The following is an 87,977-nucleotide window of genomic DNA, read 5'->3' on the forward strand; positions in this document are numbered from 1 at the left end:
GGCGATCGAGAGCTACATCGCCATCACGAACGACCAGCCCAAGCCCTTCGTATGGACCAAGTCCGCCGACGAGATCCTCGCCAGCGTTGCGCGTTTCTGCCGGCGGACTTCTGACTCAGGACACTAGGCTAGAACGAACAGCGGGAGAGGATGGACCGATTCATCCAGTTCCTCGAGAGCGAGGGCTACTACAACGTCTTCTTCCCGTCCCTGGCTACGAAGGCCCAACCGCTCGGCCTCGAGTACCGGCTCGAGCCTGTCCGTCACAAAGGGAAGCCCTGAAGCGGGTGACTGAGATCGAGACGTCGTACGTGGTGAAGGTGACCGCGCCCGCCTACGAGGATGTCCTCGAGCCCGAGCAGCTCGCCGAGTACACCGTTCAGCCATCCGGTTCGGCCGCAACTACTTCTGCCGCTTCTACAACGGTGAGTGGCACATGGGGCCAAGCAGCTTCGGCCGAGAAAGGCGCGAGTTTCACCTCGGTGGGAAGCGTGGCGAGATGGAACTCAGCGCGTCGGCCGACGAGTTTGTTGCCGAGTCGATGCGAGCCCAGGAATGTGCCTAGGGAGCCTCGTTGTACGGCGCCGTCCGTCCTGGGGGGCCACGTGGTTCGTGCGCGATTCGGCCTGAGCGGTCCTGCTCACCCCTCCGTGCGACTCTGAACGAGCGCGGCCTCGGCTTTGTTTGCCGAGGCCGCGTCGAACCGTCAACCCGTGTGAATGGCTGGGTGCTACTCCGAGATGTCGAACTCCGCGAGAAGGCGCCGCAGGCATCCCACGAGCTCTTCGCGCGTCGCGGAGTCGAGCGCACCATTGCGCGCCTGTGCGAGATCGATCACGAAGGTCTGGTCCGACAGCTCGAAGACTGGAGCCACGGCGCCAGCGGCTCCCTCCGCTCCGCCTTTCGCGCCATCGCTCCCTCGGGCCAGCTCGGGAGACGCTGCCGCTTCACCTTCGGGCCGCGCGAGAGCACTAACGTACGCTTGGAGCTTCTTCGCTGACCAGTCGTCTGCGAGGACGCGCGAGATGAGCTTCTCGAGCTTGACGAGCGCCTTCTCCTTCCCCTCCGTGTCGTCGCCTCGCACGTAGTGGCGGTACGCGCGGATGATGTCGAGCGCGTGTCGACTCGAGAGAATCCGCCGCTCACCATCCACGACGACTCCCTTGATCATCGCCGTCTTCACCACGGCCGGCGCTTCGTGAATCTCGACGAGGCGCTGGACCTTCCGGAGCGGCCAGTGAAGCTGCTCGGCCATTCCCTTGCTGTCGCGCCCGTCCTCCTCCATCGTCTGCGCGACGATTCGCGCGAGCTCGACGGTGTTGAGGTCCGCCCGCATCACGTTCTCGTAGAGCTGCCGGCGCCGAACGTGCTTGGGCTCGCGGTTGATGAGCGCGGGAACGGTGGCGAGCCCCGCGAGCTGTGCCGCCCGCCAGCGCCGCTCGCCCCAGATGATGACGAAGTGCCCGTCCTGGCTCGCGTCCGGCCGCAGCTCGAGCGGCTCGATGATCCCCTCCTGCCGGATGCTGGCCGCGAGCTCCTCGAGACGTCCCTTGTCGAACTCTTCGCGCGCCTGAGACTCGTCGCGGCGAACAAGCTCGATGGGGACCTCGAATATCTCCTTCCCCGTTCCGCCGAAGATCTGATTCAGCGACAGCCGCGGTTTGGGCGTCGCTGTCCCGGCGTCGGCCTGCGTTCCGCGATCCGTGAGCTGCGCCGCGGACACTCGAGCGACCTCAGACATGGATCGCCTCCGTCCGAGCAAGGAACTCGTGCACGAAGACCCGATACGCCTCGGGTCCCTTCGAGTCTTTGAATCGCGCATCGAACAGAGATGCGGCCTCGGCCATCGAGCGCGCGATCGCGACGGCGCGCGGGATGCGCGTCTCGTACAGGGCGCCGCGGCACTTGTCCTCCACGAAGGCAAGCGCTTCCTCCGACTCCTTGTCGCTGGTCCAGAACGTTGGCAGGTACCGGATGAGCGGTCGCGCCTGCCCGTCGAACACCTCCTCCAGGATCGTGCTGAGCTCCACGATGCAGCTCGCCGCGAATCGCGTGAGTTGGACGGGCGCGATGATGTGCTCGCACGCGACCAGCGTGTTAGCCATCACCGCCCCGCCACCCGGTCGGCAGTCGCAGAGGATGAACTCGTAGCGGTCCTCCACCTTGTCGAGGGCGCGCCGCAGCTTCACGGGGCCGCTCACCATCGTCTCTTTCCCAAGCCGCATCTCCGTGAGCACCGGGTCTGGGTCGGCCGGCACGAGGTCGAGGTACTCGTCGATTTTCACCGGCGCGAACTCGCGCTCCGGGTGCAGCATCAACTCTCGCGACGTGTAGCTAACGCGCAGCTTGTCGACCCCGAGCACCAGGCTCAGGTCGGCCATCTGCGGATCCAGGTCGACTACCAACGTGCGCTTCTTGTGCTCGCGAAGACCCCACGCGAGCGCCGCTGCCGTCGCTGTCTTACCGACGCCGCCCTTCGGCATCACGACCGCTGCCCTCACTGCCCTTCGCTGCTCAGCCATCCCCGCACCTCCATGTAGGCTATGCACCTACATGTCAGCGTATAGGACGCTACATGGATGTCAACACGCATCTACGTGGTTCTCGGGCAGCCGCTGCTGAGCGCTGCTCGTCGACGTCACCGGTGACGTCGCGCTCGTTGCCACGGTGTCCCGCCGACTGGCTTGGCATCCTAACTGGCCACGGCTGTGAGAGCGGGGGGCTCAGCCCTGGTCAGAGCCGACGACGAGCAGCGCCACCCCCTCCGCCCGCAGTAGGCTACGCTTGCTGCTCGCGCCACGGCAGGGAGCCGCCAGCACGGCGCAGTGGTACGCGGCGCCGGTCCGTCACTCAAACCACCGCGAAAAGAGAATGGCTACACGTCCTCAGCAGCCCAAGGATCCGCTTCTCGCAAACGCGATCGAGGCCATCGAGAACGGGATCGAAGATTTCACAGAAGGTCGACCACAGCGCGTGTCTTCGGCGCTTCGGAACCTCTGTGCCGGCGTGCTGCTTCTGCTGAAGGAGAATCTCCGCCAACTCTCGCCGCCCGGAACCGATGGTGCGCTGATCTTCAAGAAGTTAGTTCCGAAGCCCTTGGGCGGAGCGGTTGTGTTCGTCGGGAAGGGCAAGTCGACCGTCGACCTGGAAGATATCAGGGAGCGGCTCGAGCCCCTGGGATTCAACGTCGAATGGCAACGAATCTTCCGGTTGCGAGACCTGCGGAACGATGTGGAGCACCATCGATCCGTGCATCCCCACACAACGATGCAGGAGGCGATCGCGAACACGTTCGTGGTTGTTGTGAGGATTCTGGAGCAGCTTGGGCTTGAGCCAGCCCACGAGCTCTCTGAGAAAACATGGGCGGAGATGCTGGCCCAAGCCGAGACCTTCAAGGCACTGGAAGACGAGTGTCGAAAGTCCATCGACCGCGTGATCGGTGTACCTGACGAGGCACAGGAAACGCTCAGGGTCTGGCGATGCTGTCCGGAATGCAGTTCGGAGTTGATACAGGCGATCGGAACCGAGTACGCCGACCTAGCCTTTGTCTGCCGAGCCTGCGGCGCTCGGTCGGAGCTCCCAGGCGTCTTGGAGAAGGCCCTTGAGGGCGAGTATGCGGGCGACGCGTACGAGGCGGCCAAGGATGGCGACGAGCCGCCGCTGGCAGTGTGCCCCAACTGCTGCTCCGAGACCTTTGTGGTCGCCTCGGACGTCTGCCTGGTGTGCGGCGAGGGACGCAGCTACGAGAACTGCAACTTGTGCGGGAATTCGTTGTCCGTCGAGGAGCAAGACTTCGATGGACTGTGTTCCTACTGCCACCATCGGATGACGAAGGACGACTGATGTGCGCGAGGCCCCTGCGACGATTCAGTCGAGGAGTACGCCGCCCATGACTTTCGAGGCTTCGCTCGCTCTCCTGAGGGAACGCGCCCCTTCCACCGCTCTCAATGGCTGGCGACTCCTTCGCGTAATCAACCGACCGTTCGGTCATCCGGGCGAGTTCGTACCCAGTCGCGATCCGCGCCAGCTCACGGCGCTCATATACATCCGGACAGGCCGGAGTCCTCGAGACACGCTGTTCACTCTATGTCACGAGCTGGGTCACTTCTGGTCGCATTCAACCGGGCGACGTGACGCCACGTATATGCGAGCAGTAGTCGAGTTCACGAAGTGGCAGAGTTCGCTCGCGTCAGATATCCGGAACTCGCCGGAGGTCCTGGCAACTTCACGTGAGTCGGCCACCTACGCACCGGCGTACGACAACGCGCTCAAGAGTGCGTTGTCGCGGCGGCCGAACCCCCTCTCCGAAGCGGAGAGACACGCGATCGTTTCTGAGGAACTTCGCGCGTGGTGCTTCGGCTATCAAATTGTGGAAGCGCTGAAGGTGCCCACAGGAGAGGCGTTTGAAGCCGAGGTGAACTCCTCTGTGGCGAATTACTGCGAACGCGCACAAGTCGCGGCCATCGTGTGGGAAGCGAAGGGATGCGCCGAGGACCTGACGGTCGCCGACAGGGACTTCATCGCCAGCCTGACGAGGCCGGCCAGTTGACGGGAGCTTCCATGCGAGTCCAGGGCTGGCCAAGGAGCCTGGATCTGGCGCCGAGGACGCCGACGCGGCGGGCACGGGCAGATCCAGCTGAAGAGCACGGTCGCCGGTGGTGCCGCTCGCGGCCAGAAGATCCACATCGATCTCGCGCGGCGGACGATGCCCTGACACTCCGCGACGAACACGAAGTCGATGAACCCAAGGCAGCACGGTTCATGATTCCTTGGGTCGAGCTGGAGGCAGAGGCGGTCCTTGTCGACCCGCTCGTATGGCGCCCACGGCAGGAAGGCGGGCTTCGCAGCCTGAACTGCGACCACCTCCGCGCGTAGGGTTCGAGCACCGCTGGCGCTGGTGCGTTGCTGTTCCTTCACCATCAGCTCGAAAGCGTAAACAAGCCCGAAGCCCTGCTCCGCGATGGATCAGCGGGCCGTTAACGACGCTCGCTCGCGGGGCTTGCGCGCGATGACGAGCTTGAGCGGACGAACCCACTTCCCGTTCTTCCAGACACCGCGGTCCGTCCGGCTGTGTCGTCTGGTATTAGTCGAAGAGCTCCCGGCCACCGAGTCGGCATGAGCTTCCTAGTCCTGGGCGGCCCGCCCGGTGGGCCGATGCCGCCGCTCGACGGCTACCGAATGGCCCGGCACGTGAAGGCCAACGCGCAAGGAGTGAAGACCCTTCGTAGAGCGACTCGACAGATTCCCCGCTCTGCTTTTGCACCCGTTCCGGACATCGCCAGCCTCTCGGACTGGCTCTTCGGGCCGCCCCAAGGGACGACGCGATGACCGCACCGACCGCCACTTCGCGCACATCGATATTCTGGTGTCCGCTCCTCGAGTAACGTGCTCGCATGGGCACGTTCCGCCGCTCCAGGCTCGCGCCTGGGATCTACGACGAGGTCATTACCGGTGCAGTCGAGGCGCAGCTGCAGCAGCTGGACGGTTCCACCTTCGCGATCGAGCGTAAGCATATCGAGAAGTCCGCGGACGTGGCGCCGCCCCTTGCGGCGCTCCTCCGCGACGCGCTCGACCTCACACTGGACGAGCTCGGTGGTGAATCCGCGAAAGCGCTCAAGCTGGCCGAGGACGTCCTCGGGACCCTGGCCCGGCATGCGCCCCGCGTCTTCAAGCACGGCGAAGTTCAGCTTCGGCCGGAGCGGCTCCTTGGGATCGTTCCGAAGCCGGCCGCCCTGCCCTCCTTCCCGCGCGGGTCCCTGCACACTTCGAACCTCATCGTCAACGCCGAGGGCGAGTCGCTGCTGGACCACCTCCGAAGCGAGTTCGAGAGCGCTGACCGCATCGACCTACTGTGCGCATTTGTGAAGCTGAGCGGGTTCGAGAAGCTCCGCTCGGCTATCGAGCGCCACTGCATCTCCCGTGGGCGGCCACTTCGCGTTCTCACGACGACGTATATGGGCGCGTCGGATGCTCGGGCCATCGAGCGGTTCGCTGCGCTACCGAACTCGGCGATCCGGGTCTCCTACGACGACCAAACCACGCGCCTCCATGCGAAGGCCTGGGTGTTCCACCGGGAGAGCGGCGTCTCGACCGCGTACGTCGGCAGCTCGAACCTCTCCCACGCCGCGCAGACCGACGGCCTCGAGTGGAACGTCCGCGTCACCGAAGGCGACCAGCCGGTGCTGCTGGCTCAAATGGCGGAGACCTTCGAGCAGTACTGGGCTGACCAGGCGCTGTTCGAGCCCTTCGAAGCCGGGAAGGAGGCGCACCGGAAACGGCTCGCGCGAAGCCTCGCCGCCGCCGACCGAGATCCCGGACTCGACGCGCTGATCGAGCTCGAGGCCAAGCCGTTCCAGAAGCCCGTCCTCGAGGAGCTCGCCGCCGCGCGCGCCCTCGGACGTCGCCGTAACCTCCTGGTGGCCGCCACCGGTACGGGCAAGACCGTGATGGCCGCCCTCGACTACGTGGCGCTGCGCCAAGCGGGCACGGTCGACACGCTCCTGTTCGTCGCGCACCGCCGCGAGATCCTAGAGCAGGCCCGAGCGCTGTATCGCGCCGCTCTTCAGTCCTCGGAGTTCGGTGAGCTCCTGTACCAGGGGCAGGAGCCCACCATCGGCCATCACGTCTTCGCGTCCATCGACTCCCTCCGTGACGACCGGCTCGATCCGAAGCGGTTCGACATGATCGTCATCGACGAGGCGCACCACTCGCCGGCGTTTAAGTGGGAGTCGTTCCTGGCGAAGGTAGGCGACCGCGCCGAGGTCCTCGGCCTCACCGGGACTCCCGAGCGCGCCGACGGCCTCGACTACGACCATCTCTTCCCGCGGCCCTGGATCGGCAATCTCCGGATCTGGAACGCCATCCCGCAGGCTCTCGTGCCGTTCCGCTACTACATGCTCGAAGTTGAGGGCGTGGACCTCCGGGACGTGGGCTGGGCCGCTGGACGGTACGCATCCGACGAGCTCGCCGGAAAGCTCATCGGGGCCGCCGAGCTGTTCGTGCACCGCGCCGTAAAGGCGGTCGCCGAGTACGTCGCTCGCCCGGAGCAGCTTCGGGCGATCGCCTTCTGCGCCAGCATCCGGCACGCCGAGATCGTCGCGGAACAGTTCGCAAGACGAGGCTTCCGCGCACAGGTGCTCACAGGCGAGACACCGGCGTTGGAACGGCGCCAGGCCAGGAGCGACCTCAACCTCGGCAAGATCCAGGTCCTCTGCGTCGTCGACATCTACAACGAGGGGGTCGACGTCCCGAACGTCAACACGCTCTTCTTCTTCCGTCCGACGGAGAGCTCGACGGTGTTCCTGCAACAGCTCGGCCGCGGGCTCCGCCTCGCGCGCAACAAGGCCGAGCTCGTCGTCTTCGATCTGACCGGTCGCCAGCATGACGGATTCCGCTTCGATCAGCGCTTCCGCCGCATGCTCGGGAAGACACCGCGGGAACTTCGCGAGGGTCTTGAGCGCGGGTTTGCAAAGCTCCCGGCGGGCTGTCACCTCCACCTCGACGAGATCGCGCGCACGTACGTCCTTGAGCAGCTCGAGCGATCCATTCCGGACACCATCGATGAGCTCCGGGCGCTCCTTCGCGAGCCGGCGCACTCGGGGCTTTCCCTCGACGATTTCGTTCTCGAGACCGAGGTCGGCCTGGACGTCATATACAGGCAGAAGCGCTCCTGGACCGAGCTGCGCCGTAGCGTCGGGCTGGAGGACCGCCCGCTCGCGGCAGGTGAAGGTGAGGCGCTCGAGAACATCTGCAAGCTGACCCACGTCGGCGACGGGCTCCGGCTGGAGACGTGGAAGAAGATCCTCCGCCTCGAGCGACCGCAGGTTGCGCTCGAGGAGCGCGCGCAGGATATGCTGTTCGCGGTCCTATACGGGCGGGAGCTAGCCGCAAACAGGAACGACGCCTGGAACGCGTGGACCCGTCACGAACTCCTCCGCGAAGAAGTCGCGGCGCTAATCCCGGTCCTCGCCCGCGAGAACGCGGTGCTCGCGCCTGATCTCCGCCTCGAGCCGGCGAACCCGCTCGTCCTGCACGCCCGCTACCTCGGCGTCGAGCTCAGCGCCGCGTTCGAGCGTCGCACCGAGGCCGGCACGTTTCGGGACTTCTACACCGGCGTCGAGCCGGTGGCGGACGGCCGTTTCGACATGCTCCTAGTCACTCTCGAGAAGAGCGCCGCGCAGAAGGAGCACCTCCGCTACCGGGATTTCCCGCTCTCCGACCGGCGTTTCCACTGGCAATCGAAGGCGGGTACGACCCAGGCGTCGAAACAGGGACGCCGCCACCTGAGTCCGCAGAGCGAGGGATGCACGCCCTTGCTGTTCGTCCGCGAGCGTGCAGACGCCCGACCCGGCGTGACGATGGCCTTCCGTTATCTCGGCCCGGTCCAGCCGGTACGTGTAGAGGGTGAGAGGCCGATCACCATCGAGTGGGACCTGGCGAATCCCATGCCGCCGGAGCTCGTCCGGGTGGGACGCATTGCGTCTTGAGCCGGAAACTGTGGACCGTCACACCGATCGCCCGGCTCCACAGACCCCTATTCTACTGGCAGTAGACCATCTTTCCGCCAATAAGCACGATCCGATGATTACCGGCCTCATACGTCTCATCACCAGTCTGCCGCACCGGCCCGTGTCTCCGTAGTCTCCGAAGCCGCTCGTCAGTTGTGATTCCGACAGCGAAGGGATCGGCCCCGTGATCGAGGTATTCCTGTAGTTGGGGCGGCCGGGTACACCCAGCGCAGCGTCAGTCCCCTACTGTATCCTTGCGGCACTGGGGAGGGTGCTCGCCGTGTCCCATGAAGCGACCGACGCCGGAACTCCCAGCCGCCCGGAACATCTCGTCCTCTGGGCGATGAGTAGCCCCTCGCGCTCCCTTGGCATTCGGTAACATTCGACTTGCGGAGGCCAGATTTGCTCAGCGTTCCATGGGCGCTCGACGCGAACGGGCAGCTTGTTACCCCTGACGACGTTTCGTCAAGCGAGGGCATTCGGTGCCCGAATTCAGCCTGTGGCAGTCGCCTGATTCTTCGCGCCGGGGAGAAGCGGGTTCGCCACTTCGCTCATATCGATGAGGGTCGGTGTTCTCAGGAGAGCATTGAGCATGCGGCCGCGAAGTACCTCCTGGTGAAGCTCGTTCTGGCATCCCTGTCAGAGCCGGGGAAGCGACCGGTCATCCATCGTCGCTGTCCCGAATGCGGCAAGGTAGTTCCTCAGCCATTGCCCGATAAAGTCAAGGACGCTCGAGTAGAGGGAACGGTGGATGGCTTTCGCGCGGACGTTCTACTCTTGGACGACGCCCAGCGACCTCTCTGCGCTCTTGAGGTGCTCCATACGCACGCGGTGACCAAGGAGAAGGCGGAGGGTCTTTCGATTCCTTGGATCGAACTCGCGGCAGCCCAGGTTCTCGCTTCGCCGCTGCGGTGGGTCCCGCACAGAGATGGCCTTCGACCTCTGCGATGTGACCACGCAGGAACCGACTACCTTCTCAGGAAGGAAGAGGAGGCAAGGCGCAAGAAGAGGGCTGGGGAAGACGAAGAAAGGCGCAAGCGAGAGGCTGCTGAAGAAGGAGCAAGGCGCAAACGGGAGGCTGCAGAGGAGGAAGCAAGGCGGGTCGAGACGATCCGTATTCGCGCCGGATGGTGTCCGTTTCCTCTGGCTCCTGGCGAGTATCTCGCGGAAATCACGGGCCCCGCATACCGCTGGTGGCCGATTTACGCGTGGCGGTCCGAATCGATGCAGCAGGCAATCACGGTGGTGGAGGCGCGCCTCCGGGACAGCCGCGAGTTCTGCCGCTACTTCCAACCACGGAGCACCGTCTCGGTATCGATACGAGATTGGAACGGAACCTTAGTAGGGGGGGAATGGCGAGATGGAAAGTGGGTCAAACGCCCCGCGGACGGGGGCGTTGTGGACCGGGATCTCCGTGCCGTACGGACCGTACGAGTGCGGCTAGTGATGCCGCCCATAGGTCGCAGGCCGAGGATGTAGTGTGATGGGCTTGATCCGGTCTTGCAGACGACGAACGGGGGGCGAGTACGGTGTCCCGAACAAGCTGCACCGATGTCCAACTTTGCAGGTACGCTTGATCTGTGAGGCCCATGCCCAGTCCTCGTTTGGCGAAGCCTACGGGCGTGCGCCCTCTCGAGGGCGTGTGCTTGACCGACGCCTGGAGTCGCCGACCACGGCTACTTCACCATCCGAGGATTTTGACGGAATCTTGCCGTGAACCGTGTCGATTTCGTGCGAGTCCGGTTGCCTTCTGTGGTCGACATTGCCGCCGTAACTATTGTGAATCCTTCGCATCCGTAGTCTTCGCGCACGCCTGCACGCGTGGTCAATGAGGACTACGAATCCGAAGGCCAGGCGGCCATAGGCTTCCTTTTCGCCAAGGACGACATCGCTACATCCTGCGCCACCCGTCGTGGGCTGCGTTTGATTTGCTGTGCGTAGCAGGAACCGGCGCTTGACCCGTCATCTCGGTCCTAAACCACGACTGCTGAAGTGCTCTTGGCGAATGTAACCCGGCGCGCCCGGTCCGGACCGGCAGCTCGAGTAGCCGGTCGCGCTCGCCGCAGACGGCAAGCTGGTGCAGGGGTATCTGGACCTCCTCGGGCGCGACGGACGGCTCGTGGTGGTTGACTCTAAGGCAGACGCACCACCGGCGGACACGCGCATGCGACGCATGCGACGGACGGTGCGGGGTTCCGCCACAGCGAACTCCTCGAGCATCCGCCCGTAGCTCCCCACCTGCCCGCACATTCCCGATCGGCCTCGGACGCCGATGGGACTCACGGCAGTATCATCACGCAATGGAGGTCACCGCGTGCTCAAAGACGCTTCGAACCAGATACGCACCGGCCCGTGGCTCGACCGCCTCTTTCCGATTCACCTCCCCAGCGGACGTATGCTGTCCGTGACGCAGTTCTCGGCGCTGCCGTCGACTTTCGGGATCCTGGGAGACGGGCTCTTCCCTGAGGCGAACGCGATGCAGCGCGACAAGGTCGTCGCGCTCGCACCGCGACGGTACGGCGAGCCAGTCGTTGTGTCTGAGCCCGGCATCGTGCCGCTCTCGGAAGGCTCGCGCCCGGGTCTTCGGCGGGAGCGCCTACCGTGGATGGCCTGCGTCGCGCGGCTCACATCGGCCCCCTCTGGACGAAGATGTGGTCGCGTCGGAGCTCACGCCGGTGTGTTGGCAAGACGCGTTCACTGAACCGCTACCGAGCGAGATCCAGCGCGTCGCCGCGTCATTGGACTGGGACGCGCTCGCGCGTGACGTGGATCTCCCGTAACGACCATCAACACTGGCGCCCGACGCGCAGCCCCCCGCGACGCGCCGGGCTGCCAGTCCCCCCACCCCGGCCCCGCCGCAACCTCACCAGCGCTTCGACCGCCTCCGCGCGAGCCCACGGCCCACGCTCGCGGTACGCTTCGGCGACTCGCGCCTGGCGCCGAACGAATCTGCCATCCGGTCCTGCGCCGCGGTCGTCTTCCCCTCTGCCCCATGGAGCGCAGGTCTCCGAGCGCCTCGTCCTGGTAGAGCGTCGTCGCGTTCCGCGAGCCGCCCTTCCGGATGCTAGCTGTTCCAGGAGGCGATGGCCGCGCGTGGCCACGACGGGTCGCGAGCGCGGCGCGGAAGATGGCCGACCGGGTCGGGAACGCCGACGCGTTCCACGGGAGCCGCGCCTACCCGGGCAAGTGCGGTCGCGGCGTCTACGCCAACTGGGACCGGAGCCTCGCGAAGGACCTCGCGCGCCTGCGCGACCGGACGGAGGTTCTCGTGACGCTCATCGAGGCGTTCGAGATGAAGAGCGCGAGCATCCCGACCCTCCGGCAGTCGGCGCGACGCACCGGGATGAAGTCGCTCTGGTTCCCCATCGCCGACGTCTCGACGCCGCGCTCTCCCGAGGACCCGATCCCGCTCGTGGGCGAGGTCCTCGAGCACATTGCGGCAGGCGATACCGTGGTCGTCCACTGCATGGGCGGTCTCGGGCGTGCCGGCACGATCGCCGCCTGCGTCCTCACGGCGCGCGACATCGAGCCGGACAGGGCGATCGAGCTCGTCCGGGCCGCCCGCCCGGATGCGCTCGAGACGCCTGCGCAGGTCGCGTTCGTGGGCCGCTTCCGCGATGCGTGGCTGTCGAGGTGACCCTCGCTCCGCGCCCGTGGAGATGTCCGTCGCTCGAGGATGATTTCCTGGTCTCGAGCCCGGGGGAAACCATGGCCAAAAGAGCGACGACGACGCCGGTTGCGAAGCGCCACTTCGACCTGCTCGCGGAGGAGGGCTACCGCCCGAAGACGACCCGCAGCGAGAACAGCCATTCGATCGTCCGGTTCAAGTCCGAGGGGACCGTATTCCTCCTCTTCGTGGATGAGGACGACGAATCGTTCTTCCACCTCGCGCTCGCCTACGAGCTCGGGGACGGCGTCGCCGACATGGCAGGGGCGGTGAGCCGCGCGAACGACCTCAACGCGGACTACAAGGCCGTGAAGGTCACGGTCCACCCCGCCGAGCGCAGCGTGCGCTTCCACGTGGAGGCGTTCCTCGACGACCTCGCCACCCTGCCCGTCATCCAGCGCTCCATCGGCGCGCTCCGAGACGCAGCGCGCGCGTTCTTCGAGCCGGCACGCCCCGCGGACCGGCTGGACGCCTGACCCGTGGCGCGCCTCGATCCGGGCGCGGCGCGATCGCTCCGCTCGCTCGCTCGCGCGGCGGTGGGCTCGCGGGCTGTGCGCGTCCGCTTCGTGGACACCGAGCGATCGGTGACCGAGCGGACGCTGGACGTCGTCGCCTTCGCGTTCGAGCCGCCGAGGTGGATCGTGGCGACCTGGTCTCGGGACCGGCAATCGCTGCGCCTGCTCGATCTCGCGCGCATAAGGCGCGTAAAGCCGACGCCTCGACGCGCGGGCGCCCCGCCCGCCGGCTTCGACGCGCTCGACTTCTCTACGCGACACCTGCTCGACCCGGACCTCGGCCCGCCGCGAGAGCTCGTGCTCCGCATCGACGGACGCCTCGCCGGGATCGCGCCGGCGCTGTTGCCGACTGCCCGGGTCGAGCGCGACTCGCTCGGCGGCTGGCGGTGCCGTGTGCGGACCTCGCGCCCGGCCGTCGTGGCCGCGATCGCCGACTCGCTCCATACGGGCAGTGCGATACACTCGGCGTCGCCCATGCCGACCTCCCGCCCCAAAGCGAAGTCGAGCACCGAGGCGCGCCTCCTCGGCCTCGCCTCCTGGATCCTGTCGCAGTCCGAGCCCGTCAGCCGCGCGCAGATCTGCGCGGAATTTCCGGCCGACTACGGTGACCCCAAGTCGGCCAGCGCCGAGAAGAAGCTGTCGCGCGACAAGGACGCGCTGCGCGAGCTCGGGTTCAACCTCGAGACGGAGGAGCTGAGCGTGAAGGAGGGCCAGGTGGGCTACTCCATCGACGCGCACGCCTCACTGCTGCCGCCCATCGAGCTCACGCAGGAGGAGGCAGCGGCGGTCTGGACGGCGGCAGTCGGCGCGCTCCGCTTCTCGGACCATCCCCTCCGCGACGAGCTGGAGAGCGCGGTTCGCAAGCTCGTGGTGGGCGCTCGCGGCCTGCCGCCGCGCGCGTCCGCGGCCCAGGACCTCGTCGTCCAGGGCGAGCCGGTGAAGCAGCAGACCCTCGACAGGCTCGTGGACGCCTGGGAGCGGCGGAAGCGGATCGCCATCTCTTACTGGCGACCGTCCACGGGCGAGGTGGTCGAGCGCGAGGTGGACGTTTACGGCTGGGCGCGCCGCCGCGGCGAGTGGATCTTCGTCGGCTGGTGCCACCTGCGGAAGAGCGTCCGGATCTTCTACCTCTCGCGCGTGCGCGCCCTGAAGCTGAACGTCCGCGACGGCAAGAAGGGCGACTACCAGATCCCGCGCGACTTCGACATTCACCGTTGGTCGCGGCAGGAGATCTGGGATTACGACGTGCACCCGCCCGTCGAGGCGACGGTCCGCTTCCGCGGCTCGCTGGCGCGCATCGCGCGGCAGCTGTTGCCGTCGGCGAAGCTCTCCACCGCCGACGACGGCGCGCGCCTCGCCCGGCTCGAGGTGCGGAACCTCCGCGGCCTTGTCCGGCAGGCCCTGGCGTGGGGACCCGAGGCCGAGCTCGTCGCGCCGGAGGAGGGGCGGATCATGGCCCGGGAGATCCTCTCCGCAGTGCACGCGAGCGTCACGCGGAGGGCGCCGTGACCCGTCCCTACGATCTGCGCCGCCTCCGGCGGCTCCTCCTCCTGCTCCCCGCGGCAGCGAAGGCTGCGCGGAGCGGCAAGGGGCTGCCGCTCTCGCGGGCGGTGGAGCTCACCGGCGCGCGGAGCGAGAAGGAGGTCATCGCCGATGTCGAGGCCCTCTCGGACCTATGGGTCGCTCCCGAGGAGGCCGAGGACGTCATCGCCGTCGACATCGAGGACGGCGAGGTCCACGTCACCTACGCGAGCGGCTTCGGCAGGCCACCGGCCTTCTCGCTCGCCGAGGGCGCGGTCCTGCTCGCGGCGCTGGCGCCGTTCGAGGAGGACGGCGGGCGGCCCGTGAAGGAGGCCGCGCGCAAGCTCCGCAAGGCGATCCCCGACGTCCTCCGCGCCGAGGCGGACCGGCTCGTCGCCGGCCTCGACCTGCAGCTCGACACGCCCGGCCCCTGGGCCGGCGCGCTGCGAGAGGCGATCGACAAGCGCGTCGAGACGACGATCGAATACCGCTCCGTCGGAGACGGCGTGGCGGCGAAGCGCGTCGTGGAGCCGCGGCTCGTCTTCCACCGCGAGGGCCACTGGTACCTCGCCGCCTGGCACGTCGCGAAGGGCGGAGAGCACCTCTTCCGCCTCGACCGGATCGTCTCGGTCGAGCTCGGCACGCGCGTCTTCGGCGAGCACCAGGGTCCGCCGCTGGCGCGGTACGGGAAGAGCCTCTACTTCCAGTCGGGCGCCGAGCGCGAGGTCACCGTCCGGTATCGGGACACCGCCGCGCGGCTCGCCAGCGAACGGTATGGGGCGCGCGCGAAGGCGAACGACGACGGCAGCGTCAGCGTGACGACGAAGGTGACGCCCGGGAACTTCCTGCTCGGCGTGGTGCTCGGGTACGGCGGCGAGGCGACGGTAGAGGCGCCCGAGGACGTCGTCGCGCAGATGCGGGAGCGCGTGGACGCGCTGCAGCGGCTGTACGCCTGACGTTCCGGCGCGGTCGAGCTCGAGCGGCTAATTCGAGAACGCCGCGCGCGAAGCCCACGATAACGGCCGCCGTGCCGCCGCGCCGCGATGCCGCGGCGCTCGCCCCCTCGGGCCTAGCCCGACCAGGCTGGCCCCGAGCCGCGGCCCTCGAATTCGAGTCACCGCATCGAGCTTCAGCGAAGCTCGATCACAGCGGCCGCTCCAGGATCGCGCCGCCGTTGCCGACGACCCACATCGCGCCCGTCGGCATTCCCCACAGGGCGTTGAGCCAGTAGGACGACGGGTTCGGGCTCGACGTGTAGCGGGCGCCGTCCCAGTGGAGCACCGCGCCGGTGCCGACCACCCACACATCGTCGGGGCCGCGTCCCCAGACGGCGCGCGGGCCGCGGTCTCCTGGGTACGCGTCCGGGTCGATCACGCCGAGGTCCGCGAGGAGGGACGCGTCGACGGCAGACCACGCCTGCCCGTCCCACCGGAGCACCTCGTCGCCGGCGATCCAGACGTCGTTCGGTCCGCTTCCCCAGACGGCGAGGAGATCTCCGGCGCCGGTCGTCGGCACCGTCACCTCGGACCAGCTCGCGCCGTCGTAGTGCAGCACCTTGCCCGCCTCGCCGACCGCCCACACGTCGTCCGCGCCGGAGCCCCAGATCGCGTGCAGCGAGACGGGCGCCGGGATGGGCACGGTCGACCAGGACGTGCCGTTCCAGTGGACGACGAACGGCGCCGCGGGGCCGCCGCGATAGCTCGCGTCCGCGACCGCCCAGACGTCGTCCGGAGCGCTACCCCACAGCGCACCGAGGAACGCGTCCATCGTGCGGACCTCCTCCGGCACCGGGGTCGGCGACCAGGACGATCCGTTCCAGTGGAGCACCACGTTCTCCGCGAAGCTGTACTGGCTCCCGACGGCCCAGACGTCCTGCGCGCCGGTCCCCCACACGGCGCGGAGGCCGGCGTTGTAGACCGGCAGCCCGGCGAACACCTCCGACCAGACGCCGCCGTCCCAGTGCAGGAGCTTGTGCGAGGAGCCCACGGCCCAGAGGTCGTTCGCGCTGCTCCCCCACACGGAGTGCAGATCCGTGAGCGGCCCCGTCGACGCGTTCGTCCACTGCTGCCCGTCCCAGCGGAGCATCGCCCCGCCGTCTCCGACCGCCCACGCGTCCTGCGGCGACGCCACCCAGACGCCGAAGAGCGTCTTGATGGTCGGGTCTTCGAAGCTCGACCACTCAGCGCCACCCCAGTGCTCCATGTCGGGGCCGCCGATCATCCAAACGTCGGTCGGCCCGCTGCCGAAGACGCCCTGCGCGGGCGGGCACCATTCGGGCGCGGAGAGCGCGGTGCCGTCCCAGTGCAGGCGCACGTAGTTGCCGACGAACCAGACGTCGTCCGGGCCGCTCCCCCACACCGCGCGGAGCTCGCTCGTCGTGCCGCTCGCGACGCTCGACCAGGCGTTGCCGTCGAAACGGATGATCGTGCCTTCCACGCCGACCGCCCAGACGTCGTCGGCGCTGCGGCCCCAGACGCCGAGAAGATCGGCGGCGACTGGACCCGCGACCTTCGCGACCGTGGCGCCGTTCCAGTGCAGCAGCGTGCCGCCGAGGCCCACCGTCCATACGTCGTCCGGGCTGCTCCCGAAGACGGCCGTGAGGGGCGGCGTCTCTCCCGACGCGTTCGCCCAGACCGCCGTCCACGCGTGCCCGTTCCAGCGGAGCAGCTGACCGCCGCGCGTGGACGCCCACGCGTCGTTCCGGCCGCTCGCCCAGACACCGGTCAGCTCTTCCCCGGCGGACGGGCCCGGGATCAGCGACCAGGCCGCGCCGTCCCAGTGCAGCGTCGTCGCGCGGGCTCCCACCACCCAGACGTCGTCGGCGGCCGTGCCGAAGACGGCCGTGAGATCGCTCCCCGCCGGCAATGGGTTCCGCCAGCACCAGCCGTCGTTGCAGGTCCGGCTGATGGTGAAGTCGACTCCGCCGACGTCGGCGGTGCTCAGCGTGATCGAGCGGCTGGTCGGGCTGAACGTCGCGCCGGGGCTCATCGGCGTCACCGTGTACGTGCCGGGCTGCAGCCCGCCGAACGCGAACCGCCCCGTCGCGTCCGTGGTCGCGGCCCGCACGGCCGCGCCCGCCAGCGTCACGGCGACGTCCGGCGCGCCGGAGATCGTGCCGGAGATGGTGAACGTCCCCGGGCCACCCCCGCCGCTGCTGCCGCCGCCGGAGCAGCCGGCGACGGCGAGCGCGGTCGCGAGCGCGGCGACCCACCGCTTCGACCGAGGCATCATGGTGTTCTCCCGGGCAGGGTCGCTCGCCGCGACCGTTCGGTGCGAGCATGCTTCACGGCGCCGCCGCGCGCGGCCGGCGCATCATTCCACGAACTTTCCGTCAACGTACACGATCCGTGCCGCCACTGCGCTTACCTGGCGGCGACGGCCGACCGGCGCCGACAAGCGGCCCTAACCCGAGCGAAGCGCCGATGTGGGTCCCGCGGCGTCGGCGGCGCAGGCCGCTGCGCGCACGTTCCGGACAGGCACCCCCTGATGCTAGGCGGCACGCTGGCGCCCGCCGGCGAGCGCGCCGACCCCTCCGCGCGTCACCGCTTCCGCGTCACGGCGACCGGCGGTCAAGAGGCTCAGCGAGATGCCGCTCCAGCTCGTCCTCCTCCGCCGCGTTTCCCGCCTCGCGATGAGCGCGCGCGAGGAGCTGCAGGATCGCGCGATCCTCGGGGCGCAGCGCGGCGGCGCGCTCGAGCTTGGGGACGGCCCGCGCGGCATCGACGGCTTGTACTCGTCGCCCCAGACATGGGTCGCACGTACAGTGTAGCTCGATCGCGTCCATGGCGGTGCGGTGCTCACCATGAGACGCTGCGGGCGGCGACGTACAGGCGCGCCGTGGGTGGCCCAACCCCGTCATGCAGCGAGGTGCCCACATGCTCACGCGGCTCGAGAGACGAGTCCTGAAGCTCCTCGCCATCGGCGTCGGGCTGATCCTCGCGCAAACGGCTTGTTCCGCCGGCCCGGCGCCCGCCCCGCCCCCGGAGGCCGGCCCGGCTCACGCGTGGCGGACGCCGCTCGGCGGACGCGAGGGAGAGGTGAAGGTCGACGTCGTCGGCGACCTGGTCGTGGTGCGCCAGCACGGCGGCGACACGGCGACCTTCGATCTCGCCACCGGAAAGCGGCTCGCCGTCCTCGTCGGGTCGCCGCACGGGGCCTCCGACAGCGCGCGCTTCGTCATCGACCCCTACGGCGAAACGGCCGTGCTCCGCAACGCGCTCGTCGGGGTGAAGGGGACCTCGGTGGCCGCCGTCGACCTGCGGAGCGGGAAGCCGCTCTGGCGCACGCCGTTGCCCGCGATCCAGAAGGATGGGGCCGGGCACCACGTCCAGCTCGTCGAGGCCGGCGCCGTCGATGTCGTGGGCTTCCGAGGATCGATCCTCGCGCTCGATCCCGCGACCGGCGAGGAGCGCTGGCGCAAGAGCATCCCGGTACGCTCGCGCGCCGAGTTCGGCGAAGAGGAGTTCCGGCTCGAGGGCTGTGGCGACCTCGTGCTCGTGTGGACGGTGGGCCGTCTCGCGGCGCTCGACCCGTCGAGCGGGTCGAGACGCTGGGCCGTTCCGGTCGAAGGATCATCGGCCCCGCTCGTCTCGTGCGGAGGATCGCGAGTGGCCCTCGCTCCTCGCGAGCCGCCTCCCGCCGAAGGCTCGCGGTCGCCCTCCCGAGCGACGCCCAGGCCGAGCCTCCGCCTCCTCGATGCGGCGACGGGCGTCCAGGTCTCCAGGATCTTCCTCCCCGAGGGCGCGAGCGCGCGCCATCTCGCCGGCGGTCGCGACTCGGTGGTCCTGGCGCTCGACGCGCCTCAGGCGACCTCCGGAGGCTTCACCGTCCACATGGAGGTGCCCTCCGGCAGGATCCTCTGGCGGCTCGAGCTTGGCCGCGTGCTCCGACTCCTCGCCGACGATGCCTCCGTCCACGTGCTGACGGAGCACGACGGCAGGCTCTTGACGTTCGATCGGCGGACGCACGAGCTGCGCTGGTGCCTGTCGGCGGTGGGACGGGCCTCCAGCGACGACGCCTGGCACGGCCGGGAATGGCAGGGCCGCGTCTACTCGATGTCCTGGTTCGCGATGGGAAAGACGCGCGATTCCCGTCCGCGCGTGATCCTGCCGCTCGGGGACGAGCTCGCCGCGTTCGATCCGGCGCCGGCGGGCGCTTGCACGTTGGTACCGAGCGATCCGTACGTGTTCGTGGAGACGATCCAGGACAGAAGGCCCGGCGTGAACGGAGTGACGTGTCGCACGCTCGCCTTGAGCCGGGTGGCTGGCGCACCCGGCTTCATGGAGGCGCTCGAGGAGAAGGTCCTCTGGCGCCGAGAGCTCCCCCACCGCCTCCAGGAGCCGTACCCGTGCGAGGGGTCGGGCTCGCCAGGGAGCCGGATCTCGAGCGGCGCAGCTCACGGCTTCTCCGACGTCATCGAGCTCGACCGGTACATCCTCGTCGCGCACCGACGTGGAGTCCTCGCCCTCGAACGCGCGTCGGGCAGGCTCGTGCTCGACCTCGATGCGCCATGGGCGGAGGACGGCTTCGCGTTCGTCGACGATGGGGCCTTCTCCCTGTCCGGCGACCCGCCCTGCTCAGGTCCCGGCGGCGGGCGCGTACTCTTCGCTCGATGCGCGGACCGGGTCCTCTACTTCAACGGGACCACGGCCGCGATCATCGCCGGAAGTCCCCCTGCCGTTGAAGCGCGCGCCACCTTCTCCCCGCGGCCGATACCGTGGCCCCCGAAGGTCGAGCCCGAGGCGTCTCGGATCGACGAGGCGCTGGAGCGCGGGCTCGCGCGGCTCGAGGCATCCGGTGTCCCGGTGCCGTCGCACGACTTCATCGATGACGCCGTCATCTTCCTCGGCGACCGAGAGCTCTTCCTGCGGAGCGTGTGGAGCAGATGACGCCCGGGTCGGCGTCCAGCACGCCATGTGCTGTCTGGTCCGACTCCACGCGCTCGACGACGCCGGCGACGTGCTCTCGCGGATGGGGACCTGAAAGGCGTCTTCTTCATGCCGTCGCAGATCCGGAAGCGCGCAGACGGACAGGGAAACGTGGCGGGACGCGGCCAGCGACGCTCCAAGTCCCGTTGCGTGCGTGCGCGCGGCGTGCTGTGAAGGAGCGCATGCCCGCCGCGCGATCCATCCTTCCGTCGCTGCTCCTCTGCGCCCTCGCCGCCTGCTCCGGCGGAGACGAGGCCGCTCCCGTCGATCCGGGCGGCGATCCGGGGGGCGGTCCCGGAGGCGGCCCTCCCGCGAGCGGCTGGAGCACGCAGGTCGGGCTCGGCGCGCCGCGCGACGTCCGCGACGCGGACATCTACGGGGTGGACGTGGACCTGAACGAGGGGGGCACCGCGCTCGCCGCCTGGGAGGAGGACGGCTGGTTCGCGAGCGACGTCGCGGTCGGGAGCGCCTGGGTCGCCTGGCGCCGCGCGGGGGCGTGGGAGCCGCCGGTGAAGGTGAGCGACGGGCCCGGGCGTGCGGTCGCGCCGCGCGTGGCGCTGAACGACGCGGGCGCCGCGGTGGTCGCGTTCGAGGTGATCGCGCACGACCTCGAAGGCGGCGGAATCGCGAGCGGCACGGTGTGGGCGCGGCGGTGGACGAACGGCGCCTGGACCGCGGCGGTGCGGCTGTCGGACGCGCCGGGCGCGCCGCACGAGCTGTACGCGTCGCGGCCGCGCGTCGGCATCGACGGCGCGGGACGGGCGCTCGTCGCCTGGGAGCAGCGGAACGTCTCGTCCTCGCCTGCGAACGCGGTCTGGGCGAGCCGCTTCGACGGATCGGCCTCGAGCGCGCCCTTCCTCGTGAGCGACGGCACGATCTACGCCGCGTCGGCCGACGTGGCGGTGGCCGCGAACGGCGCGGCCGCGGTGGTCTGGGTGCAGCACACGAATCCGTACGACCCGAACCAGTCCGGCGGGGGTCCGCCGAACCCGAACGTCTGGGCGCGCCGGTTCGACGGGAGCGCCTGGTCCGCCCCGCAGCGAATCGGCGCCGACCTGCTGGACTACGAGGGCTGCGAGCGTCCGGCCATCGTGATGGACGGGGTCGGTCGTGCGTTCGCCATCTGGCAGGAGCACCGGCTCGACGAGAACCGTATCGCCGCGGCGCGCCTCGACCCCGCGCGCGGGTGGTCGGCGCGCGCGGTGCTGGACGCGTCCACTTCGAGCGTGGACCACCGCTCGTTCCCGTCGGTCGCCGTGGCGGCGCGGGCGGCGCGTTCGCGGTGTGGCAGGCCGACGCGCAGGACGGGGCGATCGTGAACGGCGCGGCGGCGCGGTACGACGCGACGAGCGGCTGGGGCGCGGCGGAGCGCTTCGAGACGGCCGCGGACGTCTCCGCGGCCTGCGCCGCGATGGACGGCGCGGGGAACGGCTGGGCGATCTTCACGGCGGGCGGGATGCGTGCGCGGCGGAACGATCCCGCACTCGGCTGGCAGGATGCGACGGCGATCGGGTCCGGCGAGGGCACCGACGCCGACGCGAACGGCGCCGGCGCGGTGGTCGCCGTGGGGCACGGCGTGTACTACGAGTCGAGCGTGCCGGCGTTCGTCGACGCGGCGCGGGCGAGCGCGTTCACGCCCTGACGACGGATGAACAAAGGGCGCGAGCGCCCGTCACGGTGCGGTCAGCGTCGAGGGCACGGGGACGACCATGACCGCGTCGCCGCCGGCGATGAACAGCGTGGCCGCGTCCGCTCGAGGTGCATGCGGCCGGTCCGACCGTCGACCATCAGCCGCTCGCCGTTTCCGCTCGCGGCGAGCCATGGCCCCTCGTAGAAGTGCAGGCCCGTGTTCGTGAACGTCCCGCGCGCCGGGTCGAAGAACCCGAGGTCGTCGATGCCCGTCGCGCCGAACGGCAGCCAGACGCGGCCGTCGTTCGTCAACGCGACGCGGAGCTCCACGGGCGAGGCCGCGTGAGTCAGCGAGATGTAAGTCTTCGGATGAAAGCTCGTCCCTCGCCGCTGGCGCGGTACGGGAAGACCCTCTACTTCCAGTCGGGCGCCGAGCGCGAGGTCACCGTCCGGTACCGGGACACCGCCGCGCGGCTCGCCCGCGAGCGGCACGAGGCGCGCGCGAAGGCGAGCGACGACGGCAGCGTCAGCGTCACGACGAAGGTGACGCCCGGGAACTTCCTGCTCGGCGTGGTGCTCGGATATGGCGGCGAGGCGACCGTAGAGGCGCCGGAGGACGTCGTCGCGCAGCTGCGGGAGCGCGTGGAGGCGCTGCACCGGCTGTACGCCTGACGTTCCGGCGCGGTCGAGCTCGAGCGGCTAGTTGGGCGGGTAGCGGTCGAGGTCGTCGACGCAGTCGCCCTGCCCTTCGGGGCCGAAGTGTTTCCAGAGATCGTCGGCCACCGTCGTGATGACGGCGCGGAGCTCGAGATCCTCGAGCCATTCTGCCGGGATCCCGCGCTCGCCGACGAGGAGACCGAGCAGGCTGCCAGCGATCGACCCTGTGCTGTCGCTGTCGCCGCCATGGTTCACCGCGAGCAGCACCCCGTGCGCGAAGTCCTTCGCGACGAGCGCGCCGTAGAGCCCGATCGCGAGCGCCTCCTCGGCGACCCACCCCGCGCCGAGTGACTCGACCGCCTCCGGCGATGGGTCGGCCTCCGTCGCGAGCTCGAGCGCGGCTTCCACCGCCGCGGTGGTCTCCTCGTGACCCCGCTTCTTCGCAAGAGGGCCCAGGGCGCCGTAGCACGCGTCGCGAAGCTCGGCGCCGTGGCTCACCTCGCTCACGACGAGCGCGAGGTACCCCGCCGCGAGGTGGCCGGAGGGATGCCCGTGCGTCAGGGCCGCGACCTCGGACCCAGTCCGGAATGGATCATGGAGCCGAGAGAGGCCGACGGGCGCCACTCGCATCACCCCGCCGCAGCCCTTGCTGTCGTTGACCGGCTGCTCGGGCGTACCGCTGCCGCCGCTCCGGAGGGCCGACAGGCAGGTGTTTCCGGGCGCGCGGAGGGAGTTGAGCTCGGGGACGCCGACGAGCCATCCGGGGTCGCCGAAGGTGCGTGCCCGCTCGCCCTGCGTCGAGAGCCAGCGCAGGTACGCGCCGCGCGCAACGTCGGAGATGGACACGATGCCGCGCCCTTCGAAGCGATGCAGGGCGCGGATGAGCGCCTCCGCGGTGAAGAGCGTCATCTGCGTGTCGTCCGTGATCGCGCCGCGCCGGCCGTACGCAGGCTCCAGTCCCGTAACGCCCGCACGACCGAATCGCTCCCGGATCTCCGCGAGCTTCATGAACTCGACCGGCGCCCCGAGCGCGTCGCCGACGGCGCCGCCGAGCAGGCACCCACGGAAGGCGGCGCGCGTCCTCGTTCCTCTCGTGTCGTGCACGCACCCCTCCCTCCAGCCCCGTGCGCAACGCGTCGAGGCGCTCCTGGCGCCGCTTCTTCGCGGCGAGGTACGACTCCCGGCTCGGTCCGCCCATGCGGTCTGGTTCTACGCCGGGCACGGACACGCGGCTCGCGTATCGACGGTTCGCGGCGTTGCCGCTGACGGCGATTCACGAGCGGTCGTTGGGCCGGAAGGCGGGCGATCCGGGCCGCGCGTGGAGCGCCCGGACCGCCTCGCGGAGCTGCGCGCCGATTACGGACCGATCACGCTGACGATCGCCTGCAGCTGCTCGTCCGTCAGGCCGAACGCCATGTTGCGGTCCTTGATCAGCTGGACCGTGATGCCCTTGCCCTTCAGGTTGCTCGTCTCGAGCGGCCCGTGGCAGCTCGCGCAGGACTGGCCGTACAGCGCGGCGCCGTCGATCGGGGGCGTGTACGTGCACGCCTGCTGGACGATGGGTGTGCCGCCGGTGCAGCCGTCCGGCGACGAGGTGAGCACGGTGCGCGTCTGCGTGCCGTCCGGCTGGCAGGCGCTCCAGTCCGAGTAGGTGAAGGAGGTGCACTCGACGGCGGGCGGCGTGTACGTGCAGGCCTGCGAGAGCACCGGGCTACCGCCGGTGCAGCCCTCGGGCGAGGACGTCAGCACCGTGCGCGTCTGCGTCCCGTCGGACTGGCAGGCGCTCCAGTCCGAGTAGGTGAAGCTCGTGCAGGTCGCCGGGGGAGTGTAGGTGCACGGCTGCGAGAGTTCCGGGCTACCGCCGGTGCAGCCCTCGGGCGAGGACGTCAGCACGGTGCGCGTCTGCGTCCCGTCGGGCTGGCACGCGTCCCAGTCCGAGTAGGTGAAGCTCGAGCACGTCACCGGGGGCTGGCCGTACGTGCACGACTGCGTGAGGACGGGCGTACCCGTACAGCCATCGGGGCTGGAGGAGATCACGGTCCGCGTCTGCGTCCCGTCCGGCTGGCAGGCGCTCCAGTCCGAGTAGGCATACGTGCACGCCGTCGGAGGAGTCACCGCCGCCGGAAGGTTTTCCGCGTGGAACACTCCGGAGGCGAGGTCCGTGAGTGGTGCCGAGAAGATCACCCCGCCCGTCTCGCGGTTGGTGATCGTCACGTTCCCCTCGCGGTCGCGGGTGATCTTGACGACGCCGAGCAGCGGCACGACGCCGGTGCTCCCCTCGATCGCCACGGGCCTCGGGACCCGGAAGTTCTCGAACAGCGGGGCCAGCGCCGGGACCGTGCGCAGCTCGTTCAGGACGTCCATGAACGTCTTCACCGCCCGCTCGGGCGCGACCCCGGGTGACAGCTCCCTCGCGGCCGCGCGGACGGCCGCGGTGGCCTGCGCGTCGGCGGCGGGCGGGGAGCTGCCGTCACCGCATCCACTGGTCGTCAACCCGGCGACGAGCGCGCCGACGGCGAGCGAGTTGAGAATCCGGTTCATCTGCATTGCGTCTCCGATCTTGGCGGCGCGACCTCCGCTGCGGAGCCCGCGCCGCGCCGTGAAAGGGGGCGCCGCGCGCGCCGCGTCCGGATGAGAACGCGGCGGGCGCGGCGTGGGGACGTGTGCTGAGGCCTCGCCTCCTGACCACATCGCGCCGGGGCGGATCCCCGGGGGCGTGCGATCGGACGGGTCACGTCAGCACCAGGCGTGCCCGCGGCGAGTGAACCGATTATCGGGCGCTTGCGAGCCCGGTGCGCCCGCGTGGGCTGCCTGATTTTCGATGTGCGATATCGCGAATTCGAGGCTCGCGTGACCCAGCCGTGGTGCAGGCCCGCGCGGTGCTGACGGCGATCATGATTCGCGAACAGGACGCCGAGTACGGGGAGGGGCTCCGCCGACGCCAGCCAGGCCTCGGCGGGCGGGGGGCGCAATTCGCGCCACCCTCCGTCTCGTTCATGTTCACCCCAGCCCCGGCCAGCGCCCTTGCCCGTGATGAGGCGCCACGATCCGCGCCGCCACCAGCGCGCGCGTCAGCGCGATGTGCATGCGCGTCCCGAACTGCTTCAGGCCAGGGTCCACGTCCGCGACCACGATGGCCGGACGCTCGAGTCCCTTCCAGCGCAGGAAGGTGTCCGCGACGAGGCCGCTCTCCATCTCCGGATGGTCCGCGTGCACGAACGCGTGGCGCCCGATGCGCTCGCGCGAGTGGATGGCGTCGGGCGCCGTCTGGCCGCGCAGGGACACGACCCCGATGTCGGCGAGCGTCAGCCCCTGCGAGAGAAGACGGTCGATCTCCTCCCCCACCCGGTCGGCCGTCTTCGCGGCGTCGGCGCACTCCACGAGCGCGAGCGTGCGGTCATGCACGGCGGCCGCGATCGCCTTCTCGTCCCCGCTCTCCCCGGCGTAGCGCGCGGCGAGCGCGCCCACGCCCGCCGGGCAGCGCTGACCCCGCGTCAGCCGGAACGTCGTCGCGAACAGGTCGGGGACCGGCGCACGGTCGGGCCAGAACCCCTGGCCTGGATCGTGGAAGGCCCATAGCCGCGCGCCCTCGGCGAGGCCGCGGACGAGGTACCAGGCCTCGAAGGTGAGGTCCTGCCCCTCGTCCACGACGACGGCGTCCCAGCGCGGCTCGCAGAGGTCCGCCGCGCGCTCGTACGTCGTCTGCCAGTACTCGTTCGCCGTGAGGTCCCCCTGCCGGTTCGGGCCGTCCGCCGCGTCGGCGATGGACTTGGCAAGCCCGCTCACCGTCTGGACCTCGACGCCGCTGCCGGCGAGCCGCACCTCGAGCCACTTCCGCAGCGGCTGCGTGAAGCAAAGGAGCAGCACGCGCTTCCCCTCCGATGCGTGACGCCGCGCCGCCTCGGCCGCGAGGAGCGTCTTGCCGGAGCCGGCGCCGCCACGGACGAGGACGCGGTCGTTCTCGAGGAGGCCCTCGAGCGCGGCCAGCTGGACGTCGTCGAGCGCGAACTGCCGCTCGCCCAGCGAGCGGAGCCGGGTGCCGAGCGAGAGCGCCGGGACCCACGTCTCGCCCCACAGCTGATGGAGCCGGTCGATCCAGCCATTGGTGCCCGGCTTCGGCGCCGGCAGGGCGCGATCGATGACGCCGGGGAGCGCCTCCCCGAGCCAGCGCAGCTGCATCCGCCCGAGGACGACGCCGCGCAGCACGTCCTCCTGCGGCTGCTCGTCGAAGTCGGTATCCGGCAGGGCCAGGGCCGCGCCGAACGCCGGGGGAAAGCACCTCCAGTCCTCGAGGCGCCGCTCGAGCTTGTGAGCGAACCCGTGCGCCTGGTCGAGGGGAGCCGTGTCGAACGGGATCCCGTTCGTGAACCAGCGCCCGTCGCGCTGCTCGATGTGGCCGCCCTTCACCTCCAGGACGAGCAGGCCACGCTGCGGGTGAGCGAGGACGAAGTCGCCCTCTCCCAGGTAGTTCCGGCCGTCGCGGATGCGGATCGAGTGCCAGGCGGTCCAGCCGGCGGGGAGCCCGTTCTTCAATGCCTTCCAGACGGTTCGCTCTGCTTCGGACTTCGCGGGACGGGGCGCTTCGGCGGGATTGAGGCGCGGAGGCGGCACGGGGACAGGGTGCCCAGAAGACAGAAACGAGTCAAACGGCCTCGGCAGAGCGCGCCCACGAGCAGTCCATCCCTCGCCGAAGGGACACGCCCGCCAGTCACGCCGGGTGATGACCTCCCTATTGGGCATAATTGAACCACACGTTGACATGTTGCGATCAATCCAGTACAAATGTTCTTCCGATGTTCGGCCCGATTCCATCAAGACGAGGCGAGGGCGGCGGCCCGATGACCCTCGGCCAGCTCCCGGCACCCCGGGGATGTGGCAATGCCGCCTGCGATGGAGGCCCCTTGACCCACGAGAGAACGACGTAGCCGGAATCCTGGCGTGATCGTTGCGGCGTCCCGCGGGCGCAGCGATGCCACGCCAGCCGTGCGGGTCGCCCGGGCCGCCGCAACGGCTCCGGCCCCGCCATGTCCGTGCGTCGCGTAGGGTGTTCCTGCCGAAGCCACGTCCTTCCCAAGACCATCGAACCCGCTGCTCGCCAGCGGGATGGGACCCGTGCGTCCCGAGAAGGGAGATTGCGCAAATGACCTGCTATCCGCTCGGCGTCGCCTCGCACCTCGCCATCGCCTGCGACTGCATTCGCCGCGGCGACCTCGATGGCGCCCAGGCCGCACTCGCGCGCGCGACCGTGCTCGTTCGCGACGAGCGCCGCGCGCACCCGCATCCCGCCACGCACACGCGGCCGGAGCCTCTCGCGGCAGCCCCGGCGCCGCGACCCTGAACCGAACCCCGGCCCGGGATGACCCCGGTCCGGAACCCACCCGGCGCCGGAGCGGCGCAGGAGGAGACGAGATGGCACCGAAGAAGACGACAGACCGCCTGCTGGGAGAGATGCGTCGCGCCTACGACCTCGTGGAACAGCGGCGGGCAGACGAGGCGGTGAGCGTGTACCGCGAGATCGTCGCGGAGGCCCGCAAGGTGGGGCTCGACTCCGCCCACCTCCACTGGGCGTTCGCCGTGGCCTGCGACTACTCGGGAGAAATGGAGATGGCCTTCGAGCAGATCAGCATCGCCATCGGGAAGGACCCGCTGGCGCCTCCGTTCCGCCACTCGTTCGAGGTGATCACCGGCCGCATCCAGGCCGCGCTCGCGGATCCGGAGCGCGCCTCGGACGATCCGTCCACGCCTCGCCTCTACGCGCTGCTGCAGCGCGGTGGGACCGTGGACGTGCCGTCGCACCTCGCGATGGCGCGCTACCACCTCGCGACCGGGAAGCCGGCCGAGGCGCGCGCGCTCGTGGACGCGGTCACGCTGCTCCACCCCGCCTCGCGCGAGGCGTGGGAGGCGAAGGCGTCCGTCGCCAAGGCGACCGGCGACTCGGCCGCCACCGAGGAGGCTCGCCTCGAGGCGGCGGCGCTCCAGGAGGAGCCCGCGTTCGCGATCCCCGGTCCGGCGTCGGCCTGAGCCATGCGACGGACCGGGCATCGCCTCACTCTCGGCGAAAGGAGACCTCATGGACTCGTATGCGCTTCGCGTGGACTACCCCCCTCCCTCCGCGCTCGACCTCCCGGGCCGGCTCGGGCTCACGCGCGCGCCCGGCCGCTGGTCGGCGGGACTCACCCTGGACTCCGACCTTCGGCTGCGCGCGGACGTGGAGGCGATCGCGCGCGTGCACGGCACGAAGGTGCTCGTGACCCTGCTCGAGCGCTTCGAGATCGCGGAGCTCGGCGATCTCGACGGCGAGGCGCGCCGGGCGCGGCTCAGGTGGATCCACTATCCCATCGCGGACATGTGGGCGCCCACGGATCTCGCCGGGACCATCGCCGCGGCCTGCCTCGTCGCGCGCGGCACGCCTCCCTCAGATGCCATGACGATCGTGCGCGCTGCCCGCGGGCGCGCGATCGAGACCGCCGCGCAGGAGCGCTTCGTCCGCGAGTTCGGAGGTAACCAGGGATGAGCCTGTGGATGCGAGCCCGCGCCTGACCTCGTTCACCTCGACTTCAGGTTCACCCACGCACAGGAGAAGATCTCCATGCACACCCCCACCATCGCCGATGCCGTCGCGCTCGCGGCCGAGAAGCACCGGGATGCCACCGACAAGGGCGGCGCGCCGTACATCCTCCACCCGCTGCGGGTCATGCTGGCGATGACCACCGACGAGGCGCGCCGCGTCGCCGTGCTCCACGACGTCATCGAGGACGCGGGCGTCACGCCGGACGAGCTGCAACGGCGCGGCTACCCGGACCGCGAGGTGGCCGCGCTCGTCGCGCTCACGAAGCGGACCGGAGAGGACTACGCGACCTTCATCGAGCGCGTTCGCCCCGACCCGCTCGCCGCGACGGTGAAGCGGGCGGATCTCCTCGACAACATGGACGTCCGAAGGCTCTCGGCCTTCGGAGCCGCGGACGCGGAGCGCATGGCGCGCTACCTGGCCGCGTGGAGGCGGCTTTCCGGCGGGGAGTAGGCCGCGTCGGTGACGCGCGAGTAGGTCCGCGGGAGAGGTCGCTCGCGCGCTCACCTTGCGGCACTTCGGATCGCGAGCGGCCTCGGCGGCGCGCGCAGCGGCTCGCCGTCCGTGAGCAAGGAGGCCTCGACGACGTAGTCGCCCGGCGCGACGGCTTCTCCGGCGTTCGTGCGCTGGTCCCAGCTCGCGTCGACCTCCAGCCGCTCGCCAGGCCGGAGCGCACGCAGCTGCACGATGGCGGGAATGATCTCGCCTTCGAGGCGGTGCCAGACGACAGTCCCGTCGCCTCGCCCGACGACGACGTCGAGCGTGGGGGCGCGACCTCGCAGGTAGAGATCGATCGCGTGCTGCGTGACGTTCTCGGCGCGGAGGCGGAGCCGCACCGGCTCGCCGGCGGGGACCCGCGGCTCGAGCAGGAGCTCGACGTGGATCGAGTCTTGCGCAGCGAGGGTCACGCTCGAGCCTCCGGGAGGATGCTGACCGGTGCGCCCCGGGCCGTCGGCGCGGCAGGCCGCCGCCGCGAGCGCCATCGCGGCCACGAGGACGAAGCGCACGAGGGCCGGTCGGCCAGTGGATGCGCCGGGGCGAACGGGCAACCCGCCCCGGCGCGGCAGGCGCTTCACTGCGTCGTCACGAGCGCGCCGAGCTCGTCCTCCACCTGCTTCAGCGGGCTGAACACGAACCGGGTGCCCGTACCGTTGCCGCCCCAGAGGATCCCCACCAGCCGCGCGGTGCTCGCGCCCGTGAGCTGGAACACGCCGGACCCGCTGTCGCCGCCCTGGACGACGACGGCGCCGTTCGGGTTCTGCACGAGGGTCTGGCAGAGCAGCGTGATGTTGGATCCGGAGACGTTCGTGTCGGCGCACGTGGCCGTCACGTTGCCCTGCGTCCAGCCCGTGGTGCGGCCGACCTTGTTGACCGTGGTGCCGACCGCGAAGCTCGACGTGGCGTTGTCCTGCGAGGTGATGCTGAACGACCCCGTCACCGTGAGGCTGCCGTTGTTCGGGCCCGACGTCCGCGCGATCGCGCCGCGAGACGACGCCACGGCCGTGCTGTAGAGCGCGCGAGAGCTGTCGCTGTAGCGGCACTTGCGCCCGCGCGGGCATGGGGCGCCGCGGAAGTAGGTCGGATCCTCGACCTCTGTGGCGATGACGGTCGAGTCGACGGTGCTCGTCGGCTGGTAGTACCGGGTGCCCTCGACGGCGCCCTGCTTGCCCGTGCAGTGGGAGGCGGTGACGAACGAGCGATCCCCGCCGTGGTCGGCGTTGAAGCCGAGAGAGCAGAGATAGCCGCCGAAGTGGATCTGGACACCGTTGATGGTCGGGCGCCACTTATCGCGGAGCGTGACGAGCTGGTAGATGGGCTCCGTCTCCTCGATCGTGAACGCCGTGTCGGGGATGCCGAGGCGCGCGAGCGCGGCGCGCGCGGCCGGTTCCGCCCGCGCGTGCTCGATCCCGAACACGAGCCGGCCGCCGGCCTCGTCGATGTAGGCGAGGACGGTGTCGGGGAGCGCGAGGACTTCCGGCGAGGCCCTCGCGAACCAGCGAGCGAGCTGGTCCTGGCCCTGGGCCGCCACCGCCTGGGCGTCGCCGCTCGTGGCCTGTTCGTCCGGTCCGCCCCCGCAGGACACGGCGAGGGCGATGAGGAGGATGCCGATTGCTTCATGCTTCAGGCGCATGTGTGACCTCACATTCGCTGTGATCCGCTGTTCGACGCACATCGGCGGCCGAAGAGACCCGACCGGTTCGGCCGCAATTCTCGATCGCACGCGGGTCGCCACGAACCGGCGAAAGAGCGAAAGAGAGGGCGACCACGAAGGGCGTGGCAATCAGTCCGCCAGTCGCTGGAGCGGGCGCGCTCTCGTGCGGCTCCCGCCATATAGAGCCGGATCGGGGCAGCTCCGGCGAGCGGAGGCCGCGGCGCGGGGGAGCGCGTCGACCGTCGCGCCTGCGCGAGCGCCAGCTCTGGGATCGAGCTACTCCCAGGGCTCGACGCGCGATTCCTCGCGGCGACGCGCCTCGCGCTACCTCGTCGGAGCCGAGGTCGGGACGACGGCGGGCGGCGTCGTGGGACCGAGGGCCGTGGTGGTGCCGCGGAGCTGCGTCGCCTTCACCTCCGCCTGACGCGAGAGGTCGATGGATTCGCCGAGGATGCGGCCGAGCTCCTGAGGCGCGTGGAAGCCCATCGAGTTCTCGGCGGCCACGAAGTCGAGGCGCCACTGCGCGGCGCGCTGCAGCCGCTCGAGCTCCTGCAGCGCGGGCGTCTTCGCGACGACGTCGCGCCAGGCGGCGAGCAGGTTCGCCTTCACCTCGGCGTCCATCTTCTTGTCCTGCTCCTCCTTCGCGAGCTTCTGGAAGCTCTCCTGCTTCTCCAGGCTCTCCTTCGCCTTCGCGACCGCCGCGGCACGGTTCTTGTCGTCGTACGGCTTCCGCGCGGCGACGATGGCGTCGATCATCGCGACCGCCGCCTTCCCGGCGCGGGTGAGCAGCGCGAAGTGGCGGTCCTGGATGGCCGTGACGCGGGCCTTCAGCTCGTCGTCGTTGTACGGGTGGCAGTTCGCGCAAGCGCGGTTCGGCTGCAGGAGCGGACTGCGAACCCAGTGGTCGGAGTACTTGAGCGCGCCCTCGCGCTTGTACGGCATGTGGCAGTCGGCGCACGTGACGCCGCTCCGGGCGTGGATCCCCTGGCTCCACACCTCGAACTCGGGGTGCTGCGCCTTGAGGACCTCGAACCCGGTCTCGGCGTGCGTCCAGTCCTTGAACCGCTGCCCCTTCACCTGCAGGTTGTCGTACAGGTGCTCGGCCTGCTCCATCTTGAGCCCCTCGGCCCAGGGGAACAGCAGCGTCATTCCCTTGCCGCAGAAGTACTCGACGTGGCACTGCCCGCACACGAACGCCCGCTTCTCCTGGCGCGTCGAGTCGAGGTTCGGATCGTACGGCTTCGACTTGTCGCCCTTCCGCCACCGGTCGATGGACGGCAGCTGCGACACGTCCGCGCCGGACGCGGCGAGCTTCTGGATGCCGGCGATGAAGCCTGGGCGCGTGACGCGCAGCTCCATCGACGACGGATCGTGGCAGTCGACGCACGACACCGGGTGCACTTTCCCGCCGCCGAGATCCTGGAGCGCCTTGTGCGCGTCCCAGTAGCCCAGCTCGGCGACCTTCGCGAGCCCGGCCTGGATCTGCTCGGCCTCGTTCGCCTGGGGCGCGGCCTCCTTCCCGTACTTCCGGTAGAGCGGCATGATCGACGCGTGGCAGTGGAGACAGTTGCCGGACTGCTTCGCCTCGGCACGCACGTTGCGCTTCGTGTCCTCCTGGTCTTTGAGCGCCCACGCGTGGCCCCGGCGGTCGCGGTAGTCGACGGAGAAGAGGTAGCCGGCGAAGACGCGCGTCAGCCACGGGTCGCGCTTCGCCTTCTGCGGCGGCATCTCCCCCTCGGTCGTGCCGACAGCGCCGCCGTACTTCGTGCTCGTCCGCTCGGCCGTGCGCTTGTAGTCGTCGAACTCGCGGGGCCAGTTCTTGCCCCACTTCTCGGGGTCGGTGTCGTTCTCGGTGACCTCGGCGACCTTCACGAACGAGTACTTCGCCTCGGACTTCCGCTCGCTGATGTTGACGAGCAACGCTGCGACCGCCACCGCCACGAGCGCGAAGACGCCGGTCACGAGCGCGATGAGGAGCCCGCGGTTCTTCGTGAGCTGTTTTTCGGGCGACATGGAGGAGCTCCTTCTCTGCTTGCGTGCGATCGAGTGCGCGGTGGATCAGCGGAGGTGGCCGACGGAGCGGTGGCAGCGGACGCACGAGGTGTCGCGCCCATGCGCGATGTCCTCGACGAGAGTGGCGTGACAGCGGCGGCAGTTGTCCTCGACGATCCTGGCGCTCTCGGGTCGCGCCTTGAGCGTGTCGGGATATCCGCCCAGCGTGAAGGCCAACGAATGGTGATAGCCGTTGATCGCCTTCACGAGGTACTTCGAGATGGGGAACGCCGGCGTGTGGCAGTCGTTGCACGTCGCGGCGCGGTGGTGCGGCGCCGCCTGCCATCCGGCGTAGTAGCTCACCATCACGTGGCAGTTGGCGCACGTCGCGGGGTCGTTGCCGAGGTACGACGATCCCTTCGCGTATTCGAACGCATACGCGGTCAGCCCGATCACGAGGCCGGCGGCGGCCGCCAGGACGATCGGGATCGGGAGAGCGGAGCTGCCGCGGCTCTTCGCCATGGACTCCTCGAATGTTGCCGCGCCTTCCGGAGGTACGTGCCGTCTTCGCGACGCTATCGCGGACGCACGCGCCCACTCGGCTCCTGAAGGGGGATGCGCCCTCGTGCGCAGTCCTGCCTGTGGAGCGCCCGTTCGCTCGTCAGGGACCGGCCTCGAGCTGCCGGTACGAACGTTCACGCCGTGAGCGTGCCGTGGCCTCCTCTTGCGACGGCACGCACGTTGCTCATGGACCCCTCGTCCGCTGCGCCCTCGGAGCCGATACCGCCGGTCAGCTTCACTGATCGAAAAGGTGCAAGACGGGCCGTCCACCTCTCCCTCTATCGAGCGGGCGCCGCCGGACATTCTTCCTTGTTCATGCACGGACGCCGCGTGCGACGGTCACGTCGCGAACTTTCATACGATAACCGCGCCCGTCGCCACCCCTTCGTCGACGGAGCTCGAGCACAGCCAGCAGGATCCACGCAAGCGATGGCTCCCCACCCATGCCGCAGCCGCAGCCCTCGCTCGGATGCGATGCTTCGCCGGCCGGCGAGCTCACGTCCGCGCACGCCGGCCACTCGGGAAGGCTGCAATCGGCGGCGCAGCTCCTGGTCTGGGTTCCGCCTGGCGCGCTGGCGCAGGCTCTCGACTCGGTCGTGGCCTGTACGCAGGCGAACCCATCGTCGGAGATGCCGTCCGCGTCGTCGTCCCTCCCGTTGCACAGCTCCACGCCGGCGCCGAGGGCCGCTTCCAGGATCTCCTGGGCCGTGCGCGCATGGTCGTGGACGACGACGGCATCGATGGCGCCTACCATGCCCGCGCCGATCACCAGGTCGGAGTCGTTCACGCCGGCGCCGAGCGGAACGCCCAGCGGGCGCGCCACGTCGAGCGCGCCGTCGATATAGAGCCGGGCGGTCATCACCATGGCGTCGTGAACGGCGGCGACGTGGTGCCAGCGCCCGTCATCTATCCGACGCGTCCCCACGGACTCCGCCAGGCCGCCGCCGGGCTTCGTGAACGAGTAGGCGAGGACGCCGGGGTTTGGTGCGGTCCGCGAGGTGACGTACAGGCCGTAGTTGCGAAGCGTCGAGGCTCCCTTCTCGACGATCGTCGCGTCAGCGGCGGGCGTCACCTCGACACGCACGAACGCCTCGATCGTGAGCGAGCCGGCGCGATCGAGGGTCGCCGCGTGCGGAACCCGGACCTGCGCGCCAGTGCCCGCGGGCAAGCGCACCGCGGCGGGTCCGGTGGCGGCGTCTTCGACGGTGAGCGCGGCGCCGTTCTCGAGGATGGCGTCGTTGCCGTAGAACGAGGCGTCGAGCGTGACCGTGCCCCGGCGCTCGTTCATCGGCAGGTCGAGGACCTGGTAGCGCCCCTCGTCGCCGGGCAGCGAGAAGCGGACGCGTCTCCGGACGAGGTCGCGGGCGAAGGTGCCGGCCGCGCTGTCCCAGTGCGTGTAGTAGAGGTAAGGCGAGCGGCCGGTCCGCTCGAAGCTGCGGCTCGGATCCCCTGGCTGGAGCAGCGACGGATACCCGCGCATGACGATCGCGCCTGGCGTCCACCAGAGGTCGGTCGGCATGATGACCTCGCGGCGTGGCCAGCTCGTCAGCGACTCGGACGCGGTGAAGTGGAAACCGGTCGGCCCGCCGTCGGTGCCGACGAGCAGGTACTTGCGGAGATAGCCGTTGTAGCTGAGGCTCGACGACATCTTGCCGATCTGGCCCTGCTGCAGGACCGGGCAGATGCCACGGTCGAGGACGATCGAGAACTCGCTGCCGTTCCAGCCGCGCCACGAGGCCGGGTCCGCGAGATCACCCGTCCGCATCAGGCACACGCCCCAGTCCGTCTGCGCCTTCTTCGCCTCGACGTGCATGAGCGCGTAGTAGTACCCGTCCGAAGACAGGATGTTCGACGGCTCGAAGAAGCCGAACGGCCCCGTCGTATTGCCTGGGTCGTAGTCGTAGGGGGACGACGCGATGACGTTCGCCGGCGGCAGGAGCGGGTCGACGTGGCGGAACGTCGTCCCGCCGTCCCGGGAGACGATCAGCGTCACCGCGTTCCACCAGCAATTGAAGAGGTCGCTCGAGTTGCAGTTGGCGTGCTCCCACCCGTGATACTCGTCGTGTACGAGCCCGTAGACGGTGTTGCCGTCGAGCGTGTACGTCGAGAAGAGCCACTCCGCGTCGTCGTAGCGACGGGGGTCGGGGTCGTGGTGAGAGGATAGCGCCGGCGCGGAGCAGTCGCGGATGACCTCCTTCAGGTTGTCGCCGGTCGATTGAAACAGCTCGAAGTGCCCTGCCATGAGATGGACCCGGCCGCTCGCGTCCACGAACGCGCGCGCGGGGTGATCGGGGATGTCCTCCATCCCGCACCGCTGTCCGTCGTTCCAGGCCATGACGATCTCTTCGGGCCCCAGCTCGACCGTCACCTGCGCGATCGCGGGCAGCGGCGCGAGGAGAACGAAGAAGAGTGCGGCGCGCATGTGAGCAGGATACGCTCCGTGAAGGAGCCGGTCTCGAACCCGCACCGGCAACCGGCGTTCACATCTGACGCACGCGATCGAGCGACCATGGCGTTCCGTCACGATGGCCCGGCCACGATCGTGTCACCCGAAGGCACCGTAGGCCCGTCCGGCGTCACCCGGAGCGGTCGAGTGACCCTCGCGGCCGGACCCTCGCGCGCCCATGCAGGAACGCCATTCTCAATGGCCACAGCAGCGGCCTTCCCGCTTCGACCCCGAGTGAGGGCTGCGCCGTGCCGCACGTCGCGATGGTGCACGAGCGACGGGCACCCATTCTCCCCTCTCCCCGCCCGTACTTGGAGTGAGAGCATTGCACTCCAAGCGAAGGCGCCTCGCGTCCTCGTATCCGGCGCCGAGGAGGACGAGATGAAACGGCTGCTCCGCAGGACGGTCCTGGCACTCACCGCGATCGCGCTGCTCGTCGGACCCGTGCTGGCGAGCGACACCACCGTCACGATCCTGAGCGTCGACGACACGCACGCGAACCTGCACGCCGGTGGCCCCAAGGACGCGAACCTCGACGGCACGCTGGGCGGTATCGCGAAGGCCGTGACCGTCGTCGCGCAGGAGCGCGCCGCAAATCCGGGAGCGCTCTTTCTTCACGCGGGTGACTCGTTCTTCGGCGACGCCTACTTCGGCGCGACGCTCGGCGCGATCGAGCTGCAGCTCCTGAAGGCCGCCGGGGTCGACGCGATGGCGCTCGGCAATCACGAGTTCTGGATCGGGGTCGACGGGCTCCTCTTCGGCTACGCGACGGCGTTTCCCGGGGGCGTGGGCGGGTTCCCGCTCCTGTGCGCCAACCTCGCGCGGCCGGTGCCGTTCGTCTCGGCGCACACGATGCTCCAGGCCGGCGACGTGAACGTCGGCGTGTTCGGCCTCATGACGCCTCACGACGCGATCACCAACGAGCAGACGGACTTCATCGTCACTGGTGGGGAGCTGTCGGAGCTCAGCGAGATCGCGGCGGGCGAGGTGAGCCAGCTTCGAAGCGAGGGAGCGAAGGTGGTGATCCTGCTGTCGCACCTCGGCATCGAGCTCGACCGGTTCATCGCCGACAACGTGACCGGAATCGACGCGATCATGGGCGGCCACGATCACTACGTGCTCGCCGAGACCTGGAACGGGGTCCCCATCGTCCATGCCGGCGCGTACTACCGCCACGTCGGCAAGGTGACCCTCTCGGTCGGCGACACCGAGACGACCGCGCTCTCCCGCGAGGTCATCGCGGTCGACGACTCGATCCCGGCCGCTCCGTCCCTCGCGGCAGCGGTGAGAGGATGGCAGGCGTGGATCCAGCAGACCTACGGGAACGCGCTCGGACCGGACTTCTTCTGGGACCCTATCGCCTACGCGACGGAGGACGTGACGAACGAGATCAACTTCCGGAGCACTCGCCGGGACACCGGGACGGGGAATCTCGTGACCGACGCGATGCGCTGGCGGACGGGGACGGACCTCGCCTTCACGGTGAACGGGCAGACGCCGCAGGGGCTCTTCGCCGGCCCCATTGTCGCGGACGACCTGTATCGCGTCGTCGCGCTCGGGATCGATCCCTCCAAGCCGATCCTCGGCTGGCCTCTGGTGAAGTTCTCGCTGACCGGGGAGCAGGTCCTCGCGGCGCTCGAGGCGACGATCCACGTGTCGCTGAGCGACGACGACTTCATCGCGCAGGTCTCGGGCATGAAGTACACCTACGACTCGAGTCGCGACGCGGGTGAGAGGGTCCTGTCTGCCCGGATCGGCCACGAGGGGCTCGATCCGAGCGCGGAGTACTCCGTCACCACGAACGCGCTGTTGTTCCGGTCGCTCGGGGAGATGTTCGGGATCGAGCCGAAGGACCCCGAGTTCCTGAACGACTACGAATACTGGGTGCTCCGCGACTACGTCACGATGCTCGGGAACGTCGAATACAAGGGCGAGAGCCGCGTGAAGGACATCGCGCCGGGGTACGCTCGGCACTGAGCGGGGCAGTCAGCACCTGACGCGCTTGTTCCGCCCCAGCTGAACACCGACACGATCGGCTCCTGGCCGAGGAGGCGATCCTCCGCGCAACGCCGTGGGGCGAGGGCGAGCGCCTCCAACACTCCAAGCCCCCGCCAAGGTCTACCTCGGACGTCGCGCCGGCCAGGTCGTCAGCGGTCGACGGCTAAGACGTCTGCGGTTCACCAGAACCGATACCGAAGCGCGAGATCGATGGCCGGCAGCACCGAAGGCGTCTCGAGGTCGAGACCGCACCCTCCGAACCACTCACCCGGCTGCGACTCGCACGGTGCCTTCTCCTCGCGGGTGAGGAACTGGATTCCGCCGCCGAGCTGCAGCTCGACCGAGCTCCACTTCCACTCATAACCTGCCGTTAGTGCGAAATAGTCCATTTTATCTGCACCGCCGCCCTTGGAGGTCTCGCTGTACAGGAGATACGCCGCCTCCAGGTACGGCGTCGAGCGTCGCCCCTCGCGCAGCTCGAGTAACACCTCGGGAGCAACGAGGGTTTGAGCCTCCCCGTCGATGGTCGTGTAGATTCCGAACAACCCGAACGCCAGGCCCGACCCAATGCGAACGAGAAGCTCTGGCGCGGTGAGGATCGGAGGGATGACTCCGCACTTCACGCCGATGCTGGGGGAGCGATCCGGGTTCACATCCCGCGCGACCGCGGGCGCCGCGGCCAATGCGAAAAGGGCTAGGGCGAGCGATCTCACGTCTCAAGCGTACATGTCTCGCAGTGTGTTCCGTGTCGTCATCGTCGGTCTTGGATGGGCCGTTCTGCGAGCGATGTGCAGCGACCCACGGCGGACGGACGTTCGAATATGAGCGCATCCCATCCGGACGAATTTGCGCGTTCCTGAGGCTGTATTCCGAAGGCCTGGAACAGCAATGGGACCGCTCCATCGATCCTCACTGCAATGCGAGGGTCACTGCCATGGCGGCGACCGCGGACCGCATCTACGTGGTCGGCTGGTTCACGGGAGAAGCTGACCTCGGCATTGGCGATCCGGTCGGCTCCTCGGCACGTCGCGACAGCTTCCTGCTGAGCATCGCGCGTTGAGAGCGCGAACCCGGCGGCAGAGGGACCTCACGATCGAGCCGCGCCAGGTCCGGTCGCACCGCCAGGATCGCCTCAGCGTCGGTTCGGTACCGGCTTCGCCTCCCGAACCCTCACCAACGCGAGCGGGGAGCCCCTACTCCGGGCTCCCCGCCGCGTGAAGGCTCTGTCTCGAGCGAGGCGTCAGCGATCGTGACCGCGACCCCGCCCCTCGTCCCCGTGCCGCTGGCCGTTGTCGTGCGGTCCAGGGTCGTTCCCGCGACGGTCGTTCCCGCGACCGTCGTTGCCGCGACGGTCGTCTCCGCGACGGTCGTCCCGCGGCGGCGGACCCGACCAACGCCGATGGTCAGGCCCCTGCGGATACGGCTCGGCCCGCGGGGGACCCCGGCCTGGGCCCTCGTACGGCTCGAACCGCGTCCGCGTCACTTCCTCACGCGGCCGGTACCGATAGTGCTCGGAGCGGATCTCGCGCTGCATCTCGGGCGCGCGAGGATAGCGGTCACCCGCGTAGCCCCGCTGGTAGACGGGCAGCGGCGCGGGGCGCGGGGCGCCATGGCGGTCCCATCGATCCCATCCGCGGCGACGCCCTTCCCAGTCGCGGCCCCAGTGCTGTCCCCAGCGCGGCGGCGCGTCGGCGCGCCATCCGCGGAAGTACGGCGGAGGCTGCCGGTAGTAGCGCACCGGGACGCGCAGCACGTAGAGCGGGACGTGCTCGGGCTGCACCACGTACCACGGCCCGTCGTACCAGCTGCTCACGTACCAGTCGTCGCCCTGGAGCACCCAGTAGGCGCCGTCGTAGAAGAAGTAGTTCGAGCTCGCTCGAGGGGCGTAATAGACGGGATACCCCGGCACCGCGACGAGCTCCGGATAGGCCGGTACGTTGATGCCGATCTGGATGCTGGGCATCGCGATGCCGACGCCCACGGAGACCTGAGCCTGGGCCGAAGGGGCCGAGGTCAGCGACCCGAGCAGCAGCGACGATGCGACGAGCAGGTAGCGCATTCTGTCCTCCTGAAATTCCGACGAGCTGCCACCGCGGCGTATTCTCGTCCAGAGGCTCAGCAGCTTTCGGGCCACCGGGCCCACCCGAGCAAGAACGCACACTTGGAGGACGGGGCGCGCTGCGCGCGTGCCTCGCGGCAACAGGTCCCTCGTGTGGAGTCGCCGCGTCTCGGTAGGGGTCGTAGGCGCGCGTCGCCCACCCGACCCTACCGGCGCTGACCGCGAGCGCGGCGATCCCCGCCGGGCAGCGCAGACCGCGCGTCAGGCGACAGGTCGTCATAAAGAGGTCCGCGACCGGGGCACGACGCCACGAATGAAGCTACTTCCCCGGCGACGGGTGCAGCGCGAACGGCGACCTCACGGTCGAACACCGTGAGCGACTGAACCCGTCACTCTCGCCCAGAGCGTCGACTCACCGTCCAGCATCACCCTGGCTCGAGTCGCGATCGCTCTCGTCCTCGAGCGCATCGGTCGCGACGGAGCGCGGCAAGGTAGCGACGTAGGTCGTCCCGGCGCGCGTCCGGATGCGCGCGAGGTGCCCGCGGTGCTGCAGCACGATCTTGCGCGCGACCACGATCCTCAGCGTGCCGACCGTGTCGTCGGCGCCGTCGGGCCGCACGCCATCCTCGAAGAACGTCACGAACCGATCGCCTCGCTCGAGCGGGCGTGGAAACTGGACGCGCAGCACCGCGACGCCGTCGTGCTCCCGCCAGCGCAGCGACACGCGCTCTCCCGCGCTCGTCCGCTTCAGCGCATCCTCGAGCAGGATCGTCACGGCGTAGGTGACCCGGCGCGCGTCCCACTCCCCGGCCCCTTCGAGCTCGGGGTCCGGAGCGTAATCGACGACGCGGTCGGCGAACCTCGCCGTGACGTCATCCACCGCGGCGCGGCACAGCTCCGCGAGCGACGTCGGCTGGAGCTCGAGCGGGAACTCCTCGTCGTGCCTCGGGCCCCGACCCGCAGGCCGCTCCGCGGCCGGGGCCGCGCGACCGACGAGCATCTCCGTCCCGTGTTCCGTCTGGCTGGTCTCGATCGACAAATCGTGCTCCACCCTGGAAGTTGTCCCGGAACGCCCGGGCTCTGTATGGAAATGCCGGATGACGTGCGGAAATTCCGGCCGCCCATTTGTCGAATCGCCGGCGGAGCGCTCGTCTGGCCGCACGCCGCCACAGATCCCATGGCGACGGCCGAGGCCTGCGGTTCGAGCCCTCAGAGCCCTACGACCGGCTGGACATCCCTCGTCGCGGTGCTCGCGCACGAGCGGGCCTGGGCGCGCCGCGGCCGAGAAGCAGGTCGAGCGCGAGGATGGCGATGTTTGCAGGACAGGGAGCCGACAGCATCGGCCCGTCTCGTCTCGTACCCGACCTCGTCGTCGGGTGGTCGGCGTGCGCGGCGTGTCCCTCGCCCCGCTGCGCGTCCTGTAACGCCCCGCCCCCGGGACACACTGCTCAGCCGAACCCGAACCGGAGGTCGGCACCATGCAGCCACGCAGCTCCCTCTTCGCAGCTCTCGTCGTCTCCACCCTCATCGCGTCTGGCGGCGAGGCGGAAGCCGCCGGAGCTGCCCGCTCCACGACCGGGAACGCGCCCGGCGCTGCATCCGCCGACGGGGCCGGCATGGTCTACGCGCTCTCGAACGATCCGGCCGGCAATGCGGTGGTGGCGTTCGCGCGCGCGCCCGACGGCACGCTTTCCCCCGCCGGCTCGTTCTCGACCGGCGGGACCGGCACCGGCGCCGGGCTCGGCTCGCAGGGCGCGCTCACCTTCTCGCGCGACGGCCGCTGGGCCCTCGCGGTCAACGCCGGCAGCGACGACGTCTCGATCTTCGCGGTGTCTGACAGCGGTTCGCTCCGGCTCGTGGACCGCGCCCCGTCGGGTGGCGACATGCCCATCAGCGTCACCGTGATGAACGGGCTCGTCTTCGTGGTGAACGCAGGCGTGCCGAACAGCGTGACGGGGCTCCGGATCGGCCAGGACGGCGACCTCCAGCCCATCCCGAGCTCCACCCGGCCGCTCAGCGCAGCCGACACCGCTCCCGCCGAGATCGCGTTCGATCCGGGGGGCGACTTTCTCGTCGTGACCGAGAAGAACACGAACCGGCTCAGCGTCTACGCTGTCGACGAGGGCGGCAGCCCCGATGGCCCTCGGGTGGTCGAGTCGAGCGGTCAGACGCCCTTCGGCTTCGCGTTCACGCGGAGGGGCCTGCTCGTCGTGTCCGAGGCGGGTGGGAGCACCGTCTCGTCCTACCGGCTGGGCGACGACGTCCTCGACGTGGTCACTCCCTCCGCTCCCAACTTCCAGGTCGCCGCCTGCTGGATCGCGATCACCAACGACGGCCGCTTTGCGTACTCGGCCAACACGGGCGCCGACGACATCTCCGCCTTCGCCATCGCTTCCGACGGCACGCTCGCGCTCCTCGACGCAAGCGGCGTGACGGCCTCGGCCGGCGACGCCCCGGCCGACCTGGCCTTCAGCCGCGGGAGCCAGTACCTCTACGTGCGCAACGGGCGCGACGGCTCCATCTCGGGTTACGAGGTCCAGAGCGACGGCGCGCTCGAGCAGGTCGAGCTCGTGACGGGGCTCCCCGCCGGCTCGGCCGGGCTCGCCGCCCGGTAGCGCATCACCCACTCCGACGCCTTCGATACGAAGCGCATGGCTCGCCCTCACCTGCTGCTCGCTCTGCTCGTCCTGACCTGGGCGATCAGCTGGCCCGTGATCAAGGTCGGCGTCACGACCGTGCCGCCGATCTGGTACGGGGTCCTGCGCTACGTGCTGGCTTCCTCCTGCTTGTTCGGCCTCGTCGCGCTCCGCCGCGAGCTCGCCGTTCCACCGCGGTCGGATTGGCCGCTCATCGCGGTCTCCGCCGTGTTTCAGATGGGCGCGTACTCGGCGCTGACCGGGCTCGCCTTGACGGTATTGCCCCCAGGTCGCGCGTCGGTCCTGGCGTTCTCGACGCCGATCTGGGTCCTGCCGCTCTCCGCGTGGTGGCTTCACGAGCGGCCCGCGCGCTCGGGGCTGTTCGGCGTGTGCCTCGGGCTGCTGGGGGTCGTCGCGATCGCGGCCCCCTCGCTGCATTCCACCGGGAGCCGCCAGCTCCTGGCCTACGGCCTGCTCATGGCTGCGGCCGCCGCCTGGGCGATCTCGATCGTCTTCGTCCGCCGGCACCGCTTCACGGCGACCGCGCTCGCGCTCGCTCCATGGCAGGCGCTCGCCGCCTCCATCCTGCTCCTCCCCATGGCGGCGCTGTTCGAGGGCGCGCTGCCGCCGATCGGCTGGGGCGGCGCGGCGTCGCTCGCCTATGTCGGGCCGGTCGCGACCGCCTTCGGTTACTGGGCGGTCGTGGAGGTGGGTCGTCACCTTCGGGCGAGCACGATGTCGACGGCGCTCCTGGCGGCTCCGAGCCTCGGCATCCTGCTCTCCGCCGTGACTCTCGGGGAGGCCATCGGCCCATCGCTCATCGCGGGCGTCGTGCTGATCGGCGCCGGCATCCGGCTGGCGACGACCGCCGCCGCGTGAGCCGGGTCCCCCGCGCTCGGCGCCACCCCTGCGCGCCCCGGGGCTTGCGAGCGGCCCGCGGCTCTGAGAGAACGGCGCGGGACACGCCATGGACACCATCAAGAAGCCGCGCCGCCGGGCCCGATTCCTGCGCGTCTCCTGGCGCGACCTGCTCGTCACGGTGTTGCCGGCCGCGCTCTTGCTCGCGGCGGCGACCTGGGCGGTGCTGCACTTCGTCCGCCCGGCGGCGCCCTCGACGATCACCATCTCGACCGGCCCCGACGGCAGCAGCTTCCAGCGCGCGGCGGAGCGGTACGCGCAGGCGTTCGCCAGGAACGGCGTCACCCTGAAGGTCAGGCCGTCGAACGGCTCGCTCGAGAACCTCAGGCGGCTCGCCGACCCGAAGAGCGACGTCGACGTGGGCTTCGTCCAGGTGGGCGTGAACCTGCCCGACCCGGCGCCGGAAGAAGAGCGGCGGGAGCTCGTCTCCCTCGGCACCATCTCGCGTCAGCCGCTCTACATCCTCGTGCACGGCTCGGCGCCGCCCGACCGGCTCTCGGCGCTCGCGGGGAAGCGGCTCGTCATCGGGCCGGAGGGCAGCGGCACCCGGGTGCTGGCGCTCCGGCTGCTCAAGGCCAACGGCGTCGAGCCCGGCGGCGCCACCACGCTGCTCGATCTCGACGACGATCTCGTCGGGGACGCGCTCGAGCAGGGCTACGTCGACGCCGCTTTCCTCATGGGCGACTCGGCGTCGCCGCGGGTGATCCGCAGCATCATCGAGCGCCCGGGCGTGCACGTGCTGCAGCTCTCGCAGGTAGAGGCCTACCTGAGGAAGTTCCAGGACCTCGATCGCCTCGTCATCCCGATGGGCGCCTACGATCTCGCCAAGAACCAGCCCGCCACCGACCTCGAGCTGGTCGCCTCGTCGGTGGAGCTGGTGGCGCGCGCCGACCTGCACCCGGCCATCTCGGACCTGCTCCTCGAGACCATGCGCGAGGTGCACAGCCGTCCGTACCTGCTGCAGAGAGCCGGCGAGTTCCCGGCGCCGCGCGAGCACGAGCTGCCGCTCAGCGCCGATGCCCGGCGCTACTACCAGTCCGGCAAGCGCTGGCTGTACAGCATGCTGCCGTTCTGGGCGGCGAGCCTCGCCGATCGGTTCCTCGTGGTGCTGGTGCCGCTGGTGCTCCTCCTCATCCCGGTGTTCCGGCTCGTACCCCAGGTCTACACCTGGCGCGTGCGGCTCCGTGTGTACCGGATCTACGGCGCGCTGCTGGAGCTCGAGCGCGACGTGCTGGGCCACGCCGCCGAGCACCAGGCCGGGCTGCTCGATCGGCTCGACGCCATCGAGCGGCAGGCCGACACGCTCAAGCTCCCGGTCGCCTTCGCCGACCAGTTCTACGTGCTGCGGGAGCACATCGGCTTCGTCCGGCGGCGGCTCACCTCGCTCGCGGGCGAGCAGCGTCGAGCGCCCTGAGGAACGCCCGGCGCGCGGTCGGAGGAGTCCTCCGGCCACGCGCACCCGCGGCCCGAGAGCGGCCTCTCCGGTCCGGCGTTATCGTCTTCGCGATGCCGCCGCGCGAACGATCCCCGAGGGCACCGCGCAGCCCGATCCTCGACCTGCGCGGCGCGAGTCGTCTCGTGATCGAGGCGACGAGTCGCATCGCCGACGTCGTCGAGGCCATGCACCACGGAATCGGCGCCGGCCCGGCCGTCCTCGGCCGCCCGCTCGAGCGCCCCGTCCGGCTCCTCACCCGCCCGGTCTACGGGAGTGTGCGCGGGGTGACGCGGCTCGTCGGCGACGGGATCGACGCGGCCCTCGCCCGGCTCGAGCCCCTCGCCGCGCCGCTGCTCGGCGAGCGCCCGCCGGGGCCGGGGCGTGAAGCGCTGGTGGCCGCGCTGAACGGCGTCCTCGGCGACTACCTGGCGGCGAGCGGGAACCCGCTCGCGATCGAGATGCGCTTTCGCAGCGACGGTCGCCCTCTGGAGCTCGACCCCGAGGCGCTGCGGCTCGCGTTCCCGCGCGCGACCGGCAAGCTCCTCGTCCTCGTGCACGGCTCCTGCGTGAACGATCGCCAGTGGACGCGGCAAGGGCACGACCACGGCGCGGCGCTCGCTCGCGATCTCGGGTTCACGCCGATCTACCTCCACTACAACTCCGGCCTGCACGCCTCGGTGAATGGGCGCGCGTTCGCGGGGCTGCTCGAGCAGCTCGTCGCGGCGTGGCCCACTCCGATCGACGACCTCGTCCTCCTGGCGCACAGCATGGGCGGGCTCGTGGCGCGCAGCGCGTGCCACTTCGGCGAGACGGAGGGCCACGCGTGGCGGCGAAAGCTGCGCGCGCTCGTCTGCCTCGGCACGCCCCACCACGGCGCACCGCTCGAGCGTGGCGGCCACTGGATCGACCTGCTGCTCGGCGTCAGCCGGTACAGCGCGCCGCTCGCGCGCCTCGGCAAGCTCCGGAGCGCCGGCGTCACGGACATGCGGCACGGCAACGTCCTCGATGAGCACTGGGAAGGTCACGACCGCTTCGCGCACCGTCGCGACGACCGCGTCCCGCTCGCGCTGCCGCAGGGCGTGCGGTGCTACGCGATCGCGGGGACGACGGCCGTGCAGGGTGCCGCGGGGAAGCGCCGGACCGACGGCCTCGTCCCCGTGGAGAGCGCGCTCGGCGTGCACGCGAGGCCGGAGCTGACGCTCGGGTTCCCCGAGGCGCACCTCTGGATCGCCCACGGGACGGGCCACCTCCAGCTCCTGAGCCGACCCAAGGTGTACGCGAAGCTCCGCTCCTGGCTCTCGTCCTGACGGCGGCGCCATGGGCGGTGACCCTGCGCCCGTGGCGAAAGCTCCTCAGGCGCGCCCGTAGACCGGCACGACCGCGCCGCTCACGTCCCGTGCCGCGTCCGAGAGCAGGAACTCGATGACCGCGGCGACCGACTCCGGCTCGACCCAGCGCGACGCGTCGGCGTCCGGCATCGCGCCGCGGTTCGCGGCCGTGTCGATCGTGCTCGGGAGGACGGCGTTCACCCGAACGCCGGCGTCCAGGACCTCCGCGGCGATCACGCGCGCGAGCGCGACGACGGCGCTCTTCGCGACGGTGTAGGCGGCGGCGCCGGCGCCCGACCACGGCCGCTCGACGTTGCGGGACCCGACGACGACCACGCTGCCCGCGCGCTGCGCGACCAGCCTCGGCAGCAACGCGCGAAGGGCCCGCTGGGCCGACTCGAGGTTCTCGTCCAGCATGCTTCGCCAGGTTCCCTCGTCGGCTTCCTCGTGGAAGCGCCGGCCACCGCGCCATCCGCCCGCGACCAGCGCCGCGCCGGAGATCGGGCCGAGGCGCGCGCTCACCGCGCCGAGGGCCGCGTCCCAGGCCGCGGTCGAGTCCTCCTGGAGCGAGAAGCCGGCGAAATTCGCCCCGAGCTCCTGCTCGAGCTTGCCGAGGCGCTCCGCGTGACGGGCGAGCCCGACGCCGGCCACCCGGTACCCGCGCTCCACGAGGTAGCGACAGAGCGCGGTCCCGAGCGCTCCGACCGCTCCGCTGATCACGATCACGCCCGCCATCATCGAGCCGGCTCGAAGAGCTCGATGGGATTCCCATCTGCGTCCTCGATCTGGATTTGTCGACCGCCAGGGCCTGTTTCCATCTCATTGCGAAAGCGAACCCCTGCCTTCTTCAGTTCGGTGATGAAACCCGGAAGATCCGCGACCTTCAGCACCACCCTGTTCCAGCCGCCAGGTTCCTGCTGCTGCCCATTCGGCATCGGCCGCGAGCCTGACGCGCCTGGACCGCTGAGCAGAACGTGCGCGTCACCAAGAGAGACGTTCGCAAACGCGGGGAGCTGCTGGTGTTCCAGCTTGAACCCGAGATGTTGCGTATAGAACGCTACAGAGCGAGCGACGTCTTTCACCTGATAGCGAACGCCGTGAATGCTCTTGACGAATGACTTCGTGGCGGCCTGGACCACGTGCGTCTCCCTTCCTGGTCCGTCTCTCTGATCACTGTGCTCGGCTCCCGCAATACTGAGGAGTCTGATGAGACACGCACCTGCTACGGGCAACAGCCGACCGCCACCCAGCGAGGTCGCCACCGAGGCGTCCGCCAGCCAGAACGGGTAGGAGAAACGCATGCCCAGCAAGACCAAGCCCAGGGCGGCCAAGCGCCCGTCCCCCGTCGTCAAGGGGAAGCCCACCGCGTCCAAACCCAGGGGAGTGGCCGGCAAAGGCAAGCGATCCAGCGCACCCAAGAGCAAGGGTCCCTTGGTGGCCGCGAAACCGGCCCTCCTCGCTGGCGGCAACCCTCAGATCGCGAAGGCCGACGGCGACGCCCCCGTGCAGGCCTACATCGCGGCCATGCCGGGCTGGAAACGCGACGTTGGGCGCCGCCTCGACGCGCTCATCGCGCGCACTGTCCCGGGCGTGCGCAAGGCGGTCAAATGGAACTCGCCCTTCTACGGAGTCGAGGGCCAGGGCTGGTTCCTCAACTTCCATACCTTCACGAACTACATCAAGGTGGCGTTCTTCCGCGGCGCGTCGCTGCATCCTGTCCCCCCCGGCGAGTCCAAGCACAAAGACGTGCGCTACCTCGACATCCACGAGGACGACCCGCTCGACGAGGCGCAGATGGCGACGTGGATCCGGCAGGCGGCCGCCCTGCCCGGCTGGGTCCCGTAGCGCCGGCAGGGATCCTCGCAAGCAGTCCGTCAACGCACCGCGGGCCGCCACACGGCTAGGGTAGGCAGAGGGACAATGCCTGTTGAAATCGCGGGGGGCACCGGGCCCTTCACGCCGCGCGCTTCACCGTACGTCCTCCCTGCATGAGCAAGTACACGGCCCCGTCTTCGCCCGGCTCGCCAAACTCTGGGTGCCACCCGGAGTCGAGGGCGCGAATCGTCGGACGGCCGACATGAGCCAACACGAGCCGCTTCACCTTCAGCTTTCGCGCCGTCCTGCACACCGATAGCGCGCTCGCGTGGCCGCCGACTCCTCTGGCGAACAGGATCGGCCTCGAGAACGCAGCTGCCTCGGCAAACATCAGCTCGGCGCCCGCGGCCCAGCGCGGAAAGCGAAGGAACTCCGGTGCCCAGACGACCTGCCCCTGGGGCACACGGATCACGTAGCCGAACGCCGGGTGCGAGGTGTGGACGACCTTCCGCGGCTCGATCGTCAAGTCGTCGGCGCTGAACTCGTCCACCTTGGGTGTCAGCCCGGACGGCCGCGCGAGACGCCGGAGCCGCGCCATCAGCTCGGCCTGCTCGTCGGTGACGAGCCAGGCGTCGAGGCCCTGCAATGGACCGGCCCCACCGTCAATCGCCACCCGCCGCCCCGCGTACTCCAACAGCAAACCCGCTGGAGCATAGCGAGGTGAGCGCATGGCGCCGACTCCGAGTAGCGTACAGCGAAGGGTGCGCCCGGGCCGTGCCATCGCGCTCACACCTCGTGCGGATTCCTAACCGACAGCGCCGCGCCGATCCGCAGCGTCCTGCCGCCGCAGCGCAATGCCGAAGTGATTCTCGGCGTCGGCGGCGGCGCCGATGGTCCTGCGGGCGGGGACTGCTCTGAGGGATCACCACCGGGTTCTCCTCTCCTGGTGAGCCTCTCTGCCTCGTTGACCGTGCGCCAAGCCGGCCTGACGCTCGCTCTCAGATCGCGCGGCGCTCGCTGCGCGCCCGGCATCGTGCAGAGGAAGGGGGCTCCGATGATGGGGAGACGGGCAAGGTCCCTCGCTCTGGCGAGCCTCGTCATGATTGCGCCGACCTCTGGTCAGGCTCAGCAGGAGGCGGTGCCGCCCGCTGGCGCGCGGGGCGAGGATCTGTACCTCGCGGGGCCCAGCGTCGACGTCACGGAGGACGTGGCGGGCGATCTCGTCGCGGCCGGGGGAGACGTGCGCGTCGGCGCCTCCGTGGCCGCGCTGGCCATCGTCGCGGGCGGCAACGTCGCGATCGACGGGCCGGTCGGAGGCGACGTGCTCGCGGTCGGCGGGGACGTCGTGCTCCGCGGCCGCTCGCGCGACGACGCGCGGCTCGCGGGCGGGAACGTCCGGATCGCCGGCGCCGTGGACGGCGACGCGATCGCCGCAGGCGGCACGGTCCGGGTAGAGCGCGGAGCCGTGGTCGGCGAGCGCGCCTGGCTCGCTGGAGGCGAGATCGTCGTCGCCGGGAAGGTCGGGCGCGAGCTTCGCGCGGTGGGCGAGCGCGTCTCCATCGAGGGCACGGTGGGAGGCAACGTCGAGGTCGCGGCGGAGGCGCTCGAGATCGGGCCCACCGCCCGGATCGAGGGGAACGTCGTCCATCGCGGGCCCAGGGAGCCACGGATCGACCCCGGCGCGCGCATCGGCGGACGGATCGAGCACCGGCCTGCCGAGGCGCCAGCCGGGCGCCGGTTCGGGGTGCTCGGCCTGGCGTTGCTCGTGGCGGCGCTCTTCGCAACGGGCGTGGTGATGATCCTCCTCTTCCCGCGCTTCACCCCTGCCGCGGCGCACACCCTCGAGGCCGATCCCTGGCGCTCGCTCGGCCTCGGCGCCGTCGCGCTCCTCGGCGCGCCGGCCCTGGTGGTGGCGCTCTTCGCCACCGTGATCGGGATCCCGCTCGGCCTCGTGCTGCTCGCTGGCTATCCCGTCGCGCTTCTCTCGGGGTATCTCGTCGCGGCGCTGTTCCTCGGAACGCTCGGTGTCCGGCGCCTCGGTCGCCCCGCGCCATCGCGGGGAGAGCTCTTGCTGGGACTCCTGGGAGCGCTGGTCGTCCTCCGCGTCCTGAGGCTCGTCCCGTTCCTCGGCGCCCTCGTCTCGCTCGCCGCTCTCTGCTCTGGAATGGGCGCCCTCGTCCTGCGCCTCTACCGCGACCATCGCGGCAGGGGACGGGCGGAGCCGCTCGCCGCGGAGGCGTCTGCGGCGCAGCGGCCCACCTGATCAGGCGCGGCGACGAGGTCGCCAGGCCAGACCTAGTGCTGCCGCGCGGCTCCCGACCTGCTCCCGCTGCGCGCCTCGTCTCCGCGCCGGAGCGCCGCCTTGGCGTCGGTGCCGGACATGGTACGCGCGTAGAGCGGGCTGCCCGGCTCCTGGAGGCGACCGCCGTCGCGGAGCGAGCCCGTGTCGACCGGAGCGAACCCGATCTCCTCGACGAGGTTCGCGACCGCCCGCTTCGCGTCCGGATCGTCCCCGGCGATGAGCAGCGCGACCCGCTCCTCGAGCGGAAGGTCGCGCTTGCCGCGCGTCGCGAGGTCGTTCGCGTACAGGTGATTGAACGCCTTGACGAGCCGCGCGCCAGGGATGACCCGCGCGACCTCCTCGCTCGACGTCGAGTCCCCCAGGTCGTAGAGCTTGAAGTCGGGGCGATACGGGTTCATCGCGTCGACGACGATCTTGCCCCGCAGCCGCTCGGAGGGGAGCTCCCGCCGGTTGCGCCAGGGGATGGCGAGGAGAACGACCTCGCCGAACTCCGCCGCCGCCTCGACCGTCGTGGCCCTCGCCCGTGGTCCGAGCGTTGCGATCTGATCGCGCAGCGAATCGGGGCCGCTCGCGTGACTGAGCGCCACCTCGTGGCCCGCCTCCGTGAACAGCCTCGCCGCCGTCCCGCCGATGTTCCCCGACCCGATGATTCCGATCCGCATGGCACGCCTCCGGAGCGGAGAGATGCGAAGCGCGCGCCTTGCCCGCAACAACTTGCCCACGCTCTCGCGGCCCTTCCCTCCCCGGCCGCAGCGAACTGCGCCTCATTGGCCGAACAAGACTGCAGCGAGGGGAACTGCCCGCTATGCTTCCAGGCGGGTGGCGGTCATGACCAAGCACCCTGTCGTGTTCTTCGCGTTGCTCGCGTTGCTCCCTGGCCTCGCCAGGGCCATCGATGACTCCGAGCCGGCAGCACGCTCGGGTCCGTTCATCACAGTCGTTCCCGAGGGGGCGCAGGCTGGTGGGTCCGCCCTGCAGACGGAGCAGGAGGCGCCCTCCCCTCCGACTGCACCGCCGGAAGCGGCCCCTCCGCCCGCTCCGTCGAAGATCCCACCTCCGCCCTCGTCGGTTCCGGAAGGTCAATGGGTGTACACGGCGCAGTACGGCTGGATCTGGATGCCGTACGCGGACACCTATACGTACGTGCCGCCGTCCGGTTACGGTGCGCCGTACATGTACGTTTACTATCCGTTCTATGGCTGGTCATGGGTCGTCGCGCCGTGGGTCTGGGGCTTCGGACCGTGGCCGTACTTCGGGTTCTACGGCGCGGCGCGCTTCGGCTGGTACGGGCATGGCTGGTGGCGGTACCCGGGGCGGTGGCATTACTCTCCGGTGCCACATCGCGGCGTCTGGCCTTCCCACGGTGGCCGTCCCGGTCCGCATTACGGTGCTCGTCCTGGCCCGCACTACGGTGCTCGTCCCGGCCCGTACGCCGGTGCTCGCCCGGCCCCGCGTCCGTCCGGCGGCGTCCCCTCGCGCGGTATCGCGCCCGCCGCGCCGCACAGCGGGGGCGGCGCCGCCCATGCCCCTCACGCCGCCCCGCCACGTCGCCGTTAGTGACGACTACCCCTGCTGGTAAGCCCGCTCCAACCCGGCGATGTCGAGCTTCGTCATCTGGAGCATCGCCTTCATCACGCTGCTCCTCTTCGCGGGGTTCGGGTCCGACATGAGCCGCCCCAGCGCCGTCGGGACGATCTGCCAGGACACGCCGAACCTGTCGTTGAGCCAGCCGCATTGGTTCGTCGCGCCGCCGGCGGAGAGCTTCTCCCACAGCTCGTCCACCTCCGCCTGGGTCTCGCAGTTCACGACGAACGAGATGGCCGGGGTGAACTTGAACAGCGGCTCGCCGTTCAACGCGATGAACTCTTGCCCCGCGAGCTCGAACGTCGCGGTCATCACCGTGCCCTTCGGCCCGGGGCCTTCCTCTCCGTAGCGCGCCACGCTTCCGAGCTTCGAGTCCTTGAAGACGGACGTGTAGAACTTCGCGGCCTCCTCGGCCTTTCCGTCGAACCACAGGAACGGGGTGATTCCCTTCATCGCGTCCGTCCTTTCAGCGCTCGAGCGCCTTGGGGTCCATCCAGAGCACTTCCCAGTGATGGCCGTCGAGGTCGTAGAAGCTCGAGCTGTACATGAAGCCGCGATCCTGCGGCTCCATCGCGTGCTTGCCTCCCGCCGCGATCGCCTTCTTCACGAGCTCGTCGACCTCGGCGCGGCTCTCGCAGGTGAGCGCGCAGGCCACCTCGTTCTGCAGGAGCGTGTCGCAGATCCCCTTCTTCGTGAACGTCCTGAAGAACGGCTCGACGAGGAGCATCACGTACGCGTCCTCGCCGACGAGCATGCAGGTGGCCTTCTCGTCCGTGAACCTCAGGTCGAACTCGAAGCCGAGCTTCGTGAAGAACTGCTTCGAGCGGTCCAGGTCGCGGACGGCCATGTTGACGAAGAGCTTGCGGGGACGCCTCGTTGCCATGTCTGCCTCCAGGGGGTTCGTCCGGAGTCGCGCCCTCGCTGGGAGCTCGACCCGTGTCGTCTGGTCCCTGGACTCGGCGAACGCACCGGACTCATCGGTGCACCCCGAACGGCACGCCACGGCACGCTTAGGGAGGCGATCAGTGGCTACGGAGGGAGCGTCAGCGGCAGCCCGAACCTCGGGAAGAGCGTCTCGGTGTCGAGGAACGAGGTCCAGCTGGAGATGCGAGCTCCCACGAGCTCGAGCACGATGAGCCCCCACGCCTCGTGGCCCCCCTGCGGCGCGGGACGGTACTGCGCGAAGGCTGGCGAGCCGGACGCGGCCGTCGGGACGAGCCGCGATCCGCGGCAGCCACAGCCTCGTCCCAGGAGCCACGCGCCGATCGCCTCATGGCCGCGGAGCCATAGCGTGTAGGGCGGCATGGACAGCGTCGCGTCCTCGTGCAGGAGCGCCGTCAGCGCGTTCACGTCGTAGCGCTCGAACGCCGCCACGTAGCGATCGAGCAGCGCGGACTGCTCGGCGGACAGCGTGCTGCGCGCCTCGCCGAGGTCGCGCGTCGCGAGCGTGGCGCGCGCCCGCTGCAGCGCGCTGTTCACCGCGGGGACCGACGTGTCGAGGCTCTCCGCGACCTCAGCGGCGGACCAGCCGAGCACGTCGGTGAGCAAGAGCGCGGCGCGCTGCCTCGGAGGAAGGTGCTGGAGCGCCGCCACGAACGCGAGGCGGATGCTCTGCCGGAGCACCGCCCGCTCCGCGGGGTCGACGTCCGCCGGCACGGCGTGCGCGTCCGGGACCGGCTCGAGCCAGTGCGTGCGGGGACGGGCCTCCAGCGGGTCATCCACCGACCCGACGGGACCCTCCTCCACCGGGCGCTCTCGCCGCGAGCGATCGGCCAGCGCGTCGAGGCAGACGTTCGTCGCGATGCGATGGAGCCATGTGCGCAGCGACGAGCGGCCGTCGAACCGGTCGAGGCCTCTCCAGGCCCGGAGCATCGTCTCCTGGACCGCGTCGTCGGCGTCCACCGCCGAGCCGAGCATCCGGTAGCAGTGCCCGGTGACCGCCGCGCGGTGTTCCTCGAGCTGGGTGAGGCTCTCCGGCATCGCTCCGACATAACGAGGGGAGCGCGAGCACGCTCGCCCGCGCGAAGCACGCGTCAACGGCGGCAGCGCCCCGCACACTTCATCTAGGTCGTGGCGCCGCGTGACCTGGAGTGAGGAATGAACCCTGGCCGCCCCGGCGGCGCCTCGCATCGTCCCGCCTCACCTGCGGCGTCGCTCCATCGCCTGCGCAGGGCCTCGTCATCCGCTATGCATCCGCCGGAGGACGGCATGGCGAGCGAAGGAGAGCGGCGGCGGGTCGTCATCGTCGGCGCGGGGTTCGCGGGCCTTGCGGCCGCCCGCGCGCTGCGCAAGGCGCCGGTCGCGGTGACGGTGGTGGATCGCCGCAACCACCACCTGTTCCAGCCGCTCCTGTACCAGGTCGCGACCGCCGCCCTGAACCCGGCCGACATCGCCGCGCCGATCCGCAACGTGCTGCGACGGCAGCGCAACGCCGAGGTGATCCTCGGCGAGGTGGCCGCGATCGACCTTCCGGCGCGGATCGTCCGGCTCGCGGACGGCGACCCGTTGCCGTTCGACTTCCTCGTCCTCGCCACCGGCGCGACGCACTCGTACTTCGGGCACGACGCGTGGGCGCCGCTCGCGCCTGGCCTCAAGAGCGTCGAGGACGCGCTGGAGATCCGGCGGCGGCTCCTGACCGCGTTCGAGCGGGCGGAGCGAGAGCGCGAGCCGGAGCAGCAGCGGGCGCTCCTCACGTTCGTGGTGGTCGGCGGCGGCCCCACGGGCGTCGAGCTCGCCGGCGCGATCTCCGAGATCGCGCGGCGCACGCTCACCCGCGACTTCCGCCACATCCGGCCCGAGAGCGCGCGGGTGTTCCTCGTCGAGGCCGCCCCCCGCGTGCTCCCCGTGTACGTGGAGTCCCTGTCCGCCGCCGCGCGGAGGCAGCTCGAGCAGCTCGGCGTCGAGGTGCGGACCGGGACGCCCGTGACCGCCATCGACGCGGAGGGTGTCACCCTGGGTGACGGCAGCAGGATCGCGTCGCGCACGGTGCTCTGGGGCGCCGGCGTCGCGGCGAGCCCGCTCGCGCGGACCCTGGGCGCGCCGCTCGACAGGGCCGGGCGCGTGCGCGTCGCGGCCGACCTCTCCGTCCCCGGTCATCCCGAGGCGTTCGTCGTGGGCGACCTCGCCGCCGTGCTCCGCGAGGACGGTCGCCCGGTTCCCGGCCTCGCCCCCGCGGCGTTGCAGGAGGGCCGCCACGCGGCCCGCAACATCCGGCGCGCGCTCGCGGGCGAGCCGCCGCTCCCCTTCCACTACCTGGACAAGGGCGAGCTCGCGACCATCGGCCGAGCCGCCGCGGTCGCCGACGTCCGCGGGCTCCGGTTCTCGGGTCTCCTCGCCTGGCTCACCTGGCTGTTCGTCCACATCTTCTTCCTCATCGGCTTCCGCAACCGGGTGGCGGTGATCCTGCAGTGGGCGTGGTCGTATCTCACGTTCACGCGGGGCGCGCGCCTCATCACCGACACCGCGGAGCAGTGGCGCTTCATCGCCCACGCGGGCGGGGTGCCGCCGCCGGATGCGGAACGGAACGCGCCGCCGGCGGGGAGCTCCACCGCACCTCGACCCGGATGAAAGGCGCGCCGCGCGCTACCGGCGCGACCCCGAGGCCTCGATCGCGACGAAGTCGAGCCGCCGCGCCTCGAGCCGCCCCGCAGCGCGCGCCCGGCTCTCGGAGCAGAAGCTCGCGAACCGCTGGCCGTCGACCGTGACGACGTAGCGGTTCTTCTCGATCTGCTCGATGCCGACGACGTGCTCTCGGACGGCGAAGCTGGCACGCGGCGGGTTCATGTCTCGATTCTAACCGGATCGAGACCAAGAAGCCCGACGTATCAACGTACGGGCTCCGGAGGGCGCGCAGCGCCCGCCCGAACGCGAAGCCGAGCGGCTCGGCCCCGGTCGTCGAAGCTCATGCGATCGCGAGCCCTCCCGCGGGAGCGGCTCACGTGAACGCGCGCGCGAGGCTCTCCGCGTGCTCGAGGACGCCGCGCAGCTCGGCGCTGGGCTCGCGCGAGCGATCACCGCGCCGGACGACGCGATGGACGCGGCTCACCGCCTGGGCGAACTCGAGGTTCACGAGGCCGCGCTCGACGAGGACCCCATCGAGCTTGCGGATGCGTCCCTTGAACTCACGAAACGTATCGTTCATGACGCGCTCCTCGTGCGGGTTGGACCTGCTTCTCATGGTCTTTAACGGGCCACGGTCGCCGCGGCCCGCGTTTCTGCGTGAGATTGCGCGTCGGCATTGCTTCGTGACCCACGTCAATCCTTCGGGGCCATTTCGCTGTCGCTCAGCGCGGCGGCGCCGCCGGGGCGTTCCACATCCGGATGACACGCGCCGCGCGCTCGTGTCCAAGGATCCCGAGAGTCGCGGGATCGAGACCCAGCAGTCGCCCCTCGGAGACCGAGAGGCCGAGCCATCGCGCGGCGAGCACGCGGAGGAGGTGGCCGTGCGAGAACAGGAGCACGTCGCCCGTGGCCGACCTGGCCCGAGCGATGACGCGGTCCGCGCGCGCCGCGACCTCGTCGGCGGCCTCGCCCCCGGGCACCGCGCCGGTCCAGATCGTCCAGCCTGGATCCGACCGCTCGATCTCGCGCAACGTCATCCCTTCGTACCCGCCGTAATCCCACTCCGCGAGATCGGGGTCCGCCTGCGCCACGTCTCCGAATCCCGCGAGCCGGCACGTGTCGCGCGCACGGCGCAGCGGGCTCGTCAGCACGAGGGCGAACGCGTGCCCGGCGAGGCTCGGCCCGAGGGCGGACGCCTGCCGCTCGCCCTCCGGCGTGAGCGGCAGGTCCGTGCGCCCGGTGTGCCGCCCCGCGAGGCTCCACTCCGTCTCGCCGTGGCGCACGATCCAGAGCCGCGGCCGCGCCGCCTCCACTCGCGTCCCCTCCCCGACCTCCTCGTCCACGGCGACCTCCTACCGAGCCGAACCGCGATGAAGGAGTTAATCGAGTCGCGGGCTGGCGGCGGGGGTCGTTCTCGACGCGAGCGGGGCCGGCGACGGGTACGCGGCGCGCGGTCAGCCCTCGGAGCCGAAGCGTCTTCGAAGGCGGTGGCCCCTTCGTGCTCCTCCGCGCGGGCGGGCCGCGAAGGGCGCGGCGCGGGCCAGGTCGCCCTCCCATGGAAACGTCGGGGTCACCTCGTCGGCCCTGGGGAGGCTGAGGATGGACGTCCAGTCGATGATCGCGCAGGCGCGGGACGCAATCTCGGTGAAGCGCGTGTACGGGGATCCCATCCAGCAGGGGGACGTCACGGTCATCCCGGCCGCGCGCATCGGCGGCGGCGCGGGCGGAGGCGGCGGCGTCGGGCCGAAGGGGGAAGGCTCGGGTGAGGGGAGCGGCTTCGCGCTGAGCGCCCGGCCCGCAGGCGTCTACGTGCTGAAGGGCGGCGACGCGATCTGGCGGCCCGCCGTGGACGTGAACCGGATCGTGCTCGGGATGCAGATCGTGATGGGGATCGGGCTCCTCGTGCTGATGCGCTGGCTTCGGGAGCGGTGACCTGGCGCCCGGCCGCCCGCGACCGGGGTGGGCGGCCGCGCTGGCATGGCATCGCCGCGACGGGCGCGTGACGATTTCGTGACGCCCGATCCCGCCACTTCGAGGGCTGGCGCCCCCGGACCGACACGGATTAGAAACCGCGCTCACGTCGGGAGGTCGCATGCTGCGGGAATCCGTCTTCGTCTGCTCGTATGGCTCCGGAGGCGCCGAGCACGTCGCTCACGTCGTCGCCTGGGACGATCGCGAGGCGGCGGAGCTGTTCGCGCACGAGCTCGAGCCGGACGTCGGGGACGTGCGCGTGTCCGACATCCGCGTGGAGCCCGTGGACGGAGTCGCCGCAGCGACAGGCGACTGATCCGGCGCTGCGCCCGCCGCGACGGCCGCCGTCAGCGGTCGCGACCGTCTGGCGGGACGGGGGCCGATGGGGAGGCGAGCAGCAGCGCCTGCGCGTCCACGCGCGGCTCGCCGTCGGCCGGTCGGATCCGCTCGTACTCGCCGTTTGGCCGCATGCGGCGCGCACGGCAGTTGTCCGCGAGGTAGACGGCCAGCACGCCGTCGCGCAGGTGGCGCACGAGCGCGGGATCCGTGACGGGGAACAGCACCTCGACCCGGCGCGACAGGTTGCGGCGCATGAGGTCGGCGCTGCCGAGGTACACCTCCTCCTGGCCCGCGTTGCGGAACCAGAAGATCCGGCTGTGCTCGAGGAACCTCCCCACCACGCTCGTGACGCGCACGTTCTCGGTGAAGCCCGGCACGCCCGGGCGCAGGCAGCAGATCCCGCGCACGAGGAGGTCCACCTTGACGCCCGCCTGCGCCGCGCGGACGAGCGGCTCCACCATCTGCTCGTCGGCGAGCGCGTTCACCTTGAACACGAGGTGGCCGCCGCGACCTGCGCGCGCGTGCTCGGTCTCGCGGTCGATGAGCTCGACGAGCCGCTCGCGCAGGTTCACCGGCGCGACGAGCAGGCGCCGGAACACCTTCGGGTGCGCGTAGCCCGTGAGGTAGTTGAAGAGCTGCGTGGCGTCCTCGCCGATCTCGGCGTCCGCCGTGAAGAGCCCGAGGTCCGTGTACGCCGCGGCGGTGACCGGGTTGTAGTTCCCGGTGGACAGGTGGACGTAGCGCGCGAGCCGGTCGCCCTCGCGCCGCACGACGAGCGCGATCTTCGAGTGCGTCTTCAGGCCGAGCAGCCCGTAGATCACGTGGATGCCGTCCGCCTCGAGCGCCCTCGCCCACCCGATGTTGCTCTCCTCGTCGAAGCGCGCCTTCAGCTCCACGAGCACCGCCACCTGCTTGTGGTTCTGGTTCGCCTCGAGCAGCGCCTCCACGACCGGCGAGTTCCGCCCGACGCGGTAGAGCGTCATCTTGATGGCGAGCACGTCGGGATCCCGCGCGGCGGCCCTCAGGAACTCGACGACGGGCCCGAACGACTCGAACGGATGGTGGATGAGCACGTCCCGTCGCCGGATCGCGGCGAACACGTCCTCGTCGCCCCGCGCGAACGCGGCGGGGACGGCGGGGAACAGCGGCGGGAACTTGAGGTCGCTGCGCTCCACGGACGCCAGGGTGGACAGCCCGGAGAGCCCCAGCGGCCCCTCGACCGCGTGGACGTTGCGCGGGTCGAGCTCGAGGTTCTGGACGAGGAGGTCGCGGATGGCGTCCGGCATGCCGGGCGTCACGACGAGCCGCACCACCGATCCGAAGCGGCGCTCACGCACCCCGTGCTCGACCGAGGCGAGCAGGTCGGCGGCCTCCAGCTCCTGCAGCTCCATCTCCGCGTCGCGCGTGACGCGGAACGGGTGCACGCCCTTGACGCGCACCCCGGGGAACAGACGGTCCACGTGCGCGGCGACGAGCTGCTCGAGCCAGACGAACGCGTGGTGCCGGCGCGCCGTCCCCGACGCGTCGAAGCCGCCGCTGGAGCGCCCGATCGGCACCAGCCGCGGGAGCGTGTCGGGGACCTTGATGCGCGCGAACCGGTCGACGCCCTCGTCCTCCACCAGCACGGCGAGGTTCAAGCTCAGGTTCGAGATATGGGGGAACGGGCGGCCGGGGTCGAACGCGAGCGGCGTCAGGACCGGCATCACCATCTCGTCGAAGTAGGTGCGTGCCCACGCCGCCTGCCGGGGGTCGAGCTGGGGATGATCGAGCACGTGGATGCCGGCCGCGTCGAGCGCCGGCAGGAGCTCGTCCTCCCACGCCGCGTTGAGCGCGCGGGAGAGCCTGAGCGTCTCGCGGCGGATCTCGGCGAGCTGCTGCAAGGGGGTCAGCCCGTCGGATGACGGCTCGGTCACCCCGGCGGCCACCTGCTGCTCGAGACCCGCGACGCGGATCATGAAGAGCTCGTCGAGGTTCGACGACACGATCGAGAGGAAGCGCACCCGCTCGAGCAGCGGGTTCGCGGGGTCGAGGACCTCCTCGAAGACGCGCCACTGGAACCCCACGAGCGAGAGCTCGCGGTTCACGAGCAGGCGAGGGTCGAGCCTCGCGGTGTCCGCCGCGAGGTCGCGCGCGACGGCCGCTGCCGCGTCGGCGGCTACACCGGCGACTGCACCGGGCGCCGCGCCGGCCGGCGCGCCGTCGGCGCCCGTGCGCGGATTGAGAGTTTCCGTGGGCACGGCGGGCTGCGCCGGGCTCTCCATCCGACCTCCTCGATGACGATGCGCCTCGACGACCGAGCGTAGCGCTGCCGCAGGTGGGGTGCACGCGAGGGCTCGTGACGAACGCATGACGGCGCCCGCGCGGGTACGGGTGCCACGGCGCGAGCCAGAGCCCAGCCGCTCGCCGCCCCGGACGGTCCGATGGGCGGTCGGCTAGTTCTGCTGATGCACGCGCGTGAGGCGCGTGACCGAGTACGTCTCGAAGCCCTTCCCGGGCGCCGCCTGCGAGAAGGTCTCGATCACCTCGTCCTGCGAGACGCGCTCGTACACCTCGCGCGCCCGCCATCCGGCCCCGATGTTCTCGATGCGCACCGTCACGAACGTGAACGTCTTCCCATCGGGGCTCGTCCCGTCGAGCACGTACTCGTTGACGAAGCCCTCGACGTGAAACTGCCGGAGCACGATCTTCTTTGCGGCCTTGTCGTAGCTGAACACGCCCATGTCCTGATGGACCTCGGGCTTCGCGTCGCGCGTCTTCGGGTCCCACACCGAGCGGTTGCGCCCGACGAGATACCTTCCGCGCAGCTCGAGGCGGTACTCCCGGACCGAGACCCCCTTCCCCGGCTCGCCGCTCGACTGACCCTTCCAGCGTCCCTCCAGGAACAGGATGGGGACGAGCGGATCGGCTGCCGGTGCTGGAGGCGCGTCCGCTGGCGCCGCGAGCGCCACCGTGAACAGGAGCAGCGTCGTGGGGACCATGGGGGCGAGCGTAAGCCGGCGACGAGCGTCCCGACAAGTCGTCGCGTCCGGCGACACGTTCCCGGAACTCCTGATGGGCCGCGCGTGTGCAACGACCGCTCGCACCGGCCGCGCTGGGCCCCAGCGCCGGCTTCACTCCCGCGGATCCCACTTCGCCTGATCGAAGTCCGGGTCGGGCGGCTCGCCCTGAGGCCGCTCGCCCTCCGGCACGTGCTGCAGGTTGACGCGCACGCGCGTCCAGGTCGTGTACCGCCCGCGCATCGCGTCCACGAGCACGTCCTCGGGCGCGAGCCGCGCGGCGGCCTCGGGGTGGCGCACCTTCCAGCGCTCGAGCCCGGCGAGCGCGTCCTCCTTCCTCGCCGCGCGCGCCACGATGACGAGCGGGTGGCTCGGGCGGCGCGGCGCGCCCTTGCGCCGGGAAGGCGCGACGCGCGCGGGCTCGTCTTCTCCCTTCGCGTAGTGCGGCGGCCACGGCGCGTCGCCCAGGCCCGCCGCGCGCTGGCGCGCCGCGAGCTCGAGCAGCGGCTCGAGGGACCCCGCCGCGTCGTCGATGCCCGCCCCCACGTCCCCGAGCCGCCCGAAGCGCGCCGGGACCGTGCGCAGCGTGAAGTCGGCGGGATCGCAGGCCGGCAGCTCGGCCCAGGTGATGGGCGCCGAGACCCGCGCGTCGGGCGTGGGCCGCACCGAGTACGCGGAGGCGACGGTGCGATCCTTCGCGTTCTGGTTGTAGTCGATGAAGACGCCGTGCCGCTCCTCCTTCCACCACTTGCTCGTCGCGAGCTCCGGCGCGCGCCGCTCCACCTCGCGCGCCAGCGCGAGCGCCGCCTGGCGCACCTCGGTGAAGGTCCAGCGCGGCTCGAGGCGCGCGTACACGTGGATGCCGCGCGAGCCGCTCGTCTTCGGCCAGCCCACGAGGCCGTGCTCGCGCAGCACCTCGTCCACGAGCTGCGCCACGCGCCGGAGCTGCTCCCACTCGACCCCCGGCATCGGGTCGAGGTCCACGCGCAGCTCGTCGGGGTGCTCGAGATCCCCGGCGCGCACCGGGTGCGGGTTCAGGTCGATGCAGCCCAGGTTCACCACCCAGGCGAGCTGCGCCGCGTCCCGGACCACGATCTCCTCGGCGCTCCGGCCCGAGGGGAACCTGAGCTCGACGACGTCGATCCACGGCGGGCGCGAGGCCGGCGCGCGCTTCTGGAAGAAGAACTCCCCCTCGGCCCCGTCGACGAAGCGCTTCAGCGCCATCGGCCGGTCGCGCACGCCGCGCAGCGCGCCGTCGGCGACGCTCAGGTAGTACTGCACGAGGTCGAGCTTGGTGATGCCCGCCTCGCGGAAATAGAGCTTGTCCGGGTTGGAGATGGCGACCTCCCGTCCGGCGAGCTGAAAGTGTTCTTTGCGCGGTGCCATGGCCTCTGGCGGGTGTTCTTGCTCGAGAGCCTCGCGCTTCGCCACGCCGACGGCGTTATCTCCTAGGGATGGCCTACCCGATCGCGCCCCCCGTCGAGCCGATGCTGGCGAAGCTCGCGGACGACGTGCCCGAGGGCGATGGCTGGCTGTTCGAGCCGAAGTGGGACGGCTTCCGCGCGCTGGTGTTCCGCGACGGGCCCGAGCTGTACCTCCAGTCGCGCGAGCTCCGGCCCCTGAACCGGTACTTCCCCGAGCTCGAGGAACCGCTCCTCGCGAGCCTCCCCGAGCGGTGCGTGGTTGACGGCGAGATCGTCATCGCCGGCCGGGCCGGGCTCGACTTCGAGGCGCTCCTCCTCCGCATCCACCCCGCGGCGTCGCGGGTGAAGCTGCTCGCGCAGGAGAGCCCGGCGAGCATCGTGCTGTTCGACCTGCTCGCCCTCGGCGACCGCGACCTGCGCGCGTCGCCGCTCGCGGAGCGGCGCGCGCTGCTCGAGCAGAGCCTGGCCGGCGCGGCGCCGCAGGTGCACGTGACGCCCGCCACGACCGAGCGCGCCGCGGCGAAGGACTGGTTCTCGCGCTTCGAGGGCGCCGGGCTCGACGGCGTCGTCGCGAAGCGGCTCGACTCGACGTACCAGGCCGGCGTCCGCGCCATGGTGAAGGTGAAGCACGCGCGCACCGCCGACTGCGCCGTCGCCGGCTTCCGCTGGCACAAGAACGGGCCCGGCACGATGGTGGGGTCGCTGCTGCTCGGGCTCTACGACGACGCCGGCAAGCTGCACCACGTCGGCATCTGCAGCGCCTTCACCACCGCGCGGCGGAAGGAGCTCGTGAAGGAGCTCGCGCCCCTGCGCGAGGACGCGATGGAAGGCCATCCGTGGCGCGACTGGGCGGAGTGGGCCGACGCCGACGGCGGGGCCGTGCCGGCGCAGCGCATGCCCGGCGCGAGCAGCCGCTGGAACCGCGGCAAGGATCTCTCCTGGGAGCCGCTGCGGGTGGAGCGCGTCTGCGAGGTCGCCTACGACCACCTGCAGGGCGATCGCTTCCGGCACGCCACCCACTTCCTGCGCTGGCGTCCGGACAGGTCGCCGCCCGAGTGCCGCTACGACCAGCTCGAGGTGACGCCGGCGTTCGAGCTCGGGCGCATCTTCGGGGTGCGGTCGCAGCCGTCGCGCTAGATCCCGAGGCATGAGATGGGCCTCGGCAGTCTCGCGGCAGCCGCTCGCCGACGACGCGTTCGGTGAGGCGGCGGAGGCGCTCGAGCATCAGCTCGACGGAAGCACGCCCGACCTCCTGCTCGCGTTCACCTCCCCCGAACACGCGAGCGAGGCCGAGCACCTCGTCGACCTGGCGGCCCGGCGCTTCCCGCGCGCGCTCCTCGTCGGCTGCACCGCGGGAGGGGTCATCGGAGACGCCCATGAGGTCGAGGACGGGCCGGCGCTCTCCCTCACCGCGGCGGAGCTCCCGGGCGTCACCCTCTCGGCCTTCCGGGTCGAGCCGGGTCCCCTGCCCGCCGATCCGCCTGACTGGCGCGCGCGCATCGGCTGCCCACCCGTGGCGCGGCCGAAGCTCCTGCTGCTCGCCGATCCGTTCACGGTCGACGTCGGCGGACTCGTCGAGGGGCTCGACCGCGCCTACCCCGGGGCGCCCAAGTTCGGCGGGCTGGCGAGCGGAGGGCGTGCCCCGAACCAGAACCGGCTCTTCGTCGCCGAGGACGTGCACCGCAGCGGCGGTGTGGGGGTCGTCCTCAGCGGCAACCTCGCGGTCGACACGCTCATCGCGCAGGGCTGCCGCCCCATCGGCACGCCGATGCTCGTGACCCGCTGCAAGCACGGCGTGCTGCAGGAGCTCGATGGGCGGCCCCCGCTGCACGTCATCTCCGAGCTGTTCGGCTCGCTCGACGCGCGCGATCGCGAGCTCATGCAGAGCTCGCTCTTCCTCGGGCTGGAGCTGCGGTCGGACGAGGTCGAGCTCGAGCCGGGAGAGCTCCTCGTCCGCAACCTCGTCGGCGCCGACGAGAGCACCGGCGCGCTCGCGGTGGGCGCGGAGCTCCGTCCGATGACGGTCGCGCAGTTCGTGCTCCGCGACGCGCACAGCGCGGAGCAGGAGCTCCTGCGCATGCTCGCGCGACACCGCCGCGCCCGCGTCGAGCGACCGGCGGGGGCGCTCCTCTTCTCCTGCGTCGGCCGCGGCGCCGGGCTCTTCGGCCACGCCGACCACGACACCGGCCTCTTCGAGGAGCAGCTCGGTCCCGCGCCCCTGGGCGGCTTCTTCTGCAACGGCGAGATCGGGCCGGTGGGGGGCACGACGTTCCTCCACGGCTACACGAGCGCGTTCGCGATGTTCCGCGAGGCGCAGGGCGGTGAGCACCGGCTCGCCGGGGCGAGGTGAGCCAGAGCGGCGGCCGTCTCGGGCCGCCGGTTCGTGGAGGTGAGCGATGGCTGAAGCGCCGAAGAAGGACAGGGCCGAGCCGAAGCGCCAGGAGCCGGAGCAAGCGCGGGAGCAGCGCCGCGAGGCGAGCGAGCGCGGCGCGAGCGGACGCGCCGAAGGGTGGGAGGACATCGATCGTCGCGAGGAGGAGGGCTGGAGCCAGCCCGAGTCCTCCGCGCAGAAGGGAGCCCTCCCCGACGAGGGCTGAGATCACGAGCGGCGCGCCTCAGGATTTCTCGGCGATGGCGAGGAACACCGGGTAGACCCGCGGCCCGGCGGCAGTCTCCTTCTTCACCTCGTGCACGATGTCGATGTTCACGTTGCGGAAGCCGCTGCGCTCGAGCCGCGCTCGAAGGTCCGCGCGGTCGAACCCGTTGTGGCCAGAGAACCCCGGGCCGTGGAACGAGCCGTCCTCCCGATCGAGGTCGGCGATGCACACGATTCCTGCCTTCGACAGCAACCGGTGGAACGCGCCGAGGATCCCGTCCGTGTCCGGGATGTGGTGGAGGGTCATCAGCGTGCAGATCACGTCGAACCGGAGCTCAGGTGCGGACCCCTCGGCGAGGTCGAGGCGCAGCGTCCTCGCATTGCGGATGCCGCGCGCCGCGATCTTCTCCTGGGCAACCGCCAGCATCTCGCGCGAGCTGTCGGCCAGCGTGACCTCCGCCACGAGCGGCTGGAGGGCGAGCCCCAGGAGCCCTGTCCCCGCGCCGTACTCGAGGACCCTTCTCCCGGACAGCGAGGGAACGCGGCCGGCGATCGACTGCGCCACCCTGCGCGCCCGCTCCCATTTCGAGGTGTCCTCGTCCCACGTCCTCGCCCGGGAATCGAAGTCGCTCGGAGAATGGGTCATGTGCTCTCCTGGTGGGTGGTGAAGTAACGCGCCGACCCAGCCTGCGCCGCCGGTGGCGCGGCCCGCGCCCGGTATCGGAACGAGGAGAGCTCGGCGCCACTCCGCCGACGATCAGTGGACCGTACGGCGCGGGGTATGACCTGCGTGCCCGTGATCCGGGTGCCGGTGGTGGGCGTGCCCGGGCTCGAGGTCGGCCCGCAGGAACGACCGCAGCGCACCCTGCTCGAGCGCGCGGGCGAGGGCGCGAGCGCTCACGCCCGCGTGGCCCCGCCAGACGCGCATCCCGGCCGCGTTCGCGCGGGCATGCGCCCCCGGGCCGAGATGCAGCGCGATCACGTCGGTACAGCCGCGGGACGCGAAGGCCTCCGCGACGGATCGACCGTCGAGGCCCTCGTTGCGGACGAGCTGGCATTGGCCGGGCTGGTCCACCACCAGCAGCCACTGCGCCTTGCCGAAGTGCTCCGCGAGCGGCGCGTCGAGATCGGCGCGCGACAGCGTCATTCCGATCTTCATGCCGGGTTCGAGCCGCGGCTCGAGAGACCGGTTCGCGGGCTGCGGAGCGCGAGGGATCGTGCGTGCCCTGCCCGAGCAGCGGTGCAACGACGCGGGGCGCCCCCATGTTGCCGTTAACGTACTGTTAACCCCCTTAACGATCGCGCAAACGTCGCGTGCTTCACCCTCGGATAACCTCCCGCATCGATGCGCATTCCAACGCACACAATCGGCGTGCATTACTGCGCACCAAACCGAAGCTCGCGCCCGCCGCCGTGGCGAGCCGCGCTCCCAGGGAGGCCAACCCATGAGAAAGCTCCTCGCCGTCCTCGCCGTCTTCGCCTTCGCCGGCCCCGTGCTCGCCCAGGAGGAGGGCGCGGGTGAGTACGCGTCCTCCGTCTCGGCGGGCCGTCCGCTCGACGTCCCGCCCGGCATCTACGCCAACACCGCCGCGCGCCTGGCCGAGTTCTTCGCGGCCACGAACGGCGCGCGCACCGTCTTCGCCACCGACCTCAAGGCCCGGATCGACGCCGGCACGAATCAGCTCATCATCGACGTCCGGCCTGCCGCGGACTACGCCGCCGGTCACATCTCCGGCGCGATCAGCATGCCGCTCGCGGTGCTGTTCCGCTCGGAGAACCTGGCGCAGCTGCCCACCGACGGCACGCCGCTCATCCTCGTCTGCCACACGGGCCACACCGCCTCGATGGCGCTCGGCGGCCTCGTGTCACTCGGCTACAACGCGTACGTGCTGCGCTTCTCGATGATGGGCTGGAACGCGAGCTCCAACCAGAAGATCTATTCGCCGACCCAGGTCCAGACGATCTTCGGGCTCGCCGGCCCGCTCGTCCGGTAGAGCGCGTCGACGCCTTCCGCACCCTCGCCGCGGCCGCCCCTCCCGGACGGCCGCGGCGCCTCGTCCCGGATCCCCTACGCACGGAGAAGCACGATGCGCATCGCACTCCTCGCCGCCGTCCTCGCCGCATTCGCCCCAGGCGCACGGGCAGAGGACCATCGCGTCATCGGCACCGAGACGCTCGCCACGAGGATGAAGGGAGATCCCGCGGGCTGGGACTTCACGCTCATCGACGCGCGGACCCGCGTCGAGTTCTCGGAGTCGCACATCCCCGGCGCGGTGCTCGTGCCCGCGCGCTCGGTCGCGACCGAGCTGCCGCGGCTCGTGAAGGACCGCGCGCGGCTCGTGGTCTTCTACTGCAACGGCCCGAACTGCACGAAGACCGTCGTGGCGGCGAAGGCGGCGACCGCGGCGGGATACTCCAACGTCCTCGAGTACAAGGAGGGGCTGCCGGGCTGGGGGAAGTCCGGGCGGCCGACGGCGGGGAAGCGCATGCCGTCGTTCGACGCCCCCACGATCGCGCCGGCCGCGCTCCAGCAGGCGCTCGCGTCGAGCCGTCCGCCTTTCGCTATGGACATCCGCGACGCGCAGGAGTTCGGCGCGTTCCACCTCGACGGGGCCGTGAGCATTCCGCTCGACGACATCGAGGCGCGCCTGAAGCAGGTCGAGCCCGGGCGTGCCATCGTCATCGTCGATCATGCCGGGCACCAGGCGCCGATCGCAGCCCGCCTGCTCCGGCAGCTCGGGCGCTCCGACGTGAAGCGCCTCGACGGCGGGATGCTGCGCTGGCAGGCGGATGGCCTGCCGCTCGCGCGCTGACGGAGGATCCCGTGCGATTCACCCTCGGCAAACGCGTCGCGGTCACCTTCGCCGCGCTCCTGCTCGTCGTGGCCGGGCTCGGGGCGTTCGGGTTCGCCTCGAACCAGGCCATTTCGGCGCAGCTCGGTGCGGCCGTCCCCGCGGCCGTGGAGCGCGCCGTCGCGGCGAGCGAGATGGAGCTGTTCGCGCGGACCGCGCTCCAGCTCCTCGCCGGTCAGGCTGCGGCAGGCACCTCGGACCTCGCCGGCCTCGGCTCCGCGCGCGACGGGTTCGAGAAGGCGCTGGCCCGGTTCGAGTCGGCCGGCGGCGCACCGTCGGCGTCGGCCGATTCGAAGCGGCTGTTCGCTGCAGTCCTCGACGAGGGCCAGCGCATGGTGCGCGCCACCGCCGAGCAGGATTGGCTCGAGGCGGGGACGCGCGCCAAGGCGTTCAAGGCGGCGTCCGCGGCGGTCGTCGCTGGCCTCGAGCGGGTGCGGATCGACGAGGCGACGGAGGTCCAGGAGACGCTCGCCGCGACGCACGACACCGCGCGCCAGCGCGGCGCGCTGTTCGCGGTCGCGCTCGCGGCGGCGCTCGCCGTCGGGGCGCTGCTCGCGTTCCTGCTGCACCGCCGCGTGGCGACGCCGGTCGTCGAGCTCTCGAAGCTCGCGCGGCGCATCGCGGACGGTGACCTGGCGAGCGACGTCGCGGCCGAGCTCGAGCTGCGGGCCGACGACGAGATCGCGGACCTCCAGCGCGCGATGCAGGGGATGACGGGGAACCTGGCGCGCGTCCTCGGACAGCTCCGGACCGGCGCCGACGGACTGCTCGCGGCGTCCGGTCAGGTCGCCGCGACCTCGCAGGCGCTCTCGCACGGGACGGGGGAGCAGGCCGCGTCCGTCGAGGAGACGACCGCGAGCCTCGAGGAGATGAGCGCGTCCATCGCGCAGAACGCCGACGGGAGCCGCGAGACGGAGCGGGTGGCGCTCGACGCAGCGCGCGACGCCGGCGAGAGCGGCGACGCGGTTCGCGACAGCGTCGCGGCGATGCGCTCCATCGCGGAGCGGATCGGCGTCGTCGAGGAGATCGCCTATCAGACGAACCTGCTCGCGCTGAACGCCGCGATCGAGGCCGCCCGCGCCGGCGATCACGGCAGGGGGTTCAGCGTGGTCGCGAGCGAGGTGCGGAAGCTCGCGGAGCGCGCCCAGAAGGCCGCGAAGGAGATCGGCGGGGTCGCCGCGTCCAGCATGGAGGTGGCGGAGCGCTCGGGCGAGCGGCTCGCTCGCCTGGTGCCCGCGATCCAGAGGACCGCCGCGCTGGTGCAGGACGTGGCGGCTGCATCCGGCCAGCAGACCTCTGCCGTCACCCAGATCAACCGCGCGATGGCGGCGGTGGATCAGGTGACGCAGCGCAACGCGTCGGCGGCGGAGGAGCTCGCGACGACCGCCGAGCAGATGGCCGCGCAGGCCGAGGCGCTCAGGCGGCTCGTCGGGTTCTTCCAGACGGGGAGCGGCGGCCAGCAGGCGAACACCCGTCTCGAGCTCGCGCCGCGGGCGTTGGAGTCGCCGGGAGCCGCGCGGATCGCCCCGGGATGACGCAGGACCTGGGGTTTCTCGTTTCCGATCCGAGAAGCTGGACGATCGCGCCGTCTTCACGTTAAGCCAAGGCTCGCCGTGGGTGCGCACGGTGGGGCTACCGCGCGAGAGCGAACCTCCTGTCTCGAGCCGCAGCAGGCGCCTCACACCCGCAGCCGCGCAGCGATCTCGGCGGGCAGACGATCGCGGTTCTCCCGTGAGATTGGGATCACCTCCACGCCGGGCAGCTGCTTCGCCTCGGCGATGAAGCCGCCGCCCGACCGCGCCACCGAGCCGAGCACGGCCACCTCTCCGGAGAGCGCACGCCGCGCCGCCCGCACGAAGGCCGGAGACAGACATTCCATCTTGCCGATCTCGTCGATCACGACGACGTCGCCGGGAGGCGCGTGCTCGAGCACCTCCTCGACGACCGCCTCGAGCGGCGCAAGGTGGACGGTGTACCGGCCGACGTGGGGACCGCCGCCCCCACCCGCGGTCGCCAGCGGCGTGGCGCGGCCGTCGAGCGTCACGATGCGGAAGCCGGTGCGCCCGGCGCGGCCGCGGATCTCCTCCGTGTAGAAGCCCGTCGCGCGCGCGCCGCGAAGGAGGCTGAGCACGCTACGTACCAGCGTGGTCTTTCCCACGCCGGGCGGGCCGGTGACGAGGATGCGAGGCGGCGACACGGCGAGCTCCTAGCGTGGCGGCCGATGCGCCTGATCGTCCCTCCGATGGTCACTCCTTTTCGCACGAGCTGGGCCGGCGCCTCATCAGACACCAGAGATCCGCATCGTGACCGCGACGCGCCCAGATCCCCCTCGGCGGCCGGGCGGCGAGCACCTCGTCCGGAGACGCCCGATCGGCCGCCCTATCACCGCCGGCCAATCGGCCGAGCGGTAGCCGGCCACTTGAATTTTCTTCAAGTGCCGTTACATATGTAGCAACGATGATGCATAGGCAAAACAGGAATGAGCTGGTGTCCCTCGCCCCGTACATGAAGGCGGTTCGCGGACAGCAGCCGCTCACGCCGAAGACGGAGCGTGAGCTGGCGATCCGCGCCCGCAACGGCGACGCAGCGGCGAGGGAAGAGCTCGTTCGTCGGCACCTCGGGCTCGTGGTCGCGTTCGCGCTGAAGCAATCGCGCGGCGCGGTGCGGCTCGACGATCTCGTCCAGGAGGGAAACCTCGGGCTGATGCGTGCCGCCGAGAAGTTCAATCCAGATGCTGGAACTCGCTTCGCCTCGTACGCCACGTGGTGGATCCGCGCCTACGTGTGGAAGTACCTCAAGCAAGCTCGATCGGCGGTGAGGCCGCAAACCGGAACCGTCGCGCGTGAAGACGTGTCGCTCGATGCCGCGATCGACGAGGAGAGCGACGTCACCCGCCTCGATCGAGTCGAGGACGAGGCCCCGACGCCGGACGAGGCGGTTGCTACTTCCGAGACCGACGGCCGCCTCCGCGCCTCGCTGGAGAAGGTGCGTGGGCGAATCGGCGAGCTCGGCTGGGACATCATCCGCACCCGGCTGCAGCAGGATCCGCCGGACACCCTCGAGCAGATCGGGAAGCGCTGGCAGGTATCGCGGGAATGGGTGCGGCAGGTAGAACGCACCACCAAGCGGTTCCTTCTCGGTTATCTCGAGCAGGCGAGGAACGAGGTAGAGTCTGCCGCGATGGCCGCATAGCTGTTGTGATCGATGTGGCAGCAGTGATCTCCGCGAATGCACGGAGACACTGTCGGTCGTGCTACCGCGTTCCGGTGTCACCGCCTCGGCTCGAGTGCCCGCCCGGCGCTGCGGCAGCTGCAACGGCGCACACGTCGATGGGGCGGTGAGGGACCGATTGCGATTGGGCATCTGCTGCGAGCTGGCCAACGCCGGGGTGCACACCGGCGAGGCCATTCGCCTCATGCGCGAGGCCCTCAGCCTGCGCGCCATGGATCTGGCGCGACTCCTCGACCTCACGCCCGAGACGATCTCTCACTGGGAAACGGGCAAGGCTCGCCCGAATCGTGCGGCGTTCGTGACGCTCGGCGCGCTCATCCAGGACGCGTTCGACGGTAGGACCACGACGCGAGACAGGCTCGCCGTGCTCTCGGGCGGGCGCGCGTATCCGCGGGCGCTTTCCGTCAAGCTCGGATAGCAGGGGACGGACGCCGTATCCGCCAGGTGTTGCCCGACCGGTTGTCCGAGGGATCGGCTCCATGGTGGCTCTGGCCCGAGCAGGGTCCGTGGAGGTTGGAGCGCAGGAGCGAGCCCTCCTGGCCGGGCTCGCTTCTCGCGGGATCGCGTATCAGTGAGCCCGCGATGATCGCGACTGCGTCCCCGTGATCGGGTTCGCGCAATCGAATACGGGTCGCGCGACACTCGGTGGTTCTCGGAAAGTCCGATGGACGCGTCCCCGTGCCGGGTGCTGGTCATTGGGGCCAAGAGCCCGTGCATCTCGCACGTGAAGGGAGAGCGATCCACATGGCCACCGGCACCGTGAAGTGGTTCAACGACGCAAAGGGATTCGGCTTCATCACGCCGGACGGAGGCGGCGAAGACGTCTTCGTCCATCACACGGCGATCGTTGCAGAGGGGTTCCGGACGCTCGCCGAGGGGCAGAAGGTGTCGTTCGACACCGTCAAGGGGCCGAAGGGCTTGCAGGCTGCGAACGTGCGCCCGGCGTAGGCCGCGCCGGCTCGTCAGCCGCCAGCGGCCGCCGGTCCGGCCAGCTTCTGACCGGCGCCGCCCAGCACCACGCGCACGTCGTGCTCCGCGCCGTCGTCCACGAGCGCGATCGCTCGCGGATCGACCTCCACGCCGTCGAGCCATGCCGAGCGGATCCCGCGGCAGCGGCGCTCGGGGTTCGTGACGGTGAGCTCGTAGCGCGTCCGGCCGAAGCGCCAGGTGATGGCGTACTCGGGCCAGGAGGTGGGGATGCACGGGTCGAGCTCGAACGTCTCGCCGTGGCGGCGGAGCCCGAGGACGCTCTCGAGCCCGGCGCGGTACATCCAGCCGGCGGAGCCCGTGTACCAGGTCCACCCCGCCTGCCCCGCGTGCTCGGGGTGCGCGCAGACGTCGCCCGCGACGACGTACGGCTCGCCCCGGTAGCGCGCGACGTCCGGGCCCGTGCGCGTGTGGTTCACGGGGTTCAGCATGTGGAACAGCTCGGCCGCCTCGTCGCCGCTCCCGAGCCTCGCGAGCGCCATCACGATCCACGCGGCGGCGTGCGTGTACTGGCCGCCGTTCTCCCGCACGCCGGGCGGATAGCCCTTGATGTACCCCGGCTCCTGCGCGGAGCGATCGAACGGCGGCGCGAGCAGCAGCACGACCTGGGCCCCGCGCCGCACGAGGTGCGTGCGGACCGAGTCCATCGCGCGGTCCGCGAGGCGCGCCGGGGCCGCCCCGGAGAGCACCGCCCACGACTGGGCGATCGAGTCGATCGCGCACTCGTCGTTCTGCGCCGAGCCGAGCGGCGCGCCGTCGTCGTAGTAGCCGCGCCGGTACCACTCCCCGTCCCAGGTCCGCTCCAGCGCGGACGCGAGGCGGGCCGCCTCGGCGCGGTAGTGCCCGGCCCGCTCGGTCTCCCCGCGCGCCACGCACAGCGGCGCGAAGTCGGAGAGGACGGCGTGGAGGAAGAAGCCGAGCCAGACGCTCTCGCCGCGCCCTTCCCTCCCCACGCGGTTCATCCCGTCGTTCCAGTCCCCGCTCCCCATGAGCGGCAGGCCGTGGGCGCCCGAGGTGAGCCCGCGGTCGAGGGCGCGCACGCAGTGCTCGAAGAGCGAGCCCTCCTCCGCGGAGACGCCGGGCTGGGCGTAGGCGTCGTGCGCCTCCGGCGCGAGCGCCGGCCCCTCGAGGAACGGGACGCGCTCGTCGAGCACGGCGGCGTCCCCGGTGGTCCGGACGTAGTGCGCCACCGCGTAGGGCAGCCAGACGAGATCGTCCGAGCAGCGGGTGCGCGTCCCTCGTCCGCTCGGCGGGTGCCACCAGTGCTGGACGTCCCCCTCGCGGAACTGCCGCGCCGCGGCTCGCAGGAGGTGCTCGCGCACGAGCGCCGGCCGCGCCATCGCGAGCGCCATCGCGTCCTGGAGCTGGTCGCGGAAGCCGAACGCGCCGCCGGGCTGGTGATAGCCGGTGCGGGCCCACATCCGGCAGGAGAGGTCCTGCTGGAGGAGCCAGCGGTTCATGAGGACGTCGAAGGAGTCGTCGGGCGTCCGGACCTGCACCGCGCCGAGCGTGTCGTCCCAGCCGCGCCGCACGGCCTCGAGCGCGGCGTCCGCGGCCTCGGCTCGGCCGTGCCGCGCGACGAGCTCCCGGACGTGCGCCACGTCCCTGCCCTCGCCGACGAGGAACACGATGCGCCGGGTCTCGCCCGGCTCGAGGGCGACGGTCACTTGAAGCCCCGCGCAGGGATCGAGCCCCGCCCCGAAGCGAGCGGGGAGCGAATCCAGCCCGAGCGCCGCCGGGCGCGCGAGCGAGCCGTTCCGGCCGAGGAACGCGGTGCGGTCGCCGGTCGCCGAGCGGAGCCCCTCGCTCGCGTGGGCGAAGGCCACCCGCCCCGCGAACTCGTGGTTCCAGGCGTTCCGGGCGAGGACCGCCCCGGTCGCCGCGTCCTGCTCCGTCACGACGTGCTGGTTCTGGCCGGCCTGGGGCGGCCCCAGGACCCACTCGCTGTAGGCGAAGACGGAGAGGCGCCGCGCGACGCCGCTCTCGTTCGAGAGCGTCAGGAGCGAGAGCTTCACGGGGTCCGCCGGGTCCACGAAGACGTCGAGCGCGTGGCGGATGCCGCTCGCCGCGCGCGCGAAGCTCGTGACCCCCGCCCCGTGGCGGATGACGAACCGGCCGGACGCGCTGTCGCGCGGCAGCGGCCCGGGGGTGGGCGACCACGCCTCGCCGCTGTCGTCGTCGCGGACGAGGACGGCCTCGGAGGTCGGATCGCTGACCGGATCGTTCGCGAACGGCGTGAGGCGGTTCTCGCGGCTGTTCTCGGACCAGGTGAAGGACGCTCCCGAGGCCGTGACGACCGTGCCGAAGGCCGGGCTGGCGATGACGTTCGCCCAGGGCAGCGGCGTCTCCTCGGCTCCCTCGAGGACGATCACGTACTCGCGCCCGCCGTCGGCGAAGCCGCCGATCCCGTTCCAGAGTGCGAGCGGCGGCACCTCGGGCTCCACGGTCGGCGCGAGCGGGCCCGCCCTCGCGAGCTCCGCGGGCGGCGCGAACGCGAGGGTCGCCGGCTCGGGCGAGGCGGGCGCGGTGCGCTCGAGCTGGTGCGCGAGGGAACCCCCACCGGCGCTCAGGACGGCGCGGGCCACGCCGGCGAGGAGGAGGCGCTCGGCCTCGGTCATGCGGTCGCCGCGCAGGAGGTACGCGCCGCCCGGCCGGTGCTTCCAGGTTCGCCAGGGCCCGTCGTCGAGCAGGGCCGCGAGCTGGGCGTTCACCTCGTCGAGGTAGCTGACCGGGTGCTCGTTCAGGATCACCACGTCCGCGCGGAGCCCCTTCAGCCGCCAGTACTCCTGCGCCTGGAGGATCTGCCGGACGAGCGCGAGATCCACGTCCGACACGACGCGCACGAGCAGGACCGGGAGATCGCCGGAGAGCCCGTGGCCCCAGAGCCCCTCCTGGCCGAGCGTGTTGCGGGCGAGGATCTCCGGCCCCGGGCGCAGGGAGGCGTCGGCGTACAGCACGCGCGAGGCGAGGCGCTCGAACAGGAGGGCCTCCTCGCTCGAGATGCCGAGGTGGTGCAGCCTGCTCCGCGCGTGGGCGAACGCGAGCGCGAACGTCCGCGCGGTGGCGGCCGGGTCGTGGTAGCGCTGCGCGAGCGCGAGGGCGGTCTCCCGGCTCGACGCCATCCCGGTGACGAACGCGAGCCTCACGACGCCGCCCGGAGCGAGGCGCACGCGCTGCCGCAGGCTCACGATCGGATCGAGCAGGACGCCGGTCGTGCCGGAGAGCGGGCGGCCGTCGAGCGCCTGCGGATCCTCCGGGCCGCGACCGCGGCCGAGGAAGCGCCCGCGATCGGTCTCCCACTCCACCGGCCCCTGCGTCCGGCCCTCCTGCCCGATGACGTGCACGGCGAAGACCTCGGCGTCGTCAGGGGCGCGCGGCCGGCGCCGGCAGAGCAGCGCGTTGCTCTCCGCGACGTACTCGGACTCGACGAAGAGCTTGCCGAAGGCGGGGTGGGCGAGGTCGTCGGCGTTCGGCGCGAGGACGATCTCGGCGTAGCTCGTGACCTCGAGCTCGCGGGCGCGATCCCCGTGGTTCGTCACCTCGAGCCGGCGCACCTCGACGTCGTCCTCGGGCGAGACCGCCACGTCGAGCCGCGTCTCGATGTCGTCGTCCCTCCGCTGGAACGTCGCCTTCTCGATCGTGAACACGGCCACGTCGTCCTTCGCGTCCCTCGCGATCGGATGATGCGTCGCGGACCACACCCGCCCGCTCCGGACGTCGCGGAGGTACAGGTACTGGCCGCCGGGGTCGCGGGTCGCGTCCTGGCGCCAGCGCGTGACGGCGCGGCCGCGGCAGAAGCTCGTGCCGCCGCCCGCGTTCGTCACGACGGTGGTGTAGTTGCCGTTCGACAGGAACTGAGCGTGCGGGAACAGCGTGTGCGGCGAGCGGAAGCGGCGAGCCGCCGCCGGCGGCACCGGGGCCGCGACGCGCGCCTCCTCGTCCGGGCGCGGCCGGATGAGCGCCGCGTGGCGCGGCACGCGCTCCTGGAGGAGCAGCTCCGTCGCCTGCACGCGGGGGTCCGCGTGGAAGCGCTCCACCATCCGGTTGCCGGCGAGGGCGCCCGCGATGGCCGCGAGCGTCATCCCCTGGTGGTGGGCGAGGTACGTCCGCACGATCGTGCCGCGCGTGCGGGCGGGTCGCGGCGCGTCCGCGCCGGGCTCCTCCGGGTGCCGCGGCGTGTAATCGATGGCGTCGAAGTAGCCATACGCGCCGAGGAGGCCGTCGCGCCCGAGGCGGCGGAGGTTCGCCGCGGCCGCGGTGGGGTGGACGAGCGCGGCGAGCGCGGTCGCGTAGGGCGCGACCACCAGCTCGTCGGCGAGTCCCCGCTTCATGCCGAGCCCCGGGACGCCGAACGCCTTGTACTGGTAGTTGCCGTGGTGATCGACGAGGTCGTAGGCCGACTCGGAGATCCCCCACGGCACCCCGCGCTCGGCCGCGTAGTCCCGCTGCCGCCGCACCGCCAGCCGGCAGGCCTCGTCGAGCAGCGTGTCGGGGTAGCTGCGCATCACGAGCAGCGGCATGAGGTACTCGAACAGCGTCGCGCTCCACGACAGGAGCGCGGGGCTCCCCCGCACGCCCGTGACGGCCCGGCCCAGGTGGAACCAGTGCTTCTCGGGCAGGTCGCCCTTCGCGATCGCGACGAAGCTCGCGAGGCGCGCCTCCGAGGCGAGGAGGTCGTAGTGGGAGGGATCGAGCCGGCCTGGCCCCTCCGCGTCCGCCGCGCGGTAGCCGATCGCGAGCAGGCTCCGCTGCGGGTCGTAGAGGAACCCGAAGCTCATCCCGTCGGCGAACGCGGCGGCGCGCCGCGCCAGGCTCCCGAGCCGCTCGGACGGATCGCTCGGCCCCGCCTCCCGCGGAGGCGGCTCGCGCCCGAGCCGGCGGAGCCCCTCGGACACCGCGATGAGCGCGCCGGCCAGGTTGCCGCTGTCGACGCTCGAGACGTACCGAGGCGGCAGGGGCGCGAGGCTCTCCGTGTCGTACCAGTTGAACAGGTGCCCCTCGAGCCGCTCCAGCCCCTCCATGGTGGTGAGGGTGGAGTCGATCCGCTCGATGAGCTCGCCGGTCGGGATGATGCCGAGATCGTGGGCCGAGAGCGTGGCGAGGAGCCCCATGCCGATGTTGGTGGGCGAGGTCCGATGCGCGGTCCGCGCGGGCGCCTCCTGGAAGTTGTCCGCGGGCAGGAAGTGATCGTCCGGCCCCATGAACGCCTCGAAGTACTTCCACGTCGTGCGCGCGACGCCGAGGAGGAACTGCCGATCCTCCGCGCCGAGCTCGGCGTCCCTGCCCCCGATCGGCTGGGAGAGCCGGTACGCGACGAGCGGGGCGATCGCCCACAGCACGAGGAGCGGCGCCGCCGCGGCGAGCGCGCCCGGGCGCCAAGCGGAGACGAGGACCGCGCCGGCGAGCGCGATCGCGGGGCTCGCCGCCATCGCGACGAGGAACGACCGCGCGCCCTTCCCGCGCTCGAGCCCCGCGCCGCGCGCGGCGCTCGCGGCGGCGGTCTCCCACTCGAGCAGGCGACGCCGCGTGATGGCGAGGCGGACGAGCGTGACGAGGATCGCGTGCACCATGGCGTAGGCCTGGTTCGCGAGGAAGGCGAGCTGCAGCACCACGCGCGCGGCGCCGCCCTGCGCGTCCTCCGCGAGCCCTCGCAGGAAGGCCCCCAGCGGCTGGTGCCGCCTCGGGCCGGCGAGGGCCTCGAGCACGAGCGGGTAGAGCGGGAACGCGAGGGACGCCACGACGGCGGCGGTCCAGAGGGCCGGGCTCCCCGGCAGCACCGTCCAGGCGAGGAGGAGCAGGACGACCGTCGCGGGCGCGAGCTGCGCGCGCCGCAGGTTGTCGAAGATCTTCCAGCGCGAGATGAGGGGCAGGCGGTTCCGAGCGAGCCCCGCGCGCGTCGGGACGAGCGGCAGGAGCCAGCCGAGGATCTGGAAGTCGCCGCGCGTCCAGCGGTGCTGGCGGCGCGCGTGGGCGAGGACGCTCGAGGGGTAGTCGTCGACGACCTCCACGTCGGTCACGAGGCCGGTGCGCGCGTGGATCCCCTCGAAGAGGTCGTGCGAGAGGAGCGTGTTGTCCGGGACGCGCCCGTCCATCGCCGCCGTGAAGGCGTCGACGTCGTACAGCCCCTTGCCCGTGAAGCTGCCCTCGCCGAAGAGGTCCTGGTAGGTGTCCGAGACGGCGGTGGTGTACGGGTCCACGCCGGTGTGCCCGGCGAAGATCCGCGCGAAGCGCGAGCCGGCGGCGCTCGCGGTGGTGACGCTGACGCGCGGCTGCAGGATCCCGTAGCCCTCGGTGACGCGGCCGCAGCTCGCGTCGAACACCGGCCGGTTGAGGGGGTGGGCGATGATGCCGACGAGCTTCTTGGCGCCGTCGCGCGGGAGGCGCGTGTCGGAGTCGAGCGTGATGCAGTAGCGCACGCGCGGGAGGACGCTCAGGTCGCCGACCTGCACGTCGTAGCTCGTGTCGGTCGCGCCGCGCAGGAGCCGGTTCAGCTCCTCGAGCTTGCCGCGCTTCCGCTCCCAGCCCATCCACGCGCCCTCCGCGGGGTTCCACTGGCGCGCGCGGTGGAAGAGGAAGAACCGGTCGGCCCGCCCGTCGCCGAGGCGCACGTTCAGCGCCTCGATCCCGCTCCGGGCCGCGGCGAGGATCTCGACGTCGCCGGGCATGTCGCGCGCCACCGCGTCCGCGAAGTCGCCCAGGATCGCGAAGTGGACGTGGGGATCGAGGTTCCCGAGCGCGAGGACCTCCAGGTGCTCGAGCAGCGCCGCGACCCCGTGGACGTGGGTGAGCAGGGTGGGCACGACCACCAGGGTCCGCGCGTCCTCGGGCACCCCCGCGGAGAGGTCGAGGCGCGGCAGCCGCCTCGGCGGAGCGAAGCGGGCCGCGAGGCGCTGGACGAGCGCGATGGCCACCTCGCTCGCGGGCACGAGGACGAGCAGCGCCACGCCGAGCTGCGCCCATGTCGAGCCGCCTTCGTGGCGGGCGTACGCGGCCGCGGCCCCCACGAGCGCCGCGGTCGCGAGCGCGATCGTCCCGAGGTAGGCCGCCGTGGCGTGAGCGAACACGAGCCGCCGCAGGTTCGTCCCGAGCCCCGGGCGCCAGGCCACGTCGGCCTCGAGCTCGCGGCGCCCCTTGCCGATGAGGTGGTGCCCGACGTGCGCGGCGCGTGCGGCCGGTCCCTCGGTCTCGGCGGCCTCGCGCGCGCTCTCCACCGCGCGCAGGGCGACGCGGACCTGGGCCTCCCCGGTGCGGTCGGCGAGCTCCTCGATCGCCTGCCGGTACCGGTCGCGGGAGAGGAACTCCATCCGCCCGTGCACGCCGGCCGGATCTCGCTGCAGCACCCGCTCGACCAGGCTCACGGCCTCGACGTAGCGGGGCCAGTCGAGGGTGGAGCAGAGCCGCAGGCTCGTGACGACGTTCGCGACCGACACCTGGGCGGCGGCCTCGCGCTGGTGCTCGCCGCGGATCGCCTCCTCCGCGGTCTGCCGGTCGATGGCGAGGTGCGCGTCGAGGCCGCTCCGGACCGCCGAGAGGCGCGGCCCGTACTCGCGCACGCGCTGCAGGAGCTGCACGACGAGCGCGGGGTGGAGCGCGCGCGGCAGCGGCGGAGGGAGGCCCTTCCCCTCGGCGTCGATCCGCGCCACGTACGCGTCGCCTGCCCGACGCGCCGCGCGGGCCGCGAGGGTCTCGTCCGCGAGCCGCCGGAGGTTCTCGACGAGGGCGAGCTTCAGCATGCTCGGCCAGGCCCAGAGCTCTCCGATGGTGAGGGGGGTGACCGTCTGGAAGGCGTCGAGCCAGCGCACGAGCTGGGTACGGTCGAGCCGGCTGTCGCTGTGGCGGATGAGCTCCACGGCGAGCGCGTAGACGCGGGCGTTCCCCGCCTGCTCGCGGGCGGCGAGCTTGGGCAGCTCGCGGTAGTAGCCGCGCGGGAGGTTCTGGCGGACGTCCCGGATCTCGGAGGCGACGAGGTGGAAGTTGTCGAGGAGCCACTCCGCCGCGGCCGTCACGAACTCGCCGCGGTGGACGTCGCCGGCGAGCGTGCGGTACGCCTCGCGCAGCACGCGGACGTTGTCGTCGAACCGCGGGAAGACGCTCCGCGCCGAGCGACGCGACGGGTCCAGCGTGAACCTGGCCGCGAGCGAGCGGGCCCGCTCGTCGAGGCGCTCGACGCTGAGCAGCTCGTCACGGAATGGCTTCTCCGGAGCCGCCGGCGCGCCGCGCGCGCTGCCAAAGAACGACGCCTCGAGCTTCGACCCAACGAACACGCAGCCTCCCTGACGGAAGTCAGCGCGTCATCGGGGCGATGCGTGGGGCTGGCTTACCTTGGATGTAACGCGGCGGCTGCCGCGGCGCTCCCCTCGATGCGCGGGGGGCGCGAGCGAGCAGCCGCCTGCGCGTGAGACGCGGCGTGTCGCGACCGCGAGGGGCTCGTCCCGCTACGTGTGCGTCGGCCCGCCCTTCGTCTCGCTCGCGGCGCCGGGCTTCGCGGCGACTTGCGCCTTGGCCTCGCGCTGCGTCGCGTTCTTCGCGGCCTTGGCGTCGGCCCGGGTCTTCACGTCGGCGGCGGCCTGGGCTCTCGCCTCGGCCTGGGCGGGCGTGTCCACGTGCGGTGAGACGCCCTTCTTCGACAGCTCCTTGAAGCTCATGGTCGCCTCGATCCTGCGCGGGTTCGTGTGGACATGGGGTGTAGTGCGTGAGGGGCCGGCGGGCAGCCGAATCGCCCCGTCACGGCGACGCCTTCGCCGCGACCGGGCCCAGCATCGCCTCCACGCGCGCCTTCAGCGCCGAGCGCTGGATCTCCTCACCGCTCAACCGCTCCCCCTTCTCCTTGCCGCCCTGGAGGAAGACGAGCGTCGGGCTCGCGGTCACGCCGAGCTTCGCCGCGAGCTCTGCGTTCGCCAGCCGCTGGACCTTCAGGAAGCGCACCTTCCCCGCGAACTTCTCCGCCACCGCCGCGAACCTGGGGGCGAGCGCCTCGCAGGCCTTGGACTCCTTGCCGCCGTGGAAGTCGAGCACGACCGGCAGCTCCGTCCCGACCACCTCGGTCTCGTAGTCCTTCTCGGCGATCTCCTTCACGTGCAGCGCCTCGGCCTCCTTTCCGTTCGGATACTCGGTCACGGGGAGCTTCACGTTGAAGCGGTTCTCGGTCCTGCTGCTGAAACGGTTTCCCATTCGACGTCCTTTCGGCGCAGACGGGTCCAGGCCGGGCGCGCAGGCGCCCACGCTCGTCGCGCGTGTTGCGGTGTTGCGGTGAGCCGCGAAGGAGCGGCGGGAGCTCCGGGAGCCTCAGCCCGTCGCGAGCGGCGCGCTCACGACGGTCGCCACGGCTCGCAGGTACGGCAAGCGCCCCGCCCACTCCAGCTCGAAGAAGCCGTGATTGGCGCCCCAGAGCACCCACGGCATCATCTCGCCGTCGTGCACCCACACGATCTTTCGATCGAGCGCGCGCAGGCGGCTACGCTGCTTCGTGCACCACGCCCGGCGCGCCAGCTCGCGCCACCCGGGGATCGCGTTCGTCAGCAGCGCTGAGATGAACGCGGTCGCGGTCATCTACCACTCGTAACACCATTCACCTGTCCGCGCCGCCCTCGGCCCCATGATGCCGCCGGACGGGTGCCGGACAGGCGGACGTCACGCGCTCCTGGACGGCCCGAGATCGTCCATGCCCGGCATCTTCGCGATCTGTGCGCGAGCGGACCTCCAGGCCTGCTGCATGATCCAGGACAGCGAGCGGTCCTGGCGCGTCGCCTCCTCCTGGATCTCCCGGAGCATCTCCTCCGGGAAGTACAGCGACTGCTTTCTCTTCTCCGAGGGCTGGGCCATGCGCACTTGTACGCCCCAGCGTGCGCCGATGGGAAGATGTGCCGAAAAAGCACCGCGAGGAGCTTCACTCGTACACCGCCACCTGCACGAACCCGGTGAGCGCCGACGTTCCGTAGAAGCTCCGCAGCTCGAGCCCGGAGGGCGCCGCGCCGAACGGCAGGTACAGGCTCGCGAGCACCGTGACCTTGTCGCCGAGATCGAGCTTGAGCTGCGGGGCCACGACGCCAGAGCCGTCGTCGGGCGCCAGGAGCGCGGTGAGGGTTCCGGTGACCACCTCGGACAGCTCCGAGGTGGCCACGACCGCGAGCGCGTGCCTCCCCGGGATCTGCGTGTCGCCGCGCAGGAGCCGCTCGCGGAAGGCCGGATCGAGGGCGAGCCGCCCGAGGTCGCGCGCCCGGCGCGCGCCGAAGGTCGCGTAGTGGTACTCGGCGACGACGGTGATGCCCTTCCAGACCGTGAAGTGGTTCGAGGCGCCAGCCACGCCCTTCAGGGCGAGCCGGTCGCTGCCGAGGACGCCCCCGGCCGGCAGCGGGTCGCGCGCGCGGAAGGCGGCCGCCTCGGCGTGGAGCTCGGCGTCGCCGGCGGCCGCCGACAGCACCGCGCCGCCGAAGGCGTCACCCGCGCGCCACCCGCCGACGAGCTCGCCATCCACCTCGCCGCGCCCCATCCGCAGCCGGCCCGCCGCCGCCATGTCCCCCGCCCGCTCCGCGCCGACCCAGAGCGCCTCGAACGAGCTCGTGTCCCCGAGCCGGGCCTCGCCGCGCACGGCGTCGATCCCCCGCCGCCACTCGCGGTCCACCTCCAGGGGCGTGAAGGGGTTGAAGAGGTCCACGGCGCCGAACACGACGCCGCGGCCCCAGCCGACCGCCTGCCGTCCCACCGTCAGCGTGCCGCGCGGATCCTGGAGCTGCACGGCGGCCCGATCGAGCTCGTGTCGCCAGGAGAGCCCGTCGCCCTGGGCGATGGACGCGTCGAGCGGGCGGAGCCGCCAGGACGGCGCGACGTTGCGCGGCAACAGCGCCAGGCCCGCCTCCGCTCCCGTGCCGCCGGAGTCCACGCGGAGGCGCTGCTCCCACGCGCCGAGGATCGTGGCCCACGCGCTCGGGCGCACGCTCCCATCGAGGCGCAACCGCCAGAAGCCCGAGCCGGTGTTCCGATCGGGGAAGAGGAGCGGGTCGTCCGGGTTCCGCTCCACGAGCCCGCTCGCCTTGAGCGAGACGCGGAGATCGTAGGCGCGCGCCGCGCCCTCGGGCTGGGGCGCGGTCGGCGCGGCGCCGGGAAGCTCCGCTCGATGCTCGACGGGCCCGGCGCGAGCGGACGTCGCCCCGAGCGCGCAGAGCGCGGCGACCAGCGCGGCGGCGCTCACGGCCCGAGGTGCCCCGCCGCCTCGGCCTTGCCGACGCCGGGGAGGATCTCGTGGGGCGCCTCGCCGGGCTTCTCCTGGTCGCGCGCCACGCGGCCGTCCACCAGCGTCACCACCCGGACCGCGTGCGCGACGACGCGCGGGTCGTGCGTCGAGAAGACGAAGGTCATGCCGTGCCGATCGCGCAGGTCGCGCATCAGGTGCATGAGGATCTCCGCGTTCTCGCCGTCGAGGTTGGCGGTGGGCTCGTCGGCGAGCACGAGGCGGGGACGCGCGGCGACGGCGCGCGCCACCGCCACCCGCTGCTGCTGGCCGCCGGAGAGCTCGGCGGGGCGGCGGTCGGCGAGCTCGCCCAGCCCGAGCTCGTCGAGCACGGCGCGGGCGCGCTCGCGGCGCTCGCCGCCGACCCCTTGCAGCTCGAGCACGAACTCCACGTTCTCGAGCGCGGTGAGCACCGGCACGAGGTTGTACGCCTGGAACACGAAGCCGAGCTCGCGCAGGCGCAGCTCGGCGCGCGCGGCGCGGGAGAGGTCGGCGATGCGCTTGCCGAACACGAGGAGCTCGCCGCCGGTGGGGACGTCGAGCGCGCCGGCCAGGTTCAGGAAGGTGGTCTTGCCGCTGCCGGACGGGCCGACGAGGGCGAGGAACTCGCCCGTGCGCACCTCGAGGTCCACGCCGCGCAGCGCCGGGACCTCGATCCGACCCTGGCGGAAGATCTTCGTGACGCCGCGCGCGCTCAGGATGACGTCGCTCATTGTGCGACCCTCAGGGCCACGGCGGGATCGGTGCGCGCCGCGAACCAGGCCGGGTAGAGCGAGGCGAGCGCCGTGGCGCCGAGCGCGACCGCCAGCACGTAGGGGACGATCCAGGGGCCGAGATCCCCGTAGATGACGGGCTCGATGAGGATGCCCTGGAACGACCAGGTGGCGCCCATGAGGCGGGAGAGATCGAGCCCGCGGGTGGAGAAGAGCCACAGCACCGGCAGCCCGAGGGCGAGCCCGAGTGCCCCTCCGGCGAGACCGAGCGCGAGCGCCTCGAGGAGCACGAGCCGGACCATGCGCCTTGCGCGCATGCCGAGGGCGGAGAGCACGGCGAACTCGCGGCGGCGCTCCAGCACCGCGGCGAGCTGCGCGCTCGCCACCCCGAGGACCACGATGAGCAGGATGATCCCGTTCACGAAGCGGTTCGTGGCCTTGTCCTGCTCGAGGTGGCCCTTGAACTCGGGCGCGAGGTCCTCGAACGTCAGCACCTCGTCGCCGGGCGCGATCCGCGCGGCGAGCGCCGCCCGCGCTGCCGGCGCCGACCGGTGATCCGAGAGGAGCACGGTCACCTCCCCCGCGCCGCGGAGCCCGGTGAGGCGCTCCAGCTCCCCGAGCGTCACCTGGCAGATGCTCGCGTCGATCTCCTCGCTGCCGGTCCGCACGATCCCGACGATGCGCAGCATCCCGCTCTCGATCCGTCCGCCCTCTCCGACCACGGTCGCGAGCAGGTCGTCGCCGAGCTCGGCCTCCAGGCGGTCGGCGACGGCCTGGCCCACCACCGCCGCGCCGGGCTCGTCGTCGGGCCGCAGCCAGCGCCCGGCGACGACGTTCCGCACGAAGCGGTAGGCCCGTTGCTCGGCCTCTGGATCGACGCCCACCGCCTCGATGGGGACGACGTGCGTGCCCATGGCGAGCAGCACCTGGGCGCGGGCCCGCGGCGCCACCACCGCCACGCCGGGCAGGTCCCGCGCGGCGGCGAGATCGGCCTCGAACCCTGCGAGCCGCAACCGTGGATCGCGCCGCAGCCGCCAGCCGCGAGGGACGACGCGGAGGTGACCGGAGCCGCTGTAGGCCGCCGCCCGCGCGAACAGCCCCTCGCGCCCGCGGTTCATGCTCTCCATGAAGAGCGCGAGCGCCACGCCGATGGCGATGCCGAGCACGGAGAGCGCCGTCCGCCGGACGTTTCGCCCGACGCTCCGCAGCGCGTACTTGCCCGCCACGAGCGCCATCATCCCCTCAGGGCCTTCGAGGGCTGGAGCCGGGCGACGCGCGCCGCGGGCCAGGCGGCGGCGACGAGCGAGGTGAGCCCGACCGCGGCGACCACGCGCAGCACGTCCTCGACCGCGAGCGTCGGGTAGAGCCGGAGCGACCAGCGGAGCCCGCCGAAGGAGAGCTCCTGCGGACCGCCGCCGGTGAGCGCGGCGTAGTCCACCCCGGTCCGGTGCGTCGCCGCGACGAGCGCGACGCCCACGCCCGTGCCCGCGAGCGCCCCGACGAGCCCGAGCATCAGCGCCTCGACCACCACCATCCGCACGATCCGTCCAGGCCGCGCGCCGAGCGCGAGCAGCATCCCGAGCTCGTGCGTGCGCTCGTGGGTGGACATGAGCATGGTGTTCGCCACGCCGGCGGCGGCCGCCACGAGGACCAGCACGAGTACGAACAGCCACGCCACGCCGACGAGCTCGATGAGGCCCACCATCTCCGGCGAGAGGGTGCGCCAGTCGAGCACCTCGAGGCCGCGGAGCGCGGGGAGCGCGGAGAGGTGGGAGGCGAGCTCCCCGGCCCGGGCCGGGTCGCGACCGCGGACGACCAGCTCGTGCGCCTCGTCGCCCATGGCGAAGAGGGTCTGCGCCTCGCCGAGCGCCATGAGAACGCCCTGCCGGTTCACGAAGTCCACCGAGGTGTCCACCAGACCCGCGACGCGGTAGAGGTCGTTCGCGAGCGACCCGTCGGCGCCCTGGCCCACCACGGCGAGCGAGTCGCCGACGCGCAGGCCCATCTGCTCGGCGAGGAGCCGGCCCACCAGCACGGAGCGGCCTGCCGGCAGCGCGGGGGCGCCGGCGAGGAGCCCCATGGGGTGGGTCTCGGCGGCGGGGTCCACCCCCACGACGACGACCGCGAACCCCTCCTCGCCGACCGCCGCGAGCGCGGGGGCGTAGACGCGCGCGGTCGCGTCGGTGACCTCCGGATCGCGGCGCAGCGCGGAGAGCGTCGCCGTGACGTCGCGCAGCGTGCGGTCCATCGACCGGTCCTTGCGCCACTCCGGCGCGTGCACCTGGACGTGGCCGAGCATGGGCCCGGTGACGGTCTCCGTCATCCAGTCACCGTAGGCGCGCAGCACGCTGTCGTAGGCGAGCACGAGCACCACGGACAGGCCGATGGCGGTCACGGCCAGCGTGGTCCGGCGGCGGTTCCGCCACAGGTTCCTCCAGGCGAGGCGCAGCGTGCTGCCGGTCACGATCGCCTCCTCAGCGGCTCCGCTCCAGGTTCGCGAGGCTGAAGGTGTCCGCGGGCACCTCGGCGTCGAAGCGGACCTCCAGGTAGCGCATCTCGGTGCGCTTTCCCTCCGTCCCCTCGGGCACGAGCGCCATGTGGCTCGGGATGCGGCGCCCGCCCATCGTGCGCACCTCGTCGAAGCGCATCGTGCGGGCGAGGCGGCCCTTGCGGTCGAAGTGCCGCTCCTCGATGGGCAGGTCGTCGTCGCCCACGAGCAGCTCGATGCGCGCCCACCGGCCGACCACGCCCGGCTTCGCCGTGAGCCCGATCCACCAGCCCGGCGGAGCCTCGCTCCGCCGCTCCACCTTCGCCTGGAAGTCCTTGCGGAGCGACGACTCCTTCACGAGGTCGTCGTTCGTGAAGTCGGTGCCCATCCAGGACCCGAGCATCATCGAGGGCGGCACGCGGATGGTGCGGGCGATGCGGGGCAGCCAGTTCCAGAGGTTGTCGCCGTCGCGCAGCGTGGCCGTCCCCGCCTCGCGGGGTGGCGCCTCCACCACGACGAGCACCTGCTCCTCGCCGCGCGTCCACGCCGCGAGCCGCATCGTCCGCGTGGTGCGCGGCGACACCACCGTGATCTCGAGCCGGGCGACGCTGCCCTTCGAGCGGTACAGATCGTCGATGCGCGCGAGGAGCGCATCGACGTCCGGTGCGCGTGGGGTGGCGGCGGCGGCCGCCCCGGCGAGGAGCACCCCCGCGGCGAGCGCCAGGCTCCGGAGCCGCTTCTCGGCGCGATCCCGCCAGACCGGTCCCACGGCTCTCCCTTCGAGCGGATGCTACTTCCGCTGGAAGGGGCGAGCGCAGAACGGCCCATGGTGGTTGTGGCGAGAAGTCCTCGAGCGGGCGGAGCACGCGCACGCCGCGCACCGCGCACCGCGCGCGGTTCCCCGGCTCGTGCTTCGACGAGCTCAGGACGAGCGGATCGAAGACCGCTCGCCCTGAGCCTGACGAGAGGGCCCTCGTCCCCGGAAGGAGCGGCCCGTCCTGCCGGGCCGCTGACGGTCGTTGACCGCCTGTCGGCCGGGGTCTCTACTCCGAGGAGGAGAGCGGCATGGAGGGCACGGGCCAGACCGGGCGCTTGCTCGTCGCGGCGCTCGCGCTCGCCGCCTGCGCGAAGGGCGCTCCCGAGCCGCTCCGCGCCCACGGGACGGTCGAGGCGCGCGAGGTGCGGGTCGCCTCGCGGGCGAGTGGCAGGGTGGCGAACGTCCTCGTGGACGAGGGTGACCACGTCCGGGCGGGCGCGCCGCTGGTCGAGCTGGACCTGTCGGAGCTGGAGGCGCAGCGCGCGGAGGCGCAGGCCGCCGCCCGCGGCGCGGCGGCCCGGGAGCGCGCGCTGCTGTCGGGGCAGCCGCAGGACGTCG

The 87,977-nt window shown here is 71.3% G+C and carries 79 protein-coding genes, 4 pseudogenes and 1 riboswitch; of the genes and pseudogenes, 42 read left to right on the plus strand and 41 right to left on the minus strand.

Annotated elements, in window-relative coordinates:
- A pseudogene (locus MNY62_RS10480) lies at window positions 1-127 on the plus strand (IS630 family transposase); the annotation flags it as partial.
- A gap of 23 nt (window positions 128-150) precedes the next feature.
- Window positions 151-282, plus strand: a complete 132-nt coding sequence (locus MNY62_RS25560) for a hypothetical protein (protein WP_279426413.1) — start codon at window positions 151-153, stop codon at window positions 280-282.
- A 448-nt stretch (window positions 283-730) separates the two neighbouring features.
- Here MNY62_RS25560 and MNY62_RS10485 read toward each other — a convergent pair whose 3' ends face one another.
- Entirely contained in the window at window positions 731-1,741 is a 1,011-nt protein-coding gene (locus tag MNY62_RS10485) for a ParB/RepB/Spo0J family partition protein (RefSeq protein WP_242344104.1), read from the minus strand.
- The gene (locus MNY62_RS10490) at window positions 1,734-2,483 is read right to left on the minus strand and encodes a ParA family protein (protein ID WP_242344179.1); all 750 of its coding nucleotides are present in this window, start codon (window positions 2,481-2,483) and stop codon (window positions 1,734-1,736) included. The genes MNY62_RS10485 and MNY62_RS10490 overlap by 8 nt, the downstream gene beginning before the upstream one ends.
- A 301-nt stretch (window positions 2,484-2,784) precedes the next feature.
- On the opposite strand from MNY62_RS10490, the gene MNY62_RS10495 reads away from it, so the two are divergent.
- From MNY62_RS10495 to MNY62_RS10530, 10 genes and pseudogenes are all read left to right on the plus strand, one after another.
- The gene (locus MNY62_RS10495; protein ID WP_242344105.1) at window positions 2,785-3,843 is read left to right on the plus strand and encodes a hypothetical protein; all 1,059 of its coding nucleotides are present in this window, start codon (window positions 2,785-2,787) and stop codon (window positions 3,841-3,843) included.
- A 46-nt stretch (window positions 3,844-3,889) separates the two neighbouring features.
- A pseudogene (locus MNY62_RS25730) lies at window positions 3,890-4,132 on the plus strand (ImmA/IrrE family metallo-endopeptidase); the annotation flags it as partial.
- Between the two features lie 12 nt (window positions 4,133-4,144).
- Window positions 4,145-4,549, plus strand: coding sequence for a hypothetical protein (locus MNY62_RS10500; RefSeq protein WP_242344106.1), 405 nt, complete (start codon window positions 4,145-4,147; stop codon window positions 4,547-4,549).
- A gap of 844 nt (window positions 4,550-5,393) precedes the next feature.
- Window positions 5,394-8,486 (plus strand): DUF3427 domain-containing protein, encoded by a 3,093-nt coding sequence (locus tag MNY62_RS10505; RefSeq protein ID WP_242344107.1) that lies wholly within the window; start codon window positions 5,394-5,396, stop codon window positions 8,484-8,486.
- A 423-nt stretch (window positions 8,487-8,909) separates the two neighbouring features.
- Window positions 8,910-9,071: pseudogene (locus MNY62_RS25735) on the plus strand (competence protein CoiA family protein); the annotation flags it as partial.
- A gap of 51 nt (window positions 9,072-9,122) precedes the next feature.
- Entirely contained in the window at window positions 9,123-9,986 is an 864-nt protein-coding gene (locus MNY62_RS10510; RefSeq protein ID WP_242344108.1) for a hypothetical protein, read from the plus strand.
- 1,648 nt (window positions 9,987-11,634) lie between these two features.
- Window positions 11,635-12,144 (plus strand): phosphatase domain-containing protein, encoded by a 510-nt coding sequence (locus tag MNY62_RS10515; protein ID WP_242344109.1) that lies wholly within the window; start codon window positions 11,635-11,637, stop codon window positions 12,142-12,144.
- A gap of 71 nt (window positions 12,145-12,215) precedes the next feature.
- Entirely contained in the window at window positions 12,216-12,650 is a 435-nt protein-coding gene (locus MNY62_RS10520; protein ID WP_242344110.1) for a YbjN domain-containing protein, read from the plus strand.
- A 3-nt stretch (window positions 12,651-12,653) separates the two neighbouring features.
- Entirely contained in the window at window positions 12,654-14,198 is a 1,545-nt protein-coding gene (locus MNY62_RS10525; RefSeq protein WP_242344111.1) for a helix-turn-helix transcriptional regulator, read from the plus strand.
- Entirely contained in the window at window positions 14,195-15,166 is a 972-nt protein-coding gene (locus MNY62_RS10530; RefSeq protein ID WP_242344112.1) for a WYL domain-containing protein, read from the plus strand. The genes MNY62_RS10525 and MNY62_RS10530 overlap by 4 nt, the downstream gene beginning before the upstream one ends.
- Window positions 15,167-15,353: 187 nt before the next feature.
- On the opposite strand, the gene MNY62_RS10535 is transcribed toward MNY62_RS10530, so the two are convergent.
- Window positions 15,354-17,441, minus strand: a complete 2,088-nt coding sequence (locus MNY62_RS10535; protein WP_242344113.1) for a carboxypeptidase-like regulatory domain-containing protein — start codon at window positions 17,439-17,441, stop codon at window positions 15,354-15,356.
- A 355-nt stretch (window positions 17,442-17,796) separates the two neighbouring features.
- Here MNY62_RS10535 and MNY62_RS10540 point away from each other — a divergent pair, with 355 nt between their 5' ends.
- The 4 genes from MNY62_RS10540 to MNY62_RS10555 all read left to right on the plus strand — a co-directional run bounded on the left by MNY62_RS10540 (window position 17,797) and on the right by MNY62_RS10555 (window position 21,779).
- The gene (locus tag MNY62_RS10540) at window positions 17,797-17,979 is read left to right on the plus strand and encodes a hypothetical protein (RefSeq protein WP_242344114.1); all 183 of its coding nucleotides are present in this window, start codon (window positions 17,797-17,799) and stop codon (window positions 17,977-17,979) included.
- Window positions 17,980-18,085: 106 nt separating this feature from the next.
- The gene (locus MNY62_RS10545) at window positions 18,086-20,098 is read left to right on the plus strand and encodes an outer membrane protein assembly factor BamB family protein (RefSeq protein WP_242344115.1); all 2,013 of its coding nucleotides are present in this window, start codon (window positions 18,086-18,088) and stop codon (window positions 20,096-20,098) included.
- Between the two features lie 221 nt (window positions 20,099-20,319).
- A complete protein-coding gene (locus MNY62_RS10550; protein ID WP_242344116.1) occupies window positions 20,320-21,456 on the plus strand; it encodes a hypothetical protein in 1,137 nt (378 codons plus the stop codon).
- A complete protein-coding gene (locus MNY62_RS10555; RefSeq protein WP_242344117.1) occupies window positions 21,420-21,779 on the plus strand; it encodes a hypothetical protein in 360 nt (119 codons plus the stop codon). The genes MNY62_RS10550 and MNY62_RS10555 overlap by 37 nt, the downstream gene beginning before the upstream one ends.
- A gap of 41 nt (window positions 21,780-21,820) precedes the next feature.
- Here MNY62_RS10555 and MNY62_RS10560 read toward each other — a convergent pair whose 3' ends face one another.
- Window positions 21,821-22,096 carry a hypothetical protein gene (locus MNY62_RS10560; protein WP_242344118.1) on the minus strand — a complete coding sequence of 92 codons (276 nt, stop codon included), beginning with the start codon at window positions 22,094-22,096 and terminating at the stop codon, window positions 21,821-21,823.
- 39 nt (window positions 22,097-22,135) lie between these two features.
- Between MNY62_RS10560 and MNY62_RS10565 the strand changes: the two genes are divergently transcribed.
- Complete coding sequence (locus tag MNY62_RS10565; RefSeq protein ID WP_242344119.1) at window positions 22,136-22,438, plus strand: WCX domain-containing protein; 303 nt, start codon at window positions 22,136-22,138, stop codon at window positions 22,436-22,438.
- Between the two features lie 27 nt (window positions 22,439-22,465).
- On the opposite strand, the gene MNY62_RS10570 is transcribed toward MNY62_RS10565, so the two are convergent.
- The 3 genes from MNY62_RS10570 to MNY62_RS10580 all read right to left on the minus strand — a co-directional run bounded on the left by MNY62_RS10570 (window position 22,466) and on the right by MNY62_RS10580 (window position 27,235).
- Entirely contained in the window at window positions 22,466-23,527 is a 1,062-nt protein-coding gene (locus tag MNY62_RS10570; protein WP_242344120.1) for an ADP-ribosylglycohydrolase family protein, read from the minus strand.
- A gap of 252 nt (window positions 23,528-23,779) precedes the next feature.
- A complete protein-coding gene (locus tag MNY62_RS10575) occupies window positions 23,780-24,964 on the minus strand; it encodes a c-type cytochrome (protein ID WP_242344121.1) in 1,185 nt (394 codons plus the stop codon).
- 459 nt (window positions 24,965-25,423) lie between these two features.
- Entirely contained in the window at window positions 25,424-27,235 is a 1,812-nt protein-coding gene (locus MNY62_RS10580) for a nuclease-related domain-containing DEAD/DEAH box helicase (RefSeq protein ID WP_332842124.1), read from the minus strand.
- Window positions 27,229-27,320, plus strand: a riboswitch (SAM riboswitch). (Overlaps the previous gene by 7 nt.)
- Before the next feature lie 243 nt (window positions 27,321-27,563).
- Here MNY62_RS10580 and MNY62_RS10585 point away from each other — a divergent pair.
- The 4 genes from MNY62_RS10585 (at window position 27,564) to MNY62_RS10600 (ending at window position 29,444) form a co-directional block, all read left to right on the plus strand.
- Entirely contained in the window at window positions 27,564-27,761 is a 198-nt protein-coding gene (locus tag MNY62_RS10585) for a hypothetical protein (RefSeq protein WP_242344123.1), read from the plus strand.
- Between the two features lie 71 nt (window positions 27,762-27,832).
- The gene (locus MNY62_RS10590) at window positions 27,833-28,444 is read left to right on the plus strand and encodes a tetratricopeptide repeat protein (protein WP_242344124.1); all 612 of its coding nucleotides are present in this window, start codon (window positions 27,833-27,835) and stop codon (window positions 28,442-28,444) included.
- A gap of 49 nt (window positions 28,445-28,493) precedes the next feature.
- On the plus strand, window positions 28,494-28,937 hold the full coding sequence (locus tag MNY62_RS10595) for a protein-tyrosine phosphatase family protein (protein WP_242344125.1): 444 nt from the start codon (window positions 28,494-28,496) through the stop codon (window positions 28,935-28,937).
- A 75-nt stretch (window positions 28,938-29,012) separates the two neighbouring features.
- A complete protein-coding gene (locus tag MNY62_RS10600) occupies window positions 29,013-29,444 on the plus strand; it encodes a GTP pyrophosphokinase (protein WP_242344126.1) in 432 nt (143 codons plus the stop codon).
- A gap of 50 nt (window positions 29,445-29,494) precedes the next feature.
- Here the strand turns inward: MNY62_RS10600 and MNY62_RS10605 are convergent, their stop codons facing one another.
- The 5 genes from MNY62_RS10605 to MNY62_RS10625 form a co-directional block, all read right to left on the minus strand.
- On the minus strand, window positions 29,495-29,998 hold the full coding sequence (locus MNY62_RS10605) for a BsuPI-related putative proteinase inhibitor (protein ID WP_242344127.1): 504 nt from the start codon (window positions 29,996-29,998) through the stop codon (window positions 29,495-29,497).
- A gap of 65 nt (window positions 29,999-30,063) precedes the next feature.
- Entirely contained in the window at window positions 30,064-31,122 is a 1,059-nt protein-coding gene (locus MNY62_RS10610; protein ID WP_242344128.1) for a S1 family peptidase, read from the minus strand.
- Between the two features lie 345 nt (window positions 31,123-31,467).
- Window positions 31,468-33,156 carry an ammonia-forming cytochrome c nitrite reductase subunit c552 gene (locus MNY62_RS10615; RefSeq protein ID WP_242344129.1) on the minus strand — a complete coding sequence of 563 codons (1,689 nt, stop codon included), beginning with the start codon at window positions 33,154-33,156 and terminating at the stop codon, window positions 31,468-31,470.
- 45 nt (window positions 33,157-33,201) lie between these two features.
- Complete coding sequence (nrfH, locus tag MNY62_RS10620; protein ID WP_242344130.1) at window positions 33,202-33,657, minus strand: cytochrome c nitrite reductase small subunit; 456 nt, start codon at window positions 33,655-33,657, stop codon at window positions 33,202-33,204.
- Window positions 33,658-34,009: 352 nt separating this feature from the next.
- Window positions 34,010-36,118, minus strand: a complete 2,109-nt coding sequence (locus MNY62_RS10625; protein ID WP_242344131.1) for a LamG domain-containing protein — start codon at window positions 36,116-36,118, stop codon at window positions 34,010-34,012.
- A 405-nt stretch (window positions 36,119-36,523) separates the two neighbouring features.
- Between MNY62_RS10625 and MNY62_RS10630 the strand changes: the two genes are divergently transcribed.
- Window positions 36,524-38,119 carry a bifunctional metallophosphatase/5'-nucleotidase gene (locus MNY62_RS10630; RefSeq protein ID WP_242344132.1) on the plus strand — a complete coding sequence of 532 codons (1,596 nt, stop codon included), beginning with the start codon at window positions 36,524-36,526 and terminating at the stop codon, window positions 38,117-38,119.
- Between the two features lie 200 nt (window positions 38,120-38,319).
- On the opposite strand, the gene MNY62_RS10635 is transcribed toward MNY62_RS10630, so the two are convergent.
- Window positions 38,320-38,853 (minus strand): hypothetical protein, encoded by a 534-nt coding sequence (locus MNY62_RS10635; RefSeq protein ID WP_242344133.1) that lies wholly within the window; start codon window positions 38,851-38,853, stop codon window positions 38,320-38,322.
- Between the two features lie 221 nt (window positions 38,854-39,074).
- On the opposite strand from MNY62_RS10635, the gene MNY62_RS25565 reads away from it, so the two are divergent.
- Entirely contained in the window at window positions 39,075-39,200 is a 126-nt protein-coding gene (locus tag MNY62_RS25565) for a hypothetical protein (RefSeq protein ID WP_279426422.1), read from the plus strand.
- A 180-nt stretch (window positions 39,201-39,380) separates the two neighbouring features.
- Here the strand turns inward: MNY62_RS25565 and MNY62_RS10640 are convergent, their stop codons facing one another.
- The gene (locus MNY62_RS10640; protein WP_242344134.1) at window positions 39,381-40,199 is read right to left on the minus strand and encodes a hypothetical protein; all 819 of its coding nucleotides are present in this window, start codon (window positions 40,197-40,199) and stop codon (window positions 39,381-39,383) included.
- 412 nt (window positions 40,200-40,611) lie between these two features.
- On the minus strand, window positions 40,612-41,250 hold the full coding sequence (locus tag MNY62_RS10645; protein WP_242344135.1) for a histidine kinase: 639 nt from the start codon (window positions 41,248-41,250) through the stop codon (window positions 40,612-40,614).
- 427 nt (window positions 41,251-41,677) lie between these two features.
- On the opposite strand from MNY62_RS10645, the gene MNY62_RS10650 reads away from it, so the two are divergent.
- The 4 genes from MNY62_RS10650 (at window position 41,678) to MNY62_RS10665 (ending at window position 46,495) form a co-directional block, all read left to right on the plus strand.
- The gene (locus tag MNY62_RS10650; protein WP_242344136.1) at window positions 41,678-42,814 is read left to right on the plus strand and encodes a lactonase family protein; all 1,137 of its coding nucleotides are present in this window, start codon (window positions 41,678-41,680) and stop codon (window positions 42,812-42,814) included.
- Window positions 42,815-42,850: 36 nt separating this feature from the next.
- Window positions 42,851-43,714 carry a DMT family transporter gene (locus MNY62_RS10655; protein ID WP_242344137.1) on the plus strand — a complete coding sequence of 288 codons (864 nt, stop codon included), beginning with the start codon at window positions 42,851-42,853 and terminating at the stop codon, window positions 43,712-43,714.
- Window positions 43,715-43,802: 88 nt separating this feature from the next.
- On the plus strand, window positions 43,803-45,167 hold the full coding sequence (locus tag MNY62_RS10660) for a TAXI family TRAP transporter solute-binding subunit (protein ID WP_242344138.1): 1,365 nt from the start codon (window positions 43,803-43,805) through the stop codon (window positions 45,165-45,167).
- A gap of 206 nt (window positions 45,168-45,373) precedes the next feature.
- Window positions 45,374-46,495 (plus strand): esterase/lipase family protein, encoded by a 1,122-nt coding sequence (locus MNY62_RS10665; protein ID WP_242344139.1) that lies wholly within the window; start codon window positions 45,374-45,376, stop codon window positions 46,493-46,495.
- A 45-nt stretch (window positions 46,496-46,540) separates the two neighbouring features.
- Here the strand turns inward: MNY62_RS10665 and MNY62_RS10670 are convergent, their stop codons facing one another.
- Window positions 46,541-47,251 carry an SDR family oxidoreductase gene (locus MNY62_RS10670; protein WP_242344180.1) on the minus strand — a complete coding sequence of 237 codons (711 nt, stop codon included), beginning with the start codon at window positions 47,249-47,251 and terminating at the stop codon, window positions 46,541-46,543.
- Window positions 47,251-47,655, minus strand: coding sequence for a VOC family protein (locus MNY62_RS10675; protein WP_242344140.1), 405 nt, complete (start codon window positions 47,653-47,655; stop codon window positions 47,251-47,253). The genes MNY62_RS10670 and MNY62_RS10675 overlap by 1 nt, the downstream gene beginning before the upstream one ends.
- Window positions 47,656-47,815: 160 nt before the next feature.
- Between MNY62_RS10675 and MNY62_RS10680 the strand changes: the two genes are divergently transcribed.
- Entirely contained in the window at window positions 47,816-48,361 is a 546-nt protein-coding gene (locus MNY62_RS10680; RefSeq protein WP_242344141.1) for a DUF1801 domain-containing protein, read from the plus strand.
- Between the two features lie 109 nt (window positions 48,362-48,470).
- Here MNY62_RS10680 and MNY62_RS10685 read toward each other — a convergent pair whose 3' ends face one another.
- A complete protein-coding gene (locus tag MNY62_RS10685; RefSeq protein WP_242344142.1) occupies window positions 48,471-49,031 on the minus strand; it encodes an MBL fold metallo-hydrolase in 561 nt (186 codons plus the stop codon).
- Between the two features lie 399 nt (window positions 49,032-49,430).
- Between MNY62_RS10685 and MNY62_RS10690 the strand changes: the two genes are divergently transcribed.
- Complete coding sequence (locus tag MNY62_RS10690) at window positions 49,431-50,594, plus strand: polymer-forming cytoskeletal protein (RefSeq protein WP_242344143.1); 1,164 nt, start codon at window positions 49,431-49,433, stop codon at window positions 50,592-50,594.
- Between the two features lie 32 nt (window positions 50,595-50,626).
- Here the strand turns inward: MNY62_RS10690 and MNY62_RS10695 are convergent, their stop codons facing one another.
- From MNY62_RS10695 to MNY62_RS10710, 4 genes are all read right to left on the minus strand, one after another.
- Window positions 50,627-51,295: an NADPH-dependent F420 reductase gene (locus MNY62_RS10695; RefSeq protein ID WP_242344144.1), complete on the minus strand. Its 669-nt coding sequence runs from the start codon at window positions 51,293-51,295 to the stop codon at window positions 50,627-50,629.
- 901 nt (window positions 51,296-52,196) lie between these two features.
- Window positions 52,197-52,670, minus strand: a complete 474-nt coding sequence (locus tag MNY62_RS10700) for a VOC family protein (protein ID WP_242344145.1) — start codon at window positions 52,668-52,670, stop codon at window positions 52,197-52,199.
- A 13-nt stretch (window positions 52,671-52,683) separates the two neighbouring features.
- Window positions 52,684-53,100: a VOC family protein gene (locus MNY62_RS10705; protein ID WP_242344146.1), complete on the minus strand. Its 417-nt coding sequence runs from the start codon at window positions 53,098-53,100 to the stop codon at window positions 52,684-52,686.
- Window positions 53,101-53,246: 146 nt separating this feature from the next.
- Entirely contained in the window at window positions 53,247-54,197 is a 951-nt protein-coding gene (locus MNY62_RS10710) for a sigma-70 family RNA polymerase sigma factor (RefSeq protein WP_242344147.1), read from the minus strand.
- Window positions 54,198-54,425: 228 nt separating this feature from the next.
- Here MNY62_RS10710 and MNY62_RS10715 point away from each other — a divergent pair, with 228 nt between their 5' ends.
- On the plus strand, window positions 54,426-55,784 hold the full coding sequence (locus tag MNY62_RS10715) for an NAD(P)/FAD-dependent oxidoreductase (RefSeq protein WP_242344148.1): 1,359 nt from the start codon (window positions 54,426-54,428) through the stop codon (window positions 55,782-55,784).
- 15 nt (window positions 55,785-55,799) lie between these two features.
- On the opposite strand, the gene MNY62_RS10720 is transcribed toward MNY62_RS10715, so the two are convergent.
- The 3 genes from MNY62_RS10720 to MNY62_RS10730 all read right to left on the minus strand — a co-directional run bounded on the left by MNY62_RS10720 (window position 55,800) and on the right by MNY62_RS10730 (window position 57,121).
- Entirely contained in the window at window positions 55,800-56,000 is a 201-nt protein-coding gene (locus MNY62_RS10720; RefSeq protein ID WP_242344149.1) for a hypothetical protein, read from the minus strand.
- 151 nt (window positions 56,001-56,151) lie between these two features.
- Complete coding sequence (locus MNY62_RS10725) at window positions 56,152-56,394, minus strand: hypothetical protein (protein ID WP_242344150.1); 243 nt, start codon at window positions 56,392-56,394, stop codon at window positions 56,152-56,154.
- 106 nt (window positions 56,395-56,500) lie between these two features.
- Window positions 56,501-57,121, minus strand: a complete 621-nt coding sequence (locus tag MNY62_RS10730; RefSeq protein WP_242344151.1) for a histidine phosphatase family protein — start codon at window positions 57,119-57,121, stop codon at window positions 56,501-56,503.
- A 256-nt stretch (window positions 57,122-57,377) separates the two neighbouring features.
- Between MNY62_RS10730 and MNY62_RS10735 the strand changes: the two genes are divergently transcribed.
- Window positions 57,378-57,710, plus strand: coding sequence for a hypothetical protein (locus MNY62_RS10735; protein WP_242344152.1), 333 nt, complete (start codon window positions 57,378-57,380; stop codon window positions 57,708-57,710).
- 160 nt (window positions 57,711-57,870) lie between these two features.
- Window positions 57,871-58,065: a hypothetical protein gene (locus MNY62_RS10740; RefSeq protein ID WP_242344153.1), complete on the plus strand. Its 195-nt coding sequence runs from the start codon at window positions 57,871-57,873 to the stop codon at window positions 58,063-58,065.
- A 31-nt stretch (window positions 58,066-58,096) separates the two neighbouring features.
- Here MNY62_RS10740 and ppk1 read toward each other — a convergent pair whose 3' ends face one another.
- The 3 genes from ppk1 to ligD all read right to left on the minus strand — a co-directional run bounded on the left by ppk1 (window position 58,097) and on the right by ligD (window position 62,470).
- The gene (ppk1, locus tag MNY62_RS10745; RefSeq protein ID WP_242344154.1) at window positions 58,097-60,325 is read right to left on the minus strand and encodes a polyphosphate kinase 1; all 2,229 of its coding nucleotides are present in this window, start codon (window positions 60,323-60,325) and stop codon (window positions 58,097-58,099) included.
- 195 nt (window positions 60,326-60,520) lie between these two features.
- Window positions 60,521-61,066 carry a hypothetical protein gene (locus tag MNY62_RS10750; RefSeq protein WP_242344155.1) on the minus strand — a complete coding sequence of 182 codons (546 nt, stop codon included), beginning with the start codon at window positions 61,064-61,066 and terminating at the stop codon, window positions 60,521-60,523.
- Between the two features lie 132 nt (window positions 61,067-61,198).
- The gene (gene ligD / locus MNY62_RS10755) at window positions 61,199-62,470 is read right to left on the minus strand and encodes a non-homologous end-joining DNA ligase (RefSeq protein ID WP_242344156.1); all 1,272 of its coding nucleotides are present in this window, start codon (window positions 62,468-62,470) and stop codon (window positions 61,199-61,201) included.
- 68 nt (window positions 62,471-62,538) lie between these two features.
- Here ligD and MNY62_RS10760 point away from each other — a divergent pair, with 68 nt between their 5' ends.
- Genes MNY62_RS10760 through MNY62_RS10770 form a run of 3 tightly spaced genes read left to right on the plus strand, consistent with a single transcriptional unit; the run spans window position 62,539 to window position 65,105 of the window.
- Window positions 62,539-63,645, plus strand: a complete 1,107-nt coding sequence (locus MNY62_RS10760) for an ATP-dependent DNA ligase (protein ID WP_242344157.1) — start codon at window positions 62,539-62,541, stop codon at window positions 63,643-63,645.
- A gap of 10 nt (window positions 63,646-63,655) precedes the next feature.
- Window positions 63,656-64,858 (plus strand): FIST signal transduction protein, encoded by a 1,203-nt coding sequence (locus MNY62_RS10765; protein ID WP_242344158.1) that lies wholly within the window; start codon window positions 63,656-63,658, stop codon window positions 64,856-64,858.
- A gap of 46 nt (window positions 64,859-64,904) precedes the next feature.
- Entirely contained in the window at window positions 64,905-65,105 is a 201-nt protein-coding gene (locus MNY62_RS10770) for a hypothetical protein (protein ID WP_242344159.1), read from the plus strand.
- Window positions 65,106-65,123: 18 nt separating this feature from the next.
- Here the strand turns inward: MNY62_RS10770 and MNY62_RS10775 are convergent, their stop codons facing one another.
- Together MNY62_RS10775 and MNY62_RS10780 are read right to left on the minus strand one after the other, a co-directional pair.
- Entirely contained in the window at window positions 65,124-65,750 is a 627-nt protein-coding gene (locus MNY62_RS10775; RefSeq protein ID WP_242344160.1) for a class I SAM-dependent DNA methyltransferase, read from the minus strand.
- A gap of 111 nt (window positions 65,751-65,861) precedes the next feature.
- Entirely contained in the window at window positions 65,862-66,263 is a 402-nt protein-coding gene (locus MNY62_RS10780) for a NifB/NifX family molybdenum-iron cluster-binding protein (protein ID WP_242344161.1), read from the minus strand.
- Between the two features lie 286 nt (window positions 66,264-66,549).
- Between MNY62_RS10780 and MNY62_RS10785 the strand changes: the two genes are divergently transcribed.
- The 3 genes from MNY62_RS10785 (at window position 66,550) to MNY62_RS10795 (ending at window position 69,491) form a co-directional block, all read left to right on the plus strand.
- Window positions 66,550-67,098 (plus strand): rhodanese-like domain-containing protein, encoded by a 549-nt coding sequence (locus tag MNY62_RS10785; protein ID WP_242344162.1) that lies wholly within the window; start codon window positions 66,550-66,552, stop codon window positions 67,096-67,098.
- Between the two features lie 93 nt (window positions 67,099-67,191).
- Window positions 67,192-67,917: a rhodanese-like domain-containing protein gene (locus MNY62_RS10790; RefSeq protein WP_242344163.1), complete on the plus strand. Its 726-nt coding sequence runs from the start codon at window positions 67,192-67,194 to the stop codon at window positions 67,915-67,917.
- 11 nt (window positions 67,918-67,928) lie between these two features.
- Window positions 67,929-69,491: a methyl-accepting chemotaxis protein gene (locus MNY62_RS10795; protein ID WP_242344164.1), complete on the plus strand. Its 1,563-nt coding sequence runs from the start codon at window positions 67,929-67,931 to the stop codon at window positions 69,489-69,491.
- A gap of 143 nt (window positions 69,492-69,634) precedes the next feature.
- Here the strand turns inward: MNY62_RS10795 and MNY62_RS10800 are convergent, their stop codons facing one another.
- Window positions 69,635-70,153 carry an NTPase gene (locus tag MNY62_RS10800; RefSeq protein ID WP_242344165.1) on the minus strand — a complete coding sequence of 173 codons (519 nt, stop codon included), beginning with the start codon at window positions 70,151-70,153 and terminating at the stop codon, window positions 69,635-69,637.
- 290 nt (window positions 70,154-70,443) lie between these two features.
- Here MNY62_RS10800 and MNY62_RS10805 point away from each other — a divergent pair, with 290 nt between their 5' ends.
- The 3 genes from MNY62_RS10805 to MNY62_RS10815 all read left to right on the plus strand — a co-directional run bounded on the left by MNY62_RS10805 (window position 70,444) and on the right by MNY62_RS10815 (window position 72,135).
- On the plus strand, window positions 70,444-71,148 hold the full coding sequence (locus MNY62_RS10805; protein ID WP_408629081.1) for a sigma-70 family RNA polymerase sigma factor: 705 nt from the start codon (window positions 70,444-70,446) through the stop codon (window positions 71,146-71,148).
- A 145-nt stretch (window positions 71,149-71,293) separates the two neighbouring features.
- The gene (locus MNY62_RS10810) at window positions 71,294-71,605 is read left to right on the plus strand and encodes a helix-turn-helix domain-containing protein (RefSeq protein ID WP_242344166.1); all 312 of its coding nucleotides are present in this window, start codon (window positions 71,294-71,296) and stop codon (window positions 71,603-71,605) included.
- A 326-nt stretch (window positions 71,606-71,931) separates the two neighbouring features.
- Entirely contained in the window at window positions 71,932-72,135 is a 204-nt protein-coding gene (locus MNY62_RS10815) for a cold-shock protein (protein ID WP_242344167.1), read from the plus strand.
- 14 nt (window positions 72,136-72,149) lie between these two features.
- Here MNY62_RS10815 and MNY62_RS10820 read toward each other — a convergent pair whose 3' ends face one another.
- The 10 genes from MNY62_RS10820 to MNY62_RS10865 form a co-directional block, all read right to left on the minus strand.
- Complete coding sequence (locus tag MNY62_RS10820; RefSeq protein ID WP_242344168.1) at window positions 72,150-80,438, minus strand: GH36-type glycosyl hydrolase domain-containing protein; 8,289 nt, start codon at window positions 80,436-80,438, stop codon at window positions 72,150-72,152.
- 171 nt (window positions 80,439-80,609) lie between these two features.
- On the minus strand, window positions 80,610-80,819 hold the full coding sequence (locus MNY62_RS10825) for a hypothetical protein (RefSeq protein WP_242344169.1): 210 nt from the start codon (window positions 80,817-80,819) through the stop codon (window positions 80,610-80,612).
- 79 nt (window positions 80,820-80,898) lie between these two features.
- Window positions 80,899-81,345 (minus strand): thioredoxin family protein, encoded by a 447-nt coding sequence (locus tag MNY62_RS10830; RefSeq protein WP_242344170.1) that lies wholly within the window; start codon window positions 81,343-81,345, stop codon window positions 80,899-80,901.
- A gap of 114 nt (window positions 81,346-81,459) precedes the next feature.
- Complete coding sequence (locus MNY62_RS10835; protein WP_242344171.1) at window positions 81,460-81,723, minus strand: hypothetical protein; 264 nt, start codon at window positions 81,721-81,723, stop codon at window positions 81,460-81,462.
- An 81-nt stretch (window positions 81,724-81,804) separates the two neighbouring features.
- The gene (locus MNY62_RS10840) at window positions 81,805-81,996 is read right to left on the minus strand and encodes a TIGR04563 family protein (protein WP_242344172.1); all 192 of its coding nucleotides are present in this window, start codon (window positions 81,994-81,996) and stop codon (window positions 81,805-81,807) included.
- Between the two features lie 64 nt (window positions 81,997-82,060).
- A complete protein-coding gene (locus MNY62_RS10845) occupies window positions 82,061-83,362 on the minus strand; it encodes a hypothetical protein (RefSeq protein WP_242344173.1) in 1,302 nt (433 codons plus the stop codon).
- Window positions 83,359-84,114: an ABC transporter ATP-binding protein gene (locus MNY62_RS10850; protein ID WP_242344174.1), complete on the minus strand. Its 756-nt coding sequence runs from the start codon at window positions 84,112-84,114 to the stop codon at window positions 83,359-83,361. Before MNY62_RS10850 ends, MNY62_RS10845 begins: the two co-directional genes overlap by 4 nt.
- On the minus strand, window positions 84,111-85,352 hold the full coding sequence (locus tag MNY62_RS10855) for an ABC transporter permease (protein WP_242344175.1): 1,242 nt from the start codon (window positions 85,350-85,352) through the stop codon (window positions 84,111-84,113). The genes MNY62_RS10850 and MNY62_RS10855 overlap by 4 nt, the downstream gene beginning before the upstream one ends.
- Complete coding sequence (locus tag MNY62_RS10860; protein WP_242344176.1) at window positions 85,349-86,578, minus strand: ABC transporter permease; 1,230 nt, start codon at window positions 86,576-86,578, stop codon at window positions 85,349-85,351. Before MNY62_RS10860 ends, MNY62_RS10855 begins: the two co-directional genes overlap by 4 nt.
- Before the next feature lie 10 nt (window positions 86,579-86,588).
- Entirely contained in the window at window positions 86,589-87,371 is a 783-nt protein-coding gene (locus MNY62_RS10865) for an outer membrane lipoprotein-sorting protein (protein WP_242344177.1), read from the minus strand.
- Window positions 87,372-87,667: 296 nt separating this feature from the next.
- Here MNY62_RS10865 and MNY62_RS10870 point away from each other — a divergent pair.
- Window positions 87,668-87,977, plus strand: a pseudogene (locus tag MNY62_RS10870) (biotin/lipoyl-binding protein); the annotation flags it as partial.

It is taken from the genome of Anaeromyxobacter terrae (assembly GCF_022690685.1).
GTDB classification, from domain to species: Bacteria; Myxococcota; Myxococcia; order Myxococcales; family Anaeromyxobacteraceae; genus Anaeromyxobacter; species Anaeromyxobacter terrae.

What these genes read in the sequence shown, in the direction of transcription:
- MNY62_RS25560 (WP_279426413.1), top strand. Translation starts at nt 151, where the DNA reads ATGGACCGATTCATCCAGTTCCTCGAGAGCGAGGGCTACTACAACGTC.
- MNY62_RS10485 (WP_242344104.1), bottom strand. Translation starts at nt 1,741, where the DNA reads ATGTCTGAGGTCGCTCGAGTGTCCGCGGCGCAGCTCACGGATCGCGGA.
- MNY62_RS10490 (WP_242344179.1), bottom strand. Translation starts at nt 2,483, where the DNA reads ATGCCGAAGGGCGGCGTCGGTAAGACAGCGACGGCAGCGGCGCTCGCG.
- MNY62_RS10500 (WP_242344106.1), top strand. Translation starts at nt 4,145, where the DNA reads ATGCGAGCAGTAGTCGAGTTCACGAAGTGGCAGAGTTCGCTCGCGTCA.
- MNY62_RS10505 (WP_242344107.1), top strand. Translation starts at nt 5,394, where the DNA reads ATGGGCACGTTCCGCCGCTCCAGGCTCGCGCCTGGGATCTACGACGAG.
- MNY62_RS10515 (WP_242344109.1), top strand. Translation starts at nt 11,635, where the DNA reads ATGGCCGACCGGGTCGGGAACGCCGACGCGTTCCACGGGAGCCGCGCC.
- MNY62_RS10520 (WP_242344110.1), top strand. Translation starts at nt 12,216, where the DNA reads ATGGCCAAAAGAGCGACGACGACGCCGGTTGCGAAGCGCCACTTCGAC.
- MNY62_RS10535 (WP_242344113.1), bottom strand. Translation starts at nt 17,441, where the DNA reads ATGATGCCTCGGTCGAAGCGGTGGGTCGCCGCGCTCGCGACCGCGCTC.
- MNY62_RS10540 (WP_242344114.1), top strand. Translation starts at nt 17,797, where the DNA reads ATGCCGCTCCAGCTCGTCCTCCTCCGCCGCGTTTCCCGCCTCGCGATG.
- MNY62_RS10545 (WP_242344115.1), top strand. Translation starts at nt 18,086, where the DNA reads ATGCTCACGCGGCTCGAGAGACGAGTCCTGAAGCTCCTCGCCATCGGC.
- MNY62_RS10550 (WP_242344116.1), top strand. Translation starts at nt 20,320, where the DNA reads ATGCCCGCCGCGCGATCCATCCTTCCGTCGCTGCTCCTCTGCGCCCTC.
- MNY62_RS10565 (WP_242344119.1), top strand. Translation starts at nt 22,136, where the DNA reads ATGAAAGCTCGTCCCTCGCCGCTGGCGCGGTACGGGAAGACCCTCTAC.
- MNY62_RS10575 (WP_242344121.1), bottom strand. Translation starts at nt 24,964, where the DNA reads ATGAACCGGATTCTCAACTCGCTCGCCGTCGGCGCGCTCGTCGCCGGG.
- MNY62_RS10580 (WP_332842124.1), bottom strand. Translation starts at nt 27,235, where the DNA reads ATGGAATCGGGCCGAACATCGGAAGAACATTTGTACTGGATTGATCGC.
- MNY62_RS10585 (WP_242344123.1), top strand. Translation starts at nt 27,564, where the DNA reads ATGACCTGCTATCCGCTCGGCGTCGCCTCGCACCTCGCCATCGCCTGC.
- MNY62_RS10590 (WP_242344124.1), top strand. Translation starts at nt 27,833, where the DNA reads ATGGCACCGAAGAAGACGACAGACCGCCTGCTGGGAGAGATGCGTCGC.
- MNY62_RS10595 (WP_242344125.1), top strand. Translation starts at nt 28,494, where the DNA reads ATGGACTCGTATGCGCTTCGCGTGGACTACCCCCCTCCCTCCGCGCTC.
- MNY62_RS10600 (WP_242344126.1), top strand. Translation starts at nt 29,013, where the DNA reads ATGCACACCCCCACCATCGCCGATGCCGTCGCGCTCGCGGCCGAGAAG.
- MNY62_RS10610 (WP_242344128.1), bottom strand. Translation starts at nt 31,122, where the DNA reads ATGCGCCTGAAGCATGAAGCAATCGGCATCCTCCTCATCGCCCTCGCC.
- MNY62_RS10615 (WP_242344129.1), bottom strand. Translation starts at nt 33,156, where the DNA reads ATGTCGCCCGAAAAACAGCTCACGAAGAACCGCGGGCTCCTCATCGCG.
- nrfH (WP_242344130.1), bottom strand. Translation starts at nt 33,657, where the DNA reads ATGGCGAAGAGCCGCGGCAGCTCCGCTCTCCCGATCCCGATCGTCCTG.
- MNY62_RS10625 (WP_242344131.1), bottom strand. Translation starts at nt 36,118, where the DNA reads ATGCGCGCCGCACTCTTCTTCGTTCTCCTCGCGCCGCTGCCCGCGATC.
- MNY62_RS10630 (WP_242344132.1), top strand. Translation starts at nt 36,524, where the DNA reads ATGAAACGGCTGCTCCGCAGGACGGTCCTGGCACTCACCGCGATCGCG.
- MNY62_RS25565 (WP_279426422.1), top strand. Translation starts at nt 39,075, where the DNA reads ATGGCGGCGACCGCGGACCGCATCTACGTGGTCGGCTGGTTCACGGGA.
- MNY62_RS10640 (WP_242344134.1), bottom strand. Translation starts at nt 40,199, where the DNA reads ATGCGCTACCTGCTCGTCGCATCGTCGCTGCTGCTCGGGTCGCTGACC.
- MNY62_RS10650 (WP_242344136.1), top strand. Translation starts at nt 41,678, where the DNA reads ATGCAGCCACGCAGCTCCCTCTTCGCAGCTCTCGTCGTCTCCACCCTC.
- MNY62_RS10655 (WP_242344137.1), top strand. Translation starts at nt 42,851, where the DNA reads ATGGCTCGCCCTCACCTGCTGCTCGCTCTGCTCGTCCTGACCTGGGCG.
- MNY62_RS10660 (WP_242344138.1), top strand. Translation starts at nt 43,803, where the DNA reads ATGGACACCATCAAGAAGCCGCGCCGCCGGGCCCGATTCCTGCGCGTC.
- MNY62_RS10665 (WP_242344139.1), top strand. Translation starts at nt 45,374, where the DNA reads ATGCACCACGGAATCGGCGCCGGCCCGGCCGTCCTCGGCCGCCCGCTC.
- MNY62_RS10670 (WP_242344180.1), bottom strand. Translation starts at nt 47,251, where the DNA reads ATGGCGGGCGTGATCGTGATCAGCGGAGCGGTCGGAGCGCTCGGGACC.
- MNY62_RS10680 (WP_242344141.1), top strand. Translation starts at nt 47,816, where the DNA reads ATGCCCAGCAAGACCAAGCCCAGGGCGGCCAAGCGCCCGTCCCCCGTC.
- MNY62_RS10690 (WP_242344143.1), top strand. Translation starts at nt 49,431, where the DNA reads ATGATTGCGCCGACCTCTGGTCAGGCTCAGCAGGAGGCGGTGCCGCCC.
- MNY62_RS10695 (WP_242344144.1), bottom strand. Translation starts at nt 51,295, where the DNA reads ATGCGGATCGGAATCATCGGGTCGGGGAACATCGGCGGGACGGCGGCG.
- MNY62_RS10700 (WP_242344145.1), bottom strand. Translation starts at nt 52,670, where the DNA reads ATGAAGGGAATCACCCCGTTCCTGTGGTTCGACGGAAAGGCCGAGGAG.
- MNY62_RS10705 (WP_242344146.1), bottom strand. Translation starts at nt 53,100, where the DNA reads ATGGCAACGAGGCGTCCCCGCAAGCTCTTCGTCAACATGGCCGTCCGC.
- MNY62_RS10710 (WP_242344147.1), bottom strand. Translation starts at nt 54,197, where the DNA reads ATGCCGGAGAGCCTCACCCAGCTCGAGGAACACCGCGCGGCGGTCACC.
- MNY62_RS10715 (WP_242344148.1), top strand. Translation starts at nt 54,426, where the DNA reads ATGGCGAGCGAAGGAGAGCGGCGGCGGGTCGTCATCGTCGGCGCGGGG.
- MNY62_RS10720 (WP_242344149.1), bottom strand. Translation starts at nt 56,000, where the DNA reads ATGAACCCGCCGCGTGCCAGCTTCGCCGTCCGAGAGCACGTCGTCGGC.
- MNY62_RS10725 (WP_242344150.1), bottom strand. Translation starts at nt 56,394, where the DNA reads ATGAGAAGCAGGTCCAACCCGCACGAGGAGCGCGTCATGAACGATACG.
- MNY62_RS10735 (WP_242344152.1), top strand. Translation starts at nt 57,378, where the DNA reads ATGGACGTCCAGTCGATGATCGCGCAGGCGCGGGACGCAATCTCGGTG.
- MNY62_RS10740 (WP_242344153.1), top strand. Translation starts at nt 57,871, where the DNA reads ATGCTGCGGGAATCCGTCTTCGTCTGCTCGTATGGCTCCGGAGGCGCC.
- MNY62_RS10750 (WP_242344155.1), bottom strand. Translation starts at nt 61,066, where the DNA reads ATGGTCCCCACGACGCTGCTCCTGTTCACGGTGGCGCTCGCGGCGCCA.
- ligD (WP_242344156.1), bottom strand. Translation starts at nt 62,470, where the DNA reads ATGGCACCGCGCAAAGAACACTTTCAGCTCGCCGGACGGGAGGTCGCC.
- MNY62_RS10760 (WP_242344157.1), top strand. Translation starts at nt 62,539, where the DNA reads ATGGCCTACCCGATCGCGCCCCCCGTCGAGCCGATGCTGGCGAAGCTC.
- MNY62_RS10765 (WP_242344158.1), top strand. Translation starts at nt 63,656, where the DNA reads ATGAGATGGGCCTCGGCAGTCTCGCGGCAGCCGCTCGCCGACGACGCG.
- MNY62_RS10770 (WP_242344159.1), top strand. Translation starts at nt 64,905, where the DNA reads ATGGCTGAAGCGCCGAAGAAGGACAGGGCCGAGCCGAAGCGCCAGGAG.
- MNY62_RS10775 (WP_242344160.1), bottom strand. Translation starts at nt 65,750, where the DNA reads ATGACCCATTCTCCGAGCGACTTCGATTCCCGGGCGAGGACGTGGGAC.
- MNY62_RS10780 (WP_242344161.1), bottom strand. Translation starts at nt 66,263, where the DNA reads ATGAAGATCGGAATGACGCTGTCGCGCGCCGATCTCGACGCGCCGCTC.
- MNY62_RS10785 (WP_242344162.1), top strand. Translation starts at nt 66,550, where the DNA reads ATGAGAAAGCTCCTCGCCGTCCTCGCCGTCTTCGCCTTCGCCGGCCCC.
- MNY62_RS10790 (WP_242344163.1), top strand. Translation starts at nt 67,192, where the DNA reads ATGCGCATCGCACTCCTCGCCGCCGTCCTCGCCGCATTCGCCCCAGGC.
- MNY62_RS10815 (WP_242344167.1), top strand. Translation starts at nt 71,932, where the DNA reads ATGGCCACCGGCACCGTGAAGTGGTTCAACGACGCAAAGGGATTCGGC.
- MNY62_RS10825 (WP_242344169.1), bottom strand. Translation starts at nt 80,819, where the DNA reads ATGAGCTTCAAGGAGCTGTCGAAGAAGGGCGTCTCACCGCACGTGGAC.
- MNY62_RS10830 (WP_242344170.1), bottom strand. Translation starts at nt 81,345, where the DNA reads ATGGGAAACCGTTTCAGCAGCAGGACCGAGAACCGCTTCAACGTGAAG.
- MNY62_RS10835 (WP_242344171.1), bottom strand. Translation starts at nt 81,723, where the DNA reads ATGACCGCGACCGCGTTCATCTCAGCGCTGCTGACGAACGCGATCCCC.
- MNY62_RS10840 (WP_242344172.1), bottom strand. Translation starts at nt 81,996, where the DNA reads ATGGCCCAGCCCTCGGAGAAGAGAAAGCAGTCGCTGTACTTCCCGGAG.
- MNY62_RS10850 (WP_242344174.1), bottom strand. Translation starts at nt 84,114, where the DNA reads ATGAGCGACGTCATCCTGAGCGCGCGCGGCGTCACGAAGATCTTCCGC.
- MNY62_RS10855 (WP_242344175.1), bottom strand. Translation starts at nt 85,352, where the DNA reads ATGATGGCGCTCGTGGCGGGCAAGTACGCGCTGCGGAGCGTCGGGCGA.